Source organism: Micromonospora sp. NPDC051925 (assembly GCF_044548625.1).
In the GTDB taxonomy this organism is placed as follows: Bacteria; Actinomycetota; Actinomycetes; order Mycobacteriales; family Micromonosporaceae; genus Micromonospora.
This window is the reverse complement of the sequence record NZ_JBIUCH010000011.1, coordinates 59,359-174,028: the sequence shown is the minus strand read 5'-3', so window position 1 is coordinate 174,028 and position 114,670 is coordinate 59,359. Positions and strand designations below refer to the sequence as shown.

The following is a 114,670-nucleotide window of genomic DNA, read 5'->3' as shown; positions in this document are numbered from 1 at the left end:
GATCCGACCCACCGTGCCGTGGTGCACCCCCGCCCAGCGCGCCAGTTCCCGTTGACTCGCGTCGGCGCGACGCCGGACCGCCCGTACGATGCCGGCTGCCGGCCAGGGCAGGTCGTACGGCTTACTGAGGAAGGTCGGTGGCTCGTTCTCCGATAGCGTCGACGACCGCCCCTCCGCCCCGGCGGGACCGGAACCCGGAGCGGGACCGGAACCCGGAGCGAGACCGGAAGCGGCGGTCGAGGCGGGGTCGAGCGGCAGTGCGGAGTCGGTCATGCATCCACCGTCGCGCCCGACGATGCCCCGTCGCAACCCCGCCGCCGCCACCTGTGGACAACTCCGCCCCCTGTGGAAAACCTCGCCTCGCCGAGGACCAACGCGACAACACTGAGTAACTTGGCCACCCCCAGCCAACTCGGTCACGATCAGTAGCCGCCACACTGCCTCCCTTACCCGACCAAGATCCACCAAACTCTTCTCACCTGGGAGAACGCTGCCAGCCCTGCGCCCCGCACCTATCCCTGTACCGACGCTTTGCTCTGCTGCCCTTCACGCGACGGACACCCACAGCTACCGTCGCGCAGAAGGCAGCAGAGCAAAGCATGCGAACGTGGGTACGGTTTCGGGGCATTCGAGCACGGAGAGCAACGGACGGTGCAGCTCGCGCGGGCTGCCGCCGCGCATGGGGACGGGGCAACACCAGGCGCGAGACGTGGAGTTGCTGACCATCGCGCTCTCGTCGGCCGGGGAAGTGCGGGCGAAGACGGGACACGAGGGGCCGGGACCAGGCAGGACGGGACGGGACCAGGCAGGACGGGACCAGGCGGAAGGCAGCATGGGGCCCGGCCAAGAAGGCGGAAAGGGGCGGCGGCGGGAGCGGGCCGAGGGGACGGCCGAAGGGTGACGGGGCTGAGGCGGGAGCAGGCCGAGGGGACGGCCGGAGGTAGCGGGCCGGAGGTGACGGGGGCGGAGGGCAGGACGGGGACGCGGCGGGAGGTCGAGCGGGCGCAGCAGGGGAGGCGGTCGGGCGGACCGGGCCCGGCGCGGCGCGCGGGGCTCAGTAGCGCTGGCGCAGCAGACCGGCGGCCTCGACCGCCCAGTAGGTCAGGATGACCTGCGCGCCGGCCCGGCGGATCGAGGTGAGCGTCTCCAGCATCACCCGCTCGCGGTCGATCCAACCGTTCGCGGCAGCCGCCTCGACCATCGCGTACTCGCCGGAGACCTGGTAGGCGGCGACCGGGACGTCGACGGCGGCCCGGACCGCCGCCACCACGTCGAGGTAGGGCAGGGCCGGCTTCACCATCACCAGGTCGGCGCCCTCGGCCACGTCCAGCTCGACCTCGCGCAGCGACTCCCGCAGGTTCGCCGGGTCCTGCTGGTAGGTGCGTCGATCGCCGTCGAGCGCCGACTCGACGGCGTCGCGGAACGGGCCGTAGAAGGCGGAGGCGTACTTCGCCGTGTACGCCAGCACCGCCACGTCGGTGTGACCGGCGGCGTCGAGGGCCCGGCGGACCACGCCGACCTGGCCGTCCATCATCCCGGACGGGCCGACCATGCCGACCCCGGCGTTCGCCTGGGCCACCGCCATCTCGGCGTACGCGGCGAGGGTGGCGTCGTTGTCGACGTCGCCGGTGGGGGTGAGCAGACCGCAGTGCCCGTGCGAGGTGAACTCGTCCAGGCACAGGTCGCTCATCACCACGGTGGCGTCACCGACCTCGGCCACCACGTCGCGGATGGCGACGTTCAGGATGCCGCCCGGGTCGATCCCGCCGGAGCCGCGCGCGTCACGCGTCGCCGGCACCCCGAACAGCATGATCCCGCCGACCCCGGCCTGGACCGCCTCCACGGCCGCCTTGCGCAGCGAGTCCCGGGAGTGCTGGAGCACTCCCGGGAGCGACGCGATGGCCCGTGGCTCGGCCAGCCCCTCCTTGACGAACATCGGCACGACCAGTTCGACCGGGTCGACGCGGGTCTCGGAGACCAGCCGCCGCACGGCCGCGTTGCGGCGCAGCCGGCGGGGCCGGATCTCGGGGTACGGCATGAGGGGCCTCCCAGTACGGCTAGCGGAACCTGAGGGCGGTCGGCCCCTGCACCTTCGAACCACGACGCTGCTTCGCCGGCATGGCGGCGAGCTTCTCGCGCAGCTCGACGGCGTAGGCGGCGAGCGCCTCCACCAGGTCGGGCACCGAGGCGTGCGGAGGCTGCACGTCGACCCGCAGGCCGAACTCCGTGGCGGTCTCCGCCGTCTTGGGCCCGATGACGGCAACAACGGTACGCGTGTGCGGCTTCCCCGCGATACCGACGAGGTTACGCACCGTCGAGGAGGACGTGAAGAGCACCGCGTCGAACCCACCCGACTTGATGGCGTCCCGGATCTCGGCGGGCGGCGGGGCGGCCCGGACGGTCCGGTACGCGGTCACGTCGTCGACCTCCCAGCCGCGCTCGGTGAGCCCGGCGGCGAGCGTCTCGGTGGCGATGTCGGCGCGCGGCAGCAGCACCCGGCCGACCGGGTCGAGGATCTCGTCGTGCGGCGAGAACTCGGCCAACAGCCCCTCGGAGGACTGCTCCCCGGCGGGCACCAGCTCCGGCTGGATGCCGAACGCGCGTACCGCGTCGGCGGTGGCCTCACCGATACAGGCGATCTTGACGCCGCCGAAGTGCCGGGCGTCCAGGCCGTGCTCGGCGAACTTCTCCCAGACCGCGCGGACGGCGTTGACCGAGGTGAAGATCACCCAGGCGTACCGGCCGTCGACCAGGCCCTTGACCGCCCGCTCCATCTGGGCCGGGGTACGCGGCGGCTCGACCGCGATGGTCGGCACCTCGCACGGGATCGCCCCGTACGCGCGCAGCCGGGCGCTCATCGCCCCGGCCTGCTCCTTGGTCCGGGGGACCAGCACCTTCCAGCCGTACAGCGGGCGGTTCTCCCACCAGCTCAGCCTGTCCCGCTGGCCGACGCCCTCGCCGACGGTGAGCACCACCCGGCCGGTGAAACCGAGCGCCGCCGCGACGAACGAGTCCACGCTCGACGTGGTGGTGTACTGCGTCTCGCCGGTGCCGTCGCCGGTCACCCCGACCCCGGTGGTGCCGTCCACCCCGGCGGCCAGCAGGCCGTCCCGGACGGCGGCCAGGTCACCGGCGTCGACCGCCAGGGCCAGCGAGCCCCGGCCGACGGCGGCGGCGAGCGCGTCGAAGTCCAGCGTGCCGACGTCCTCGACATCGGCGGCGGTGCGTACCCCGGGCAGCGGCACCCCGGCGTAGGTGGCGACGCCCTCGGCCTGGCCGACGCCCGGCACCACCTCGAAGTGCGCGGCGGTACGGGCGACCGCCTGCACCTCCTTGACCACCGAGTCGTGGCCGAACGGGTCACCGGCGACCAGGTGCACCGCGTTGAGCCCGGAACGGGCCGCGCTGATGAGCATCTTCGCCACGTCGCCCGGCACACCCTCGGCGGGGCTGAACTGGGCGTCGGACCTGGCCTGGGCACGGACGACGTCGAGCAGCGACTCGGGGACTCCCCGGTCGTACACCACCTGGTCGGCGTCGACCAGGGCGTCGTGGGCCCGGCGGGTCAGCAGGCCCGGGTCACCGGGACCGGCGCCGACGAACGCGATGCGGCCGACGGGCTTACGGGTGCGGGTCATTCTGTGCTCCCAAATTGCTGGGTCCCCGGGCCGGTGCTTCCTTCGTGGCCGAGGATCGAGTCGGCGCCGAGTTCGAGGAGTTCGGCGGCGAGTGCCTTGCCGATCTCCGCCGCGTCGGCGGGCGTTCCGGTGCGGGACAGCCGGAGGTCTCGGGAACCGTCCGGGCTGATCACCGCCCCGCGCAGGTAAATCTCGTCGCCGTTCTCGCCTTCGGCGAGTTCGGCGTAGGCGGCGACCGGGGCGGAGCACCCGGCCTCCAGGGTGGCCAGCAGCGCCCGTTCCGCGGTGACCGCGGCCCGGGACGGTGCGTGATCGAGCGCGGAGAGCAGCTCGACCAGGTCGGAGTCGTCGGCCCGGCACTCCACCGCCAGCGCGCCCTGGGCGGGCGCGGGCAGCATCAGCATCGGGTCGAGCGTTTCGGTGATCACGTCGGTCCGCTCGATCCGGGCCAGCCCGGCCCGAGCCAGGACGACCGCGTCGAGGTCGGCGTCCGGGCCGAGCACCCGGCCGAGCCGGGTGTCGATGTTGCCCCGGATCGGGGTGACCTCCAGTTGCAGGCCGAGGGCGTGCAACTGGGCGATCCGGCGCAGCGCGCCGGTGCCGACCACGGCCCCCGGCGGCAGCTCGGCGAGGGTACGACCACCGGTGGCGACCAGCGCGTCGCGCGGGTCCTGGCGGGGCGGCACCGCCGCGACGACCAGCCCATTCGCCCCGGCGGTGGGCAGGTCCTTGTAGGAGTGCACGGCCAGGTCGATGGTGCCGGCGGTCAGCGCGTCACGCAACGCCGACACGAAGACGCCGACGCCGAGCCGCTGCACCGGCGCGGACGAGCGGTCACCGGCGGTGACCACCTCGACCAGCTCGACGGCCCGGCCGGTCGCCGCGGTGATCGCCGCGGCGACGTGACCGGACTGGGCCAGGGCCAGGGCGCTGCCCCGGGTGCCGAGGCGCAGGGGGGTACTCATCGCTCACCTCCGGTGGGCGGCTGGTCGGTGCCGGTCGTCGGCACACCCGCGACCTCGAACGAAGCACGGCCGTCGACGGTCTCGACCACGTCGGGCACCGAGTCGACCGGGGAGGTCTGCGGCACCTCCAGGTCGAACAGCTCGCGCAGCAGCGCGGCGTACTGGTCGCCACCCGGCTCGGCGGCGAGCTGGCGGACCTTGACGGTCGGCTGGTGCAGCAGCCGCTGCACCACCCGGTGCACGGTCCGGGCGACCTCGGCACGCTGGTCGTCGCTGAGATCCGGGCGACGCTGGGCGAGCCGGCGCAGCTCGGTGGTGACCACGTCGTCGGCGCGTCCGCGCAGGGCGGCCACGGTGGGTGCCACGTCGGCCCCCCGCAGCCAGCTCAGGAACGCCTCGACCTCGGCGGTCACGATCCGGGTGACCTCGGCGGCGTCGGCGGCGGCCGGACCATCGGCGAGCAGGGTGGCCATCCGGTCGATGTCGATCACCTCGACGCCGGCCAACTCGGCCACGTCGGGCGCGACGTCGCGGGGTACGGCGAGGTCGAGCAGGACCAGCGGTCCCCGGTCGGGGTCGCGGAGGGCGAGCGCCCCGGTCACCACGTCGAGGGTGAGGACCGGTTCGGTGGCCGCGGTGGCGGCCACTACGATGTCCACTGTGGAAAGCGTGTGGACGAGTTCGGCCATCGGGACGGCCTTCGCCCCGTACGACTCGGCCAGGCGGACGGCCCGGTCGGCCCCCCGGTTGGTGACGGTGAGCGGGCCCGCCTCCCGCCGGGACAGCGTCGCCACACTCAGCGCGCCCATCGCGCCCGCGCCGACCACCATGGCCGGCCGGCCGGCGAGGTCGCCGTCGAGCAGTTCGGCGGTGAGGTCCAGGGCGGCGGTGACGACGCTCTGCCCGGCCCGGTCGATGTTCGTCTCGGCGTGGGCCCGCTTGCCGACCCGCAACGCCTGCTGCATCAGCTCGTGCAGCAGCCGCCCGGCGGTGTCCGCGCCGGAGGCCCAGTGGTAGGCGTCCCGGAGCTGGCCGAGGATCTGCGCCTCACCGACCACCATGGAGTCCAGCCCGGCGGCGACCCGGAACACGTGGTCGACGGCGGCGGAGTCGTAGTGCACGTAGAGGTGGTTGGCGAACGCGGCGGGCGGGGCGCCGGCCTGCTCGGCGAGGACGGCGCAGATGTCGCCGAGGCCGCCGTGGAAACCGGACACGGCGGCGTACACCTCCACCCGGTTGCAGGTGGAGACGAGCACCGCCTCGGCGACGTACGGCTGGGCGACCAGGCGGTCCAGGGTCCGGGTGAGGTCGGCGGGGGCGACCGCCAACTGCTCCAGGGTGACCACGGGAGCGGTGCGGTAGGACGCGCCGACGACGAGCAGCTTCACGTGCCGATCGCCTCCTGGGTGTCGGGGGTCGCGAGCCCGCCGGGCAGGGCGGTGAGGGCGGAGCCGCCAGCGGCGGGCAGCGCGGTCAACGACGCCTTGCGGTGCTCGTGGAAGGACAGGATCTGAAGCTCGATGGCGAGGTCGACCTTGCGCACGTCGACCCCGTCCGGCACCGAGAGTACGCACGGGGCGAAGTTGAGGATGCTCGTGACGCCGACGGCGACCAACTGCTCGGCCACCGCCTGGGCGGCCGGTGCCGGGGTGGCGATCACGCCGATCGAGATCGCCTCCTCGGCGGCCACCCGGGGCAGTTCGTCGACGTGTCGTACGACCAGGCCGTTGATCATCTCGCCGACCCGGGACACGTCGGCGTCGAAGAGCGCCGCGATCCGGAAACCCCGGCCGGCGAAGCCGTCGTAGCCGGCCAGAGCGTGACCGAGATTACCCACCCCGACCAGGGCGACCGCCCGGCGTTGGGTGAGCCCGAGCACGAACTCGATCTGGTCGACCAGCAGGGCGACGTCGTAACCGACCCCCCGGGTGCCGTACGAACCGAGGTGGGAGAGATCCTTGCGGAGCTTGGCCGAGTTGACCCCGGCCGCGCCGGCCAGGCCCTCGCTGGACACCGTCTCGTGCCCGGCGTCGGCGAGATTGTGCAGGGCGCGAAGATACTCGGGGAGCCGCGCGACGGTCGCCTCCGGGAGGTCCGGGAGCGCCGGTACGGCACCGGCGCGATCGGGCGCGCCTGGGTGACGGTGCTGACTCATGAGACTCCGTGCGGTGCGATCCTCGGCCGACTCCGGTGCCCGGCCCTTTGGGGACCCCCGCCGGCAGCCGGGAGAACCGGCCGTGCTAGCAGGGCGCTTTGGAACTACAGAGTAGGCGCTTGTGAAGACGTGCACAAATCGCGATCTTGCTGACTCGCGGCACCCCTCCACCAGCTCCTCCATCCCACAAGATCGATCCGGCGCCGCAGGTGGGCCGCCGCGCGATTATTGCTCAATCCCGACTTCACTCACCAATCGCGCGTAGCCGCCGACACCCCGTGATCCGCGCCACCCTAGAGCTGAGGAGTGGTCAGGTCGCGCAGCAGCCGCTCCTCCTCCACCCGCCAGTACCCGTGCTCCTTGCCGTCGAGCAGCACCACCGGCAGCCGGTCGCCGTACTCACGCTCCAACTCGACGTCGCCGGTGACGTCCTTCTCCACCCACCGGTCGCCGGTGACCGCCACCACCCGCTCCAGGGCGGCCTTAGCGTCCTCGCACAGATGGCAGCCGGGCCGGGTGATCAGGGCGAGCCGGGCGTCAGTGGACATCGGGACCTCCGGGTACGGGCGGCCGAACTCGGCCGCGACTGGGGGTTACGCGCGGTGGACGGGCCGCTGCGCACCGGACGCCGGAAGCCCGACGCCGCACCACGCACGCCTGCCCAGTCTCGCCCGTCCACAGGTGCGGCACACCCCGGACGGCCGAGCCGGTCGCCGGCCCGTGACCCCCGCGGTGGCTGAGTCTGACACGCCGCCGGCCGCCCGGCCAGGCCCACACACCGCACGGTCACTCAGCGTAAGGAAGGTCGGTCGGTCGGGCCGGTCGGCGGCGTCCGGACCGCCCCCACGGCGAGCGGGAAACGCCGGCGACCGGACCGGCGGTGCGCTTCGCCGGCGACCCGCTGCCCCTACTCTGACCTGGACTTTCCACCCCTAAGCAAGTCATGACGTGAAAGTCAACCGACCACGACGGACAACCGGTCCGGCAGGTGTGCGCGGGCCGCGCAAATACTTTGGCCCTGTGTAACGGACTTGCCACACGCGGGTGACGTTGGCCCTATCATCACTCGGGTCGACTCGCCCCATTTGCCGTGAGTCGACACCCCTCAGCCCGAGGAGGCCCCCGTGCCTGTGCGCGCATTGGACCAGCACCTCAAGGGGATCTGCCGCGCGTCGGCACACCCCCACACGGCCATGCCCGTCAGGGGCAGACCCGGCGCGGCGATCTCTCGCCGCCATCCGGGCCCGGTCGTGTCGCGCCCCGGGGAGGCCCGGTGACCGCCTTCGGCTACGCGGATCGCCCCTCCGGCCTCACCGGGCCAGCGCCCCGGGCATCGGTCAACGAACGGTTGGATCCGGCCCGCCCGGACCCGGCATCCCGCCGGGTGCACCAGCGTCCGCACCACAACGAGGCGGCACCCCGGGCCGGGGCGCCCGGCGGCAACGCCACGCCGTCCGGCCGGGTGACCTCGCCCGCCCGACCACCCACCATGCCGACGCAGAGTCGACGGGTCGACGACCCCCCCGCCGTCGGCGATCCGGCCAGCGGGGAGACCGCCCTGATCCCGGCCGTTCCGGCCGACGACACCGCCCTGATCCCGACCGTCCCGGCCGACGACACCGCCCTGATCCCGACCGTCCCGGCCGAACCCACCGCGCTCCCGGCGATCCCGGCCGACGACCCGCCCGCCGCCGATGCGCCCGGCACCGTCCCGCCCGGCACCGTCCCGCCGCCCACCGGCACCTCGCCCACCGGCTTCCCGAGCCGGCCCGACCCGTCCGACCCGGCCACCGAGGTATGGGCGCTGGTCGAGCGGGCGCAGGGCGGCGAGGCCGAGGCGTTCGGACTGATCTACGACCGGTACGTCGACACGGTCTTCCGGTTCGTCTACTTCCGGGTCGGCAACCGCCAACTGGCGGAGGACCTCACCTCGGACACCTTCCTGCGCGCCCTCAAGCGGATCGGCAGCTTCACCTGGCAGGGCCGCGACCTGGGCGCCTGGCTGGTCACCATCGCCCGCAACCTGGTCGCCGACCACTTCAAGTCCGGCCGCTACCGGCTGGAGGTGACCACCGGCGACGTGCTCGACGCGGACCGGGAGGACCGCGGGCCGGAGGGCAGCCCCGAGGCGGCGGTGGTCGAGCACATCACCAACGTCGCGCTGCTCACCGCCGTCACCCGGCTCAACCCGGAACAGCAGGAGTGCATCGTGCTCCGCTTCCTCCAGGGCCTCTCGGTGGCGGAGACGGCCCGTGCGATGGGCAAGAACGAGGGAGCGATCAAGGCGTTGCAGTACCGCGCCGTCCGGGCGCTGGCCCGCCTGTTGCCGGACGGTTTCCAGCCCTGACCTGCGGCAACGATCACTCTTCGTGATTTCGCTCCCGGCCGCCCCGTAACCGGTGCCCGGTGCGGAGCGTTTCTCCGGGTGCGGCCGGTGGTTGTTCCGGCGCTCCCGGACCCGTCCCGGTCCGGAGCAGCGCCGCCGACCACGACCCTGGTACGACGGTGCACGCCGCCGCCGGTCGCTGGGAACCACCGCGGCCGACCGGCCGTGACCAGCGAGAGGGGGTGCCTGCGGTGGACAGCGACCTTTTCTCCCGTCGTCGGGCCGTACGCTTCGCCCAGCTTCTCGACGAGGCCAACGGCGGCCGACGCCACCATGTCCGGTCCCGCGCCGACGGCCAGCTCGCCGCGCTCGTCGCGGTCGGGCAGCGAATCGTCGCCGAACGGCCCGACGTCGAGGTGGACGCCGAGTTCCGTGCCGGCCTGCGGGCCATGCTGATCGCCGCGGCCGAGCGGGAGAGCGCCACCGATCCCGTCGCCGACGTCCCACCGAAGGCCACCGCCCGGGGTTCGCTGCTGGGCGGTGCGACCGCCCGGCGGGCCCGGGCCCGGGGTGCCATCCTGGTCGGTATCGCGGCCGGGGCGGTCGCCGTCTCCGGCATCTCCACGGCCAGCGAGAACGCGGTGCCGGGCGACGCCCTGTACGGCATGAAGCGCTCCACCGAACGGGCCCAGCTCGCCCTGGCCAGCTCGGACATCAGCCGGGGGCAGCTCTTCCTCGACTTCGCCCGGACCCGGCTCGACGAGGCGGCCACGCTCCGCAACGACGCGACCGGGTTCAGCACGGTGCTCGACGACATGGACGCCGACACCCGGCAGGGCGTACGGCTGCTCACCAGCGGCGCCGTGGAGCGCGCCGATCCGACGGCGCTGGACGCGGTGAACACCTTCGTCGCCGGGCAACGCCGAGCGGTGAGTGGCCTGCTCGACGGGGCCGGTTCCGCCGAGCGGGAGCGCACCCGGCAGTCCCTCGCCCTGCTCGACGCCATCCGCAAGCGCTCCGACGCGCTGCGCGCCGCGATCACCTGCGAGCTGCCTGCCCCGGCGGGCAGCGACGCCCTCGGCCCCGCCCCGGCCGCCTGCCCGATCGATCGCTGACCGGCGGCGGAGCCGCACGCCACAGTTCCCGCTTCGACCGGTCGGCCGGAGTCCGTGCCGGACTAGGCTCGGAACCGGAGCGGGCCGGGTCGTCGTCGCTGGAGGGAGGTGCCATGGCCAACACTCGCAAGGTCACGGTCAGCACCGACGTCCACGGGCACACCGCCGGCTGGGCGGACGCGACGGCACCACCCGTCCCCGCGCCGACGGATCCCCGGGCCGCCGCGTTCTTCGACGTCGACAACACCATGATGCAGGGCGCGTCGATCTACTGGTTCGCCCGTGGGCTCGCCGCCCGCAGGTACTTCACCACCGGTGACCTGGCCCGGTTCGCCTGGCAGCAGGCCCGGTTCCGACTGCTGGCCACCGAGCACGCCGGTGACATGTCGCACGCCAAGCAGGCAGCCCTCGCCTTCGTCGAGGGTTGGCGGGTCGACGACGTCGAACGGCTCGCCGAGGAGATCTTCGACGAGTTGATGGCGCCGAGGATCTGGGCCGGCACCCGTCGTCTCGCCCAGCGGCACCTCGACGCCGGACGGCGGGTCTGGCTGGTCAGCGCCGCGCCGGTGGAGATCGGCCGGGTGATCGCCTCCCGGCTCGGCCTGACCGGCGCGATCGGCACGGTCGCCGAGATCGTCGACGGGGCCTACACCGGCCGGCTGGTGGGTGAGCTGATGCACGGGCCGGCCAAGGCCGAGGCGGTCACCCAGCTCGCCACGGTCGAAGGACTGGACCTGGCGCGGTGCACCGCCTACAGCGACTCCCGCAACGACCTGCCGATGCTCAGCGCGGTGGGACAGGCAGTGGCGATCAACCCGGACGCCGCGCTGCTGCGCGTGGCCCGGGAGCAGGGCTGGGAGGTTCGTGACTTCCGCACCGGCCGGCGGGCCGCCAGGATCGCCGTACCGTCGACGGCCGCGGTCGGTCTGCTGGCCGGCGCGGTCTCCGCCGGCCTGGCGCTGCACCGACGTCGCCGCCCGGCCTGAACCGCACCGGCCGTCGACCGGTGCCGCCCTGTCGGTGTCGAGGCGGTCCGCTCAGGGGCCGAACGGGTCGGGGCGGCGTTCCAGCAGGTGGTGCAGGGTCTGCTGGATGGTCTCCCGCACCTGGTCGGCGAGGTTGAACACGACCAGCGGATCGTCCGCCGAGTCGGTCAGGTGCGCGGTCGGGACCGGCGGGCAGAACTCGATCAACCACTTGCTCGGCAGCGGCACCATGCCCAGCGGCCCGAGCCAGGGGAACGTCGGCGTGACCGGGAAGTAGGGCAGCTTGAGCAGCCGGGCCAGCGGCTTGATGTCGGCCAGCATCGGATAGATCTCCTCGCCGCCGACGATGGCGACCGGGACGATCGGGGTGCCGGTACGCAGCGCCGCCGAGACGAAGCCACCCCGACCGAAGCGTTGCAGCTTGTAGCGGTCGGAGTAGAGCTTGCCGACGCCCTTGAAACCCTCCGGGAAGACGCCCACCAGTTCCCCGTTGCCGAGTAGCCGCTCGGCGTCCGGGTTGCAGGCGACCGTACCGCCGGTCTTGCGGGCCAGCTCGGAGACCACCGGCATCCGGAAGACCAGGTCCGCGCCGAGCAACCGCAGGTAGCGGTGGGCCGGATGCTGGTCGTGCAGGGCGGCGGAGAGGATCAGCGCGTCCAGGGCCACCGTGCCGGAGTGGTTGCCGACCACCAGACCGGCCCCGTCGGCGGGCACGTGTTCCAGGCCACCGACCTCGGTGCGGAACCAGTCGCGGTAGAGCAGCCGCAGCAGTGGGTGGAAGACCGCCCCGGTCAGCTCCGGGTCGAAGCCGAACTCGTCCACCTCGTACTGGCCGGAGAGGCGTCGGCGGAGGAACGCCAGGCCGGAGGCGACCCTACGGTCCCACTGGTCACCGGGCCGGTCCGCCACCGCCGGACCGGAGCCGGCCGAGGCGGCGGCGGTCGGGCCGGGTAGCCCCGGGCCGGGGACCGCTCCGTGGGGGACGGGTGGGGCGGGGACGGGTGGCGTGGTGCGCCGGCGGTGGCCGTTCTGCTCGGTCACGTACGTTCCCGGACGGCCGAGCGGACCTGCCGGATGCTCTCCAGCACCAACTCCTCGGCGGCGGCGAGCCGGTCCCGGCTGACCACCACACCACCGTGGTGGGCGCGGACGAAGTCGTCGAACGCGACGGCGGTGGAGCGCGGGGTGAAGCCGTACTCCTGGGTCAGTCGACTGGTGTCGACCACCCGGCCGTGCACGATCAGGTCGACCTGGTCCAGGCCGTAACGGCCGAAGCCGAGGTTACGGGCGATCGCGGCGGCCCCGGACAACCCCGGCTCCCACACCGGCACCGCCACCCGTCCGGCCCGGCGGATCGCCTGGGACAGCGAGAGCACCCCCGGTCCGGCGACGTTGTACGTGCCCGGATGGTCCTCGGCGATCGACCGGTGCAGCACTTCGAGGGCATCGTCGAAGTGCACGAACTGGAGCCGCGGATCGCGGCCGAAGACGGTGGGCACCACCGGCTGGGACAGGTAACGGGTGAGCGTGGTGTCGGCGGTGGAGCCGATGAACGGGGCGAAGCGCAGCACCGTCGCGGTGACGTCGGGTCGACGGCGACGGAAGCCGCGCACGTACCCCTCGATGTCCAGGATGTCGCGGCCGAAACCGCCGCGCGGCACCTCGCGGGGCTCGGTCTCCTCGGTGAAGACCGCCGGGTCGCGGAAGGACGCGCCGTAGGCGGCGGTCGACGAGCGGACCACCAGCTTGCGCAAGCGGGGCGCCCGCTGGCAGGCGGCGAGGAGCTGCATGGTGCCGATGACGTTCTGTTCCTTCATCGCCGACCGACCGCCGTGCTGCGGGTCGGGGGCGGTGGCCAGGGCCAGGTGGACCACGGCGTCGACGTCGAGGTCGGCGAGCAGCCCGCCGAGCGAGTCGAGGTCCAGGCGGATCCGTTCGACCCGGTCGAGCAGGTCGGTGAACTCGGGAGCAGGGGTGGCCGGGTCGACACCGATCACCCGTTCGATGCGTGGGTCGGCGGCGAGCCGGGCGGCGACGTGTGCGCCCAGGTAGCGGCCGACCCCGGTCACGACGACGACCCCCGGAGCACCTGGGGTGCCACCGGGGGTCATCGCGCACGCCCTGACCGGCAGGAGGGACCGAGCCGGGATGTCCGCGGCCTGATCACCTGAGCCTCCGAGGGTCGACAGTTGGCAAGTGGTGCCGGATGCCGGGTGGTGACCCGGCTCCGGTCACTTGCCGAGACGGCGACGCTGGACGCGGGTCTTGCGCAGCAGCTTGCGGTGCTTCTTCTTAGCCATGCGCTTGCGGCGCTTCTTGACCACCGAGCCCATACGACAGCCTTTCAATGCAACGTTCGGGGGCGAACCCGCGGCGTCGAGATGGTGACGCCGTTGGCCGCTTACGGACAACGGACCTGGGCCAGCCTGGTGGCGTCGGGGCGCACCGGCGTACGGTCAGGATCGGCTCCAGGGTAACCGGAGAGCGTCAGCAGGACCAACGCGCCCCCGTCGATGCCCGTTACGTCACGATCGGCGAGGTCAGGCGGTCTCCTGGAACGCTCCCCGCAGATAGTCGTGCACCGCGTGCTCGGGCACCCGGAAGGACCGGCCCACCCGGACTGCGGTGAGTTCACCGCTGTGCACCAGGCGATAGACCGTCATCTTGGACACCCGCATCACCGAGGCCACCTCGGCGACCGTGAGGAACCTGACGTCCGACAGCCGACCGTCGGAGGACTGCGACCCGGCCATGGCTCACCCGACCCATCCCATGCCCGGCGCGCGCCACCCGACGGAGCTCCCGTGCGGGCCGGCAACGCGCGTGTTATCAGTACGGTAGCGGGACGGCTGTGACCTGCGCGATCCCTTCCGGCAACTGATCCTGCGCGAGATGCCGTTCACCCGGTCGTGACCTGGTGTCTTCCACCTGGACGCAGACTACGTTCGGGTGCGGACGTAGCCGACGCACTCGTCGTGCAACGGTTGCCACGGCTCGCCGAAGACCTGCGCGGACGCCTCGGAGACGGTCCGGCCCTCGTGCAGTACCGCCCGGAAGAAGGCCAGCATCCGCTGCTCGCCGTACCGGTCGGCGAGGTGTCGGACGGCCAGGTAGCCGACGCCGTAGGCGGCGCCCGCCCGGTCGGCCGGGGCGTCGTCGGCCGGGGCGAGGCCGGCCAGCCGACCGTCCCAGCCGTCGGCGACGAACCGGTGGACCTCGTCCAGCCCCTCGTAGCGGTCGACCGGGGCGTTGTCGGTGGCGGCGTACTCGGCCAACCCCTCCACCAGCCACCAGGTCTGCCCACCGGAATAGCCCGCCGGGGGCAGCGATGCCGCGTGGGTCAGCTCGTGCCGGAGCAGCTCGTCGGGGCCACTGGCGGTGAGCGCGGCGGCGTTGAGCACCACCTCGTGCCGCCCGTCGCCGACGGTGACCGCGTACCCGGCGGTCCACCGGGGTCGGCCCCCGCCGTACCAGCGCAGCCACTCGGATCGGCCGGCGTAGAAGATCCGGTACCGGTCCGGGGGCGGACCGGCCACCGCGTACCGGTCGGCGACCTCCGCCGCCGCCTCGGCCCCGGCCAGCAGCCCCGGCAGCCGCTCGCGGTACGCCGGGGTGGTGGCCACCACCGTCCGTGGGCCGACGGCGGCGACCAGCTCGCTGACCTCCCAGGGTCGCGGACCGGTCCGTTCCGATCGGGACTCCTCGACGGCGAGCAGGACCGGGGCGTCGTCGGACCCGCGCCACCGGGTCTGGACCCGCACCGGGTCGGGCCGGCAGTCCGGCACGACGAGGCAGTACCGGAAGGTGACCGGCTGCCGCCACCGGCCGGGCTGCCCGGGGACGGCGGTGGGCAGCCCCTCCGGCTCGGCCCGCCACACCGTCACCCGCAGCGCCCGCAGCGCGGCGTACCGGCGGGCCAGGGCGGACCGGGCGGACCGGTCGGCGATCGCCAGGAAGCCGGCGCGGTCGCCCCGCAGCAGCGCGGCGGCCTGCCGATCGAGCTGGGCGGCGAGGTGCCGGCCGGTGCGGACGGCCAGGTCGGCCGGATCAGCCAGGTCGGCCGGGCCCGCCGGACCGGCCGGATCGGCCGACGCGCCCGCCGGTCGGGCCACCACCTGACGATCGGCGGCCCGACGGCCGGCTCCGGCCAGCAGCGCCGCCGGCAGACCGCAGGTGAGCAGCGCGAGAACCACCGCGAGCGCCGTCCACCGCGACCACGGTGGGCGACGGCGCGGGGCGTCCTCGGTCACCGGCGAAGGGTACGACGAATCGGGCGATCCGGCCAGAGTCACCCGCGCGGCGACCCGACCCGGCTCACTTCTTCGACGCCAGCGCCCGGCCGAAGAACATCAGGTTCGCGGGACGCTCGGCGAGGCGACGCATCAGGTAGCCGTACCAGTCCTCGCCGTACGGCAGGTAGGTGCGCACCGTGTAGCCCTCGCCGGCCAGCCGGGCCTGCTCCTCGGGGCGGATGCCGTACAACATCTGGAACTCGAACTCGTCCGGTCCCCGGTCGAACCAGCGGGCCCGGTCCTCGCCGATGGCGATCAGGCGCGGGTCGTGGGTGGCCAGCATCGGGTAACCGTCCCCGGACATCAGCACGTTGAGACACCGCACGTACGACTTGTCCACCTCACGGGCCGCCTGGTAGGCCACCGACTCCGGCTCGGAGTACGCGCCCTTGCACAGCCGCACCCGCGACCCGACGCCGGCCAACTCCCGGCAGTCCGACTCGGTACGCCGCAGGTACGCCTGGAGCACCGCGCCGGTCGACGGGTGGTCCTTGCGCAGCTTGGTCAGCGCGTCCAGGGTCGAGTCGGTGGTGGTGTGGTCCTCCATGTCCAGGGTGACCGTGGTGCCCGCCTGGTCGGCCGCGACGCAGATCGCCCGCGCGTTGTCGTACGCCAACTGCTCGTCGAACCGCTGGCCGAGGGCGGAGAGCTTCACGCTCACCTCGGCGGCCGGGGTCAGCCCGGCGGCGGCGAGCAGTTGCAGCAGGGTGAGGTACTCGTCCCGGGTGGCGGTCGCCTGTTCGGGGGTGACGGTGTCCTCGCCGAGGTTGTCGAGGGTGACCGCGAGGCCGTCGGCGACGAGTGCGCGGGTCGCGCGCAACGCGTCGTCGGTGCCGGTGCCGGCGACGAACCGGCGGACGACGTCCCGGGTGAACGGGGCCGTCGCGACGAGCCGCTCGACCTGGGATGACCGGGAGGCGGCGAGGATGACGGAACGGAGCATGAGCCGAGGGTATCGCCCGGCGGTACGGCTGCGCCCGGCGGCGGCCGGACCTCATCGGGCAGGTTCCAACCGCATCACAGGCCCCGGTCCGGGGGCGCGCGGGTGGCGTAGATCGGTTACAACCATGAACGTGGAACGACACCCCCGCCGCCGGCTGCGGTCGGCCTCCGTGCAGCTCGGTGCGCTCACCGCGCTGGCGCTCGCCCTCTCCGGCTGCAACCTGACCTCCGACGACGACGATGACGACTGCGCCCTCGGGCCGGTCGGCGGCGGGGACACCGTCGCGCTCGCCATGCAGGTCCCGACGGTCGGCATCGATCCCCGGACCGCCGCGCCCGACCCGGTGGCCGGCGCGCTGCCGGAGCGCGGCGGCTTCGGCACCCACCTCGCCTCCTGCGGCGGCTGACGGTGCGCCGCGAGCGGGTCACCCCCCGCCCGGACTTCGACGCGGTGATCCGCAGCCAGGGACTGGTGTACGTCGACACCGAGCTGCCCGACGGCGAGATCATGTCGTACTGGGACGAGTCGGCCGCATACGCCTTCGAGCTGGACGAGGTGTTACGGCTGGAGGAGGCGACCGAGGAGCTGCACCGGATGTCGGTGGCCGCCGCCGAGCACGTGGTGGCCCGCAACCGGTACGCGGAGTTCGGTATCCCGGCCTGGGCCGCGGAGGCGGTGGCCCGGTCGCTGCACGAACGCCCGCCCACCCTGTACGGCCGGTTCGACCTCGCCTACGACGGCTCGTGGCCGCCGAAGCTGCTGGAGTACAACGCCGACACCCCGACCGCCCTGGTCGAGGCGAGCATCGTCCAGTGGTACTGGCTGGAGGAGACCCGCCCCGACGCGGACCAGTGGAACAGCCTGCACGAGCGACTGGTCGGGGCGTGGGCGAAGATCGGCACCGGGCTGCACGACCGGCGGGTGCACGTGTGCTGGTCGAACGAGGAGGAGTCCGGCGAGGACCAGATCACCGCCGGCTACCTGGCCGAGACGGCCCGGCAGGCCGGGCTGGACGTGACGCTGCTGCCGATCCAGCACCTCGGCTGGGACGGCCGGCGCTTCGTCGACGCCGCCGACCGGCCGGTCACCACCTGCTTCAAGCTCTACCCGTGGGAGTGGATGCTGGCCGAGCCGTACGGCCGTCCGGCGCTGGACCCGGGCACCCCGACCACCTGGATCGAGCCGGCCTGGAAGCTGCTGCTGTCGAACAAGGCGCTGCTGGCCGTGCTCTGGGAGCTGTACCCGGGGCACGAGTACCTGCTCCCGGCGTACCTGGACTCGCCGCGCGGGATGCCGGAGTACGTGGCGAAGCCGCTGCTCGGCCGGGAGGGCGGCTCGGTACGCATCGTGACCGGCGACGCGGAGATCAGCAATCCGGGGATCTACGGTGAGGAGGGTTTCTGCTACCAGGAGTTCCGGGCGTTGCCGCAGTTCGACGGGGGCCGGATGGTGCTGGGCAGTTGGATCGTCGACGGGGAGTCGGCCGGCGTCGGCATCCGAGAGAGCGAGAGTCTGATCACCGACGGTTACGCGCGCTTTCTGCCGCACTACATCGACGCGCCGCGTGCCGCATGAGTCGTCTACCGTTGGTCAGGTGAACTTCGACGCGTACGCCAGGACCGGCGTCGACCTCGTCAACGCCCGCCTGGACGGCCTCGACGACCTGCGGGCCCTCATTCCGGACGACAACGCGTGGATGCGCGACGAGGTCGCCGAGCGGGACCTGGCGATCTTCCGCCGGGCGCAGAAGCGCCTGCGCGACGTCTTCGAGTACGGCACCTCGGGGCGCGACGCCCAGGCGGTGGCCGAGCTGAACGCCATGCTGGAGGCGTTCCCGGTGCAGCCGCGCATCTCCGGTCACGACTCCAGCGACTGGCACATGCACGTGACCAGCCGGGGCGCCTCGGTCAGCGCGGAGTACCTGGCCGGCGCGGTGTGGGGCCTGTCGGTCTGGCTCTGCGAGTACGGCAGCGCCCGGTTCGGGGTCTGCGCCGACGAGCGCTGCGGCAACGTCTACCTGGACACCTCGTCCAACTGCTGCCGCCGGTTCTGCTCGGAGCGCTGCGCCACCCGTTCCCACGTCGCCGCCCACCGCGCCCGCAAACGCGCCGCCACCGAACACCCCACCCCACCCCCCACCCTCACCCCAGTCCCCTAACCCCCAAACCCCCACCCAAACCCCACCCCCACGAGTTGATCAAGAAGTTTACGTCACGTTTCTCCGCAGGGCTGACGCAAACCTCTTGATCACCGGAACGGGGGGAGGGGGGAGGGGGAAGGGGGGAAGGGGGGTGGGGGGTGGGGGGTGGGGTCAGGCGTTGAGGGGGGAGGGGGCGGTGAGGTGGGCGCGGGCGAAGGCGAGGGACTCGCGTAGGTCGGCCTCGCGGACGGCGCGGCTCCTGGCGCCCCGGGTGGTCACCTCCACCGCGACCGAGCCGGTGAAGCCACGGCCGGCCAGCGAACGGAGCAGCTCGGCGCAGGGCTGGTTGCCCCGGCCGGGCACCAGGTGCTCGTCGCGCCCCTCCCCGGTGCCGTCACCGAGGTGTACGTGGGCCAGGCCGGCGCCCATCCGGTCGGCCATCGCCCGCGAGTCGGTGTGCGACGCGGCGCAGTGCGACAGGTCGAGCGTGTACGAGGGGTAGCCGGCCTCGGTCGGATCCCAGCCGGGCACGTACGGGACGAACTGCCGCCCGGCCATCCGTACCGGGTACATGTTCTCCACCGCGAGGCGCAGCCCGCCGAACCGGCCGGCGACGGCGTCCAGCCCGTCGGCAAAGCTCCGGGCGTAGTCACGCTGCCAGCTGAACGGCGGGTGCACCACCACCGTCGGCGCCTCCAACGTGTCGGCCAGCTCGGCGGCCCGGCGCAGCCGCTCCCACGGGTCGGGGCTCCACACCCGCTGGGTGACCAGCAGACAGGGGGCGTGCACCGACAGCACCGGCACGCCGTAGTGCCTGGCGAGGCCCTGTAGCGCGCCGGCGTCCTGGCTGACGGCATCGGTCCAGACCATCACCTCGACGCCGTCGTAGCCGAGCGCCGCAGCGAGTTGGAACGCCGCCGCGGTCCGTTCGGGAAAGACCGAGGAAGTGGACAGGAGCACCGGGACGCGGGAAGTCACAACCCTGAGAGTAGCCCGGCCGGTCACCCCACTTCCGGACGAGCAACCGCAAAACCCCCGGGACGACCGCTGCACGTCACATCGGTTCCAGCTGATCCAACCGTCTGAGGATGACGCCCTCACGCAACGCCCACGGGCAGATGTCCACCGCCGGCAGGTCGAACCGGCGCAGCACCGCCTCGGCCACCACGGCACCGGCCAGCAGTTGGTGGGCCCGTCCGACGCTCACCCCCTCCAACTCGGGGAGCTGGGCCGGTGGGATGTGCCGGACGAACCCCAGCACCTGCCGCACCCCGGTCCGGGTGAGGCTGCGTCGGGCCCACAGGCCCGCCGAGGAGGGCGCCGCCCCGGCCAGCCGGGCCAGCGTCCGGAAGGTCTTCGAGGTGGCGACCGGGCGTTCCCAGCCCACCCCCGCCAGCTTCTCCACCACCGGGTCGAGTTGCGCGTCGACGTACTGCCGCAGTTCCTCCACGGCCTCGGCGGTCGGCGGCGTCCGCCCCGACGGGTCGACGTGCAGCCGCTCCCGACTCAGCCGACCGGCCCCCAGCGGCAACGACACCGCCACCTCCGGGTCCTCGTCGATGCCGGCGGCCAACTCCAACGAGCCGCCACCGATGTCCATCGCCAGCAGCCGCCCCGCCGACCAACCGAACCACCGCCGGACCGCGAGGAAGGTCGCCCGCGCCTCGTCCGCCCCGGAGAGCACCTCCAGCCGTACGCCGGTCTCCTCCCGCACCCGGGTCAGCACCTCGGCCGCGTTGGTGGCGTCACGCACCGCGCTGGTCGCGAAGGCCAGCAGGTCGTCGACGGCCAGGGCGGTGGCCGCCGACCGGGCCGACCCGACCGCCTCGACCAGCCCGTCGGCACCGGCCTGGGTGAGCGCGCCGTCCGGCCCGATCTGCTCGGCCAGCCGCAGCACCACCTTCTCGGAGTGCGCCGCCCACGGATGCGCGCCGTGGTGGGCGTCGACCACCAGCAGATGAACCGTGTTGGAACCGACGTCGAGCACACCCAGCCGCATGAGAAGACCCTAGGGCCAACGCGTTTCCGCGGCTCGCCGGCCCGCGGGACCGACCCCGCGTACGCTGGGCCGGGTGACGAGCCAGGTGGAGCTGCACGTGCTGGTGGACGACCCCGGTGACCCCCGTAGCCGGGAGGTGGGGCTGGACTTCCCTCGTGAGTGGATCGAGTTCGTCGACCCGGCCGACGAGCGGCACCTGGTCCGCGCCGACCTCACCTGGCTGCTGTCCCGCTGGACGTGCATCTTCGGCCGGGGCTGCCACGGCATCGTCGCCGGCCGGGCCGCCGACGGCTGCTGCTCGCACGGCGCGTTCTTCACCGACGCCGACGACGAGAAGCGGGTCCGGGCCGCCGTCAAGCGGCTCACCCCGCAGACCTGGCAGCACTTCCGCCGGGGTACGAAGAACTGGACCGAGACCGACACCATCGACGGGAAGAACCCGGCCCGGCGTACCGCCACCCAGGGCGAAGACGCCCCGTGCGTGTTCCTCAACGACGCCGACTTCCCCGGCGGGGGCGGCTGCGCCCTGCACGGCCAGGCGCTGCGCGACGGCGTACACCCGCTGGAGTACAAGCCGGACGTCTGCTGGCAGCTGCCGATCCGCCGGGACCAGGAGTGGACCACGCGACCCGACGACACCAAGGTGCTGGTCTCCACGCTGGCGGAGTTCGACCGGCGGGGCTGGGGCTCCGGCGGGCACGACCTGGACTGGTGGTGCACCTCCTCCACCGACGCGCACGTGGGCACCGAACCGATGTACGTCTCGTACGGCCCGGAGCTGACCGCGCTGATCGGCGGGCCCGCGTACGCGAAGCTGGTGGAGCTGTGCGCGGCCCGGCTGCGCCAGGGTCAGATCGCCCCGCACCCGGCCAGCACCGAGAGGTGAGCAGGGACGCCCGGCCCGTCGCCCCTGCCCCCACCTGGCAGACCTACGGCCCAGGCCGACCTACGGCCCGAACCTGTGGCCCCGGGCCGGCCTACGGCTCGAACTTGTAGCCCAGCCCACGCACGGTGACGATGAACCGGGGTGCGGACGGCTCCGGTTCGATCTTGGAGCGCAGCCGCTTGACGTGCACGTCCAGGGTCTTGGTGTCACCGACGTAGTCGGCACCCCAGACCCGGTCGATGAGCTGGCCCCGGGTGAGCACCCGCCCGGCGTTGCGCAGCAGCAGCTCCAGCAGCTCGAACTCCTTGAGCGGCAGCTGCACGGCCGTCCCGTCGACGGTCACCACGTGCCGTTCGATGTCCATCCGGACCGGGCCGGCAGCCAGGGTCGGCGCACCCGACTCGGTCGCCTCGGGGGTCTGCCGGCGCAGCACGGCCCGGATGCGGGCCACCAACTCCCGGGGCGAGTACGGCTTGGTGACGTAGTCGTCGGCACCGATCTCCAGCCCGACCACCTTGTCGATCTCGCTGTCCCGGGCGGTCACCATGATGATCGGCACGTGCGAGCGCTGTCGCAGCTGCCGGCAGACCTCCGTCCCGGACATCTCCGGGAGCATCAGGTCGAGCAGCACGATGTCCGCGCCGGTCCGGTCGAACTCGGTGAGGGCGGAGGTGCCCGTCGCGGCGACGGACACCTCGAAGCCCTCCTTGCGGAGCATGTACGACAAGGCGTCGGAGAACGACTCCTCGTCCTCGACCACCAGTACGCGGCTCAACGGGGTGTTTCCTTTCATACGGTCAGACCTGGCGGAGTTCGGCCGGGCCGGGCTCGATACCAGCGGACGGCAGTATCGTCTCCAGGGCGTCCGGAGGGCCGGCGGGTAGCCGGAGGGTGAACGTCGAGCCCCCTCCCAGAGTGCTCGCCACCTCCACCCGGCCGCCATGGTTGCTGGCGATGTGTTTGACGATGGCCAGGCCGAGGCCGGTGCCACCGGTGGCGCGGGACCGGGCCTGGTCGGCCCGGTAGAACCGTTCGAAGATCCGGTCGACATCGGTGGGGGCGATCCCGATGCCCTGGTCGGTGACGGAGACCGTGACGTGGTCGTCGTCCGCCCGGGTGGTGACCCGGACGGTGGTGTCCTCGCCGGAGTAGGTGATCGCGTTCTCGACGAGGTTGGACACGGCGGTGGCGAGCTGGCTGTCGCTGCCGTACGCGGTCAGGCCCCGGTCCCCGTCGGTCACCACCTGGATCCGGCGGGCGGCGGCCGAGGTGCGGGTCCGGTCGAGCACCTCGGCGATCACCCAGTCGATCGCGACGGGCTCCGGCGCGGGTTGCGGCTCGGCGCCCTGGAGCCGGGTCAGCTCCAGCAACTCCTGCACCAGCCGGCCGAGCCGGGTCGACTCGTGTTGGATCCGCTCGGCGAACCGGCGGGCGGCCAGCATGTCCTCCGAGAGCTCGGGTGCTCCGTCGGCCGGTTCGGTGGCGTCGACCAGGGCCTCGGCGAGCAGTTGCAGCGCCCCGATCGGGGTCTTCAACTCGTGGCTGACGTTGGCCACGAAGTCCCGCCGCACCCGGGCCAGCCGGTGCGACTCGGTGACGTCGGCCGCTTCGACGGCGATGAACCCGCTGCCGAGGCCCATCGCCCGCAGGTGCACGCCGAGGGGGTTCTCCCCGGCGTTGTCGCGGCCACGGGGCAGGTCCAGCTCGATCTCGCGCCGCACCCCGGTGCGTCGGACCTGCCCGGCGAGGGTACGGATCAACGGATGGGCGGCGATGGAACCGGGGGTGGCGCCGGTACGGAGCAGTCCCATCGCTCGAGCGGCCGGGTTCACCAGCACCGGCACGTCGTCCGGGCCGAGCACCACGACACCGGCGCGGAGCGAGTCGATGGTCTTGCGGCCGAGCCCGGATAGCCCGCCGGACTGGTCGTCGGGAATCGCACGCCTCCCCATACTCCAGCGAGAGCCCTCGCTCCCGGACGACACCGCTCGGTGTCGCCAGTCGCGGACGGGTCGCGACAGCAGCAGCCCGGCGACCAGTCCGGTCACCAGAGCCGCCACGATCGCCACCGCCCACTCCACCCGGCGATCGTAGGGTCATTGTTAACCTGGCTATCGCCCAGAACGGGACGAACCACACTCGCTTTGGCAGAAATTCACTCCCGGGCCCCGCGTCGTTCACCCGGGTTCATCTCGGGTCCGTCGCCCCCGCCTACGGTGGGTTCCGCACCTGCTCAACCCGTACGCCGACGATCCTTCGGGCCGCCGGCGACACCGACCCCAGGAAGTGACGATGCGCGACGAGTTCCGGGCCGACCTGCAGATTGTCAGCCAACTGCTGGTGGACATGGCGGAGGGGGTGCGCGCCGCGATGCGCCAGGCCACCCGCGGCCTGCTCACCGCCGACCGCGAGGCGTCCGAGGCCGTGATCGCGCGGGACGCCGAGATCGACGACCTCTACCAGCACGTCGAGGAGCGGGTCTGCGACCTGCTCGCCCGGCAGGCGCCGGTCGCTTCCGACCTGCGCGCGATGATCACCGCCCTGCACGTCGCGGCCGATCTGGAGCGGATGGGCGACCTGGCCGACCACGTGGCGAAGACCGCGCTGCGCCGGCACCCGTCACCGGCGGTGCCGGCCGAGCTGCGGCCGGTCTTCACCGACATGGCGTCGGTCGCCGACCGGATGGCCGAGAAGATCGGCAAGGTGCTGGCCAGCCCCGACGCCGACATCGCCGCCGAGTTGGACCGCGACGACGACGTCATGGACGACCTGCACAAGAGCCTGTTCGGCATGCTGCTCGGTGACGAGTGGCCGTACGGGGTGGAGACGGCCATCGACGCCACCCTGCTCGGCCGCTTCTACGAGCGGTTCGCCGACCACGCGGTCAACGCCGGCGAGCGGGTGGTCTACCTGATCACCGGCGAGACCGCCCCCGCCGCGAGCTGACCCGGGGCGGCCTCCAGGGCGCGACCGAACGATAGGGAGAGGGCTCCCCGTCAGGCGGAATCCGCCGGCGGGGAGCCCTTCCTCGCGACTCAGCGGCCCTGGTTGGCGACCGCGGCGGCGGCTTCCTTGGCGGCGGTGGGGTCGAGGTAGGTGCCGCCCAGGGTGAGCGGGCGCAGCTGCGGGTCGAGGTCGTAGCGCAGCGGGATGCCGGTGGGGATGTTCAGCTTGGCGATCGCCGAGTCGGAGATCTGGTCGAGGTGCTTGACCAGGGCGCGCAGCGAGTTGCCGTGTGCCGCCACCAGCACCGTCCGGCCGGCGAGGATGTCCGGCACGATCGAGTCGTACCAGTACGGGAGCATCCGCTCCACCACGTCCTTGAGGCACTCGGTACGCGGCATCAGCTCGCCGGGCAGCAACGCGTAACGCGGATCACCGACCTGCGAGAACTCGTCGTCGTCGGCAATCGGCGGCGGGGGGGTGTCGTACGAGCGACGCCAGAGCATGAACTGCTCCTCGCCGTACTCGTCCAGGGTCTGCTTCTTGTTCTTGCCCTGCAGGGCGCCGTAGTGCCGCTCGTTGAGCCGCCACGACCGGCGCACCGCGATCCAGTGCCGGTCGGCGGCGTTCAGCGCCAGCTCGGCGGTGCGGATCGCCCGGCGCATCACGCTGGTGTGCACCACGTCCGGCAGCAGGTCGTGTTCGCGCAGCAGCTCGCCGCCGCGACGCGCCTCCGCCTCGCCCTTGGCCGTCAGGTCGACGTCGACCCAGCCGGTGAAGAGGTTCTTCGCGTTCCAGTCGCTCTCGCCGTGCCGCAGCAGGACCAGCGTCCCGACGGTGGGCCCCTCGCTCGCAGTCATGCCGATCATCCTGCCGCACGACGCGCAGGGACACGCGGGCGGTGGTGGTGACGACCACCACGTGGAAAAGCCGGTGACCGGGGTCCGGCCCCGGAACTAGGTTGTAAGGCGCTTCAAGGACAACGGTCATTACCTGAGCGGGGGCGCGGGCGTGCGGACGGTACGGGGCTGGTTCCGGGACACCACCGGTGGACTACCGAGGACCTTCTGGTACCTCTGGGCCGGCACCCTGATCAACCGGCTCGGGTCGTTCGTGCTGATCTTCCTCGCCATCTACCTGACCCAGGCGCGCGACTTCTCCGCCGCCCAGGCCGGCCTGGTGATCGGCCTGTGGGGGGTCGGTGGGGCGGTGGGCACCACCGTCGGCGGCACCCTGGCCGACCGGTGGGGACGGCGGCCCACCCTGCTCACCGCCCACCTGGGCGCGGCCACCATGATGCTGGCCCTCGGCTTCGCCCGGCCGCTCTGGACGGTGGCGGTGGGCGCGCTGCTGCTCGGCATGTTCGCCGAGGCGGCGAGGCCGACCTTCGGGGCCATGATGGTCGACGTGGTGCCGGAACGGGACCGGCTGCGGGCGTTCTCGCTCAACTACTGGGCGATCAACCTGGGCTTCGCCTGCGCCGCCGTGCTCGCCGGGCTCGCCGCCGAGGCCAGCTACCTGCTGCTCTTCGTGGTCGACGCGGCCACCACGCTGGTCACCGCGCTGATCATCTTCGTCCGGGTCGGCGAGACCCGAGGTGCCCCGACGGTCACCGCCCCCACGGGCGGGCCGGCCCCGCTGGGCGCGCTGCGCACCATCGCCTCCGACCGGATCTTCCTGGGGTTCGTCACGCTCAACCTGTTCGGCGCGTTGGTCTTCCTCCAGCACATCTCGATGCTGCCGATCGCGATGGGCGACGCCGGGCTGTCCCCGGCCACCTACGGTTCGGTGATCGCGCTCAACGGGGTGCTGATCGTGGCGGGCCAACTCTTCGTCCCCCGGCTGATCCGGGGGCGGAGCCGGTCGCACGTGCTGGCCCTCGCCTCGGTGGTGATGGGCGTCGGCTTCGGGCTGACCGCGTTCGCCGACGCCGCCTGGTTCTTCGGTCTCACCGTCCTGATCTGGACGCTCGGCGAGATGCTCAACTCCCCGTCCAACGCCACCCTGATCGCCGAACTCTCCCCGGCCGAGCTACGGGGCCGCTACCAGGGCGTCTTCTCGCTCTCCTGGCAGGTGGCCGGCGCGGTCGCCCCGGTGCTCGGCGGGGTGGTCCGGGAGCATGCCGGCAACGGCACGCTCTGGCTGGGCTGCGCCGCGATCGGCGCGATGACCGCGCTGGCCCACCTGCTCTCCGGGCCGGCCCGGGAACGCCGGGCGACCCGCCTGCGTCGTCCCGCCGAGCCGGTCGCGCCGGTCACCGCCGTCACACCGCCGGTGCCCCAGGCCGCCGAGGCCGCGGCGACCGCACCGGCCGCCGTCCGCGCCTCCACCTGAGTACGGGGTACGGGCGGGCCGCCGATCGCAAGCCCGGCGGCGAATGAGCCCTACCGGGGCCGGTCCGCCAAGATCTGTACGACAACGGCAGAGCGCCCACCGGAGACCCTCAGGTTGCCGGTGGGCGCTCGTACCGCCTGCCCGGCGGCGGCGGGCGACCCTCACCCCCGTAAGCGTCGCCCGCTCGCGCCGCCGGTTCCCGGGTGGCACCGTCCCCCAACGGCGTGATCCACCCGATTTGCGCCTCGCTCGGTGCACGGATCTGATCGATCCGCCGCTCCCCCGAACGTTTCCGAGCGTGGCGCGATACAATAAAGTTAGTTCGCCCGGTTTCCGGATTCAACCCGCGAGCACTGTCTCGCCGGTCACAACACCGGCCGTCCGAGCTGCGGCATCCCTGTTCCGGGCCTCGTCGGTGCCAACATGCGGCTACCCGGCAGCCATTCCCGTAAACGCCTCAACCGGCTTCCCGATCGGGTGACTCGGTGCGGAAGAAATTGCTCTGCCGACCGTCCCGCAACTGCTCCTGAAAGATCAGGTTCAGCTTCCGGCTGTCGAACGTCCGGAACCAGTCGTCCCAGCTCACCGCCTGCAACCGGCGGCTCACCCGGTAGCCGGGCAGGTCGAAGGTGAGCACCCCCGGCCGACCGCCCCGCTCGGTGCCGGCGATGGTGGCCGGCTTCGCCCCCCGGGCTGCGGCCCAGTTCCGGATCACCTGGTGGTTGGTGGTGACCAGGCTGCGCCCGGGACGTTCGGGCCGGTCCGCCGGGGAGGAGATGAGCTGCGAGGATCGTACCGACCGGGAGGTCGACCTGCCGGTACGGGTGCCCGACCCGGCGACCTTCGGGCCCGTCCGCGACCCGATGGCCGGTTTCGCCCGGGACGACGCGGTCGCTGCGGACCGCGAGGGCGACGTCGCCTTCGCCCGGGACGCGGAAGTCGCCTTCGCCCTGGACGCCGACGTCACCTTGGCCCGGGAGGCGGAGGTCGCCGCCCGCCGGGCCGCCGCCGGGGCGGCCTTCCGCGCCGCAGTGGCCTTCCGCGCCGGAGCCGGGGCCGCCTTCGTCCGGGCCGACGTGCTCTTGCGGGCACCGGCCGCCGGAGCGGCGGACCTCCTGGCGGCGGGCTTCCTGGCGGGCGCGCGCCCCGACGGGCCGGTGCTGCGTCGTGCGGCACCGCCGGCCCGGCCCTCCGCGCGCAACGTCCGCGCGAGGGTCTTCACCAGTTCCGGCTTGCGCAGCGCGGAGATTCCGGAGACTCCCCGGCGACGCAGCTGACCCCGAATGTCGTCGACTCTCATCCGGGAGATCTCCGACTCGGAGATGCCCGGCGTGTTCGGGGTCCGGTTTCCCACCTGACGCGTGGTCCTGGTCGCCGTCGCGCCGCGACCTGAGCTGATCCGCTGAGCCATGACACGCTCCTCGACAGTCCGTCCTCGGCCTGCGGCGGGTCCCACACTGCCGCACCGCAGCGGTGCGGCATACCCGTCAGGACCGGTCTGAACCTCCGGAGGACGGTTCGAAGAGGTGGGCGAAGGCGGCGAGGTTCGCGGTCGACTCGCCCCGCTTGACCCGCCACTCCCACTCCCGGCGGATGGAGCTGCCGAAGCCGATCTCCAGCATGGTGTCGAAGGACTCGTCGGCGTAGCTCAGCACCGCCCCGAACAGCCGGTCCAACTCGTCGGCGTCGACACCGGACGGGTTGACCCGGCCGGTGAGGTAGACGTCCCCGACCGCGTCGATCGAGAACGCGACGCCGTACATCCGGGCGTTGCGCTGGAGCAGCCACGCCCACAGCTCCTCACGCCGCTCGTCGGGCTGGCGCATCACGAACGCCTCGACCCGCAGCGCGTGCTCGCCGACGATCAGGTTGCAGATCGTCTTGAGCTTGTGGGTGCCGGGCAGGGTGACCGCGTACGAGCCCTCGCCGGTGGCCTCCCAGTCCAGCTCCCGCTCGGTGCAGACCGACTCGATCAGGGCCGCCAGCTCGCTCTTCGCGCTCATCGCACCCACTCTACGGCCGGGGTGACGAGCCCACCGGGCGGCGCGGAGGTGGCCCGGTCACCAGGAGCAGGTGAGCGCCGGGCCCTCGGCCAGCCGGGCTCCCCACCGCTCCCGGTGCTCGGTGACCGCCTCACCGTAGACCGCGAGCAGACCGGAGACGGTGCGCTCCCAGGAGAAGCTCCGGGCGTGCTGGGCGGCCCCCCGGCCCAACGCCTCCCGGCCCGACCGGTCGGGCAGCAGCCGGGCCAGCGTGCCGGCCCATTCGGTCGGGTCGTGGCCGTGTACGAGCACGCCGCTGACCTGGTCCCGTACCGCGGTGACCAGGCCACCCACGGCGGCGGCGAGCACCGGCGTGCCGCAGGCCTGCGCCTCCAACGCGACCAGACCGAAGGACTCGTTGTGCGAGGGCACCGCCACCAGGTCGGCGGCCCGGTAGAGGGCCGGCAGGTCGTCCCCGGTCTGCGGCGGCAGGAAACGCACCCGGTCGGCCACCCCCAGCGAGCCGGCCAACTCGATCAGCGAGGTGGGCCGGTCCAGGCCGCTGCCGCTCGGGCCGCCGCAGATCACCACGGTCACCTGGTCGGCGAGGGCCGGATCCCGCTCCCGCAACGCCGCGAACGCGCGGACCAGCACGTCGGGGGCCTTCAACGGCTGAATCCGGCCGACGAACGCGACGACGTACCCCTCGGTGGGCAGCCCCAGCCGACGGCGGGCGGCGCGGGTGGCGGCGGCCCGGTCCCCGGCGGCGGGGCGGAACCGGTCCAGGTCGACGCCGGGTTCGACGACGGCTACCCGGGCCGGGTCGGCGGCGTAGCGGCTGACCAGGTCGGTCGCCTCCACCCGGGTGTTCGCCACCAGCCGGTCGGCCTCGGCGACCACCTGTTCCTCACCGATCACCCGGGCCTTCGGCTCCGGCCGGTCACCGGCGGCGAGCTGGTCGTTCTTCACCTTCGCCAGGGTGTGCGCGGTGTGCACCAGCGGCACCCCCCAACGCTCCTTGGCCAGCCAGCCGACCTGGCCGGAGAGCCAGTAGTGCGAGTGGATCAGGTCGTAGTACCCCGGCGGGCGGGCCGCCTCGGCGCGCAGCACCCCGGCGGTGAAGGCACAGAGCTGCCCGGGCAACTCCTCCTTGGTCAGCCCTTCCAACGGGCCGGAGGTGACGTGCCGGACGTGCACCCCGGGGGCCATCTCCACCACCGGGGGCAGGTCACCGGAGGTGGCCCGGGTGAAGATCTCCACCTCGACGTTCGCCTCGGCGAGCCGGCGGGCGACCTCCAGGATGTAGACGTTCATACCGCCCGCGTCGCCGGTGCCCGGCTGGTGCAGCGGCGAGGTGTGCACCGACACGGTGGCGATCCGGCGGGGCCGGGGCCACGGCAGGGCACCTCGCTGACGACCGACGCCGATGTGCTGATCCGCCACGTCCGCTCCTTCTGTCACGGTTGATGCCGTCCTGCACGACCGGCGCTCCTCGGTCAACCTTCACGCCGGGTGTCATCTTCCCCATCGGGCTTCGGAAATGCGTCCCCCCGGGTCGCCGGCGTGACGGACCTCATCACCGGACCCCGGGGCCGGTACCTCGTGGCCGGGGTGAGAATGGCCGGATGACCTCTGTCGCGATCGTCACCGGGGCGTCCAGCGGGATCGGCGCGGCCACCGCCCGCCGGCTCGCCGCCGAGGGTTTCCACGTGCTCGCCGCCGCCCGTCGCACCGACCGGCTCGCCGGTCTGGTCGCCGAGATCGCGGCGGCCGGTGGCAGCGCCGCGGCGGTGGCCTGCGACGTCACCTCGGACGAGTCGGTGGCCGGGTTGGCCCGAGCCGCCGCCGAGGCACCCGGGCCGGTCACCGTCCTGGTCAACAACGCCGGTGGCGCACGCGGGCTGGACCCGGTGGAGTCCGGCTCGGTGGCCGACTGGCAGTGGATGTACGACGTGAACGTGCTCGGCACGCTCCGGGTCACCCAGGCCCTGCTGCCGGCCCTGGAGCACTCCGACGCCGGGACCATCGTGGTGGTCTCGTCCACCGCCGGCTTCACCGTGTACGAGGGCGGCGGCGGCTACACCGCGGCCAAGCACGCGCAGACCGCCGTGGCCGGCACCCTCCGGCTGGAGTTGTGCGGCCGACCGGTCCGGGTGGTCGAGATCGACCCCGGGATGGTGCGGACCGAGGAGTTCGGCCTGAACCGGTTCGACGGGGACGCGGCGAAGGCCGACGCCACCTATGCCGGGGTGGCGCAGCCGCTGGTGGCCGAGGACGTCGCCGAGTGCATCGCGTGGTGCGCGACCCTCCCGCACCATGTCAACGTGGACCGGTTGGTGGTCCGCCCGCTGGCCCAGGCCGCCCAGCACAAGGTGCACCGGGTCGGTCAGTGAGCCGACTCGGCCGGCGGTGCGGCCGGCCCGGCGGTCACCCGCTCAGATGGCGCAGTTGACGAGGACCGGTTCGGGGTGCAGGGGGACGCCGAAGCGGGTGTGGACGCCGTCGCGGATCTCGCGGGCGAGGGCGATCAGGTCGGCGGTCCGGGCGGTGCCGCTGCGGTTGGTCAGGGCGAGGGTGTGCTTGCCGGAGATGGCGGTGCCACCGGGCCCGGGGTGCCCCTTGGCGAAACCGGCCTTGTCGATCAGCCAGGCGGCGCTCACCTTCACCAGGTCACCCGGGCAGGGCCAGGACGGTGGCTCGCCGAGGTCGGCCGCGTGCTCGCGCAGCAGCTCGTACGCCGCCCGGTCGAGCACCGGGTTGGTGAAGAACGAGCCGACCGACCAGGTGTCCGGGTCGGTGGCGTCGAGCACCATGCCCTTGCCGGCGCGCAACGTCAGCACCGTGTCCCGGGCGGTGGCCAGGGGCACCCGGTCGCCGACCTCGACCCCGAGCGAGCGGGCCAGCTCGGCGTAGCGCACCGGCCCGGACAGCGGCGAGCGGTCCAGCCGGAAGTCGACGGAGAGCACCACCCAGCGGTCGCTGTACTTGAAGATGCTGCCCCGGTACGCGAACCCGCAGTCCGTCGCCGCGACGGTGGTCAGGCGGTCGTCGGCGCGGTCGTACACCTGGACGCCGGTGATCCGCTCGGCGACCTCCTGCCCGTACGCGCCGACGTTCTGGATCGGGGTGGCGCCGGCCGAACCGGGGATGCCGGAGAGGCACTCCAGGCCGGACCAGCCGTTGCCGACGGTGGCGGCGACCAGGTCGTCCCAGGGCTCACCGGCCGCCACCCGTACGGTGACGGTGTCGGTGTCCTCGGCGACCACGGTGAACCCCCGCGACCGGACGAGCACGACGGTGCCGGGGAAGCCGGCGTCCCCGACGACCACGTTGCTGCCGCCGGCGAGGACGAGCACCGGCTCGTCGCGCCGGTGCGCCTCCCGGACCCGGCGAACGATCCCGTCGGCGCTGGTGGCGGTCTCCAACCGGGCGGCGGCGCCGCCGAGACGCAGGGTGGTGTATCCCGCCAGGACGGCCGGATCGGCGGGTTCGGCACCGGTTGTCGGTTTGGCGTAGACGTCTGACACGCCTTTCACCCTAGGCTGAGGGGTAGCCGCGGCACCCACTGGTCGCCGGGTCACCCCCGGGGAGGATTGCGATGAGCAGACTGCACGCCACGAAGGACTTCTGGATCGGGGCACTTCGGGTCGACGGCCCGGCGTTCGCCGCGGCCGTGGCCGAGGCCCCACCGGAGACACCGGTGCTGTCCTGCCCGGGTTGGACGGTGGCGGACCTGACCCTGCACCTCGCCGGCCTCTACCACTGGGTGCACTCCTTCGCCGGCAGCGGCGACACCGCCCAGCCGGCCCGCCCGAACGCCGCCGACCGGCCCGCGGGGGTGCCCCCGCTCCAGCTCTGGCAGCACGGGTACGACCAGCTGATGACCCTCTTCGACACCCTCGACCCGGAGGCCCCGGCGTGGAACCCGATGCCGCAGCCGAAGAAGGCCGGTTTCTGGCCGCGCCGGGTGGCGCACGAGACCGCGGTGCACCGGTGGGACGCCCAGCTCGCCATCGCCGCCGGTGACCCGATCGAGACGAAGCTCGCCGCCGACGGGGTCGGGGAGGTGCTGGACACCTGGCTGCCGGCCGGCCGGCGGCACACCCGGGGGCAGTGGCAGGGAGTGGTGCACCTGACCGCGACCGACGCCGCGCAGGACTGGTACCTGCGGATGCGCGGCGAGGGGGTGGCGCTGCTGGACACCGCCACGGTCTTCGGTCACGACGACCACCACGCCCGGGTGCAGGTCACCGGCTCGGCCAGCGACCTGCTGCTGGCGCTGTGGGGCCGGATCAGCTTCGACGCCCTCGGCGTGGTGGGGGACCGTTCCCTGCTGGAGGGCCTGCGCGTCGGCTGACGTCCGCGCGCCACCGCGACCGTCTGGAGAGCGGCCGTCCCACCCGGGACGGCCGTTCTCGCCGTTCCGGTCGCGATCGGAGAGAGCGCTCTCTTGACAGGAGTCCCATCGACCTACCACCCTGTCGTGAGAGCGCTCTCTCACCGAGATCGAATCCGGGCCGGCGACCCCCGCGGCCCGCGTATACGCAGGCACACACCCCACCACCCGACCTGAGAGGGGTCCGACACAGATGGGTGTCTTTTCGCGCCGTCGCCTGGCGACGACGGCCCTGGTGGCCACCGCCGCACTGCTCGCCACCACCGCCTGCGGCGGCGGCGAGGCCGCCGACGGCGGACCGGTCACGCTGACCGTCGACGTGTTCGGCCAGTTCGGCTACGAGAAGCTGTACCGGGAGTACGAGGCCAGCCACCCCGGCATCAAGATCGTGGAGCGGGGCACCGGCGGCAACCTCGACGAGTACTCCCCCAAGCTCACCCAGTGGCTCGCCGCCGGGAAGGGCGCCGGCGACGTGGTCGCCATCGAGGAGGGGCTGCTGGTCGAGTACAAGGCCAACCCGCAGAACTTCGTCAACCTGCTCGACCACGGCGCCGCCGACCTCAAGGGCAACTTCCTGGAGTGGAAGTGGAACGGCGGGCTGACCGCCGACGGCAAGCAGCTCATCGGTCTCGGCACCGACGTCGGCGGCATGGCGATCTGCTACCGCAAGGACCTCTTCGCCGCCGCCGGCCTGCCCGTCGACCGGGACGCCGTGTCCAAGCTCTGGCCCACCTGGCAGGACTACGTGCGGGTCGGTGAGCAGTTCAAGGCGAAGAACACCGGCGCGGCCTTCCTGGACGCCGCCACCAACACCTTCAACACCATCCTGCTCCAGACCGCCGGCAACACCACCGGCTACAGCTACTACGACACCGGCGACAAACTGGTGGTCGACAGCAACCCGGCGGTACGCCAGGCGTACGACACCACCATCGACATCATCGACTCCGGCCTCTCCGGCAGGTACGGAGCCTGGTCCGAGGAGTGGGTCTCCGCCTTCAAGCAGGCCAAGTTCGCCACCATCGCCTGCCCGGCCTGGATGACCGGGGTGATCGAGGGCAACGCCGGCCCGGACGCCAAGGGCAAGTGGGACATCGCCCAGGTGCCCGGCAGCGGCGGCAACTGGGGCGGCTCCTACCTGGCCGTGCCGAAGCAGAGCCGCCACCAGGCCGAGGCGATCGAGCTGGCCAAGTTCCTGACCAGTGCCAAGGGCCAGATCGGCGCGTTCCAGGAGAAGGGGCCGCTGCCGTCGTCCCCGCAGGCCCTGGACGACCCTGCGATCGTCAACTCGACGAACGCGTACTTCTCCGACGCCCCGGTCGGCAAGATCTTCGCCGCCGGCGCCAAGAGCCTCGAGCCGGTCTACATGGGCCCCAAGAACCAGGCCGTCCGCACCGAGGTGGAGAACGCCGTCCGCACCGTCGAACTGGGCCAGCGCAACCCCGAACAGGGCTGGGCCGACGCCACCGCCAACGCCCGGAAGGCCGCCGCCAAGTAACCCCTCCCCTCGTCCCCCGCGTCGCACTCCCGACGCCCCCTCGTCGGCCGAGGGGGCTGCGGGGCGGCTCGGGGGGTGGGGGACGGGTGGGCGGCGAGCGGCTGCGGGAGAGAGAGGTCTGTGGGAGATGGTTGTTCAGGTTGAGGGCCGGCCACCGGGGCCGGTGCGGGCCCGGGGAGGGTGGCCGGGACGGCGCGGGTCGGAACGGGCGCACCGGCTGGCCCGGCTCGACGTCAGGTACTCGCCCTATCTGTACGTGACGCCGTTCTTTCTGCTCTTCGCGATCTTCGGGATCTACCCGCTGGTCTACACGTTCTGGGTGTCGCTGCACGACTGGGACCTGCTCGGGGTGAACCCCACCTTCATCGGCGCGCAGAACTACACCCAGCTGATGGCCGACGCCGACTTCTGGCACTCGGTCGTGAACACCCTCGGCATCTTCGTCATCTCCACGGTGCCGCAACTGCTCGCCGCCCTCTGGCTGGCCAACCTGCTCAACCGGCGGCTACGGGCGCGGACCACCTGGCGGATGGCGGTGCTGGTCCCGAACGTCACCTCGACGGCGGCGGTGGCGATCGTCTTCGCGGTGCTCTTCGGCCGGGAGTTCGGCATGATCAACTGGGCGCTCGACCTGGTCGGCATCGACGCGATCGACTGGAAGGCCAACCGGTTCGCCGCCTGGACCGCCATCTCCGCCATGGTCGACTGGCGGTGGACCGGCTACAACGCGCTGATCTTCCTGGCCGCGATGCAGGCCATCCCGCGCGACCTGTACGAGTCCGCCTCGATCGACGGGGCGAGCCGGGCCCGGCAGTTCTGGTCGATCACCGTGCCGCTGCTCAAGCCCACGATCATCTTCGCGGTCATCATCTCCACCATCGGTGGGCTGCAACTGTTCACCGAGCCCCGGCTGTTCAACTCCGGCACCAACGCGATCCGGGGCGGGCCGCTGCGCGAGTCCCAGACGGTGACCATGTACATGTTCGAGAACGCCTTCGCCCCGCACTACAACTTCGGTTACGGCTCCGCCGTCGCCTGGCTGCTCTTCGCCCTGATCGCGGTGGTCGCGGCGATCAACGTACTGGTCCTGCGCCGGCTCGGTGGCGGCGCCCGGAAGGGGGACCGATGACCCGGATCTGGTCGGCCGGCCGGCTCACCTACCCGGCACTGGCGCTCACCGCCCTGCTGTCGATCTTCCCGATCTACTGGATGTTCGTGGTCGCCAGCCGGACCAGTGACGCGATGGGCCAGGTGCCGCCGCCGTTCACCCCGGGCGGCAACCTCGGCGCGAACATCTCCCGACTCTTCGCCAACCCGGACGCGCACTTCCTCACCGGCCTGGTCAACTCGACAATCGTCGCGGTCAGCGTCACCTTCTCGGTGGTGCTCTTCTCCACCCTGGCCGGGTTCGCCTTCGCCAAACTGCGGTTCCGGGGACGCAACGCGCTGCTCATGGTCATCGTCGCCACGATGATGGTGCCCACCCAGCTCGGGGTCATCCCGCTGTACCTGCTGATGACCAAACTGAACTGGAACGACCGGCTGCCGGCGGTGATCGTCCCGGCCCTGGTCACCGGGTTCGGGGTGTTCATGATGCGCCAGTACGCGGCCCAGGCGGTCAGCACCGAGCTGATCGAGGCGGCCCGGGTCGACGGCTGCCACACGCTGCGGATCTACTGGAACGTGGTGCTGCCCGCGCTGCGCCCCGCCGCCGCCGTGCTCGGCCTGCTCACCTTCATGACCACCTGGAACGACTTCCTCTGGCCGTACGCTGTGCTCAACGATCCGGAGAACCCGACCGTGCAGCTGTCGCTGCGGGCCCTCTCCGACGGGTACTACCAGGACATGTCGCAGGTGTTCACCGGCACGGCGATCGCGACGTTGCCGCTGCTGCTGGTGTTCGTCGTGTTCGGCCGCCAGATCATCGGCGGCATCATGGAAGGTGCGGTCAAAGCGTGAGCGCGAGGAGTGAGCCGGTCTTGCGAGCCCCGCAGTCGCGAACGAAGGATGGTGCCGCGTGAGCGAGCTTCGATTTCCCGAGAACTTCGTCTGGGGCGCGGCAACCGCCGCGTACCAGATCGAGGGTGCGGCCCGCGACGACGGTCGCGGTGAGTCCATCTGGGACACCTTCAGCCGTACGCCGGGCAAGGTCTTCGCCGGCCACACCGGTGACGTCGCCTGCGACCACTACCACCGGTACGCCGACGACGTGGCGCTGATGGCCGAGCTGGGGCTGGCCGCGTACCGGTTCTCGGTGGCCTGGCCCCGAATCAGGCCGGACGGCACCGGCCCGGTCAACCCGCGCGGCCTGGACTTCTACGACCGGTTGACCGACGCGCTGCTCGACCGGGGCATCGACCCGATCATCACCCTCTACCACTGGGACCTGCCGCAGACGTTGCAGGACCGGGGTGGCTGGACGAACCGGGAGACCGCCGAACACTTCGCCGACTACGCCCTCGCGGTGCACGCCCGGCTCGGTGACCGGGTCCGCACCTGGACGACGCTCAATGAACCGTGGTGCTCGGCGTACCTCGGCTACGGCAACGGGGTGCACGCCCCCGGCGAGCAGGACGCCGGGGCTGCCTTCCGCGCCGTACACCATCTGTTGCTGGGGCACGGCCTGGCGGCTCGGGCGCTGCGGGCGGCTGGCGCACAGACCCTCGGGATCACCCTCAACCCGGCGGACGTCGCGCCGGCCGATCCGGAGAGCGCCGCCGACGCCGCCGCGGTACGCCTCGTCGACGGCCTCCAGAACCGGATCTTCCTGGACCCGCTGACCGGCGCCGGCTACCCCGCCGACGTGCTCGAACACATCGCCCGGCTGGTCGAGCCCACGTTCGTCCGGGACGGCGACGAAAAGATCATCGCCGCGCCGCTGGACCTGCTCGGGATCAACTACTACTCCCCCACCTACGTCGCGGGCCGCCCGGACGGGCCGGGCAGCAGCGCCTACCCGGGCACCGAGGGCGTGGTGGAGTTCCTCCCGGCCGCCGGCCCGGTGACCGAGATGGGCTGGCCGATCGAACCGGCCGGGCTGACCCGGCTGCTGGAGCGGATCGCCACCGACTACCCCGGGCTACCGCTGATGATCACCGAGAACGGGGGCGCGTTCCCGGACGACAGCGGCAGCATGGACCCCGAAGGGTCGGGCCGGATCGCCGACGCCGACCGGATCGCCTACCTGGACGGGCACCTGCGGGCCGCACACGAGGCCATCTCCCGCGGAGTCGACCTGCGCGGCTATCTCGTATGGTCGTTGCTGGACAACTTCGAGTGGGCCGAGGGCTATCGGAAGCGGTTCGGGATCGTCCACGTCGACTACCTGAACCAGCGGCGCACACCGAAGTCGAGCGCCCGGTGGTACCAGGAGGTGATCTCCCGGAACGGGCTGTGACGAGGTGGTGGTAGCGGGTATGACGGCGGCACAACGGCCCACCCTGGAGGCGGTTGCCCGACAGGCCGGCGTCTCCCGGGCAACGGTGTCCCGGGTGGTGAACGGCTCCACCACGGTCGCCGAGCCGATCCAGGAGGCGGTCCGTCGGGCGGTGGCCGAGCTGGGGTACGTGCCGAACCTGGCCGCCCGCAGCCTGGTCACCCAGCGGACCGACTCGGTCGCCCTGGTGCTGCCGGAGGCCGCCACCCGGGTCTTCTCCGACGACCAGGTCTTCCCCGGGATCATCCGGGGCGCGGCCCAGGAGTTGGAGGCGGCCGACAAGCAGCTGGTGCTGATGCTGGCCGGCTCACCCGCCGGGCACGACCGGGTCACCCGGTACACCACCGGGCGGCACGTGGACGGGGTGCTCTTCGCCTCGCTGCACGGTGAGGACCCGCTCCCCGGTCGGCTCGCCCGGCTGGGGATTCCGGTGGTGTGCAGCGGCCGGCCGCTCGACGCCGCCGACGTGCCGTACATCGACGTGGACCACATCGGCGGGGTCGCCACGGCGACCCGCTACCTGATCGGCAACGGTCGCCGCCGGATCGCCACCATCGCCGGCCCGCAGGACATGGTCGCCGGCATCGAACGGCTCGCCGGCTACCGGGACACGGTGGTCGCCGCCGGCCTGCCGGAGCTGATCGAGTACGGCGACTTCACCCGCGAGTCGGGGACGACGGCGATGCGTCGACTGCTCGCCGCGTACCCCGATCTGGACGCGGTCTTCGCCGCCTCCGACCTGATGGCCCACGCCGCCCTGCGAGCGCTGCACGAGGCGGGACGGCGGGTGCCGGACGACGTCGCGGTGATCGGCTTCGACGACATCGAGACGGCCGCCTACACCGAACCGCCGCTGACCACCGTGCGGCAGCCGATCGTCGAGCTGGGCCGGAAGATGACCCGGCTGCTGCTCGCCCTGGCCGCCGGCGAGGAGGTCGAGCGGGCGGTGGTGCTGCCGACGGAGCTGGTGATCCGGCAGTCCGCCTGACCGGCGCACCCGCTCCAGGCCCCCGCTCCGGCCCCGCCACGGCCCCGGGCCCCGGCCGGGTTTCGTCGGGGCGCTGCTGGCTTTCGTCCGGGCGCTGCGCCGACGGGCACGGTCCTGCCGCCGAACCACGACCGAACTTCAAGCGATCATGTCACCCTGAGTGACAGGACACCCGACCCCCCAGTACCTCATTCAGCCACTTTGCTCTGCTGCCATTCCGGCGACAGGCACCGATGGTAACCAGGGTGATATGCCGGGCAGCCGGGCCGCCATAGAGCAGACAGCAGCTCACGACCTCTGTCGCGCCTACGGCAGCAGAGCAAAGGATGCGAAGGTGGGGTGGTAGGCCAAGGGAGGCGATCACGAAGAGTAGTTACGCTTGGATCGAGCACTCTTGTCACTCAGAGTTCCATCGGCGGGGTGAGGTGCGGCAGGGCCGTGGCGGACGGCGCCGATCCGGGCGGCGAAAAGCCGTGGCAGGTGGCGAAAAGCCGTGGCGGGCGGCACCAGGCCGGGCCTACCCTCGCCGCCATGCCTGATCCTGCCGCACGAAGCCGCCCCTCAGCCGCACCCGGCACCAGCCCGCGAACGTTCGCGGTCCGGCCGACGACCCGGTGTCGCGAATGCTGATCCGTACCGCACGGCCCGAGGATGCGCCAGGCGTGGTGGCGCTGCGGTCGCTGGTCCACCCGTACCTGGTGCGCGGGGTCGCGTCGACCCGGCAGATGATCGCCGAACCACCGCCCGGAGAGGACTGGACGGCCTGGGTGGCCGAGGCGGACGGACAGGTGGTCGGCTGGGCGTCGGCGTACCGGAACGCCTGCACCTCGGAGCCGGACTTCGGGGAGGTCTCCCTGCTGCACGTGCACCCCGACCATCGGGGCCGGGGCACCGGGACGGCGCTGCTCACCGCCGCGCTGGGCCATCTCCGGTCCATCCAGGTCCGTCGGGTGCGGACCTGGACGCGGACCGATTCGCTGCCGTTCGCACGCCGGCACGGGTTCACCCCGAGCCGGGAGCTGCGCTACTCGGCCCTCGACCTCCGTCCAGCCCCGCCGATGCCCGAGCCGCCCGCCGGGGTACGACTGCTCCCGCTCGCCGGGCTCGATCCGTACCAGGTCTATCTCCTCGATGTCGCCGCCGCCGTGGGCGAGCCGGGCGACGTGCCCGTCGACGCGACCAGCTACCCCTACTGGCGGTCCGAGTGCTGGGAGAACCCGGGTCTGGACCGGGACACCAGCACGGCCGCCGAGATCGACGGTGGCCTGGTCTCTCTCAGCCTGGTCAAGCGGGACGGCGACCGGATGTGGTCCGACTACACCGCGACCCGGCCGGAGTACCAGGGCCGAGGGCTGGCGCGACTGACCAAGCAGGCCGCGCTGCACCGGGCCGCCGGCGCCGGGGTACGGACGGCCTACACCGCGAACGACGAGGCCAACGCCCCGATGCTGGCGGTCAACGCCCACCTGGGTTACCGGCCGGTGGCATCCGGCTGGTCATGCCTGCACGAGTTGACCTGACCGTGCCCGACCTGACCGTGCCCGGCGTACCGGTCAACTCGCCCTGAGGACGCGCGCGGCAATCGTGTGGGTGTCGGTGCCGAAGAGCACCAGCCGGGCCTCGGTGACGCTCGCCGGGGCGGCGGCGCGCTGTGCGGTGACGTCCCCCTCGACCAGGGTGATCTCCACCGGTCAGCTCTCCTCGATGTGCTGGCCCAGCGACCGGCGGGCGAGCAGCGCGGCCCCGGCCACGGCGGCCGGCATGACCAGCACCGCGCCCAGCGGAACCAGGAAACAGAGGAAGACCGCCACGCCGAAGCCGAGGGTGGTGGCCCGGTCCTCCTTCAGCCTGGCCCGCCGGTCCGGCAGTCGCAGCCCTCGCCGGGAGAACGGCGCCCCGACCAGCTCCACGGCGAGCAGCCAGCCGCCCACCGCCGCGCCGACCACCGGCACCAGGGTCTGCCCGACCACCGGGATGAACCCGGCCGCGAAGAGCGGGATGCCGAACAGCACCGAGAGGCCGACCAGTCGCAGCGAGTCGACGATGCTGCGCCGCAACGACGCCCCGAACGGCACCTCCACCGCGCCCGGGGTGCCGCCGAGCCGGTCCTCCACCCGCTCGGAGATCTTCTCGTAGAACGGGTCGCCGATGACCAGGGTGACCGCGGTGAAGCCGACCACGGTGAGCAGCCCGCCCAGCCCGAGGAAGGCCAACCCGGCGATCACCCGGACCAGGCTGCGCGGGGTACTCGACCAGTCGTCGGCGAACGGGGTCACCAGCGCCGCCAGCTCGTCCACGAAGTAGACCAGGGTGGCGAACGCGGCGACGAACAGCACACCGGACAGCAGCGCCGGCACCACGCCGAGCAGCATCAGCCCCGGGCTGCGGACGTAGAGGCCGAGGCCGCGCAGGAGCAGGCCCACGCCGCCGAAGAAGCGGCGGGCGGCACCGGTCACCGGCGCGGCGATGGTACGGGGTCCGTTCACGACCGCAGAGCCTACTGGCCGGAGACCACCCACCAACCGCACCTCGTGCGGGAAAGAGCCCCACCGTCCTTGTCCTGCCTGCCGGGTGGTGGGTGGGGAGAGGTCGGGAGGAGGGAGGAGGCAGGATGCAGGGGTGCGGGCGTCCCGGCTGATCTCCCTGGTGCTGCTGTTGCAGTCCCGGGAGACGATGACCGCCGCCGAGCTCTCCCGGGAGCTGGAGGTATCCGAACGGACCGTCTACCGGGACGTGCTGGCGCTCTCCGCCGCCGGGGTGCCGGTCTACGCCGACCGGGGGCGGGCCGGCGGCTACCGGTTGCTCGGCGGCTACCGGACCAGGCTGACCGGGCTGACCCGGGACGAGGCGGAGGCGCTCTTCCTCGCCGGGCTGCCCGGCCCGGCCGGTGACATGGGGTTGGCCGACGCGGTGGCGTCCGCCGAGCTGAAGGTGCTCGCCGCGCTGCCGCCGAGCCTGCGTGACGCCCCCGCCCGTACCGGACAGCGGTTCCACCTCGACGTGCCGGGCTGGTTCCGCGAGTCCACCCCGCCCCGGTGGCTGACCGAGCTGGCCCGAGCGGTGTGGCGGGACGGGGTGGTCGAGCTGCGTTACCGACGCGGCGAACGGGAGGTGACCCGCCGGGTCGAGCCGTACGGGCTGGTGCTCAAGAGCGGCACCTGGTACCTGGTGGGCCGGGTCGGCGACGCGATGCGCACCTACCGGGTGGACCGGGTGGTCGCCGTCGTCCCCGACCCGGAGACCTTCGTCCGGGACGACGGTTTCGACCTGGGCGGCTACTGGCGGGAGCAGGCCGAGGCGTTCCTGCGGGGCATGCTCGGTGAACGGATCACCGTCCGGGTCAGCCCCACCGGCCTGCGCCGGCTCCGCTTCCTCGCCGACGCCCCCTTCGCGTACGAGGAGGCGGTGGCCGCCGCCGGCGCACCCGACGGGCAGGGTTGGGTGGTGACCCGGCTGCCCGTCGAGTCCGTCGAGGTGGCGTATGCGCAACTGCTCGGCTTCGGCCCCGAGGTGGAGGTGCTCGACCCACCGCAACTGCGCGCCCGGCTCGCCGGGGCGGCGGCCCGCGCCGCCGCACTCTACGGCGTCGCCCCGGACCACCCACCCGCGTCACCGCACCCGGTCACCGGGCCGGGTGGCGGCTCCGGGTGACCGGGCCGGAGAGCCGTCAGCGGTAGCCGGTGACGTCGGCGGGTCGGTCCGTCTCGACCACTTCGGTGAGGTAGCGGAAGGCGTCCGGTCGGCTGCCGTCGAGGTCGGTGAAGCCGTATACCTGGGCCAGTTCGCCGGCCGAGACGGACGCCTGGTTCCAGCGGGCCCGGTCGTCGTCGGCGGCCAGGGCGGCGACCGCGCGCCCGACGAAGGCCGGGGTCTCCGAGATGAGGAAGTGCGGGTCCTTCGCCGCGCCGTCGCGCCAGCTCTCCTCGGTCACCCCGAAGTGCTCCAGCATCGCCTCGGAGCGGATCCAGCCGGGGGTGAGCACCACGGCGGTGCACCCGTGCGGTTTCAGCTCGTGTCCCCAGCTGTACGCGAGCCGGGTCACCGACACCTTCGCCAGGTCGTAGAAGACGGAGAGCCGGTAGTGCGCGTCGTTGTAGGCCCGGGTGCCGTCGCCGATCTCGACGACCAGCCCGCCGGGGCGGCGGACCAGCAGCGGCAGCGCGAAGTGGCTGGTGATGATGTGGGTGTCCACCGCCAGCCGCAGGGTGCGGAACCCGGCGTCCAACGGCTGCTCCCAGACCGGCTTCTCCCAGGTGATCATGGGGTCGGCGCCCCAGATGTCGTTGACCAGCACGTCGAGCCGGCCCTGTTCGGCGTCGATCCGGGCCACCAGGTCGCGCACCTGGTCGGGTACCAGGTGGTCAACCCGTACCGCGATGCCGGTGCCCCCGGCGGCGGTGACCAGCTCGGCGGTCTCCTCGATCGTCTCCGGGCGGTCCAGTTCGGACCGGCCGGCCCGGCTGCTGCGGCCGGTGGCGTAGACCGTCGCCCCGGCCGCGCCGAGCTGGACCGCGATCTGCCGGCCCGCGCCCCGGGTCGCGCCGGCCACCAGCGCGACCTTTCCTTCCAGCGGTGTCGTCGTCATACCGTCGAGGATGTCAGCGATACCTGACAGCCGAAGTCCGGTTTTGCGGAACGGAATCGTCCGGCATGCTCCCGGGATGCACCTGCTGCTCTCCGGGATCGTCGGCTCGGTCGCCTACGGGCTGGCCGGCCCCGGCTCGGACGTCGACCGGATCGGGGTCTTCGCCGCTCCGACGGTGGCCTTCCACGGCCTGCGTCCGCCCCGGGAGTCGATGGTCACCACCGACCCGGACGTCACCCTGCACGAGGCCGGCAAGTACGCCCGGCTGGCGCTGAGCGGCAACCCGACGGCCACCGAGCTGATCTGGCTGCCCGCCGACTGTTACGAGACCCGGACGGATCTCGGCGAGCGCCTGATCGCCATCCGGTCCGCGTTCCTCAGCGCACCACGCGTCCGCGACGCCTACCTCGGGTACGCGAGCCAACAGTTCCGCAAGCTGACCACCCGCGACTCGACCATGGACGGCCGACGGCGTACGGCGAAGCACGCCCGGCACCTGGCCCGGCTGCTGTACCAGGGGCGGAGGCTCTACGCCACCGGGTGCCTGGAGATCCGGCTCGCCGACCCGGCGTGGTTCCGGGCCTTCGGTGAACGGGTCGCCGACGGCGCGTTGACGGAAGCGGAGGCGCTGGTCGGCGAGGCGGAACGGGACTTCGACCGGCTCCGCACCCCGCTGCCCGATCGACCGGACGAGGCCACGGTGGAACGCTGGCTGCGCGACGTCCGTGCCGCCCACCTGCCGTCGTCGGGCTGACCCACGGCACGCGGCGCTAGTCGTTGAGGAAGGTCGAGATCCGTTCCCGCAGGTCGGCCCGGTCGGTCCAGACGAACCCGGGGCGGTCGTACACGTGCAGGGTGGCGTTGGGCAGCACGGCGGCCAACTCCGCGGCGATGTGGGTGGGATGCACGTCGTCGCCGACGCAGCCGATCACCAGCGCCGGGGCGGTGACTGCGGCCAGGGCGGCGACGTCCGGCAGCGGGGACTGTTCCGGCAGGTCGGCCAGGCCGGGGGCGAGACCGTCGCGGAGCAGCTGGTCGAGCCGCTGGCGCAGGTGGGACCAGCCGGCCGGGGTGTTGCGTACCGACGGCGGCAGCTCCAGGGCGACCACGTCCGCCACGGCCGAGGCGTCGCCGCAGGCCACCGCGTCGAGCAGGTCGGTCAGCCGCTGATACGCGATCGGGCCACGCGGCCGGTCGAGGACGGAGGGCAGCAGGAAGACCAGCTTCTCGAAGCGGTCCGGGCTCTCGACGAGCAGCCGGCAGAGCGCGCCCGCGCCGAGGCTGGCCCCGAACGCCCGGGTGGCACCACTGAGATCCGCCACGGCCCGCAGGTCGCGGGCCAGGTCGAGGTAGCTCCACTGGCCGGGCGGCGCGTCGGAGCGGCCGTGCCCCCGGAACTGGAAGAAGACCCGGCGGCCGGTGACCGCGCTGCCGAACGGGCGGGTGGTGGCGATGCCGTTGCCGAACCCGTGGGCGAACACGGTGACCGGGTCACCGACGCCGGTGACCAGCCGCTCCAGCTGCACCTCGTGCGGGGTGGCGACCAACTCGGTCTCCGGCTCCGGCAGTGCGGGACGCCCGGTACGCGGTGCGCCGGGCCCCGGGCCCCAGGTGCGGGGCCCACCGTCCGGCGGTGGCGGCCAGCGGAAACCCCTCACCAGAACCCTTTGCCGTCGTGCAGGTCACGCAGCCCGACCCGGACGTCGAGCAGGTAGATCAGGCCGGCGGCGATGCCGATCAGCCCGAAGATGCTCAGCGCGCCGAAACCGAGCAGGGTGAGCAGCAGGCAGACGGCCAGGATGGCGATCCAGCCACCCTTGGGGAGGGTGCCGATCGCCGAGAAGGCGTCCGATCGCTGTGTGATCGCGTGCACCAGCGAGACGCCCTGCACGATGAGCGCGAAGAAGAGCAGGACGCGGTCGATGACGAGGACGACGTCGAAGACGAAGATCGGCGCGGCGATGGCCATGCCGGCCAGCATATGCCGACGACCCCGGAAACGTCCGCCAGGACGCCTCCGGGGCCGGTGTCGGCAAATGTCACTCGGCGGCCGGGCGGGTCCGCTTCGTGGCCTTCGGCGGCTTCGCCGACCCGGTGCCGGCCGGCTTGGCAACAGCCGGCTTGGCAGCGGCCTTGGTGGCCCGCGTCCGGGCGACCCTGGCGGCGGCCGGCTTGGCCTCGACGACCTCGGCCACGTCCGCCGGGGTCGGCACCGGGTCCGCGGCGACCTTCGTCACGTCCGCCGGGGCGGGCGTGGCGTCCTGGGCGGGTCCGGTCCGCACCTCGGCCGGGACGGTGGCGTCGGTCGCCTCGATGTCGGCGTTGACGGTGTCTGCTGCCTCCAGCACACCGGCACCGACCACCCGCTCACCCCGGGCGATCAACGCACCGTACGCGGCCAGCGCCCGTTCCTGGGCGGCCTGCGCCCCGGCGAGCACGACGGCGGCGTTGCGAGTGGCAGCACCACGCAACCTGTCCAGGTCCAGCTCGGCCCGGAGCTTGTCCAGGTCCAGCTCGGTACGCAGCTTGTCCAGGTTCAGCTCGGTACGCAGCTTGTCCAGGTTCAGCTCGGCCGGGGCGGCCTTGTCGCGCAGGCCGGTCGCGGTCAGGTTGGCGGTACGGAAGGTCTCGGTGGCCTTCTGGCGCAGTTCGACACCGGTGACGACGGCCCTGCCGCCCAGCTCGGCGACGACCTTGGTGCCGTCGGTGACGACCCGGTTGCCCAGCTCGGTCACCACGGTCGGCAGCTTGCGCAGCTGCTGGTAGGCCAGCTCACCGGCGCCGGCGGCGGCGTAGAGCGGGGCGGGAATGCGGTTGGTCTTCGGCTGGGTCATGACAACTCCTCCTCGGCCGCTCCGGCGGCCTTGCTCTTGCTGGTCGTGGGCGTGGCCTCCGCCTTGCTGGCCCGGGTGCCGGCGGCGGGCGCGGCACCCGCCTCGCCGGTGGCGGGAACGGTGCCCGCCTCGCCGGTGAGCGCGGCACCCGCCTCGCTGACGGCGGGCGCGGTGCGCGCCTCGCCGGTCGTGGGGGCGGGAGCGGCGCCCGCCTCGGTGACGGCGACCGATTCGAGGACGGCCTCGGTCGGGGTGCCCTCCGGGGTGGTGGGCCCGGTGGCGGCCGGCGTGACCCCGGCCGCCGCCTCCGTCGGCACCGTGGGCGGCGTCGGCGACGTGAGGAACGACGAGGTCGATGGCGGTGCGACCGGACTTGCGTCCGGCCGTTCCACCGCGGCGGCGGTCCGATCGGTGACGACGGGCTGATCCGTGACGACGGGCTGATCCGGGACGACTGGTCGGTCCGTGACCACCTGATCCTGGACGGGCTGGTCCGTGACGACAGTCTGATCCGTGACCGCCTGCTCCGGGGCGGGCGGATCCGGGACGACGGGCGCGTCCGGGACGGGCTGGCTGGCGGTGGCCTCGGCCAGGCGGGTGTTCTCCCGGCGGAAGGTCTCGTAGATCTGGCTGAGCGACTGCTTCTGGGCCATCGTCAGGTCGGGGTCGACCGCGATCGCGGCGAGCACCCCCTGACCCTCCTTGTCGTCGAGCAGCCCGGCCCGCAGGTACATCGCCGGGGTGGAGACCCGCAACGCGCTGGCGAGCTGCTGGAGCACCTCGGCGCTGGGCTTCCGCAGGCCCCGCTCGATCTGACTGAGGTAGGGGTTGCTCACCCCCGCCTGTTCGGCGAGCTGGCGGAGCGAGATCTTGGCGTTCCGGCGCAGGTCACGGATGAATCCGCCGACGTCGGGTAGGTCCTTGGGTGCGGCCATACCCCCACGGTAGTCCGCACTGCTAGCTCCAGCAAGCAAAACGCTTGCCACAGTTAGCAAGGTAACAGGGGGCGTTGTGGCCCGGTATGTCCGGTCCGCAGCCCGCTCGACGGAAAGCGGATGGTGGGCGGTCTACCAGGTGGAATGGATGGCACCCACGGGGAGGCCGCCACCCAGGAGGGGGACCTCGGCGTACTCGGTGAGGACGGGGGCCTGCACGCCGAGGCGGCGCAGCGCGGAGACCAGCACCGGCATCCGGGCGCGGGCGGCACCGTCGTCGATCTTGAGAGCCACCGCGCCGACGCCGGGCAGCGCAGCGGCGATCACCCCCTCCGCGCCGATCTTCGCCAGCAGCCCGGGTACGCCCCGCATCAGCCGGGTGTCGTCCGCCCCGGTGCCGCCTACCAGCTCAGGATGGGCGCGCATCGCATCCGCCACCGCGCGCGGCGGGGAACCCGGCTCGGCGGTCACCAGTCGCAGGAACGCCCGGGCCAGCCCGGTCAGCGACACCGCCAGCACCGGCGCTCCGCAGCCGTCCACCCCGACCGCCGCCGCCGGCTCGCCGGTGAACTCCTCGACCGTGGCGGTCAACCGCCGCTGCAACGGGTGCTCCGGCCGCCAGTAGCCGTCCAGCGGCCAGCCGGCCGCGAGGCAGGTCAGCAGCATCCCGGCATGCTTGCCGGAGCAGTTCATCGCCAGCCGGCTCGGGCCACCGCCGGCCCGCAGCACAGCCTCCCGGGCCGCCTCGCCGAACGGCAGGTCGGGCGGACAGTGCAGCGCCTCCTGGTCCAGGTCGGCGGAGCGCAGCAGCGCCGACACCCGGGCCAGGTGGAACTCCTCACCGGCGTGGCTGGCCGAGACGAGCGCGATGTCGGCGGGGTCGGTCGACGACAGTCCGGCCCGGAGCATCCCGAGCGTCTGCAACGGCTTACTGGCCGACCGGGGGAAGATCGGCGAGGTCCGGTCCCCCGCACCGGCCACCGGCTCACCGGCGGCGTCGAGCACCACCACCGAGCCGCGGTGCACGCCCTCCACGAACCCGGACCGGACCACCTCGGCGAGCGGCTCGCCACCCTCGTACACGTTGACCACGAAGTGGAAGGTACCGACGGGGGTCGGCGGGCCCGACACCCGGGTGACCTGCGACGTCGGCCACCGGCGTAAAGAGCGCCGGGCCGGGCGCGGCTTACCGGCCGGCACCGGGCCGCCGACACGGGGCCACCGATACCGGGCCGGCGGCCGGACGCGGGGCGGACTACCGGCCGAGCAGCCGGCGGGCCTCGGTGGTGGTCAGCGGCGGGCGCTGGGCGAGCTGCGCGAAACCGACCGCGCGGGCGACCAGCTGCATGTTGGACTCCACCGGGCGACCCTTGGCGTACGTCACGGTGTCCTCCATGCCGACCCGGAGGTGGCCGCCGGTGGAGAGCGAGGCCAGCATCACCGGGATGGTGCTGCGGCCGATGCCGGTGGCCGAGAAGGTGGTGCCCCCCGGCAGGTCACGCAGCAACTGCTGGGCGGCGACCAGGGTGGCGGTGGTGCCCGGCATGCCCCCCGGCACACCCATCACGAAGTCGACGTGCACGTGCCCACCGTGCGGCAGGCCGTACCGGTCGAGCAGGCGTTGCAGGGCGGCGAGGTGACCGAGGTCGAAGATCTCGTACTCGGGGAGGATGCCGCGCTCCTGCATCCGGGTGTGCAGGTCGACGATGAAGTCCCACCGGTTGAGGAAGACGTCGTCGCCGAAGTTGACCGTGCCCATGGTGCAGGAGGCCATGTCCGGCGCGGCGTCCAGCACGGCCAGCCGGTCGGCTTCCGGGTCGGTGACGGCACCGCCGGAGGAGAGCTGCACGATCAGGTCGGTGCCCTCGCGCAGCGCCGCCACGGTCTCCCGCAGCCGGCCCTGGTCGAGGGTGGGCCGGGCCTGGTCGTCGCGGATGTGGACGTGGATCACGGCAGCGCCGAGCGCCTCGCACTCCTTCGCGGTCAGCAGCAGCTCGTCGAGGGTCACCGGCAGCGCCGGCACCTCCGCCTTGGCCGACTCCGCGCCGGTCGGGGCAACCGTGATCAACGTCCCTGTCGTCATGCCGGCGATGGTAACCGTCGCACCCGGGTCCAGTCGACGACCGAAACCGACGGCAGCACAGGAAGATTCACCTGCGACATCGCCCTGGAGAGGAAGAAATCCCGCGCACCGCGCGCAGGAGCAACACCCTTACTCCGGGTCGATGGCGGCGGCGGTCTCGCCCACCGACAGCCGGGCGTTGTCCGGGAGGTTGCGCTTGACCACCGCCAGGGCGACCTGACCCAGCTCGAAGTGGTGCACGGCGGTGCCGACGAAGCCGACCGTCCGGCCGTCCAGGGTGACCGGGGTGCCGGCGGCCGGAAGCTGGTCGGTGGTCACCCCGTCGAGGTGCAGCAGGACGAGCCGACGCGGCGGCTTGCCCAGGTTGTGCACCCGGGCGACCGTCTCCTGCCCCCGGTAGCAGCCCTTGTCCAGGTGTACGGCCGGGGCGATCAGCCCCACCTCGGCGGGGATCGTCCGGTGGTCGGTGTCCACCCCGACCCGCACCCGTCGGGCGGCCACCCGCACCGCCTCGTACGCCCACAGCCCGGCCGCCGGAACCCCGTGGCCGCGCAGTTCGGCGACGACCTGGTCCAGGGCCGGCCGGGGTACCAGCAGGTCCACTCCCAGCAGGCCCCGTCGGGCCCAGCCGCCGCCGGTCAGCGGCTGCACGTCGTACCCGATGGTGGGTCGGGGGGGCAGCTCGCCGGAGCGGAACTTCGGACCCGGCACCGCGAGCGCCTCGGGCGCGGCCAGGCCGGTGACGCCGAGCGCCGCGACGGCGTCGGTGGCCTGCGGACCGACAAGCGACAGCAGCGCGTGCCCAGCGGTGGCGTCGCGCGGCTCCACCTGGCTGAAGAACCGCATCTTCTCCAGGTACGTCAGCAGGCCGGCGGTCATCCCCGGCTCGGTGTCCAGCCAGGTGGTCTCGCCGTCCTCGGCGACCATCGCGTGCTGCTCGACGTGCCCGTGTGGGCTGAGCACCAGCAGCTCGGTGCCCTGCCCGGGGCCAAGGGCGGCGAGGTGCTGGCTGGTCAGGGTGTGCAGCCAGCCGATCCGCTCCGGGCCGGAGACGGCGATGACACCCCGGTGCGAGCGGTCCACCAGGCCGACCCCGGTGGCCAGGGTGCGCTGCTCGCGCATCGGGTCGCCGTAGTGCGCGGCGACACCCCGGACCCCGGCCGCCCGGTGTTCGGGGTCCGGCTGGTCCCGGCTGGCCTCGTCGATCGCCTCGACGGCCACCGCTCCCGCGATGTCGATCATGTCGGTTCCCCGTTCTCACAGTTGCCGCAGACGCCGAAGAGCGCCACGTGCCCGATGTCCACCTGGAAGCCCCGCTCCGCGGCGAGCCGGTCGGCCAGCGGGCGCATCAGCTCCGGGTCGATCTCGTCGACCGCGCCGCACTCCCGGCAGACCAGGTGGATGTGCTGGTGCTCACCCGCCGCGTGGTAGGTCGGCGAGCCGTGCGACAGGTGGGTGTGGGTCACCAGGCCGAGCCGTTCCAGCAGCTCCAGGGTCCGGTAGATGGTGGTGATGTTGACCCCGGCGGCCACCTCCCGGACAGCGGTGTGCACCTGTTCCGGTGTGGCGTGCCCCAGGTCGAGCACGGCCTGCAGGACCAGTTGCCGCTGCGCCGTCAGCCGCAGCCCACGGGAGCGGAGCACTTCCGCCAGGGAGGATTCGGACACCGTCCGATCATAGTTCGGCCGCCGCCGGCCACCGCCCGGCCACCACCGGGCCACCTCCCGGCCACCGCCCACCACCGCCGGACCGCCGGCCCTCCGCCGGTGCCGGGCCGCCGGCCTGCGTCACTGCCGGGCCGCCGGCCTGCAGGGGTGCCGGGGGTACGCCGCTAGGCTCGGCGGTCATGGTGGCGTCGAGGATCGCGGTGCTCGGCCGGGGCGTCGTCCCCGTGACGGAGCCGGCGCTGCGCGGGGACGATCTGGGTGTGCTGCGCGGGGACGGCCTCTTCGAGACCATGCACCTGCGTGGCGGACGCCCCTGGCTGCGCACCGCCCACCTGGCCCGGCTGCGGGTCGGTGCCGCCGCCCTGGAACTCCCGCTGCCCCCGGACCAGGTGCTGGTGGAGCTGCTGGACAGCCTCGCCGCCGGATGGCCCGGCGAGGTCGAGGGCGCGTTGCGCCTGGTCTGCACCCGGGGGCCGGAGGGCGGTGGGCTGCCCACCGTGTACGCCACCCTCGCCGAGGTGCCGGCCGCCGCGAAGCGACTCCGCCGCGAGGGGGTCACCGTCGCCACCCTGCCCCTCGGGGTGCCGGCCACGGCCCGCCCCGAGCTGCACTGGCTCCCCGCCGGCATCAAATCCATCTCGTACGGGGCGAACAGCGCCGCCCGCCGCTGGGCCGCCCGCACCGGGGTGGACGACGTGCTCTGGGTCTCCTCCGACGGCTACGTGCTGGAAGGGCCCGGCGCGAACGTCGTCTGGCTGGACGGCGACACGCTCTGCACCGTCCCGGCCGCGTGCACCGGCATCCTGCCCGGCACCACCTGCGGCTGGCTGCTCGACCACGCCGCCGAGGCAGGCCTGACGCACGCCGAACGGATGGTCACCCCGGCCGGGCTGCACGCCGCCGCCGGCGTCTGGCTGACCTCGTCGGTCCGGGGCCTGGTGGAGGTCAGAACGCTGGACGGCACCCCCCGCCCACCCGCCGCCCACACCCCCCGCCTCCAGGAGTTGCTGGGCTACGAATGATCGGCACAGGGAGGCCGACGTAGCGGTGTCCCACCGAGACGGACACCACCACATCGGCTCACGGGATCGGCGACCGCCGACGTCTCAGCCGGCCACCCGGATCAGTCGGGCGGACAGGTGCGGGGAGAGGCTGTGCCCCATGCCCGCCATCTCCTGCGCGTAGAGCAGCGCCCCCTCGACGATGCCGAAGAGCCGGGCGCCCGCCGTCACCTCCTTGGCGGTGGCGGTACGCACCACGGCGTCGGTGGCGAACTCGATCTGGGTGCCCTTGCGCTTGCCGATGTGCAGCTCCATGATCCCGGTGGGGGTGGTCATCAGAGCTTCCAACTCGTCGGTGACCCGCTCACCGTCCAGCACCGGACGCCACCAGCCCACCTCGCGCCCGGCCGGGCGGATCGGGCTGCTCTCCTCGTCGAGCAGCCAGGCCCGGGACTCGTAGAACAGGAACGGCCGGCCGTCGTGGCTGATCCGGATCTCCTGGGCGTAGTCGAAGTCCTCGATGGTGGGGAACCCGCCCCGACCCCGACCGCGCCACACCCCGATGTACGGCAGCAGACCGTCCAGCGCCGGGTGCAGCTTCGGGCCGACCCGCAGGTCGTGACTCTCCTGGTACGGGTACGCCTCGACCGGCGGCGCGTTCAGCCACGGCGGCTGGAGGGGATTCTCGCTCACCGGGCTACCTTCTTCGTTCGCGACTGCGGGGCTCGCAACCCCGGCTCACTCCTCGCGCTCACCGGGCCACCTTCGTTCGCGACTGCGGGGCTCGCAACCCCGGCTCACTCCTCGCGCTCACCACTTACCTCTCGACAGGCGTACGGCCAGGTAGACCAGGCCACCGGCGAGCGCGCCCAGACCTGCGACCAGCAGGCTGACGAACCCGATCTCGGTAACCATCATGGTCATCCTATGCTGGGCGTCATGGGCCGCACTCTCGTCGTCAAGGCCACCGCCGGGGCGGACGCCCCGGAGCGGTGCGCGCAGGCATTCACGGTGGCCGCCACGGCCGCCGCGGCCGGGGTGGCGGTGTCGCTCTGGCTGACCGGCGAGTCGACCTGGTTCGCGGTGCCCGGCCGGGCCGAGCAGTTCGTGCTGCCACACTCCGCACCCCTGGCCGACCTGCTGGGCGTCATCCTCGCCACCGGCCAGGTCACCGCCTGCACGCAGTGCGCCGCCCGCCGGGACATCGGCCCGGACGACGTGCTGCCCGGCGTCCGGATCGCCGGTGCGGCCGTCTTCGTCGAGGAGGCGATGGCCGAGGGGGCCCAGGCGCTGGTCTACTGACCGCCCACCGTTCAACCTGCACCCTCTGCCCGTTATGGGCGCAGTGTCGATACTGAACCCATTTGCCGGTTCAGTGCCTACCATTCGAATGTGCACGAGGCGACCGAGCAGTTCTTCACAGCGCTGCCGGAGCGTGCCCCGGCGATCCCGCACGTCCCGGTCACCGGGACGCTTCGGATCGACCTCACCAACAGCGACCGCACCGATCACTGGCTGGTCCACCTCGGCCCGGGAAGGGTGACCGTGCAGCGCGACCGCGGCCCGGCGGACGCGATCTGGACCAGCAGCGCCGACCTGTTCGAGCGGATGATCCGCGGTCAGGCGCACAGCCTCTCGGCGGTGCTGCGCAACGAAGCCACCTTCAGCGGGAACGTGGCGCTGCTGCTCTTCTTCCGGACCCTGCTCCCCCACCCGCCGGGCGTCCGCGACCCCCGGGAGACCGCCCGCGAGCAGGCTGCCCGCGAGCGGGACGGACGCGAGCCGGACGGACAAGGGCAGGACAGACGCGGATGATGCAGCAGCGGGTCAGCATCCTCGACGGCAACACCTTCCTGGTCTGCGACCGCCGGGGCGACGTCGAACCGTCGTTCGCCTTCCCCACCGGGATGTTCTCCTTCGACACCCGGTTCCTCTCCACCTGGTTGCTGACCCTCGACGGCGAGCGGCTGCACGCCCTCTCCGTCGACGACGCGCACTCCTACCAGACCCGCTTCTTCCTGGTTCCCGGCGAACCGACGCACTATCTCGACGCCAAGGTGTCGGTGATCCGCAGCCGATCGATCGGGGGCAACCTCACCGAGGAACTCACCGTCCTCAACCACTCCGGCCGGGAGATGCGGTTCAACCTGCGACTGGAGATGGGCTCCGACTTCGCCGACCTCTTCGAGATCAAGCACAAGCGCCCGAAGAAGGGCCGCACCAGCGCCACCGCCGGCGAGAACGAGCTGCGGCTGACCTATCGCCGGGAGAGCTTCCACCGCGAGGCGGTGGTCACCAGCAGCGCCGACGCCCACGTCGACCAGGGCGGGATGACCTGGTCCGTCATCGTCGGCGCACACTCCGAGTGGGCCACCAGCCTGACCGTGACACCGATCATCCACGGGGCCCAGGGCCAGGACGTCCGGACGAGCACCCGGCTGGGTGGCACGCGGAGCCCGGCCGCCATCCGGGTCGAGCAGGAGGAACTGATCGACCGGGCGCCGAAGCTCGGCTGCGACTGCGAGCCGCTCGTCGAGGCGTACCGGCAGAGCCTGCACGACCTGGCTGCCCTCCGGTACGAGTCGATCACGCTGGGGGTCCGGCTGCTCGCCGCCGGCCTGCCGTGGTTCATGACCCTGTTCGGCCGGGACAGCATCTTCACCTGCCTCCAGCTACTGCCCTTCCTGCCGGAGCTCGTCCCGCCCACCCTGCTGATGCTGGCCGGGCTGCAGGGCTCCCGCCTGGACGACTTCCGCGACGAGGAACCCGGCAAGATCATGCACGAGCTGCGCTACGGCGAGACGGCCGGTTTCGAGGAGCAGCCCCACTCGCCCTACTACGGCGCGGCCGACTCGACCCCGCTCTTCGTCATCCTGGTCGACGAGTACGAACGGTGGACCGGCGACGTCACGCTGGTCAAGCAGTTGGAGTTCAACGTCCGCATGGCGCTGGACTGGATCGACAGCTACGGCGACCTGCTCGGCACCGGCTACGTCTGGTACCGCACCCGCAACCCGGAGACCGGGCTGGAGAACCAGTGCTGGAAGGACTCCTGGGACGCCATCTCCTACGCCGACGGCCGGTTGCCCGGCTTCCCCCGGGCCACCTGCGAGATCCAGGGGTACGCCTACGACGCCAAGCTGCGCGGCGCACGGATGGCCCGGTTGTTCTGGAACGACCCGGAGTACGCCGACCGGCTGGAGCGGGAGGCGGCGGCGCTGAAGGAACGCTTCAACCGGGACTTCTGGATTCCCGGCAAGGACTACTACGCCGTCGCCCTGGACCCGGACGGCCGGCACGTCGACTCGCTCAGCTCCAACATCGGTCACCTGCTGTGGAGTGGCATCGTCGACGAGCCCCGGGCCGCCCGGATCGCCGAGCATCTGCTCGGCCCCCGGCTCTTCTCCGGCTGGGGGGTGCGCACCCTCGCCACCGGCGAGGGGCGCTACAACCCGATCGGCTACCACGTCGGTACGGTGTGGCCGTTCGACAACGCCTTCATCGCCTGGGGCCTGGCCCGGTACGGCTTCCGCGAGGAGGCCGGCCGGGTCTGCGAGGCACTGCTCGACACCTCCCGCCACTTCGACGGGCGGCTGCCCGAGGCGTTCGCCGGCTACGAGCGCAACCTGACCGACTACCCGGTGCAGTACCCGACCGCGTGCAGCCCGCAGGCATGGTCGGCCGGCACGCCCCTGCTGCTGCTACGGGTGATGCTCGGCCTGGAGCCACAGGGAGAACACCTGATCATCGACCCGATGGTGCCGAACGGGATGGGACGGGTCGAGCTGCTGGACATCCCGGGCCGGTGGGGCCTGGTCGACGCCCTGGGCCGCAGCCGCGCCCCGCACGACCACCACCACGGCCACTGACCCGAAGGACGGGCGAGGCGGGCCCGGTCAGGCGGGACAGCCGGCCCCGAGCGGCGGGCAGCAGGCAGGGCAACCGGCCCCGAGCGGCGGCGACGGCGGGCCGACCGAGGCGTGTCAGGCCGGGCAACCGGTGGAGGCGGTCAGCCGGACCTGCGCGCCGGTGCCGTCGGCCAGCACGGTGGCCGGGCCGCTGCGGTAGGCGTACGCCTCGGGGAGGTCGACCACCGGGGAGCCGGCGGCCAGCGGGCGGAGCCCGGCCAGCGCAACCGGCGCGGTACCGGCCGAGACGGCGACGGTACGGGCCGTGCCACCCCCGGGGCAGGGGGCGGTGACCAGTTCCGGGGCGGACTGCGCCGGGCGGCCCAGTGCCCGCAGCGCGCCGTCCAGCGTCGGGTCGGCCGGGGCGGCCGGCGGTTGCGGGTAGCCGGCGCCGATCGGGCGGCAGCCGGTGTCGGCGGTGAACCGGACCCGGCCGCCGCTGGTGACCCGCCCCTGCACGGCGACGAACTCCCCCGCGTCGGCGCGCAGCCGGGGGCCGGCCGAGCCGGCGCGTACCCCGGCCCGCCAGTCGGCCGGCAGCCGGTCGGCGACGCGTTCCAGCAACGCCCGCTCGCCACCCTCGGCGACCAGCACGTCCAGCCCCCGGCTCAGGGTCGCGCCGGCGGACATCGGGGTGATCCGGCAGCCCCGCTCGACCTGCGGCCCGGTCAGCGCCCAGGCACCGTCCCCGACCGCCGCGACCAGCTCACCGAGCGCCCGGTCCACGACCGGGCCGGCCTGGGCCAGGGTCCGCTGCTCCCGCACGGTCGGCGCGTCGTGCCGGGCCGACCACCAGGTGAGCGCGCCCAGCAGCACCGCCCAGGCCACCGTCACGGCCAGCAGCCAGGGCAACCGACGGCGTGGCGCGGACGGACCGGTCGGTGGGGCGTACCCCGGATGGACGGCACCGCTCACGGGATCATCGTGTCACGGCCCCACCGCCGACCCACCAGCCCACCCACGCCCGCCGACCCACCGGCTTGCGCACACCCACCGGCCGGGCCACGCCCGCCGGCCGGCCGCCGGCCATGCCCCGCCGGCCGCCAGTCCGCGTGTCGGGCTAGGTGGGCGGTACGGCGAGCCGGTAGCCGACGCCGCGCACGGTCTGCACCTGCGGGCCGCCGGAGACCGCGCGCAGCTTGCGGCGCAGCCGCTTGACCGCCGAGTGCAGGATCGCCGCGTCACCCAGCCAGGCGCCGCCCCAGACCGAACCGAAGATCCGCTCGTAGCTCCAGACCGCCCCCGGGTCGCCGGCCAGCCGGGCCAGCAGCACCCGCTCCAGCCGGGTCAGCGCCAACGGCTCCCCCTGCCAGGTGACCAGGTGACCGGCCGGGTCGACGACGAGGTCACCGCAGCGTACCGAGGTCGGCTCCGGCGAGGGTGCGGCGGCGGAGACCGTCGGGGTGGGGAAGAGCATGGCGCGCAGCTCGGCCAGGTCCGCGCAGATCACCACCGGCCCCAGGTCGTCGAGCCGGCGGACCACCCGCTCCCGGACCGAGACGTCGGCGCTGACACAGACCACGAACGGGATGTCGACACCGGTCACACGTCCTCCCCAGGACCGCACCTGCCGCCCCTCCCGACGGCCCCGTCTGCCCCACGACGGGTACCGGCTGCGGCAGTTGTCAGCCTAGCGGTCAGCGTGGCGCCTGGTTACTGACCAAATACTGACCGACCCGATCCATTGATCAGCTTGGTTCCCCGACTGAGCATGATGCACAGCGGCCGTGGGGGACCACCACCACCCACCACCGGCCACCTCCTCAGCCGCTTCGCGTGGCCGCGACCCCGGCACACGCGGCCGGACCCGAACCTCTCGGGCCCGACGACGTGGGGAGGAACTGTGCTCAGACGACCGACCGGACGACCGACCCGGTGGAGACTGGTGGCCGCGCTCGCGGCCGGACTGTTGGGGCTCACCGCCCAGCCGGCACTGCCCGCCGGGGCCGCGCCGGCCGCACCCCGGGCCACCGTGGACCAGCAGGTCCTCGACGGGCTCGCCGACGGCACCGAGACCTTCCTGGTCTACCTGCGGGAGCAGGCCCCGCTGGCCGAGGCGGCCCGGCTGCGCAGCGCGGACGCCCGCGCCGGCGAGGTCTACCGGCTGCTCACCACCACCGCCGACCGGACCCAGCGCGACCTGCGGTCGGTGCTGGACGAGCGGAAGGCCACCTACACCGCGTACTGGATCGCCAACGCGCTGCGGGTGACCGGGGACCGGGCGCTGCTGGACACCGTCGCCGCCCGGCCCGAGGTCGCCCGGATCGCCCCGACCCGCAGCTACCCGCTGGTCCGCCCGGTCCGCAGCACCGCCGCCCGCGCCGGCACCAACGCCGTCGAGTGGGGGCTGACCAACATCGGCGCACCCCGGGTCTGGGACGAGTTCGGCGACCGGGGCGAGGGCCTGGTGGTCGCCAACATCGACAGCGGGGTGCAGTTCGACCACCCCGCGGTGGTCGGGTCGTACCGGGGCAACCTCGGCGGCGGCACCTTCGACCACAACTACGACTGGTACGACCCGGCGCAGATCTGCCCGCAGGACGCGCCGTGCGACAACAACGACCACGGCACCCACACCATGGGCACCATGGTCGGCGACGATGGGGCCGGTAACCATGTCGGCGTCGCCCCCGGCGCGAAGTGGATCGCCGCCAAGGGCTGCGAGACCAACGGCTGCTCGGACGCCTCCCTGCTGGCCGCCGGTCAGTGGGTGCTCGCCCCGACCGACCTGAACGGCCAGAACCCCCGCCCCGACCTGCGTCCCGACATCGTCAACAACTCCTGGGGCGGCGACGGCGGAGACCCCTGGTACCAGCAGACCGTGGCCGCCTGGCGGGCCGCCGGGATGTTCCCGGTCTTCTCCTCCGGCAACGACGGCCCGGCCTGCGGCAGCGCCGGCTCCCCCGGCGACAACCCCAACGCGTACGCGGTCGGCTCCTACGACGTGAACAACAACATCTCCAGCTTCTCCGGTCGTGGGAACTCCACCGACCCGGCCGGGCTGAAGCCGAACATCGCCGCCCCGGGCAGCAACGTCCGCTCCAGCGTCCCGGGCGGCGGGTACGCGGCGTTCAGCGGCACCTCGATGGCCGCCCCGCACGTGGCCGGCACGGTCGCCCTGGTCTGGTCCGCCGCGCCCAGCCTGCGCGGCGACGTCGCCGCCACCGAGGCGCTGCTCGACCGCACCGCGACGGACGTCGACGCGACCACCTGCGGCGGCACCGCCGCCGACAACAACGTCTTCGGCGAGGGCCGGCTCAACGCGTACGAGGCGGTGCGGCAGGCCCCGCGCGGGCCGGTCGGCCAGCTCACCGGCCGGGTCACCGACGCGGCGAGCGGCGACCCGGTCGCCGGTGCCACCGTCGCCGACGGCGAGCGCAGCGTCGTCACCGGCGCGGACGGCCGGTACACGCTGACCGTGCCGGCCGGCGAGACCACCCTGACCGTGTCCGCGTACGGCTTCCGCACCGCGACCGGCACCGTGACCGTCCCCGAGGACGGCGCGGTCACCCGCGACTTCGCCCTGACGGCGACGCCGACGGTCACCGTCTCCGGCCGGGTCACCGACGGCTCCGGGCACGGCTGGCCGCTGTACGCCAAGATCGAGGTCACCGGTCGCCCCGGCGCACCGGTCTTCACCGACCCGGTGACCGGCCGGTACTCCTTCACCGTGGCCGGCAACACCGACTACAAGCTCACCGTCACCGCGAAGTACCCGGGCTACCGCACGGTGACCAAGGACCTGACCGTCGGGTCGACAGCCGTCACGGCGGACGTCCCGGTCCCGGTCGAGGCGGCCTGCGCCGCCGCCGGCTACACCGGCAGCCTCAGCGCGCCACTGCTGACGTCTAGCTTCGACGGCGGCACCACGCCGGACGGCTGGTCGGTGCGCAACCGCACCGACAAGGGCGGCTGGGCCTTCGACGACCCGGGCGCGCGGGGCAACCTGACCGGCGGTTCCGGCGGGTTCGCGATCGTCGACAGCGACAAGCTCGGCACCGGCAACACCCAGGACACCGACCTGGTCACCCCGGCGGTCGACCTGTCCGCCTCGGCCGCGCCGCTGCTGCGCTTCCGCAGCGACTGGCGGGCGGTCGGGATCAGCGACACCGCCGACATCGACGTCTCCACCGACGCCGGGGCGAGCTGGACGAACGTCTGGCACCAGACCGCCAGCCGGCGCGGGCCCCGGGTCGAGGAGGTGCCGTTGACCCCGGCCGCCGGGTCGACCGGGGCGCTGGTCCGCTTCCGGTTCAAGGGCACCTTCGCCTGGTGGTGGCAGGTGGACGACGTCGAGCTGGTCAACCGGGACTGCACGCCCGTACCGGGTGGGTTGGTGGTCGGCAACACCACCGACCGCAACACCGGCGCGGCGGTCGACGGGGTGACCGTGACCAGCGTCGACCGGCCCACCGACACGGCCGTCTCGGCGGCCACCCCGGACGACCCGAACCTGCCGGACGGCTTCTACCACCTGTATTCGGGGCTGACCGGCACCCACCCGTTCACCGCCGCCCGGCCGCCGTACACGGCGGTGACCCAGTCGGTGAACGTGGTGGCGGACGGCACCCGCCGGGCCGACCTGGCGCTGGCCGCCGGCCGGCTCACCGTCAGCACCACCGACATCGAGGCACACCAGGCGTACGGCAGCACCCGCAACGCCAAGGTGACGGTACGCAACACCGGCACCGCCCCGGCCACCGTGGAGCTGCTGGAGCGCGGTGGCGGGTTCGAGGTGCTCTCGACCGGCGGCGCTCCGCTGCGGGAGCAGGTGGTCAAGGGGATCAGCACCGCCCGTACCGGTGCCCGGTACGGCGGCGGGACCGCCGACGCCGCACCGCAGGCCGACGACGCCTGGGCCCGGATCGCCGACCTGCCCGCCGCGATCTACGACAACGCGGCGGCCAACCTGGACGGCAAGGTCTACTCGGTCGGCGGCGGTGGGGACACCGGCAACGAGCGCAAGGCGTGGGTCTTCGAGCCGGCCACCGGCACCTGGACGGCGCTGCCCGACCTGCCGCACGCCCGTTCCAAGCCGTCCGCCGTCGGGATCGGCGGCAAGCTGTACGTGATCGGCGGCTGGGGTGCCAGCGACGGTCTGGAGCCGTCGGTGGACGTCTTCGACCCGGCCAGCGGCACGTGGAGCACCCTGGCCGGGGCTGTCAACCCGGCACCCGCCGCCGCAGCCGGCACCGCCGTGGCGGGTGGCAAGGTGTACCTGGTCGGCGGCTGCGTCGACGCCAGCTGCACGGAGACCAACCGACTGGTGGTGTTCGACCCGCGTACCGGGACGTTCCGTGCCGGTACGGCCTACCCGCATCCGGTCTCCTGGCTGTCCTGCGGCGGGATCGGCGCCCAGGTGTACTGCGCGGGCGGCGTCGCCGACTCCGCCTACACCGACGCCTGGCGGTACGACCCGACGGCGGACGCGTGGAGCGCCCTGCCGAACCTCCCGGTCGACCTGTGGGGCTCCCAGTACGCCTCGGCCGGTGGCCTGCTGGTGCTGGCCGGCGGGGTGACCGGCAACTCGACGTCGGTGACCAACCGGACGGTCGGCTTCGACCCGGTGACCGGGGCCTGGCGGAACCTGCCGAACGCCCAGTTCGGCCGGTACCGGGGTGCCGCCGCATGCGGGGCGTACAAGATCGGTGGTTCGCCCAGTTCGTTCGTCGGCTCGGCGGACAGCGAGCGGCTCGGCGGGCTGGAAGGCTGCGCGGAGGCCAGCGACCTGTCGTGGCTGTCCACTGCGCCGACCAGCTTCACGCTGGCACCCGGCGCGTCCCAGACGGTCACCGTCACGTTGACCGCCACGGCGGCGGCCGGGGTGGCCCAGCCGGGGACGTACTCGGGTGAGCTGGGGATCACCTCGGACACCCCGTACCCGGTGCCGGCGGTCGGGGTGGAGATGAACGTCTCGCCGCCGAACAACTGGGGCAAGATCCAGGGCACGGTGACCGGGGTGACCTGCGGCGGCCAGACCGTCGGCGTCCCGGCCACGATCCGACTGAACCTGGTCGGCTCGACCACCGGCACCACGCTGACCGCCGACGGTCAGGGCCGGTACGCCTGGTGGCTGCCGAAGGGCCGGTACGACGTGATCGTGGCCAAGGACAGTTGGGTGCCACAGGCCCAGCGGACCAAGGTCGAGGCGGGCATCGTCGGCACCCTCGACTTCGGCCTGGTCCCGACGTCGACCTGTGCGGGCGCACGGGTGTCCGGCAGCTAGACCGGTAACCGTTCGGCCTGGTGGCCGTCGACCCCGCCCGGGTCGGCGGCCACCGCCGTGTCCGCAACCCACACCCACCGCGCTCGCCCGGCTCGGCCGGGCTCGGGGCTGGACGGCCGGGCGGCCGGGCTCGCTATTGCGGCGATGTAGCGGTATCAGAGCGGGCGGATACCGCTACATCGGCGACATTGAGTTGATCATGGGCACTTTGACCGGCCTCGGTAAGTGCCTGCCCCGGCAGAAGGTCGTTACTCCAGCGGTCGAGGACTCGGATTGCCCGCCAGTGGCGGTCTCCAGGGAGTCGTTCCGCCCCGACATGAGAGATCTTGGAGCCGGACGACCCCTCCAGGGGCCGAGATCTTCCAAGATCGCGCAGGCGTACCACCACCGCAGGAGTGACCCGGAACGGTCAACTGCCGGCCAGGGTTACGGCATCAATACCGCATGACCAGAGGCAGGAGCGCCAACCGCCGGTCAGGGCTTGCGCAGCCAGGTAGCCGGGTCGGTCACGTAGATGCCCTTGCCCTGATGGCGGCTGATCACCCCGAGCGCCTCCAGCCGCACGTTGACCAGGTTGATCGTTGACGGGCTGACGTTGAACCGGCTGCACTGCTCGCTGATCGAGGGCAGCTTGTCCCCCGGTTTGTACTTACCCGACCTGACGTCGGCAACAATCTCGTCGGAGATCCGGATGTAGTCCGGGGTCGCAGGCATGGCACTCCTCGCGTGGCACTAGCGATTCGATCACGCCCCCATCACGACGTGCAACTACGCACCGCAACCAATCGTTGACTCTTTCCAGTTCTTCCAATAAGTTGAGTCACGAGCGCCTCCTCGCGTGGCAACGAGCAGGGCTCTTCCCCCGGTCGGGGCGGGTGTCGGAGTTGGAAGGGAACCTGCCCGCCCCGGCCACCTTCCACGGCAGCAACTCCCGCTGCCCTTGCGGAGAGGTGGTCCTCATCGTGCGCAGGTTCCTCCGGCTGTTCCGCCGGAACCGGTCGACGGCAACCGCCCGGTCCACGACGGTCGAGCGGCCACCCGACCGGCGTCCACCGGCCAGGCATCGCACCACCGACCGGCCTGCGAGCCGCCAGCCGGGAAGCAACCAGGTCGCGACCCACCGCGCCGACAACCGGCCCGCCACCCGACCGGCTGACCGGTCCAGGCCGCCGACACGGCAGAACACCGGCCACCACCACCGACCGGCGGCAGCCGCCCGGTCCAGGCCGCCGGCATGGCAGAACACCGGCCACCACTACCGGTCCTCGGCGTACCGGCCGCTCTGCGCGAGTCAGGTGCGGCAGCAACGGTTCGGTCGGTCCCGGCACGGGCTGGACCCGGGCGAGGTGGACGGGTTCCTGCACCGGATCGCCGACGAGCTGGCCGCGCTGCACGCCGAGCTGCGGCGTACCCACGAGGAGAACGGGCGGATCAAGGGTGCGCTCCGCGACTGGCAGTCCCGGTTCGGGCCCCGGGTGGTGCGCTGGTGACCGTCGCGACCGAGCGCGAGCGGTACGTCGTACACCTGACTGTGGCCGCCGACGACCTGCCGGCGGCGCGGCTGCTGGCCCGCGCGATCGGCCGGTCCCTGGCGTTCCTGCCGGAGCTGGTGCTCGGCGAGACGACGGTCTCCGAGGAGGGCGCGACGGACCGGCAGCACCCGGTCTTCTGCGACCGCCGGCTCAGCGGACGCCGTCGCTGCATCCGGCGGGTCGACCACCCGGACGGCTGCACCTCCTGACGCTGCCGGCCGGTGCGGGCACCCCACACGGGCTGCCAGGCGACGAGCACCTCGCCAGGGCTGCCGGGCGGGGCCGGCGGGCGGCAGGCTGCGGTGGGACGGCTCGGGGCCGGTCACCCCGGGTGGGGTGACCGGCCCCGGGGCCGATCAGAGCGTGGTTCAGGCCACCGTGACGGAGACCTCGTTGATGCCCCGGGCGGCGGTCACGGCGGTGTCGCCGTTGCCGTGCCGGGACAGCGCCCGCAGGGTCCAGTTGCCCGGCGCGGCGAAGAAGCGGAACTGCCCGGCCGGGGAGGTGACGACCTCGGCGGTGAACTCACCGGTCGAGTCGAGCAGCCGGACGTACGCGCCCGCTACGACATCGCCCGACTCGGCCAGCACCTGGCCGGTGATGACGGTTTCCTTCTCCAGGTCCAGGCTGGCCGGCAGGGGCGCGGCCTGGTCCGGGGCGGCGCAACCGGCGGCGGTGGGAGCAGTCATGGCTCAGGCCTCCCCGGGCTCGTCACCGAGCGCGACCGGCACGCCGACCAGCGAGCCGTACTCGGTCCAGGAACCGTCGTAGTTCTTCACGTTGGGGTGCCCGAGCAGCTCCTGGAGGACGAACCAGCTGTGCGAGGAGCGCTCGCCGATCCGGCAGTAGGCGATGGTCTCCTTGCCGTCGTCCAGCCCGGCGTCGGCGTAGATCTTGCGCAGCTCGTCGTCGGACTTGAAGGTGCCGTCCTCGTTGGCCGCCTTGGACCACGGCACGCTGATCGCGGTGGGGATGTGCCCGGCCCGCTGCGCCTGCTCCTGCGGCAGGTGGGCGGGGGCCAGCAGCCGGCCGGCGAACTCGTCGGGGCTGCGCACGTCGACCAGGTTCTTGGTGCCGATCGCGGCGACGACCTCGTCGCGGAAGGCCCGGATCGAGGTGTCCGGCTCGCTCGCGACGTACTGGGTGGCCGGGCGGGTCACCGCGTCGGTGACCAGCGGACGGGCGTCCAGCTCCCACTTCTTGCGACCGCCGTCGAGCAGCTTGACGTCGCGGTGGCCGTAGAGCTTGAAGTACCAGTACGCGTACGCGGCGAACCAGTTGTTGTTGCCGCCGTAGAGGACCACGACGTCGTCGTTGCCGATGCCCCGCTCGGAGAGCAGCGCCTCGAACTGGGACTTGTTGACGAAGTCCCGGCGGACCTGGTCCTGGAGGTCGGTCTTCCAGTCGAGCTTGACGGCACCGGCGATGTGGCCGGTGTCGTACGCCGAGGTGTCCTCGTCGACCTCGACGAAGACGACGCCCGGGGCGTCGAGGTTCTTCTCGGCCCATTCGGCCGAAACGAGTGCGGTGTCGCGACTCATCAGATCACTCCCTGGTGAGGATGGGTGGTGAGCCAGCGCGGGTGGAGATCGGTGATGTCGCACCATGCGCAGGACCCATAGAGGAACGGATCACGGGTTCGTGCGACGGCGCCGCTGCCGGGCGTTTCGGAGGGTGGCACCGAAGGGTCAGTGGACCTCGGGTGCGGTTGCCGCTAAGCGGCCGGAGACAGCCCCGCCGTCAGATGACGGAGCGACACAGGCAGGTGGCCACGCGGCACAGGTCGACCGCGCGCCGTTTGGTGAGGTGCGTCCCCATGGTGTCGGAGCCTACCAGCCGTCCCGGAGAGTGCCAGGGGCCGACCAGCATACGGGACACGACCCGGCGGTGCCGGGAAGCTCCGGGGCCGGGCCGTGACCAGGACTGAGCCGTCACTCAGCCCACCGAGTTGATCGGGACGTCCTTCGCGTCGGCGGTCACCGTGAGCCCCTCCGGGCGCGGTTCGACCTTGCGCACGTTGAGCTCGAACGGCAGCTCCGGCAGGGGCACGTCGACCGAGATGCCCCGGGCGTAGTTGTTCAGCAGGGTGCGGGCCAGCGGCACCGCCGGCAGCCCCTGGGCGTTCAGGTCACTGAACTGCAGCGCCACCTTGCCGTCGTCGGCCACGGTCACGTCGGCGGTGCCGGTGACGGTGAGCTTCTGGCCGAGGATGTCGACCGGCGCGGTCACGGCGAGCTTGCCGTTCTGCTCACCGAGCTTGAGCCCCGGCCGGTCCAGCAACTCGGCCAGGCTCTCGTAGGTGACCGTGCCGGTGCCGGCCACGGTCTCGGCCACCACGTCACCCTGCCCGGAGCGGATGGTGTCCAGCGAGGCGTGCACGTTGCGGGCGTCCACGTCGAGCCGGGGCAGGCTGACCGTGTTGCCCTCGACGGAGCCCTGCACGTCGGTCAGCACGATGGAGATCCGCTCGTACCGGCCGCCGAACACCTGGCTGAGGAACGGGAAGCCGCCCACGTCCACCTGGGGCGGCGCGGAGCTGGCGTCCTGCTTGGTGACCGCCTGCTGCACCTGGTCGGCGATCGCCCGCTCGGCCAGGCCGGCCGCCACCCGGTCGGCCACCACCAGCAGCCCGCCCAGGATCAGCACCAGGACGACAAGTACGACGAGCCACCTGCGCCCGCGCCGCCGGGGCCGCTCCTCGTACGTCTCCGCCACGCCTGTCTCCGTCCGTCGTCGCCGTCGCGGTCCGCGACGTGCCGCCATCGATGCCGCCGTCACGGCGCACCGCTACTACCCGAGCACCGCAGCGCCCAACCCCGGATCAGAGGAAGAGCACGCACATGGCGTACGCCGCCGGAGCGGCCAACGCGAACCCGCCCAGCGGACCCTGCATGTGCCGGGCGATCCACATGGTGGGCAACTCGCCGGCCATCAGCCGACCCGCCTCGGCGTAGCCGACGGCGAGGTCGGCCAGGACGGCGGTGGCCGCGGTGACCAGCCCGATCAGCGCGGCGCTGGTCGGGGTGAAACCGATCAGGTAGCTGCCGAGCAGGGCGCTGGTGAGGGTGCCGACCATCGCGCCGACGACCACCCCGGCGGCACCCCGGGGCACCTGCGGGGCCAGCCGGGGCCAGGCCAGCACCGCGTCGGTGAGCCGGGCCACGGTGAGGGCGACGCCGGTGGCGGCCAGGCAGACGGTGATCGCCTGGGTGCCGGCCGGAATCCGGCTGAGCGTGATCAGGGTGGCGAACGCCACCACGCCGACCACGATCAGCAGCGTGGTGCCGAGCGAGTCGGTCACCCGGACCCGGTCCACCCGACGGACGAGTTGGCCGAGCACGCCGAGCAGGAAGCCACCCAGCGCCACGTAGCCCAGCGGGGCCAGCCCGGCGACGTCGGTCTGCACGGCGGCGACGTCGGCCGCCGCAGCGACCGCGCCGCTGGTCAGCGCGACCAGCAGCAGCGCGGGCGGGCGCATGGCCATCGTCCAGGCCAGCACGAAGAGCAGTTGGACGCCGAACACGATCAACGCGAACGGCAGCCGGTGCCCGGGGCCGGCGGTCTGCGCACCGAGCACCAGGCCGACGCCGAGCAGCGCGGCGAAGCCGGCGACGGTCAGCGAGAGCGGCCGGCGGACCTCGACCGGCTCGATCGGTTCCTCGTCCGGCTCGACGACGTCGTCCTCGCTGCGGCGCGGCGCACCGCCCTTGCGGAACCGGCGCGGGCCGCGCTCGCGGCGGTTCCCGCCGTCGTCGGCCGGGGCGGGGCGGGGCCCGGGTGCGGGCCCGCCAGCCGGGCCGGCGGGCCCGTCAGGGGCGTCGTCGGCCCACGGGTCACGGCCGGTGTCGGGCGAGGTGGAGGGAAACACGACCCGATCGTGCCAGACCGGCGGCCTCCGGCGGGGATCACGGTTTCGGCGACGTTAAAACCTGGGCGGCGATCAGGGGCAGATCCGACAAACAGGAAAGGACGCCGGGGTAACACTGGAGCAATCGGTTACGCTCAAGCCGTTACCCGCCCGTCAGCGACGCCGGGACCCACGCAAGTTCTCAGCGCCCCGCCCACCGGCGGGACAGCTGGTCGCGCGCGGCCATAGAGCCGCCGGGACGGAGGTGATCGTGTGGAGCTCCTGCTGCTGGTGACCGCGCGTGCAGGTGAGCCCTCGGCGGTGCTGCCGGCACTCGACCTGTTGCCGCATTCGGTCCGTACCGCACCGCGTGACGTCCGCACCCTGATCTCCGGGCCCAGCCCGGACGCGGTGCTGGTCGACGCCCGGTCGGAGTTGAGCGAGGCCCGTGCCACCTGCCGGATGTTGCACGCCACCGGCCTGGGCGTGCCGCTGGTCGCGGTGGTCACCGAGGCCGGCCTGATCGCCCTGAACGCCGACTGGGGCGTGGACGACGTGATCCTGGCCGGGGCGGGCCCGGCCGAGGTGGAGGCCCGCCTGCGACTCGCGGTGGGCCGGCTGAGCAACGCCACCTCCGGGGCCGGTGGCTCGATCCGGGCCGGCGAGCTGAACATCGACCCGGACACCTACGCGGCGAAGCTGAAGGGTCGGCCGCTCGACCTCACCTACAAGGAGTTCGAGCTGCTGAAGTTCCTGGCCCAGCACCCGGGCCGGGTGTTCACCCGGGACCAGTTGCTCCGCGAGGTCTGGGGCTACGACTACTTCGGTGGCACCCGCACGGTGGACGTGCACGTCCGACGGCTGCGGGCGAAGCTCGGCTCGGAGTACGAATCGATGATCGGCACGGTCCGTCAGGTGGGCTACAAGTTCGTGGTCCCGCCGACGTCCCGGTCGCTGCCGGAGTCCGAGCCCGCGCCACTGCCGGTCTGATCTCGGGGGGCAACACCGCCCCCTCGAAGGATTATTTCCGATACGCCCCTTTTGTGCCTGTTGCCGGCTCTATCGTTACTGCCGGAATCAGCAGGGCGAAGGGGGCGACGGTGCGTGCACTGACCACGGGGGCGACGAGAGGGCCGTCCCGCGATCCGGACCGGTGGTGGCGCTGATGCGCGCCCGGTCGACCGTCGGCGTCGTCACGCTGGTGCTGGCCGCCCTGCTGGGGTCCGCGTACGCGCTCGGTCGCAGCATGGTCCCCGACCCGCCCCGCCACTCCACCGGCGCGTCGGCACCGGTCGACAGTGCCCAGTACGGCGACCAGCCCGCCGACCCGGCCGCCCCGCCGGCCAACCCGGACGGCACCCGCCCCGGCGGTGCCACTCCCGGCGGCACGACCCCCGACGGCACGTCCCCCGGCGGCGCGACCCCCGGCGCGGACCCGGACGCCGCGCAGCCGGCCGCCGGAGGCGACGGTCCGTTCGGCAGCCACGCCAGCACCGGCACCCCCGAGGTCGCACTGACCTTCGACGACGGGCCGGACCCGACGTACACGCCGCAGGTGCTGGAGGTGCTCCGCGCGTACGGGATCAAGGCGACGTTCTGCGTGGTCGGCGAGAACGCCCAGGACTATCCGGACCTGGTCCGGGCGATCGTGAACGACGGGCACACCCTCTGCAACCACTCGTGGCACCACGACGTGCTGCTCGGGAAGCGATCCACCGCCCTGATCCGGGCCGACCTGGTCCGGACCAACGACGCCATCCACGCCGCCGTGCCGGACGCCCGGGTCAGCTACTTCCGGCAGCCCGGCGGGGAGTGGACGTACCCGGTGGTGTCGGTCGCCGAAGGGCTGGGGATGACCCCGCTGCACTGGACCGTCGACACCAACGACTGGCAGGTGCCCGGTGCTGCGAAGATCACCTCGGCGGTCACTCGGGACACCGGACCGGGCGCGATCGTGCTCATGCACGACGCCGGCGGCGACCGGCAGGGCACCGTGGACGCCCTGCGCCGAATGCTGCCCGACCTGATCAGCCGGTTCCGGCTGGAGGCGCTGCCGGTCAACGGGGCCACCTGAGCCGGCCGGGCGGAGCGGAGCCGCTGCCGCTGTCGGCACCACCTGCGCCAGCCCGGCGGGCAGAGCCGCTGCCGCCGACGGCACCACCTGCGCCGGTCGGGCGCGGCGGCGGCCCGCGCCGACTACGGTGATCCGATGAGCAGCGGCGAACCGACGATCGACCGGGTGGCCCGGACGGACCGACTCTCCTCGGACGAGGTCGCGGAGGTGCTGGTCCTGGCCCGGCTCGCGGGCGACACCGACGGCGCGGACCCCTTCGACGAGCACACCCTGCTGCGGCTGCGCGACCCGCAGGCGCCGGCCCGGCACCTGACCGCCCGAGCCACCGACGGAACCCTCACCGGGTACGCCCATCTGGACACCACCGACCCGACGTCCGGGGTCGGGGTGGAGTTGGTGGTCCACCCCGGTTTCCGGCGGCGGGGCACCGGGCGGGCGCTCGCCCGGGGCGTCCTCGCGGCGGCCTCCGGCCCGCTGCGGGCCTGGGCGCACGGCGACCACCCGTCCGCTGCGGCCATCGCGGTCGACCTCGGCTTCGACCGGGCCCGGGTGCTCTGGCAGCTACGCCGGCCGTTGACCGAGGCGGTGCCGCCGCCACGCCTGCCGGACGGGGTGACGCTGCGCGCCTTCCGCCCCGGCGAGGACGACGACGCCTGGCTCGACCTCAATGCCCGCGCCTTCGCCGAGCACCCCGAACAGGGCCGGTGGACCACCGACGACCTGCGGGCCCGGCTGGCCGAGCCGTGGTTCGACCCGGCCGGTTTCCTGCTCGCCGTCGAGTCCCCGGGCGGACGGCTGCTCGGATTCCACTGGACCAAGGTGCACGAACGGCCCGGCTCGGCCCGGATCGGCGAGGTCTACGTGGTGGGGGTGGACCCGACCGCGCACGGTGGCGGCCTGGGCCGGGCGCTCACCACCGCAGGGTTGGCGTACCTGCGGGACCGGCGCGGGCTGGACCGGGTGATGCTCTACGTGGACGAGTCGAACACCGCTGCCGTGTCGCTCTACGAACGACTCGGTTTCGCCCGTTGGTGCGGGCACGTCAACTACCACCTGGGCTGACTCCTCCGGGCCGGCGAGCCGGCCCGGCGCGGAGGCCGCGTTCACCGGGGACCGGCCCGGTGGGCGGCCGGTCACCCGTGCGACAACGGCAGGGCCGCCGCCACCGAATCCGGCGATCTCGCCGGCCGCGGCCGGTCACCGTGCGATAACGGCAGGGCCTCGCCGGGATAACGCCTGCCCGGATATATCGCATCAATGCGGATACCCGGACGGCAGTTCACCTAACGGACAACCCTCACTCAGGTAGCGGTCACCTTTCCGGCCGTGGCTGTTCATGCTCCGTTCACTTCCGACGGGCGAACCGTCTACCTGGCACTTCTAGCTTTCGTGTCAGCCGGTCAGCGCCGGCACTCGGGCCCCATCCGGGCGACCTGACCAAAGACGTGAAGGGAAACCCCTCAGGTGAAGCTCCAGCGGCACGGCGCCATTGCCTGCCTCGCTCTTACTGCGGTCCTCGGCCTCAGCGCTTGCGGCTCGGACAACAACGAGCCGGCCAGCACCTCCGCCTCCGGTTCGGCCAGCGCGGCGGACTGCGGCAAGGGCACCCTGAACGCGCAGGGCTCCTCCGCGCAGAAGAACGCCATGGCTGAGTGGATCAAGGCGTACCAGCAGAAGTGTTCGGGCACCACGATCAACTACGAGGGTTCCGGCTCCGGGGCGGGCATCCAGGCGTTCATCGCCGGCACCGCCGACTTCGCCGGTTCCGACTCCGCCCTCAAGCCGGAGGAGCAGCCGCAGGCCGACGCCAAGTGCGCCGGCGGCGCGGCACTCAACCTGCCGATGGTGATCGGCCCGGTCGCGGTCGTCTACAACCTCGGCGGCGTGGAGAACCTCCAGGTCAAGCCGGCCACCCTCGCGCAGATCTTCGCCGGCAAGGTCACCAAGTGGGACGACCCGGCCATCAAGGCCGACAACCCGGACGCCAAGCTCCCGGCCACCACGATCCAGACGGTGCACCGCTCCGACGAGTCGGGCACCACCGACAACTTTACCAAGTACCTGTCGAAGACCGCCGCGACGGACTGGACCTTCGGCAACAACAAGGCGTGGAAGGCCCCCGGTGGCCTCGGCGCCGCCAAGTCCGACGGGGTCGCCGCCAAGGTCAAGAGCACCGAGGGCACGATCAGCTACGTCGAGTGGTCGTACGCCGAAAACTCCGGCCTGAAGAAGGCCAAGGTGCAGAACGGGGCCGGCGAGTACACCGAGCTGACCGCCGAGTCGGCCGGCAAGACCATCGCCGGAGCCAAGATCGAAGGCCAGGGCGACGACCTCAAGATGTCGATCGACTACAGCACCAAGGAGGCCGGGGCGTACCCGATCGTCCTGGTGACCTACGAGATCGTCTGCAGCAAGGGCATCGCCGCCGACAAGCTGCCGCTGATCAAGGGTCTGCTGGGCCACGCCGCCAGCGCCGAGGGCCAGGCCGACCTGGTCGAGCTGGGCTACGCCCCGCTGCCGGACTCGATCCGGACCAAGGTCGAGGCCGCAGTCAAGAACCTCGCCTGACCATCCCGAGCGACATCACCTCCTCAAGTCGAAGCGAGCGAGCAGATGGGTGAAACCCCTCACCGCTCGGCACACGCCGGCACCGGCGGACACCCCGTGACCCCAGGTCACGAGCGGTCCGCCGGTGCCTCGGCGCGTGTGGCCGAGGTATCAGTCAGCACCCGTACCCCCGATGACGATCACGGTCTGGGCGGAGGCGGCGGGCTGCCCCGGGCCCGTGCGTTCGGCGCGGAGCGGGCCTTCCGTGGCCTGACCCTGGCGGCCGGCGTCACCGTGCTGGTCGTCATCGTGGCGATCGCGGTCTTCCTGATCGCCAAGGCCGTGCCGGCACTACAGGCCAACAGTGCGAACTTCTGGACCTTCGAGGGCTGGTTCCCCAACGACGACCCACCCACGTTCGGCATCGGCGCGCTCGCCTTCGGCACCCTGCTCACCGCCCTGCTGGCGCTGCTGATCGCGGTGCCGGTGGCACTGGGCATCGCCCTCTACCTGTCCCACTACGCGCCGCGCCGGCTCGGCACCGGGCTGGCCTTCGTGATCGACCTGCTGGCCGCCGTACCCAGCGTGGTCTTCGGCCTCTGGGGCCGGGACTTCTTCGCCGGCCCGGTAGCCGACCTCTCGGCCTGGCTGAACACCTACTTCGGTTGGCTCCCGATCTTCGGCGACGGTCCGTACGGCAACTCGATCCTGCTCGGTTCGCTCGTCCTGGCGATCATGGTGTTGCCGATCATCACGTCGCTCTCCCGGGAGATCTTCCTTCAGACCCCGACCGCCAACGAGGAGGCCGCCCTCGCGCTGGGCGCCACCCGCTGGGAGATGCTGCGCACGGCGGTGCTGCCGTACGGCCGGCCGGGCATCATCGCCGCCGTCATGCTCGGCCTCGGCCGCGCGCTCGGCGAGACCATCGCCCTCGCGCTGACCCTCGGCTCGACGTACGCCATCTCGTTCAACATCCTGCAGAACGGCGGCAACAGCATCGCCGCGAACATCGCCAACCGCTTCGCGGAGGCCAACGACACCGGCCGGGGCGCGCTCATCGCCTCCGGCCTGGTGCTCTTCGCGATCACGTTGATCGTCAACATCACCGCGCGGGCGATCATCTACCGCCGCCGCGAGTTCACGGAGTCGGCCGCATGACCACCACGCTCACCTCACACCGTTCCCGCCCGCCGGCCCAGCCGGTGAACCTGCGGGCCAAGCGGCTGCCCGGGTACGCCGCCCCCGTCATCGCGGTGCTGGCGCTGCTGGTCGCCGCCGGCCTCGTCTACGGCGTCGACCTCGGCGGCCCGGTCCTGGTCGTGGTGCTCGGCGCGCTGTTCTACCTGGCCGGCCTCTTCGCCGCCGCGAACGCGGTGGAGGGCCGCCGGTCGGCCCGCAACCGGGTCTGGAGCGCCCTGATCCACTCCGCCTTCGTGCTGGCCGTACTGCCGTTGGCGTCGGTGGTGTGGACCCTGGTCAGCAAGGGCACCGCACGGTTGGACGGCAACTTCTTCGGCAGCTCGATGAACAACATCGGGGCCCGGGACGCCAACGGCGGTGCCTACCACGCCATCGTCGGCACGCTGGAGCAGGTCGGCATCGCCACCGCGATCACCGTCCCGCTCGGGGTGCTCTGCGCGATCTACATCGTCGAGTACGGGCGTGGCCGGTTCGCCTTCATCATCCGGTTCTTCGTCGACGTGATGACCGGCATCCCGTCCATCGTCACCGGCCTGTTCGTGCTGGCTTTCTGGGTGCTGATCGTGTCGCCGTGGTTCAACGACGGTCGGCCGAGCTTCTCCGGCTTCGCCGCCGCGCTGGCGCTGAGCGTGCTGATGCTGCCGACGGTGGTCCGCTCCACCGAGGAGATGCTGCGACTGGTCCCCGCACCGCTGCGGGAGGGCGCGTACGCCCTCGGCGTCCCGAAGTGGAAGACCATCCTGCGGGTGGTGCTGCCCACCGCGCTGCCCGGCATCGTCACCGGCGTCATGCTCTCCATCGCGCGGGCCGCCGGGGAGACCGCCCCGGTGCTGCTCGTCGCCGGCGGTGGCGCGGCGATCAACTTCAACCCGTTCGAGAACAACCAGTCGTCACTGGCTCTCTTCGTCTACCAGCAGGCCGGCGAGGCGTCGAAGTACTCGCCGGCACGGGCCTGGACCGCGGCCCTGACCCTGGTCGTCCTCGTCCTTGTCCTGACCGTCGCCGCGAAGTTGCTGGCCCGTCGCAACCGGCTCAGCCGATGAACACCGGAGGTACCACCATGGCCAAGCGCATCGATGCCACCGACGTGACCGCCTACTACGGCGGCTTCAAGGCGATCGAGAACATCAACCTGACGGTCGAGCCGAAGACGGTCACCGCCCTGATCGGCCCGTCCGGCTGTGGCAAGTCGACCTTCCTGCGGTCGATCAACCGGATGCACGAGGTGCTGCCGGGCGCCCGGGTCGAGGGCAGCCTGACCATCGACGGTCAGGACGTCTACCACCGGGACGTCGACGTGACCGCCGTCCGCCGCATGATCGGCATGGTGTTCCAGCGCCCCAACCCGTTCCCCACCATGAGCATCTTCGAGAACGTGGTGGCCGGCCTGCGGCTCAACGGGGTCCGCAAGAAGTCCATCCTGGACGAGGCGGCCGAGCGGGCGCTCCGCTCGGCGAACCTGTGGGACGAGGTCAAGGACCGCCTCGGCAAGCCCGGCGCGGGCCTGTCCGGTGGCCAGCAGCAGCGGCTCTGCATCGCCCGCACCATCGCGGTCGAGCCGCAGGTGGTGCTGATGGACGAACCCTGCTCGGCGCTGGACCCGATCTCGACGCTGGCCATCGAGGACCTGATGTTCCAGCTCAAGGACAAGTTCACCATCATCATCGTCACCCACAACATGCAGCAGGCAGCCCGCGTCTCCGACCGCACCGCCTTCTTCTCCATCGAGAAGACCGGCGACCCGGGCCGCCTCATCGAGTACGACAACACCCAGAAGATCTTCAGCAACCCCAGCCAGAAGAAGACCGAGGACTACATCACCGGCCGTTTCGGCTGACCCTCTCTCCCGCCCGGCTCACCGGGTTCCCCGATCCGCTGCCCCGCGGCCTCGCTGCCTCACTGCCTCGCTGCGCTGACCCGCTGGCCCGGCGGCGCGCTGGCCCGCGGCTTGCTGGCCCGCGGCTTGCTGGCCCGCGGCTTGCTGGCCCGCGGCTTGCTGGCCCGCAGCCTCGCTGCGCGAGCTGCGGGATTCGCTGGTGCGATCGGGGCCGTTCGCGCGGGCCTGATCGCCGCGCTCGCGGGGCTTCTCCTGCTCGGGCAGGTCCACGCCGCGCAGGGGCGTGCAGCTGGCCGCCCGAGGCCACCGCCGGCCCGGCGCCCGCGTCGCCCCCGCACGGGACGATCGTTGCCGAATCGGGTGACCGGCAGCGCGTGGCCCGCCAGGGCTGGCACGTGGCTCGCGGTGGCTCGACCGCCGACCGGCCGACCGCACCGCGCCACACCGCACCGGACCACGCCGCGCCGCACCGCACCGAACCGGGCCACACCGCACCGCACCGGACCGGACCGGACCGGACCGGGCCACGCCGCGCCACACCGGACCGGGCCGCACCGCGGACTGGCCAGGCGACTGGCAAGGCGGTGGGGAACCGGCGGGTCCCAGTAAGCCCTTCCGGATCCTGTGGAGCTGATGACGTAGACGACTCAGGCGCTCGGCAAGCCCGCGAATCGCTAACGTCATCAGCTCCACAGGATCGGTGAGAGACATGGGTGGGGGTGGACCCGACAGGCCCCGCAACACAGACGACAGGGCGCCGACCGACCCGAGGGACCGCCGGGCGGGCAGAGCCGACAGGCTCAGCCCGAGGGCACCGCGCAGCCCCGCCCGAATGGAAGGGCACCGCGCAGCCCCACCCGAATGGAAGGGCACCGCGCAGCCCCACCCGGGACGGAGGTGGGGCCAACCGAGGGTGCAGGGGGCCAACCGAGGGTGAAGTGGGGGCAGGCGAGGGTGAAGTGGGAGTCAGGCGAGGGTGAAGTGGGAGTCAGGCGAGGGTGAAGTGGGGGGTGCCGTCCTCGGGCAGGTGGAGGCGAGGGGTCACCGGGGTCGCGGCGTCCCGGGTGGCCGAGGCGCGGGCCACATCGGACAGGTCACCGGCGGCGATCACCTCGGCCAGGGTGACCAGGGTGGGCGGGAGCATGGTCAGCTCACCGGCCTGCGCGCGGGCCAGGGCGTCCGTCGGGCGGACCCACATGGTGTGGTCGGCCTCGCCGGAGACGTCCCGGGTCCGCTGCCCCTCGGGCAGCAGGGCCACGAAGAAGTACGTGTCGAAGCGGCGCGGCTCGAACTCCGGGGTGATCCATCGGCTCCACGGCAGCAGCAGGTCGGATCGGAGGGTGAGCTTCCGCTCGGCGAGCAGCCCGGCGAAGCCCCGCCGCCGTGCCTCCAGATCCTGCCGCGCGGTCTCCCAGTCGTCGCCGCTGACGTCGCCCACCACCGTGCCGGTGTCGGGGCCGGCCAACAGCACCCCGGCCTCCTCGAAGACCTCCCGCGCGGCGGCACACACCACGGCCTGCGCGGCCGGGGGCGCGACCCCCAGCCGACCGGCCCAGGCCAACGGGTCAGGGCCGGCCCAGTCCAGATGCGCCTCGGAGTCCGACGGGTCGACGCCGCCGCCGGGGAAGGCGTACACCCCACCGAAGGCCATCGCGGCGACCCGGCGGATGACGTACACCTCGAAGTCGCTGCCGGCCGGGCGGAGCAGCAGCACCGTGGCCGCGACCCGGGGCGGCGCCGGCGTGCCGCCCTCGGCCTGGAACCGGCGGGCGTGCTCGACCAGGGCCGGTGGGGCGGGGAAACCGGAGCTGTCGATCGTCATGCGCCGAGACTAGCCCCGCCGAACGGACCGACCGGCCCGTCAGCAGCCGGCCCGTCAGCCGCCCGTCAGCGGCCGGCGGGGAGCAGGCGGCAGAGAACTAGCGGGCGGCAGGCAGCAGGCGACGGGCAGCGGGCAGGGGGTGAGCGGGGAGTGGGGGGCGGGTTAGCGTGAATGCATGACACGTTGGGGGATTCTGTCCACCGGCCACATCGCCGGCCGGTTCGCCGAGGATCTACGGCTGGTGCCCGGGGCCGAGCTGGTCGCGGTCGGCTCACGTACGGCGGAGAGCGCCGAGCGGTTCGCCGCCCGTTACGGTGCGACCCGGGCGTACGGCTCGTGGGCCGACCTGGCCGCAGACGACGAGTTGGACGCGATCTACGTGGCCACCCCGCACGCCGCCCACCACGAGGCCGCCCGGGTCTGCCTGGAGTCCGGCCGGGCGGTGCTGCTGGAGAAGCCGTTCACCCTCGATCTGGCCACCAGTACCGAACTGGTCGACCTGGCCCGAGCCCGTGGGGTCTTCCTGATGGAGGCCATGTGGATGCGGTGCAACCCGCTGATCCTGCGCCTGGTCGAACTGGTCCGGGCCGGGGCGATCGGCGAGGTGACCGGCGTCCGGGCCGACTTCGGGGTGGCCGGGCCGTTCCCGCCGGAGCACCGGATGCGTAACCCGGCCCTCGGCGGCGGGGCCCTGCTGGACCTGGGCGTCTACCCGGTGAGCCTGGCCCACCTGCTGCTCGGCGTGCCGCAGCACGTACACGCCTGGGCCAAGCTCGGCCCGGAGGGGGTGGACGAGAACACCGGCATCATCTTCGGGTACGACTCGGGTGCGGTCGCCACGCTGAGCTGCGGGATGGTCGGGGCGACCCCGCTGACCGCCGCGATCACCGGCACCACCGGCCGGATCGAACTGCCCGAGCCGTTCTTCCGCCCCGGCTCGGCGGTGCTGCACCGGGCCGACGCCGAGCCGGAGACGCTCACCGACGATCCGGCCGGCGGCGGCTACCAGTACGAGGCCGCCGAGGTGCAGCGCTGCCTGGCAGCCGGGCTGACCGAGAGCCCGCTGGTGCCGCACGCCGTCACGCTGGAGGTGATGGCCCTGCTGGACGACATCCGGGCCCGCATCGGGGTCGACTACGCCTGAGTGGTCGGGAAGGGCACCCCGTTCCCGCGCGAGGCGGTGACGAGGTGCCCTTCCCCGACCGGAACGGGCTGCCCGCCCGGCACAGCTCAGAACAACGGGCGGACCACCAGGTAGGTCAGGCAGGCGATCAGCGCGGCGGCCGGGAAGGTGATGACCCAGGCGATCACGATGTTGCCGGCCACGTTCCAGCGGACCGCGGAGAGCCGCTTGGTCGCGCCCACCCCCATGATCGCCGAGGTGATCGTGTGGGTGGTGGAGATCGGAGCCTTGAGCACCAGTGCGTTGAAGTAGAGCACCGCGCTGGCCACCGTCTCGGCGGCGAAGCCCTCCGGCGGGCCCAGGTCAATGATCTTGCGACCGAGGGTCCGGATGATCCGCCAGCCGCCCGAGTACGTGCCCAGCGCCAGCATGGTCGCCGTGGTCCAGAACACCCAGCCGGGGATGTGCGTCTTGTCGGACTGGAAGCCGCCGGTGTAGAGGGCCAGCACGATGATGCCCATGGTCTTCGCGGCGTCCTGCATGCCATGACCGACCGACATGGCCGCCGCCGAGGCGGTCTGCGCCCAGCGGAAGCCCCGGTTGAGCTTGCCCGGCTGCCCCTTGCGGAAGCCCCACAGGATGGCCAGCATCAACAGGTAACCGAGGGTGAGGCCGATGATCGGCGAGAGCACCATCGGCAGGATGACCTTCTGGCCGATGGTGGCCCACTGCACGATGCCGCCGGTGGACAGCAGGGTCGCCCCGACCAGGCCGCCGAAGAGCGCGTGCGAGGACGACGACGGCAGGCCGAAGTACCAGGTGATCAGGTTCCAGGCGATCGCGCCGAGCACCCCGGCGAAGACCACCCCCAGGCTGCCCACCCCGGTCGGGAGGGTGACCAGACCGTCGCCGACCGTCTTGGCCACCCCGGCGCCGAAGTGCGCGCCGACGAAGTTGCCGACGGCGGCCAGCAGCAGGGCGATCCGGGGGGTCAGCGCCCGGGTCGAGACGCTGGTGGCGATCGCGTTCGCCGCGTCGTGAAAGCCGTTCGTGTAGTCGAACGCCATGGCGGCGACGATCACCGCCAGCACGGCGATGAGTTCGGGAGTCACGGGCTCAGGACTCCTTGACCGTGATGGTCTCGACTGTGTTCGCCACGTGCTCGAAGGCGTCGCAGGCGGCCTCCAGCTCGTCGGCGACCTCCTTCATCTTCAGCACGGTCAGTGCGTCGTACTCGCCGGAGAAGAGCCGGACCAGCAGCATCCGGTACGCCTGGTCACCGTCGTTCTCCAGCCGGTTGCACTCGATCCAGTAGTCCTCGAGGTCCTTCATCGACTTGAGCCGGGGCATCGCCTCGGCGGTCAGCTTGGCCTGCAGGTCGAGGACGTTCACCAGCTCGTGCAGCTCGCGCGGGAGCGCCGGAAGCTTGGTGAGGCCGTAGAGGTAGAGCAGGTTGCCGACGGCCTCCAGGTGGTCCATCACGTCGTCGAGCAACGAGCCCAGCCGGTAGATGTCCTCCCGGTCGAACGGGGTGATGAAGGTGGAGTTGATCTTCTTGTAGAGATCGTGGGTGATCTGGTCGCTGTCGTGCTCGACCTCGGTCAGCCGTTCGCTCACCGACTGCACGTCGACGCCGGGCAGGGCCAGCTCGTTGAGTAGCGCAGTGCCCTTCACCAGGTTCTGCGCCGCCCTGGTGAAAAGCTCGTAGAAGGCGCCCTCGGTGGGACGGAAGGAAAACTTCACAGCACGGACCTCGTCGTGTCGGTGGAAGGGTGGCCGCCGCCCCAGGGGGCGTCCGCTGATGCATGCTAGGTACTCCACCTGTGTGTGCCCTAAGCGGCCCACCCCTGGTCAGACCCGATTCACCGCCCGTTCACCTGCTGTTCACCTCGGCCGCTTCCGCCGCTGTTCGACAACCGCTGGCGCTCCCGTTCCACGTCGAAACCGGCAGCCGGATACCCCAGATCAAGACCCTCGAACGTCTCCCGCAGCAGGTGCGCCACCGCCCAGTCCCGGTACCACTTGCGGTCCGCCGGCACCAGGAACCAGGGTGCCCGATCCGTGTCGCACCGCCCCAGCGCCTCCGCGTACGCGGCCTGGTAGTCGTCCCAGCGGGCCCGGGAGTCGAGGTCGCTCGGCTGGTACTTCCAGTACTTCGTCGGGTCGGTCAGCCGCTCCGACAACCGCCGCGCCTGCTCGTCGGAGGAGATGTGCAGCATCACCTTCACCAGGGTCACTCCCCCGTCGGTCAACTCCCGCTCGAAGGCGTTGATCTGGTCGTACCGGGCCCGCCAGGTCTCCTCCGGCACCAGGGCGTCGACCCGGGCCACCAGCACGTCCTCGTAGTGCGAGCGGTTGAAGACGCCGACGTACCCGGGCGGGGGCAGCGCCCGGCGGATCCGCCACAGGAAGTCGTACCGCAACTCCTGCCGGGTCGGCGGGCCGAACGAACGGATGTGCAGGCCGAGCGGGTTCATCGCGCCGGCCACCCGCTTCACGGTGCCGTCCTTGCCCCCGCAGTCCATCGCCTGGAGCACCAGCAGCAGCCGACCCGGTCGGCCCCGCCCCAGCCTCGCCCCGCCGGTGGACGGGACCGAGGCGGGCGCGTTCGGTCCACCGGCCGCCTTCGCCGTGGCGTACAGCATCTCCTGCTGTCGACCCAGCCCCGCACCGATCAACCCGACCTGCCGCCGGGCCCAGACCTTACGGTCCTTCCCGCCGCCCGTCACGGCCGGCAGGCCCGGAGTGGAGCGGGGATCGACCGCCCCGAGGTCGACCGGCCCACCGCCCGACGGCACCCGCAACAACTGCCGTACCGTCCCACCCTCGGGTGCGACGATCTCCGTCTCCTCGTCTGCGCGCATCCCCCGATCCTCGCCCACCACCGCATCCTCCGCCTCCCAGCGGCGGTGCTGTCACGTTTCGCCGGTGCGGGGCGTCCGGTGGGTGGGGAGAATCCGGTCGTACCCGGGGAGGGGTCGTGGTGACGGTGGATCTGGTGGCGGAGTTCGAGGCCGAACGCGGACGGCTGATCGCGGTGGCCCACCGGATGCTGGGCAGCCGCAGCGAGGCGGAGGACGCCGTACAGGAGACCTGGCTGCGGTACGCCGGGGCGCTCGCCGACCCGGACAGCCGGGCCGAGGTCCGGCACCTGGGCGGCTGGCTCACCACCACCTGCGCCCGGATCTGCCTCGACGTGCTCCGCTCGGCCCGGGTCCGGCGGGAGACGTACCCGGGGCAGTGGCTGCCGGAGCCGCTGGTCACCGCGGTGGGCGGCGTACCGGGGCCGGACGGCTTCGCCCCCGACCCGGCCGACCGGGCCGTCCGGCGCGACCAGCTCGGCACCGCCCTGCTGGTCGTCCTGGAACGACTCGGCCCCGAGCAACGGGTCGCCTTCGTCCTGCACGACGTCTTCGCGGTGCCGTTCGCCCGGATCGCCGAGGTGCTGTCGAGCACCCCCGAGGCGGCCCGCCAGCTCGCCTCCCGGGCCCGCCGGGCGGTCACCGCCACCGACGCGCCCCGGCACACCGCCGACCCGGCCGAGCAGCGTCGGGTACTGGCCGCGTTCACCGCCGCGACCGAGTCGGGCGACCTCGACGCGCTGGTCCGGGTGCTCGCCCCCGACGTGGTGCTGATCGGCGACAGCGGGGGCCACTTCTCGACGGCCCGCCGGCCGGTCGTCGGCGCCGACCCGGTGGCCCGCTTCCTGCTCGGGCTCTTCGGTCGGGCCGGTCGCTACGGCCAACGGCTGCGGGCCGAGCCGGTACTGGTGGACGGGGTGCTCGGCCTGCACCTGGAGACCGTCCAACCCGACGGCCGGCTGCTGCGGATGGTCACCGGTTTCGCGGTCCACGACGGGCGGATCAGCGGCCTGTTCCACCAACTCAACCCCGACAAGCTCCACCAACTACCCGACCTCGACCCGGATGCCACTTGGCCCCCACGCTGGTGAGCCGAACCGCCGACCCCACCGCCGACCCCAGGAACCGGGCCGGGTCGCGCCGGACAGGCCGGGCCCGCCGGGTCAGACCACCAGGGCCAGCCACTTCCGGTACGCCGAGGCGAACGGCTCGGTGCCGTCGCCGAGGGCGGTGAGCAGCCGGGCCGCCGCCGCCTGCGCCTGGGCCACCACGTCGTCCGGATAGCCGAACCGGACCCGGTGCTCGGCGAACTCGTCCTCGTCGCGCAGCTCCACCAGGCCGGTGGTCCGGCGGCGTACCACGTCCAGGTCGAGGTCGATCAGGTGGACGGTGTCGTCGCCCTCCCAGCGGGCCGGGGTGGCGATGTCGCAGTAGACCTCGCTGGTCCTCGGCGGCGGGTTGAACATGCCCGTCCACCAGGCCGCATGCGGCACCAACAGGACGAAGGGAATCTGCTCCACCGAGGGCCGGCCATGGTAGACCGACGCGGTACCGGCGGGCACGCCCAGCCACACCCCGAGGTCGTCCTCGGTCAGCCGGCGGGCCGGGTAGTCGCGGTGGGCACTACCGTCGTACTTGCGGTAGATCACACGGACCGTGTCGCTCGGCATGAGTCGCACCCTAGCCGATTCCGCCCACTCGTCGCGGTACGGAGCTGACCGGTCAGCAGTGGCGTCGATCCGCACGGTGACCGCGCCACGCGGGGGCAGCGGCGCGTCCGCTGTCGGCGGCGGCAGGTACCGTCGCACGGTGACTCCGCCCCGTACCGCCGCCGGCCCCAGCACCCCGTCGGCCCGCTCCGGGCGGCGGCGCGGCGGCCGGCCGAGCGGCACCGAGCTGCTCGCCGCGGCGGTCGGCGCGGTCCCCGGCGGCGCGACCCGGCCGGGTCAGCAGCAGATGACCGAGGCGATCGAGCGCAGCGTCAGCACCCGCGAGCACCTGCTGGTGCAGGCGGGCACCGGCACCGGCAAGTCACTGGCCTACCTGGCCCCGGCGCTGACCGTGGACGGCCCGGTGGTGGTCTCCACCGCCACCCTGGCGTTGCAGTCCCAACTGGTCGAGCACGACCTGCCCCGACTCGCCGACGCGGTCGAGCCGCTGCTCGGCCGCCGTCCCACCTTCGCCGTGCTCAAGGGCCGGCACCACTACCTCTGCCTGGCCCGGCTGGACAACTCCACCGAGGACGAACCGGAGGACACCCTCTTCGACGCCCCCGCCGCCCGGCCCGGGGGTGGGACGAAGTGGCTCGGTGAGGCCGGCCGGATGGGCAAGCAGATCCAGCGGCTGCGGGACTGGGCCGAGAGGACCGACACCGGCGACCGGGACGAGCTGGACCCGGGCGTCGACGACCAGGCGTGGCGACTGGTCTCCATGCCGGCGCGCGAGTGCGTGGGGGCGTCCCGCTGCCCGTTCGGCCAGGAGTGCTTCGCCGAGGCGTCCCGGGCCCGCGCCCGGGAGGCCGACGTGGTGGTCACCAACCACAGCCTGCTGGCGGTGGACATGCTGGCCGGGCGGCACATCGTCCCACCGCACAAGCTGCTGATCGTCGACGAAGCGCACGAGCTGGCCGACCGGGTCTCCTCGGCCGCCCAGGCCGAGCTGGTGCCGGAGCTGATCGACCGGTCCGCCCGGCGGGCCCGGCCGCTGCTGCGGCCGGACGTCGCCGACCGGCTCACCGAGGCCGGCGACGCGCTCGCCGTCGGGCTGGCCGAGGCTCCGGCCGGCCGGCTCACCGGCGGGCTGCCCGGCCCGTTGCGCGAGGCGTGCACGCTGCTCGACGCGGCCACCCGGGCCGCCCTCGACGCGATCGGCGACGTCAAGGCCGACGACCCGGACCCGGTCCGCAAGCAGCAGGCCAAGTCGGTGCTGGACGAGTTGTCGACCACCGCGCAACGGCTGCTGGAGGAGGCCGACCACGACGTGGCCTGGGTGGAGAAGCCGGACAACGGCAGCCGCCGTGCGCTGGTGGTCGCGCCGCTGTCGGTCGCCGGCACCCTCGCCACCCACCTGTACGACGAGCGCACCGTGGTCGCCACCTCGGCGACCCTGGCGCTGGGCGGCCGGTTCGACACGGTGGCGCGGGCCCTCGGCCTGGACGCGCCACCGCCCGCCCCGCCGACCCCGGCCGCCGCCGCGTTGGCCACCGCCGCCGCTGCCGGCCGGTCGACCGCCGCCGTGCCGGGCGGCTCACCGACCGGCATCGCCTCCGCCGAGCCGGGCGGCGGGGTGGCGACCACACCGGGCAGCCGGGCCGCCACCGGCGTCGTGCCGGCCACCTCGGGACCGGGCTGGTCGTCCCTCGACGTCGGCTCACCGTTCGACTACGCCCGGCAGGGCATCCTGTACGTCGCCGCGCACCTGCCCCGCCCCAGCGTCTCCGGGTTGCCCGAGGCTGCCGGCGAGGAGCTGCTGAGGCTGGTCGGCGCGCTCGGTGGTCGTACCCTCGGGTTGTTCTCCTCCCGACGGGCCGCGCAGCAGGCCGCAGAGCTGGTCCGGGCGCGCACCGACCTGCCGGTGCTGCTGCAGGGCGAGGAGGCGTTGCCGTTGCTGGTCCGCCGGTTCCGGGAGGAGCGGTCGAGCTGCCTGTTCGGGGTGATGTCGCTCTGGCAGGGGGTGGACGTGCCGGGTGACTCGTGCCAACTGGTGGTGATCGACCGGCTCCCCTTCCCCCGCCCGGACGAGCCGTTGGCGGCCGCCCGGGCGGCGGCGGTGGACGCGGGCGGCGGCTCCGGCTTCTCGGCGGTCAGCGTGCCGATCGCGGCGGTCCGGCTGGCCCAGGGCGTGGGTCGGCTGATCCGGGCCACCGGCGACCGGGGGGTGGTGGCGGTCCTCGACTCGCGGCTGGAGACGGCGCGCGGCTACGGCCCGTTCCTGCGCCGCTCGCTGCCCCCGTTCTGGTACACCACCCGGCCCGAGGTGGCCCAGGGCGCGTTGGAGCGCCTCGCCAAGGTCTGACCCGACGCCCCCGGTCAGGGTGCCTGGGAGGCGACCACCACCGCGTCCGGCGGGGTGTCCGGCACGCTGCGGGCGGCGAGCCGGCGTACGGCGGTGTTGAGCACCGCGATCAGCGGCACCGCCACCAGCGCGCCGGTGATGCCGGCGAGCACCACCCCGGCGGCGATCCCGATGATCACCGCGAGCGGGTGGATGGCCACCGCCCGACCCATGATCAACGGTTGCAGCAGGTGCCCCTCGACCTGCTGCACGCCGATCACCACGCCCAGGATGATCAGAGCGGTCACCGGGCCGCTGTCGACCAGCGCCACCAGCACCGCCACCACCCCGGAGAGGAACGCGCCGACGATCGGGATGAACGCGCCGAGGAACACCAGCGCGGCCAGCGGGAAGGCGAACGGGACGTCGAAGACGACCAGGAAGATGCCGATCCCCACCGCGTCGATGAACGCCACCAGCACGGTGGCCCGCACGTAGGCGCCGAGCGTCGCCCAGGACGCGCGCCCGGCGTCGTCGACCTTCCACCGGGCGGCGACCGGCAGCAGGCGGACCAGGAACCGCCAGATCCGGCGGCCGTCGCGCAGGAAGAAGAAGGTGGCGAAGAGCACCAGGACGGCGCCGGTGAGCAACTCGGCCAGCGTGGTGGCGGTGGCCAGCGCGCCGCTGGTGAACTTCTCGGTGTTGCCGTTGATCCAGCCCTGCGCCTCTTCGATGTAGCGGTTGAGCTGGCTGTCGGACAGGTGCAGCGGGCCGGTCTTGAGCCAGTCCTGGATCTGCCGTACGCCCTGCGACGACTTCTCGCTCAACTCCGGGACGCCCTGGATGAACTCGTTGACCACCAGGGTCAGCGTGCCGAAGACCGCGACCAGGCCACCGACCATCACCACGGCCGTCGCCAGTGACCGGGGGAACCGGGCCCGGAGCAGCCAGCCCACCGCCGGGGCGAGCAGCGCGGAGAGCAGCAGCGCCACGGCCAACGGAATGATCACGATGCTGATCGTTCCGACGACCTTCAACAGTGCCCAGGTGACCACGCCGATCACGATCAGTCGCCACGACCAGGCAGCGGCGATCCGCAGCGCGTGCGGCACGTCGGCGTCGTCCCGACTGGAGGTGGAGTTGTGCATGGCCGCCGGTGGCTCGGCACCGACCACCGTCGCCGAGGGAGCCGCCGCCGGGCCGGGTGACGCGGGCGAGGCCACCCGGGCCCCCTCCGGGTCGTCGGCCGGATCGGCACGCCCCGCGCGAACCGCCTCTCGTCCGGACTCGTACGCACGGAGCAGCCGACCGCGTACCCGCTCAAAACGGCTCAAGCGCACCTCCTCAGGATGGAACCGGGTCGCCCACCACGACGGCCCGGACAGGGTACGTCCGTGTGCCCGCCACCGTAGGACAGTTCCGCCACACATTGCCCCGAGCCGCATCGGCTCAACCACCGGGTGGACGCCACCGGGCCACGCGGTAGCGTCTTGGCGTGACCGCCGACCATAGTCTCGACGCCGGCCTGCCGATCCGCCTGCTGCACGACCGGGTGCTGGTGAAGGTGGACGGCAGCGAAGGCGAACGCCGTTCCACCGCAGGCATCGTGATCCCGGCCACCGCCGCCGTCGGCAAGCGGCTGGCCTGGGCCACCGCCGTGGGGGTGGGGCCGCACGTCCGCGCCGTCGTCGCCGGTGACCGGGTGCTCTTCGACCCCGACGACCGCTCCGAGGTCGAACTGCACGGCCGGGGGTACGTGCTGCTCCGCGAGCGGGATGTGCACGCCGTCGCCGCAGAACGGGTGGAGACCGAGTCCACCGGAAGCACCGGCCTCTACCTGTAGACGTACCCCCCGATCGGGCGTCGCCGTTCGCCCTGCTTCCCGCCGCCTCCGGGGGGCGGCTTCTCCGGCTTCCCGGCCTCCTCCTCTTCCCCGGTTGCCCGGCTTCCCGGTTTGTCCTGCTTCTCGGCGGGAAGTCAGGCGCGTCCGGACGCCCTGGGGAGGGACGATGCCGATACTCGTGAAAAGGGTGCTGCTCTGGGGCAGCGTCGCCTTCCTGATCTACTTCATGGCCTTCCGCCCGGACGGGGCGGCGCAGTTGTTCAAGGGGATCGGGGCGGCCCTGATGGCGATGGCCCAGGGCCTCGGCGACTTCCTCACCAGCCTGATGGCCTGACCGGTCGACGGCCGGACGTGAGCAGACCGGTCAGGGCGGGGCGCTGGGTCTCGCCCCGCCCGGCAGTTCATATGTTCAGCAGGCCGCCGTTGCGCAGCGCGTCGCCCTTGATCGCGATGAGATTCGCGGAGACGTACGGAATGTTGTGCGACTGGTGCCATTCGCTCGGGAAGTACGTGACCAACCGCGACGCCTGGAATCGGCATCTGATCTCAGGCACGAAACGGGAGTAGTTGGCGTCCGTGAAGTACCAGAACGAGTTCTCGTTGTAGAACGCCACATGCGTCGGATCCTGGTAGGCGCCCCGACCGTCGGTGCTGGGTGTCAGCGACAACAGCATTCCGTTCGGCGCGAGCAGTCGGTACAACTCGTTGAACAGTGCGATCTTGTCCGGGATGTGTTCCAGGAAATCCACCGCCCGAATGACCCCGACGCTGCTGTCCGGCAGATCGACCCCCTTCGTCACATCGCAGACCAGGTCGACGCCCGCTCCGTCGTGGCAGTCCAGACCGAGATAGCCTTCCGGCTTGTTGTGGGCCGCACCCAGGTCGAGCGCCAGAAGGCCCTGCCGCCGCGACCAGGCGAGCGCGTTCTGTTGAACGTTCCGGTCGTAGATCTCCACCGTTCGCTGCTGGATCCGGGCATTGACCTCCGGGATACGCTGCGTGTTCTTGGGATGCATGCGCTGCAGGTACAGGCATTTCTGAATGTGGTGGAAATCGCTCACCTGGTAGATCCGAGCCATGAGATCGGCGTCGTCCGCGACGTCGAGCGACTCGTCGTACCCGCCGACCTTCTCGTAGATGTCCCGGCGGAAGGCCCGCACATGGTTCGGCGCGTACCAGATGTAGCTCACATTGTGCGGCGTCGGCGGCAACGCCCGGCAGACCAGCACCTCACGGCCGTCCACCTTCTCGTCGTAGTGCCGCCAGCCGAAGGAACTCGCGAAACGATCTTCACACCGGCCGCCGTCCTCCTGGATCTGCGCGGTGTCGCTGTAGACGAACCCCACCTCCGGGTAGGAGTCGAAGGCGTCGACTATCTCCTGCAGACAGTCGCTGCTGAGCAGATCGTCGTCGTCGAGCTCGACCAGGATGTCTCCGGCAGCCTCGGCGCAGGCGTACCCCTTCACGGCACCGACGCCGTTCAGGTTGTCCTGCACGATGAGCCGGATCCGATCGTCGTGCCGCTCCGGCCGCCAACGCGACCCCTGGTTGAGGATGACCACCCATTCCCAGTCGGTAAAGGTCTGCGCCACCAGCGATCGGAAACACTCGTCGATGAAACGGGTGCGGTTGCTCCCCGTGAAGACCGTCACGCGCGGTGTGTGCATCGAGCCGGTCACCGCCCCTCCGTACTAGAGGACCGGGTGGTCGAGTCCGAGCGGTACTTCTCCGGGACGGTCGAGGTGAGCCCCTTGTCCAACCGGATCGCCGCCTTGAAGGCGTCCCGTGCTGCCGCCTCGTCACCGGATTGGGACAGCAGCATGCCCAGTCGGAGGTAGGCGGTGGACGCCTTCTTGTCGATCGACACGACCTTGCGGTAGATGTCCATCGACGTCGTCGGAGCCTTACCCTCCAGTGCGATGGCCTTGTTGTAGAGGGCCGGCTTGTAGTTGGCGTCGGCCGCCAATGCCTTGTCGTAGTTGCTGATCGCCTCGTCGGCCTGGTTACGCGACTGGGCGATGAAGCCCAGGTTGAACCAGGCGAACTTGTTGTTGGCCTCGGTGGCAAGCACCTTCTCGAAGGTGGCCTTCGCCGCGTCGAGGTCACCGGCTTGGCCCTGCTCGACACCGAGCTTCAGCAGATCCGCCGACGAGGTTCCGGCGTTCGCCTTGTCGCTGTTGGCTGAACTGCTCGCCTGCGGCTTGTCAGCAGGCTTCTCACTGCACGCCGGGACTCCGGCCAGCAGGACCGCACCACAGGCGAGTGAACCTAGCATCTGACGCGTGCTCATTTCTTCTCCTTGACGGTAACGGGGCGGTCCGACTTGCGGTCCGACCGGCTGGCATTGCTACTGTCGGCCGTCGATCGCCCCGACGTGTCGGCCGCAGGCGCAAACGCCACCGGTGTGGTGGGTGAGATGCAGGACACCCAGATGTCGGCACCTCCACCGGTAAAGGTGAACTGGTAGCCACTGATCGAGAGCGGCTGGATCAACACCGGGTTGACGCCCGCACCCGAGAGTTGGTATCCGGTGCCGACAGCGATGTCTCCGGGAACGCATCCGAAATCAACGGGGGTGTCCGCAATCACAGTCAGCGGGCCCTGAATGTACGCGGCCTGGATTCCGTTGCCCGCCACTCCCTGGGCACCCTGCGCGCCTTGGGCGCCTTGGGCGCCTTGGGCGCCTTGGGCGCCCGTGTCGCCCTGCGGTCCTTGTACGCCCTGCAAGCCCACCGCACCTTGGGCACCCTGGGGGCCCGCGTCACCCTGCGCGCCCTGGAATCCCTGCGCACCCTGCGCACCTTGAACGCCGGGCACACCCTGCGCGCCCTGCGCGCCGATGTCACCCTGGAATCCCTGAGCACCCTGCGCGCCCTGAACGCCGGGCACACCCTGCGCACCAACGTCACCCTGGAATCCCTGCGCACCCTGCGCACCCTGCGCACCAATATCACCCTGGAATCCCTGCGCACCCTGAGCACCCTGAGCGCCCTGCGCACCAATGTCACCCTGGAATCCCTGCGCACCCTGCGCACCAACGTCACCCTGGAAACCCTGCGCACCCTGAGCGCCCGGCGCACCCTGCGCACCGACATCACCCTGCGCACCCTGCGCACCAACGTCACCCTGGAAACCCTGAGCACCCTGCGCACCCTGAACGCCGGGCACACCCTGCGCACCCTGAGCACCCTGCGCGCCCTGCGCACCGGGCACACCCTGCGCACCCTGCGCGCCGATGTCACCCTGGAAACCTTGAGCACCCTGAACGCCGGGCACACCCTGCGCACCCTGCGCACCGACATCACCCTGCGCACCTTGAACGCCGGGCACACCCTGCGCACCGACATCACCCTGCGCGCCCTGAGCACCCTGCGCGCCCTGCGCACCGGGCACACCCTGCACGCCCTGCGCGCCGATGTCACCCTGGAGACCCTGCGCGCCCTGCGCACCTTGAACCCCGGGCACACCCTGCGCACCAACGTCACCCTGGAAACCCTGAGCACCCTGCGCACCCTGTGCACCGACATCACCCTGCGCACCCTGCGCGCCGATGTCACCCTGGAAACCCTGAGCACCCTGCGCGCCCTGAACGCCGGGCACACCCTGCGCACCTTGCGCACCCTGCGCACCCTGCGCGCCGGTCTCGCCCTGCTCGCCTTGAGCGCCCTGCTCGCCTTGAGCGCCCTGCTCGCCTTGAGCGCCCTGCTCGCCTTGAGCTCCTTGAGCGCCCTGGGCCCCTTGAACGCCTTTGCCGCCGTGCTTAGGCTTCTTGCCCCCGTCGTGTCCAGCCCACGGGCCCTGCCAGCCCTGCGGGCCACAGTCCGGTGGCCCGCCCGGGTAGTTGTCCCACGAATCGTCAGGCCCACCAGTGTCTTGGCGGACGGTCAACCAGGACGACTGCCACCCGCCGTACTGGCCGAGCGGACCGGGCGTACCGATATGCACGCCATGGGAAGTCGATTCCGCTTCCAGGGGTGGCGCTGCGGCGGCGGGGCCCCCCGTCATCCCGACTACCATCAGGGCAGAGCTCAGCCCTGATGCGGCACGGCCACGCTTCAGCCCTCGCCGCAGCCGTCGGTTGTTGCTCATGAACCCTCCCGAGAGCCGCCTCAGACACACCCACAGACACCCAACGGTGACGTATTGTCACCTTGCGGGCGATTTGCAGAGTATTCGACTGATTCGTCGCATGAGAGAGGTTTAGCGACAGCGAGAAGCATTTCAGATAAAGCGGAACGGTTCTCGCGTGGAAGCGGATAAGCGACAGCGGCGTACGGCGCATGCGCGGGACAGGCCCGCTGAGGTCGCCTTCGCCTGATCGCGGTGAGCACCGCGTGTCGGTCAGATCGTGCCGCCGTCACCGTCACCGTGGTCACGAGGTCTCTGCACAGCCGGCCTTCTTGGTCGAGAGCTCGTCCACCGGAGACCTCGGTGCCGTCAGGTGCTTGCCGGTCAGTGCCGGCCGGGCGGCCACGGGGCGGCCGGACGGGGGCCGTACCACCTGGGTGGGCCGTAGCCGGCCGGGTAGGCCGGGGGCGGTGGCGGGGCCAGCACCACCGGGATCGGCACCACCGGGGAGTCCGGGGCGTCCACGGCGCGCTGCGTACCGTCCGGGAAACGCAGGTGGTAACGCACTCCGTCCCAGACCCCCACCGGCGTCTGCGGGTCCCGGCCGACGAAGAACGACCGGTACGCCGCGATCGTCTCCAGCAACTGCCGTTCCTCCCGCAGGGTGCGGTCCCGCTCCGCCGGCTTGCGGTCCAGCCCTCGCCGCATCCCGTCGCGCAGGAGCGCCAGCCGGGTCGCGGCGAACTGGTAGCCGCGCATCGCGCGGAGGCCGGCGTCCCCGCCCACCCGGCGGGCCCAGGTCCGGGCGGCGTGCCGGCGGCCCAGGCTGCCCAGGGCGGCCACCTCCGGCGGGCTCAACCAGCCCGCCCGGACATAGTCCGGCAGGGTCCGCTCGGTGAGCCGCCCCTCCCAGGCCCGCAGCCAGACCGCGAAGCCGACCATGCCGAAGAAGATCGGCACCATCACCGCGACCATGCCGTAGAAGAAGATCACCGCTTGGCCGGTGGCCTGGACCAGCGTCGGGATCAGGTTCCAGGTGCCGTGCAGCATCATCGCCAACAGCAGGCCGGCGATCGGGGCGAGCACCCGTACCCGCCGGTCGGCGGTCCGGGCGGCGATGCCCAGCCCCACCCCGGTCATCGAGGTGAACAGCGGGTGGGCGAAGCCGAAGAAGAGAATCCGCGAGATGAAGATGACGATGACGTTGCGGACGCCGGTGGCCGGCCCCCACTGGTCGACACCCGAGGCGTAACCGAGGCCGCCCAGGTAGAGGATGTTCTCCACCATGGCGAACCCGACTGCGGAGAGCCCGCAGTAGACCAGACCGTCGGTGATCCCGGACCACTCCCGGCGTCGGAAGATCAGCAGCAGGATCGGGCCGAGCGCCTTGGTCAGTTCCTCGATGAACGGGGCCACCAGCACCCCGGTCAGCGACGACGACACCCCCCAGTCCTTGAACAGGGCGGCGAAACTGTTGTTGACGGTCAGCGACGCGGCGGTCGAGACGAACGCGCCCCAGGCGAAGCAGAAGATCAGGTACTTGAGCGGTTCGGGCTCGTACCGGTCGAGCCAGAGGAAACAGGCCACCAGCACCGGCACCGGCAGGACCGCCGCGGCCACCCCGACCAGCAGCGCGTCCAGGCCCAGGTTGGCGCCGAGCGTATAGAGCATGTAGACCGCGCAGGCCGCGATCAGCAGCACCACCCCGGCCAGCGCCAGGACCCGCCGCCAGCCGAGGCGACGCAGCGGCATTCGGGGCGCAGCGGCGTCCGGCGACGGTACGGCGGGCGCGGGCGGCGGCGGGGGGCCGCCGGGCGGGGTGTCGGCCATGTGGATCAGCGTAGTCACCCCCGGCCCACGGGGCCGGTCGCTCCGGAGTCGTCAGCCGACCCGCTGACAGGTGCCGGTGGCGTCAGCCGAGCGGCGGGGCGGTCGGAGGCTTCGGGGTGGCGTTCTGCGCGGCCGGACCCCCACCCGCGCCTTCGTGTTCGCCGAAGGACTGCCGGACCAGCCGGTTGGCCTCCTCCTGGTCGATGCCGGAGGCGACCAGCAGGTCACTGGCGGTGGTACGGACCTGAGCGATCACCACGCTGCCCGAGAAGCCGACCCCTTGGTCGTACGCCCGGCCCGCCTCGCTGACCGCGCGCAGCGACCGTTCCCGCGCCTCCTCCGGCTCCGCCCCGACGGCGAACTCGTGGCGCAGCAGGCGGACCACCTCGGCCAGGTGGGCCACCGCGTCCGGCATCGGCTCCGGCACCGGTTCGTCGTCCTCGATCATGGTGACCGAGCGCCGGATCAGGGTGCCGCTGTTGCGCATCGCCCGATCGATCGGGTCGGCGGCCTCGGCGTAGTGGGTCAGTTCGCTGCGCCGGTGCCACCGGGCCGGGGAGAGCGTGCTGGTCTCCTTCGCCCCCTCGATCGCCTCGGTGAAGGCGGCCAACTCCTCCTTGTTCTCCCGGAGCCGGTCCAGGGCCCGCTGGGCGGCGGCCCGATCCCGGTCCCGCAGCGCCTGCGCGCAGACGTCCAGCTGGCCGGCGAGCAGGTCCAGCGCCGGTCGGGCCGCCCGGTTGATCACCCGGAGCGGGTTGAGCGGCAACAGCACCGCCGTGACCAGCAGCGCGATGCCGCCACCGATGAAGGCGTCGACGAACCGGGGCAGCTCCAGATCCTCGGTCGACGGGCTCAGGGTGACGATCAGCACGGCGGTGGCGGCGGCCTGGATCACCACCGCCACGCTCGCCCCGAAGAAGGTGGTGAGCAGGATGGCCGACGTCACCACCAGCCCGAGCTGCCATCCCCCGGTACCGAGGAAGTAGATCAGGAAGTCGCCGACCGCCACCCCGACCGCCACCCCGACGATCAGCTCGACGGTCCGGCGCAGCCGCTGGCCGACGGAGGCGGCCAGGGTGCCCACCGCCGAGATCGGCGCGAAGACCGGTTGCGGGTTGTGCAGCAGCTTGTGCGAGACGATCCAGGCCAGTGCGGCGGCCAGGCCCGCCTGCACGGCCAGGCCCATCGCCATCCGGACCTGGTGCAGCCGATCGTGCAGGGTCGCCCGGCTCCGGTGGCGCAGATGACCCATCGCCTCGGCGATCCGGGCGGAGTCGACGTCGGTCCCGCCGTCGGGTAGCCCGGCGCGGCGCAGCAGCGACGGTCGTCGGTCCCGGGCCACGGCCATGGCGGGGACTACCCGCGTCACGCGGCTTCATCCCCTGCGGAGGTGCGGCAGAATCGTGCGGGTGACCGAGCTGATCGACCGCTGGCGGGCGGTGGCACGGGCCGCCGGGGCCGCCGACGGTGCGGCACTGACCGCCGCCGGGGCCGACCTGCTGGCCCGTTGGCGGGAGCCGCACCGGCGCTACCACACGGAGCGCCACCTGCGGACGGTGTTGGACCTGGTGGACCGGCACGCCGACCTCGCCGACCGGCCGGAGCGGGTCGCGCTCGCCGCCTGGACCCACGACGCCGTCTACGACCCGCGCGCCGCCGGGGACGCCAACGAGCGGGCCAGCGCGGCGCTGGCCGGCACCCTGCTCACCGGGCTCGGGGTGCCGGCCGCCACGGTGGCCGAGGTCCGTCGGCTGGTGCTGCTCACCGCCGGGCACACGGTCACCCCCGGCGACCGCGACGGCGCGCTGCTCTGCGACGCCGACCTGGCGATCCTGGCCACACCCCCCGAGGTGTACGACGTTTACGCCGCCGCGATCCGCGCCGAGTACGCGCACGTGCCGGAGCCCGACTTCCGCGCCGGCCGGGCGAAGGTCCTCGACGGTCTGCTCGCCCTGCCGACCCTCTTCCGCCTGTCCCCGCTGGCCGACCGCTGGGAGTCACCCGCCCGCGCCAACCTCGGCCGCGAGCTGACGGCCCTGCGCCGACCACCACCCACCCGTCCCGTCAGCTGACCGCCGCCGCCCACCCGGCGTGACCACGGACGGCCGCCGCCCAGTCGACGTTCAGGGGTGGGCGGGGTGCCGGAGACGGGTGAGGTGTTTGGGGCGGCGCAGGCCGGAGGCGTGCAGCAGGCGGACGATCTCCCGGCTGGGCACCACCCGGGCACCGAGCCACACCGCCATGGCGAACCGGTCGGCGGGGATGTCGTAGTGGTCCCGGTCGAAGCCCCGCCGGGGCACCCCGAGCGTCTCGGCGAAGGCGTGCAGCTCGGCCGGGGAGACGTCACTGATCAGGTGCGACCAGAGCCGACCGCGCCACGGCCAGGCGGGCCGGTCCAGGTACAGCATGGCGGCCAATCTAGCCGGCGGCTAGCCTCTGCCGCATGGCTGGCTCCCCCCTCCTCGACGACCTGCGGGCGGCCCTCGGCGACGGGGCCGTCCTCACCGACCCGGATCTGCTCCGGCTGCACCGACGCGACGAGGCGGACCTCTGCGCCGCCGGTACGCCGCTGGTGGTCGTCCGCCCCCGGGACACGCCCGAGGTGGTGGCGGTGGTCCGGGCGGCAGCCCGGCACGGCGTACCGGTGGTGCCGCAGGGGGCGCGGACCGGGCTGGCCGGCGCGGCGAACGCGGTGGACGGCGCGGTGGTGTTGAGCACCGTCGCCATGACCGCGATCCGGGAGATCGACCCGGTGGCCCGGATCGCCGTGGTGCAGCCCGGCGTGGTGAACGCCACGCTGGCCGGGGCGGTCCGTGCGCAGGGCCTCTACTATCCGCCGGACCCGGGCTCCTGGGAGTCCTCCACCATCGGCGGCAACGTCTCCACCAATGCCGGCGGCATGTGCTGCGTCAAGTACGGGGTGACCAGCGAGTACGTCCTCGGGCTGGAGGTGGTGCTCGCCTCCGGCGAGGTGCTACGCACCGGCCGGCGTACCGCCAAGGGGGTGGCCGGGTACGACCTGACCCGGCTCTTCGTCGGCGCGGAGGGCACCCTCGGTGTGATCACCGAGATCACCGTGTCGCTGCGGCCGACACCCGAGGAGTCGCTGACCCTGGTGGCGGTCTTCGGCTCGACCGCCGAGGCGGGCACGGCGGTGGCCGGGATCGCCGCGCAGGGCCTCACCCCGAGCCTGCTGGAGCTGCTCGACCGGACGCACCTGCGGGCGATCGAGGCGTACCGGCCGATGGGGTTGCGCACCGACGCCCAGGCGCTGCTGCTCGCCGCCGCCGACACCGGCCCCCGGGCGGCGGACGACCTGGCCCGGATCGCCGAGGTCTGCACGGCGGCCGGGGCCGAGGAGGTGTACGCGGCCACCGACGCGGTGGAGGCGGCGGCGCTGCTCCAGGCCCGCAGGCTGGCCCACCCGGCGATGGAGAGGTTCGCGACGGACACCTATCCCGACGGCAACGGCGGTCTGATCATCGACGACGTGGCGGTGCCCCGGGGGGCGCTCGCCACCCTCCTGGACGGGGTGGCCCGGATCGCCGTCGAGTGCGACGTGCCGATCGGCGTGGTCGGCCACGCCGGGGACGGCAACCTGCACCCGAACATCGTGGTGGACCGGGCCGACCCGGCGAGCCTGGAACGCGGTCGGCGCGCCTTCGACGAGATCATCCGGCTCGGCCTGGAGTTGGGCGGCACCTGCACCGGCGAACACGGCGTCGGGTTGCTCAAGCGGGACTGGCTGGCCCGGGAGATCGGCCCGGTCGGCGTCCGGGTGCACCAGGCGATCAAGGCGGCGCTCGACCCGACCGGGCTGCTCAACCCGGGCAAGGTGCTCTGACCCGACCCGACCCGACCCGCTCCGCGGTGGCGGCGTCCGGGCCGACGCGGGCCGGCTCAGCGGGTGGGGTGGCGGCTCAGCGGGTGGGTTCGGCCGGGGTGGCCTGGGTGAGCAGGAGCAGGATCTCACCGGCCACCGCCGGTCGTTCCTCACCCGGGCAGTCCTGCGAGGTGATCAGCCCGGCCGTGGTGAGCAGGCTGGACGTCAACGCGTCGATGCAACTCGCCCGGTACTGGCGAACCTGGTCGGTCTCCCGGGCCAGCCGGGGGTCGGCGAGCATCTTCTGCAACCGCTGTGCCTGCTCGGCGTCCAGCGAGCCGGTCGAGGTGACCCCGTCTCCGGCGCAGTCGTCGCACTCCCACCGGCCGTCCGGTTCGACGGTCAGCGACCGCAGTGGACCGTCGTCGCCGAGCTTCTGCACCAGACTGACCCGGTTCGCGGTCGTACCCGGGGATGTCGTCGTCCCGCCCTTGGGCTCCGCTGTGGATTCGCCGTCCCAGCTGAACATCGAGCAGCCGGCCAGGGTGACCGTCAGGACGGTGACGGCGGGGACGACGAGCGCGCGTGACCACTGAGGGGGAACCACGCGCCGGAACCTATCCCACGGAGATGACGTCCGGAACCGGCCGACCGGCCCGGCATCGGCGGGTGGAACCGTCACGGGACCGGTCAGCGGGAGGACGTCGGGAGTTCGGCGTGGCCCCCCTCGACGCCGTCGACACCCCGGTCGGCGGCGAAGCCCCGGACGTCGGGCGCCCCCAGTCGGGCCGCATCGGCGGTCGCGTCGTCCGGCATGAGCTGGGACTCCCGCTCCGCCTCGACCCGGGCCCGGTAGTGCGCGACCTCCCGTTCCCGGGTGGCCGCGTCCCAGCCGAGCACCGCACCCATCAACTCCGCCGTGTGCCCGGCCGAATCGAGGCCCCGGTGGGTCGTCTCGAAGGAGATCCGGGTACGCCGGGTCAGCACGTCCTCCAGGTGCAGCGCCCCCTCGGCCTGGGCAGCATAGGTCACCTCCGCGGCCAGGTACTCGGGTGCGCCGGCCAGCGGGGAGGCGAGCAGTGGATCGGCGGCGATCAGCGCCAGCAGCTCCAGGGTGAGCGTGCCGTACCGCTCCAGCAGGTGCTCGACCACGCCGACCGGGACCTCGTGCCGGCGGGCCAGGTCGGCCCGGTCCCGCCACATCGAGGCGTATCCGTCGGCACCGAGCAGCGGCAGGTCGGCGGTGCGCGACGGCCGTACGCCGCCGAGCCGGTGGGCGGCCCGGTCGACCACGTCGGTGGCCATCACCCGGTATGTCGTGTACTTGCCGCCGGCCACCAGCAGCAGCCCGAGCATCGGTTCGAAGACCGCGTGTTCCCGGGAGAGCTTGGAGGTGGAGTCGGCCTCACCGGCCAGCAGTGGGCGCAGCCCGGCGTAGACGCCCTCGATGTCCGAACTGGACAACGGCCGCTCCAGCACGGTGTTGACCTGGTCGAGCAGGTACTGGATGTCGCGGGCGGAAGCGGCCGGATGGGACCGGTCGAGCCGCCAGTCGGTGTCGGTGGTCCCGATGATCCAGTGCCCGCCCCAGGGGATGACGAAGAGCACGCTTGTCGCGGTCCGCACGATCAGCCCGGTCTCGCCGGTGATCGCCGAGCGGGGCACCACGAGGTGCACCCCCTTGGAGGCCCGGACCCGGATGCCGGGGCGCAGCCCGACGTCGTTGAGCATCCGGGACATGTCGTCGCTCCACACTCCGGTGGCGGCGATGACGGTGCGGGCGCGTACCTCGAACTCGGCGTCCGGTGAACCGGCGGGGGCCTCCAGGTCGCGGACCCGGACCCCGGTGACCTCCCGGGCCTGCCGCACCAGCCCGACGGCGCGGGCGCTGCTCACCACGGTGGCACCGAGGCTGGCCGCGGTGCGGGCCAGGGTCACCACCAGCCGGGCGTCGTCGACCTGGCCGTCGTGGTAGCGGATGGCCCCGGCCAGCGCCTCGGCCCGCAGGCTGGGGAAGACCCGACGCGCGCCCTCACGGGTCAGGTGCCGGTGCAGCGGCATCCCCCGGCCGGTGCCGAAGAGCCCGGCGAAGGCGTCGTAGGCGGCCACCCCGGCCCCGTAGTAGGAGCGGCGGAACAGCCGGGCCGGCAGGTCGCGCAGCCCCTTGCCGGCGGGGAGCGGGATCAGGAACGGGACCGGCCGGACCAGGTGCGGGGCGAGCCGGGTGGCGAGCAGGCCCCGCTCGGTCAGCGCCTCGTGGACCAGGTGGAACTCCAACTGCTCCAGGTAGCGCAGGCCGCCGTGGATCAGCTTGCTGGACCGGCTGGAGGTGCCGGCGGCGAAGTCGCGGGCCTCGACCAGGGCGACCTTGAGCCCCCGGGAGGCGGCGTCCAGCGCCGCACCGGCGCCGGTCGCCCCACCGCCGATGACCAGCACGTCGAACCGCTCGGCACGGAGCCGGCGCAGGTCCGCGACGCGGCGCTCGGGAGAAAGTTGACCAGCGGAGGATCGGGTCACATTGGGGTCACGCACCCGTTCACCGTAACCCGCCCGGCCCCGCCGGCAGCAGGCCCGACCGCCGTCGAGATCAACACCGCACCCGTCGCCGGTGGTAGCGCGGCGTGGGGCGGTGGACGTCGTACTGTTTCCGGATGCTGGCCGACACACCGCCGCCACCGGGTCACGGCTTTCCGCCCCGCCCGGACCGCCCCCCGGGTCCGTGGCCGATCGTCGCGGCTGCCCTGACGGGTGGTTGGGTGGTCACCGTCAGCGTGCTGCTCCAGGCCGGGGGGTGGGCGGCCGAGCAGGTGCTGGTGGCGATCGGGCAGGACCGGTGGGTGTGGCTCTGGCCAGCACTTGCCCTGGTCACCGCCCTGCTGGTCGGCGTACCCGCGCTGTTGCTGGCGCTGCTCCCCCGGGCGGCGACGGTCCGGACCACCGGGCGCGGCTGGCTTGCGGCAGCGCTCGCCCTGCTCGCGCTCGGGTCGCTGCGGGCATTGCCGCCGGTGCACCACGAGCTGTACCTGGCTGCCCTGGCCGCGACGGCGGCACTGCTCGCCCTGCTGGCCGCCCGCCTGCCCCGCCGGGCCGTCGTCGCCGGGCAGGCCACCGCGACCCCACCGGTCCGTCCACCCCATCAGGTCGACCCGGCCCATCAGGTCGACCCGGCCCATCAGGTCGACCCGGCCCATCCGGGCAGGCCCGGATCTCCGGGTGGTGCGGTCGGCAGGGCCGAGCCGGCCGGCGACGCCGGGCGACCCCGGGCGGTCACCCTGCTGGCGATGGCGGCCGGGCTGGCCCTGCTGCTGCCGTGGGTCTGGCTCGGCGCGCTGGGTGGCCTGCTGGAGACGGTGCTCGCCGCGCTCGCCGCGACGGCGGTCGGCCTGCTGGCCGGGACGCTGCTGGGTGACCGGTTCTGGTCCCCCTTCGCCGGCGACGGGCCACCCCGGGCCGCCCGTACGGTGCTGGTCGGCGGCCTGGTCGCAGGGGTGGTCCTGCTGCTGCTCGGCGCCGGCACCGGCCAGTCCGGCGCCCAACTCCCCGCGCTGCTGTTCGTCCCGCCGCTCGGCTTCGTCCTGGGCGCGTGCCAGGTGGCGGCCCGGCGGGCCGGCGCACCGGCCGGGTCCGCACCGGTCCGCTGGCTGGTCGGCCTGGCGGTGTTCGGCCCGCTGGCCCTCACCGACCCGGAGGAGATCTCGATCCTGCTGGCCAACACCCGCGACGTGCCGTACTGGGTCGCGGTCGCGACCGGCGTCGGGCTCGCCGTCGCGGTCGCCCTGGCCATCGGGTACGGGGTGCTGCTCGCCCGGCCACGCGGGCACGCCCCGAGCCGGCTGGTCGCCGCGTCGACCGCAGCCGTCCTGCTGCTCACCGTCGGCGTGGTCGACGTGGCCGCCGGCCGACCCGGCCTCTACGGCGAGCGGCTCCTGGTGGTGCTCCGCGAGCAGGCCGACCTGACCGGAATCCCCGCCGGTACGCCCGGCCGGGCGGGCCGGGACGCGCGGACCGCCGAGGTCTACCGCCGGCTGGTGTCCACCGCCGAGCGAACCCAGGGCGCGTTACGCCGGGACCTGACCCGGCTGCGCCTCGACCCGACGCCGTACTACCTGGTCAACGCGATCGAGACGGACGGCGGACCGGCGGTACGGGCCTGGCTCTCCCGTCGGCCCGAGGTGGCCCGGGTGCTGGTCAGCCAGCGACTCCGGCCGTTGCCCGCACCGGCACCGGTCAGCAGGGGCGACCGGCCCGCACCGACCGGCCCGGAGTGGAACATCCGGATGGTCGGTGCCGACCGGGTCTGGTCGGAGCTGGACGTCACCGGTGCCGGGGTGGTGATCGGCAGCTCCGACTCCGGGGTCGACGGCACCCACCCGGCGCTGGCCGCCGGCTTCCGGGGCGGCGACGACTCCTGGTACGACCCGTGGGAGCACACCCGCATCCCCACCGACTCCGGCGGCCACGGCACCCACACCACGGGCAGCGCGGTGGGCCGCGACGGCATCGGGGTGGCCCCCGGCGCGCAGTGGGTGGGCTGCGTCAACCTCGACCGCAACCTGGGCAACCCGGCCCACTACCTGGACTGCCTCCAGTTCATGCTGGCCCCCTTCCCGGCCGGTGGTGACCCGTTCACCGACGGCCGGCCGGAGCGGGCCCCGGACGTGCTCACCAACTCGTGGGGGTGCCCGCCGGTGGAGGGCTGCGACCCGGGTGCGCTGCGCCCGGCGACCGCCGCGCTGGAGGCCGCGGGCATCCTCGTGCTGGCCGCCGCCGGGAACACCGGCCCGGACTGCGGGTCGATCGTCGACCCGCCGGCGCCGTACCCGGACGTGCTGACGGTGGGCGCGGTGGGCCGGGACCGGGCCGTCACCGAGTTCTCCAGCCGAGGTCCCGCCCCCGGCGGGGCAGCCAAACCGGACCTGGTCGCCCCGGGGGCGGAGATCCTGTCCGCGATGCCCGGCGGTGGCTACGCCAGGCAGGACGGCACCTCGATGGCCACCCCGCAGGTGGCGGGCGTGGTGGCGTTGATGTGGTCGGCGAATCCGGCGCTGGTCGGTGACCTGGCCCGGACCCGGAGCATCCTGCGGGACACCGCGCAGCCGGCCGGGCCCGCCGGTGGCGGCTGCGGCACAACGGCGGCGACCGGCGCCGGGCTGGTCGACGCGTACGCGGCGGTGCGGGCGGCCCGGGGCTGACCCCGTTGCCGCGACCCGGCTGCCCGGCGACCGGCGGCCCGGCGACCCTCAACCCGGTGGCCCGTCCGTCTGCCTGCGGCACCTGTGGCCGGTGGACCAGGATCCCCTTGGAGCCGGGAGCGCCCGGTTGCCGCCCGTCGGACACGGACGGACACGGACACGGACGCCGACAGGGGCGGACCGCTCGCGCGGCCCGCCCCTGTCGGCGTGTGGAGCTGGACTCAGAAGTCCATGTCCCCGCCACCCGGGCCAGCCGGGGCGGCCGGGGTCTTCTCCGGCTTGTCCGCCACGACGGCCTCGGTGGTGAGGAAGAGCGCCGCGATCGACGCGGCGTTCTGCAGCGCCGACCGGGTCACCTTGGCCGGGTCGATGATGCCCGCGGCCAGCAGGTCGACGTACTCACCGCTGGCGGCGTTGAGGCCGTGACCGGCGTCCAGGTTGCGGACGCGCTCGACGACCACGCCACCCTCCAGGCCGGCGTTGACGGCGATCTGCCGCAGCGGGGCGTCCAGCGCGATCTTGACGATCTGCGCGCCGGTCGCCTCGTCGCCGGTCAGGTCCAGCTTGTCGAAGGCGGTCTTGCCGGCCTGCACCAGCGCGACGCCACCACCCGGGACGATGCCCTCCTCGACGGCGGCCTTCGCGTTGCGGACGGCGTCCTCGATGCGGTGCTTGCGCTCCTTCAGCTCGACCTCGGTGGCCGCGCCGACCTTGATCACCGCGACGCCGCCGGCCAGCTTGGCCAGCCGCTCCTGCAGCTTCTCACGGTCGTAGTCGGAGTCGCTCTTGTCGATCTCGGCCCGGATCTGGTTGACCCGGCCCTGGATCTGGTCGGCGTCGCCGGCACCGTCGACGATGGTGGTCTCGTCCTTGGTCACCACGACCTTGCGGGCGCGGCCCAGCATGTCGAGGCCGACGGCGTCCAGCTTGAGGCCGACCTCCTCGCTGATGACCTGGCCACCGGTGAGGATGGCGATGTCGGCGAGCATGGCCTTGCGGCGGTCACCGAAGCCCGGCGCCTTGACGGCGACCGACTTGAAGGTGCCCCGGACCTTGTTGACGACCAGGGTCGCCAGGGCCTCGCCCTCGATGTCCTCGGAGATGATCAGCAGCGGCTTGCCCGACTGCATGACCTTCTCCAGGATCGGGAGCAGGTCCTTCACCGACGAGATCTTGCTGTTGACGATCAGGAGGTACGGGTCGTCGAAGACGGCCTCCATACGCTCCGGGTCGGTCATGAAGTACGCGGAGATGTAGCCCTTGTCGAAGCGCATGCCCTCGGTGAGCTCAAGCTCCAGGCCGAAGGTGTTGCTCTCCTCGACGGTGATGACGCCTTCCTTGCCGACCTTGTCCATCGCCTCGGCGATGATCTCGCCGACGGTGCTGTCACCGGCGGAGATGGAGGCGGTGGAGGCGATCTGCTCCTTGGTCTCGACGTCCTTGGCGAGCTTGGACAGCTCCTCCGAGACGCTGGCCACGGCAGCCTCGATGCCCCGCTTCAGGGCCATCGGGTTGGCACCGGCGGCCACGTTGCGCAGACCCTCGCGCACCAGGGCCTGGGCCAGGACGGTCGCCGTCGTCGTGCCGTCACCGGCAACGTCGTCGGTCTTCTTGGCGACCTCCTTGACCAGCTCGGCGCCGATCTTCTCGTACGGGTCCTCGAGCTCGATCTCCTTGGCGATGCTCACACCATCGTTGGTGATGGTGGGGGCACCCCACTTCTTCTCGAGCACCACGTTGCGGCCCTTGGGGCCGAGCGTCACCTTCACGGCGTCGGCGAGCTGGTTCATGCCCCGCTCGAGGCCGCGGCGAGCCTCTTCGTCGAACGCGATCATCTTGGCCATACGGCGTTGTCCTCCTGGACACTCACGGGCCACCCGGGTGTTGTGCCCCGGACGGGCCGCCTGGTGTACGCACCTTGGGGACGTCGCCACCTGGCGACGACGACGTCCTCCTCGGTCGGGCCGGACAGCCCGCGACGACCGGCCATGTGCCACCCGACGCCATCGAGACGTCGGTGTGACCGTGGCCCTACCGCCCCGACCATTGGCACTCAGCGTATGCGAGTGCCAATGACTTGTTTAGCACTCTCCCCTGCCGAGTGCAAGCACGATCGGGCCGGTCAGCCAAGTTCCGCCACCAGTCGCGCGGTGTTCACCGATCCCTCGTGCGCCCGCTGCTCGGCGTACGTCACGACCAGTCCGACCAGTTGCACCAGGTAGACCGGGACCACCAGCACCGCGCTCACCAGGATCACCACCACCGCACCGACGGCGGTGCCGGGCGCGGTGAACGGGTCGGTGCCGAACGGCAGGGTGCCGATCGACTCCACCACCCCGCCGAGCATGCCGCCGAGGATCACCACCACCGCGACCAGCGCCACCCGGCCGAGCACCATGCCCAACCGGTCGTGGAAGAGACGGAACGAGCGACCGACGGGATTCTGCCCCTCGAACAGGTAGACCGGGCCGGCCAGGGCCAGGGCGAACGCGAGGTAGATGCCGGGCAGCAGGCAGAGGCAGACGCCGACCCCGATGAGCACGCCCAGCACCAGCATCCAGCCCCACAGCCCGAGGCAGCGGCGCGCGCCGTAGCGCAGCGCGCCGGACAGGTCGGCCGGCTGACCGGCGGCCTGCCGGGCCACCACCCAGGTGCCGCCCGCCCAGCCGATGCCCTGCACCACCCCGAACGCCAGGGCGACCAGGATCACCGAGACCCCATAGATCGCCAGGTCACTGAGGTAGCCGTCAGGGAGCGAGCCGTCGGCGGGCAGCGGTGCGGCGTCCGGCCCCATGCCGAGCGAGAGCAGGGACACGGCCATCGCCGGCACGGCCTGGGTGAGCAGCATCAACGGCAGCAGGATCCGCCAGCCCCGGCGCAACGCGCCGGTGCACCGGGCGAACCAGCCGTCCAGCCCGGCGTGCGGCGGGTTGACCAGGGGGTCGGGCGGGCCCCAGGCGTCACCTCCGGCGTACGGCGGGTAGCCACCCCCGCCCGGCGGATAGCCACCACCCGGCGGGAAGCCGGGGTACGGGCCGACGCCGGGCGGAAGGTTGCCGGCGGCCGGGTAGACCCAGGCCGGCGACCCGGCCGCGGGCGGACCCCAGGGCGGCTGCCCGGACGGTGGCCCCCACGGCCCACCCGGAGACCCGGCAGCGGGGTCGGGCGAACCCGAAGGTGACTGGTCGGACATGAACCCTCCTCAGCGAGGACGCCTGGACGGTTCACGATCTTCCCCGGCACTCACCCGCGCCGCCAACCGTCACGCGGGTAGTTGACGGGTGGGATCTCGTCACGCGCTCCTCGCCCGGGGCCCCACGGACGGAACCGCGCGGCCGTCCGTCACGCGGGCGCGACGGACGGGACCGGGTGCCCGAGCGACGGGACCGGGGAGGCGGTCAGGCGATGACGCGGACCCGTTCGGCCTGCGGGCCCTTCTGGCCCTGGGCGATCTCGAACTCCACCCGCTGACCGTCGTCCAGCGCCTTGTAGCCGTCCATCTCGATGGCGGAGAAGTGGACGAAGACGTCCTGCCCGCCGTCGACGGCGATGAAGCCGTAGCCCTTTTCGGAGTTGAACCACTTGACGGTGCCCTGTGCCACGGTGCACTTCCTCACTCTGCGCGGCGTTCCACAACCCCGGGATGCCGGCGGGCCGACAGCGGAGAACCACCGTTTCGGCGATCGGTGAAGGCCGCTGAATCGGTGACCGAAATCGCACGCTACACGAGGAGTGACGACGGCGCACGACCGCAAATCGGGCTAAATCAGACGGGTATCGACCCGGTCACTCATTGGCGACCATCGCTGCGGTATGCATGCGTACATGACATCCGCCCCGGCCCCGCCGGCGACCAGGACGGCCCCCGTGCACCGGGTGCGTCCGCAGGACGCCGCCCGGATGCGGGCGCTGCGGCTGGAGATGCTCGCGGACGCGCCCCTGGCCTTCCTGGAGACCGTCGCCGAGGCCGCCGCCCGCCCGCACGCCGAGTACGCGGCCCGGATCGCCTACGTGTCCCAGGGGTGCCACACCGCCCAGTTCGTCGCCGACCCGGGCGGCCGGCTGGTCGGGCACGCCGGGGGCAGCGCCGCCCCCGGGGTGCCCGACCTGACCGTGGTCTACGCGGTCTACGTGACCCCCTCCTGGCGCGGCACCGGCCTGCTCCGCGCCCTGATCGACGAGGTCGCGGCCTGGTCCCGCGCCTGCGGCCGGTCCGAACTGATGCTGGAGGTCGTGGTCGGCAACGACCGCGCCTACCGGGCCTACCACCGACTGGGCTTCACCGACACCGGCGTACGCGTCCCCCACCCCAAACTCCCCGCCCTGAACGAACTCCAAATGCGCCGCCCCGCCTAACCCCCTCCCCTTCCCCTCCCGCCTCCCCTCCCCTCCCTCCCGCCTCCCCTCCCCCTCCCCCACCCCTCCCCTCCCCCTCCCTCCCCGGTGATCAAGAGGTTTACGTCAAGAGCAAGCTCCTGGATGACGTAAACCTCTTGATCACCGGATTCCACCGGACGGGGGTGGGGTTAGGCGGGGCGGCGGGTTTGGACTATGCGGAAGCGGTTGGCCACGTAGGCGCCGTCGGTGAGGGCGGCGTTGGCGGCCGGGTTCGCGCCGCTGCCGTGGAAGTCGGAAAAGGCAGCCGACTGGTTGACGAACACCCCGCCGGTCAGGTTGCAGGACAGGTGCACCCCGACGTCGACGGCGGCGGCCTCGGTGGCGTCCAGCACCGCCTCGTCGGTCGAGTAGACGGCGGCGGTCAGCGCGCCCTTCTCGCCCACCGTGGCCCGCATGATCTCGATGCTGTGCGCGGTCGAGTCGGTGGCGATGACGAACGAGATCGGCCCGAACCACTCCCGGCCGTAGACCTCGGTGTCACCGGCGGCGAGCTTGACGATGGTCGGCGTCCGGACCACCGCGTCGGGCAGCGACGGGTGCGCGACGGTACGCGACTCCAGCACCGCCTCGCCGACCTTGGTGACCTCGTCGAGGCGTTCCAGCACCCCGTCGTTGACGATCGCCCCGGTCAGCTCGACGCCCCGGGCGGGGTCGGCGGTGAGCTTGCCGACGGTGGCGGCGATGCCGGCGGCCACCTCGTCGAAGCTCCGGTGCCCCTGGTCGGTGGCGATGCCCCCGGCCGGGATCAGGATGTTCTGCGAGGTGGTGCACATCTGCCCGCTGTAGAGGGTCAGCGTGAAGCCCAGGTTGCGGCACATCCCGGCGAAGTCGTCGGTGGAGTCGATCACGACGGTGTTCAGGCCGGCCTTCTCGGTGTAGACCGTCGCCTGCCGGGCGTTGGCCTCCAGCCAGTCGCCGTACTCGGTGGAACCGGTGAAGTCGACGATCTTCACCGCCGGGTCCAGGGCCAGGGTCGACGCCAGCTTCTCGCCGGGGGCCTCGGGGGCGAGCAGCACCAGGTCGGGGTCGAAGCCGGCCTCGGCGAGCACCTCCCGGGCGTACCGCACGGTGATCGCCAGCGGCAGCACGGCGCGGGGGTGCGGCTTGACCACCACCGGGTTGCCGGTGACCAGCGAGGCGAACAGACCGGGGTACGAGTTCCAGGTCGGGAAGGTGTTGCAGCCGATCACCAGCGCCACCCCGCGCGGGACCACGTGGAACGTCTTGGTCATCCGCAGCGGGTCGCCCTTGCCGGCGGCCTTCTCCCAACCGGCCGTCCCCGGGTGCCGGGTCATCTCCGCGTACGCGTAGGCGAGCGCCTCCAGGGCCCGGTCCAGCGCGTGCGCGCCACCGGCCTGGAAGGCCATCACGAACGCCTGGCCGCTGGTGAACTGCACCGCGTTGGCCAGCTCGAAGATGTGCTTGTGCAGCCGGTCGAGGATCTCCAGGCAGACCCCCACCCGGGCCTGCGGACCGGCGTCACGCCAGGCCGGCAGGGCCGCGGAGGCGGCGGCGACCAGCTCGTCCGCGCCCGGGTGCGGGTAGCGCACGTCCAGGGCCAGCCCGAACGGGCTCGCCTCGGTGGCGACCCGGTCGGCCGCGCCGGGCTGGTCGAGCGGAAAGTCGCCACCGAGGTACGCCTCGAAGGCGGCCTTCCCGTCGGCGGCGGCGGTCTCGCCGTACACCCGGGGGCTGGGCGATTCGGGGTAGGCGGACCAGTACCCCCGCTCCGTGATCGCGGTCAGCGCACGGTGGAGGGTGTCGGCGTGCCTGTCGTACAGCGGGTGCGGGGTCTCCGTCATGCCCGCCATCATGCAACAGATGACAGCCAGATCAGTAGGGGCGTGTCACACTCAGATGGTCAGCTGCCAATCCGTGGACCCGGCCGCCGGCCGGAAGCCGAGCTGCTCGTTGACCGCGATCATGTGGGTGTTCGCCGCCGCGTTGTAGGTGTCGATCACGTCCAGCTCCGGCTCGTACGCCAGGGTGTGCTCGAGGTTCTCGGCCTTGCAGAGCAGGCCGAGCCGGTGACCGCGGTGGGCCGGGTCGACGATGGTGATCTGCTGCAGGGCGTACCGGGTGGTGTTCGCGGCAAGGCTGAGCAGGCTCCACCCGATCAACCGGCCGGACCCCTCGTGCACGGCGGCGACGCTGTAGCGGCGGATTCCCCGCGCGTCCAGCGCCCGCTCCATGCCCCGGATCCGCTCGGCGTCCACCTTCTCCGGCTCCCACGCGAGGTCTCCGAGGGGGGCGTCGGCCAGCAGCCGGCCCTCCAGGTGGGCGAGGTCGGCGACGTACTCCTCGGGGGGATGGCCCTGCCAGCGCACGGTGCGGTAGCCGGCGGCGGCGGCCCGCGCGTCGGCCAGCAGGGCCGCCAACCGGGGCCGATCGAGCGCGGCGACGTCCAGCCGACGGCGGACGTCGACGAGCGCCGCCTTCGCGCCGAGGGCCGCCGCGAAGGCGGCCCCGGGCAGTTCCCTTTCCTGCTCCCCCGGCAGCGCGGCCACCGCGGAACCGACCGCCCGCGTGCAACCGGCCTCCCGGAGCTGTCGCCGGGCGTACGCGAACAGGGCCCGCCCCACCCCCCGCCGCCGGTACGCCGGATCCACCACCAGGTCGACGCCGGCGTTCTCGATGTTGTCCAGCAGGTGCAGGTCGACGCGGACCCAGCCGACGGGCACCCCGTCGAGGCGCGCCACCGACCAGCGGGTGTCGATGCCGGGCATCGGATGCCGCACCAGCGCCTCGAACCGTCGCCGGCACAGCGGCGGCAGATCCGGTTCGTCCACCGCCCCGGCCGCCGCCGCGATCCGGTAGGCCGCATCGAGGGTCGACTGGTCGGCCGGATCGATTGTTGCGATGTCAAGGTCCACGCCGCGAGTCTTCCCCGCGGATGACGAAGGGGGCCAGCGGATTTCCGCTGGCCCCCTCACACGTTGGTCGGGAGGGACGTTCGCACAACGCCTCCGGCGTTGGGTCGTAAGAACTTGAAAAGTCTCCGGCGAAAGCCCTCCCGCACGGAGCATCTTGCGCCGTCCGGTTCCTGCCGTCAAGTCCTTCCCGGTGGGTTTTCGCCACTCACCGCGAAAACCCGGTCACGCAAAGATCAACCCGCCCCACCCCGGACCCCCTTGCCCCGGACCACCCCGGACCACCCCGGACCGGACCGCCCCGGCCGCGCTTGATCGACACCACTGGGCCGATGATGCGGTGTCCCGGCGGGCTGACACCGCAGTACGCACCCAAGCGAGTCGATCACCCCACCCGATCCCCGTCCTGCCGTCCCGCCGCGTGCGGCGGGACGGCAGGACGGGGGGACGGGACGTGGTGGGTCAGGAGAGGAGGCCGGCGTCGCGGGCGGCACGCAGGGACGGCTTGATCCGGTGGGTCGGGCCGACCTGACCGGCGACCGCGTCGATGGTCTTGAGACCCTCGCCGGTGTTGAAGACGACCGTCTCGGCGGTCGGGTCGAGCCGGCCGGACTCGACGAGCTTGCGCAGCACCGCCACGGTCACCCCACCGGCCGTCTCGGCGAAGACGCCGGTGGTCCGGGCCAGCAGCCGGATGCCGGCGCGGATCTCGTCGTCGTCGACGTACTCCATCCAGCCACCGGTACGCCGCACCGCCTCCAGGGCGTACAGGCCGGCGGCCGGGTCGCCGATGTTGAGCGACTTGGCGATGCCGGTCGGCCGGACCGGGGTGATGGTGTCGGTGTCGGCGTGCAGGGCGGCGGCGATCGGGTTGCACCCGGCCGACTGGGCCCCGAACACCTTCCAGCCCCCGGCCGGCGCCTCGACCAGGCCGATCTCGACCAGTTCGGTGAACGCCTTGTCGATCTTGGTGAGCAGTTCGCCGGAGGCCATCGGGATGACCACCTGGGCCGGGATCCGCCAGCCGAGCTGCTCGGCCACCTCGTACCCGAGGGTCTTGGAACCCTCGGCGTAGTACGGCCGGACGTTGACGTTGACGAAGGCGGTGTCCTCGAACTCGTCGGTCTCCACCAGCTCGCCGCAGAGCCGGTTCACGTCGTCGTACGAGCCGTCGATGGCCACCAGTTCGCCGCCGTAGACGGCGGTGGTGATCACCTTGCCCTGCTCCAGGTCGCCGGGGATGAAGACCACCGAGGGAACTCCGGCGCGGGCCGCGTGGGCGGCCACCGAGTTCGCCAGGTTGCCGGTCGAGGCGCAGGCGAACCGGTGGAAGCCGAGCGCCCGAGCGGCGGTCAGCGCCACCGAGACGACCCGGTCCTTGAACGAGTGGGTCGGGTTGGCGCTGTCGTCCTTGATCCAGAGCGGCGCGGTGATGCCCAGCTCGGCGGCGAGCTGCCCGGCGGCGACCAGCGGGGTCAGCCCCGGGTCGAGGGTGACCCGGGTGGTCGGGTCCTGGCCGGCGGGGAGGAGGGCGGCGTACCGCCAGATGTTCTGCGGGCCGGCCTCGATCTGCTCCCGGGTGACGGTGGCCAGCGCGGCGGTGTCGTAGTCGACCTCCAGCGGGCCGAAACACTCGTAACAGGCGTGCTGCGCGACGAGTGGGTAGCGGGCGGAACAGGCGCGGCAGACCAGGGCACGGGCGGGGCTGACGGTGGTGTCGATACCGGGGGCGGCGAGCGTCGACGTCATGTCGAGGGTCCTCTCATCTTTCCCCGCATCGCACCCTGCGGCGGGGACGGAATTGGCACCTGCCCCGCCGGACGCTCAGCGATGAGCGCGCGGGGTGGTTGCCGGGGCGTCGTCGGGCCGTATCCCTCAGCCCCTCTGGATGAGGTATGCAGTTGTGCGACCGAGTCTAGGCAGCTTCCCGGCCATCGCCCAGTCGGCTCCCACGTTGTGAACCCCTACCCGCCGACAGCGCCGACGCCGGCCGATGTTTCGAGGAAGTTCCCAGCTCAGAACGTCCGTGATCGTGACCCACCGGGGAGCGGGCACACCCGTACATCGGCCCTCCGGTCGGCCCCTGAGCGCGCTCCGACAGGCCGGTCCGGCCCGGCCGTCGAGCCGATGACCGGCATTGCCGTCGATCAGTACGGTGCGGGCACCTGACGTCGAGAGAGGACCCCCGCCCATGCGACGGATCTCGTCGAGCCTCACGACCCTCGCCCTGGTCTGCCTGCTCGCCGCGTGCGGGGGTGAGCAGGGCGCGGCCGAGGCGACTCCCACGGCCGGCCCGCCCACCGAGCCCTCCCCCACTGCGGTGCTGAGCGCAGCCACCCCCGAGGCGACTCCCACCAGCGCGACGCCGTCACCGCAGACGAAGATCGCTCCCGCCACCACCCGGGCAACCGCTCCCACCACCCCGGCCCTGGTCAAGGCCCCGTTGACCTGCGCCCATCTGGCGGACGCCCGACTCGGCAGCAGCAAGACCCCCTACAACGGCTACCCGGACTACCTGCCGCTGGCCCAGGGACAGTGGGTCGGCGAGGACGGCACCAGGGTGACGCTGGAGAAGGCGTGCGGAATCGGCGACCTCGACGGGGACGGCGCGGTGGACGCGGTGGGCGCGGTATCGCTCAACTCCGGGGGCACCGGCACCTTCTACACCCTCGCGGCGTGGCGCAACAACGGTGGCGTGCCGGTGTTCCGGGCGCTGACCGAGCTCGGCGACCGGACCCCGGTCGTCTCGATCAGCGTGGCCGGGCGCAGGGCCACCGTGGTCTGGTTGACCCGTGGCCCCGGCCGGGGCATGGCCGAGCTGGACACCCGGCGGACGTCGGTCTACAAGCTCTCCGGCAGCACGCTCGCCGAGGTGAGCCACACCGACGCTCCCTACAACCCCTGACCGGGCGCGTCGCCGGGGCCGCCTCGTCGAGGCTCCGGCGACGCGGGTCAGCGTGTCAGACCGGCACCGAACTCGGCTCGACCACCGGTGCCGACGGGGAGTCGGCACGCCTGCGGGCGAGCAGCGTGTCGAGCGCCCAGGCACCCGGGCCGAGCACCGCGACCAGCAGGAAGGACCAGCAGAAGAGCACCGACAGCTCGCCCCCGTTGCGCAGCGGCAGCAGGTCCTGCGGCTGGTGCACCACGAAGTAGGCGTACGCCATCGAGCCGGACGCGAGGAGCGCGGCGGGGCGGGCGAAGAGCCCGATCAGCACCAGCGCGCCGCAGACCAGCTGGATCAGCGCGGCCCACCAGCCCGGCCAGGCACCGACCGGGATGGCCTTACCGGTCATCGGGTTGCCACCGAACAACCCGAAGACCGAGGACAGGCCGTGCAGCGTGAACAGCAGGCCGACGACGATGCGGAACAGCGACAGAGTCGGCCCGCCGAGCCGAGACACGTTCATGGGAACCTCCATGCAAGGGAATCGATCCCCTACATGATGGGGCATGGAATCATAGGAATGTATGAATTCCTTGTTACTGGGAAGATCCGCGTGCGAGACACTACCGCACACCCGACACGTCGGACTGCCCCGCCCGACGAGACGGCCTCGACACCGGCGGCGGCGCAGAGCCCGCCCACCGACACCGACCAACCCTGACGCCGGGGCGTCGGCCGGGCGACGACGCCGACCCGGCATGACCCGGCGGCCACCCGCCCACAGTCACCGGAACACCCTCGGACGACGACCCGGACACCTCCGCACGGAGAACCGCCCCGAGCGCCAACCATCACCCCGCGCCCGCCGCCAGCGATCACTGCCCGCGGATTGAGAACTTCGCATTAACTGTCATCAAGTTCATAGCCGGTGTTTACGGAAAATGAATATGCCCGCAATTCGACGGGGCCACCGGGACGTCACCTCGGGTCGGCCCCGCACCGCCCGACCAACCGACCGGACCACCCCGGTGCACCGCGCCCGGCGGACCCGCACGACCCGTACGCCCGGCATGGTTTCCGCTGATCGCGGGCGTTGTCGAGAGCGCTCGACCGGCGACCCCGACAGCACCCCTGACCAGCGACCCAGTCGACCCTGCACCATTGCCGGCACCGAACGACCTGCCGACAGTGCCCCGCAACAGCCGGTTGGCAACGGTATGCCGCGACACCAGCGAACCGCCCCGTGCATCATCAATTTCCGTCGTTGCCCCGGTCGGGCCAGTTCGACATGCATTCAGACGATCACACCCCCGACCCGGCGGGCCAGGTCGATCCGTTCAAGACTCTTTAACATCTTCCACAATGAGCCGGGACATTGAAATGCGTTAGTCTTTTCCCGCGTTGCCCACGGCGATTCGGCAGCCCCTTCCACCGTTATCGACGAACCCTGCCCCGACACGTCGGCCCGCCAGCCCACCCAAACCAATTCAATTCATGACAGTCGATGCTCGACGCCGACTTGACCCGGATTCCCGTGCGCCACGCCGATCACCCATCTCCCCTGGTCGAAAGCGGTCCAGCGCCTCCCGCCCTGGCCCCTGCCATCCCCGACCGGTGTTCGCGGAAAGGACCACCGTGCCACGTCGACTTCCCCTGCCCGGACGACTACTGCCCGCGTTTGTCGTCCTGGTTCTGCTATCCACCTTCGCCACCCCGGCCAGCGCCGACATTCGGCCCGAGTCGGTACGGCTGCTCGCCAAGGCCGCCGCCGACGAGTGCTTCGCCGGAATCGGCGTCGACTATCCGCCCGGACCGCCCTGCGCGGTGGGCCAGCCCAAGGTCAACCAGTCGTACGTCTGGGGTCTCGCCCAGGCCGGCCGCCGGCTCTGGTTCGGCACCGGGGCGAACGTGCTCTGCCTGAAGCCCGAGGGCTACCAGGTCCGGGAACCGATCCTCAACGACGACTACGCCTGCGAGTTCGGCCAGAGCCAGCCCGCCCGGAACAACCCGGCCTGGCCGGCCACCCTCGGCGACCACCGCACCCCCGAGGTCTACACCTACGACCTGGCCACCGAGCGGCTCACCGAACGCACCGCCGACATCACCTCCGCCTCCCCGGCCGACGCGGACCTGCTGAACACGACCGCCGGGCTGCGCAGCGCCGCCGCACACCAGGGCGTCGTGCTGCTGGCCGGCCCGAGCGTGATCGGCGGGGTGAACATGTTCGCCTTCGACACCGTCACCGGCCGGTACCTCGGTTCGACCAACCTCTCCGCGTACGAGAACATCCGTCACTGGGCGGTGGCCGGTGGCGTGCTCTACGCCGGGGTCGGACTGGGCGCCAACGGCGGCGAGGCGGGCAGGGTGCTGCGCTGGACCGGCGACCGCACCGACCCGTTCACCTTCACCGAGGTCGCCGACCTGCCCACCCAGGTCGCCGACCTGACCGAGCACCGGGGCCGGCTCTACGTCTCGACCTGGCCGAAGGCGGTCGTCGAGGGCTCGGCAGCCCAGCACCTCGACACCGTCGACATCGCGGCGGCCCCACGCCTCACCGCCGACGCTCCGGCAGCCCAGCACCTCGACACCGTCGACATCGCGGCGGCCCCACGCCTCACCGCCGACGCTCCGGCAGCCCAGCACCTCGACACCGTCGACATCG

105 protein-coding genes, 4 pseudogenes and 1 riboswitch (1 of these 110 cut by a window edge) are annotated in these 114,670 nt (G+C 72.5%); of the genes and pseudogenes, 45 read left to right on the top strand and 64 right to left on the bottom strand.

The features are described 5' to 3' along the window. The 7 genes from ACIG87_RS17150 to ACIG87_RS17120 form a co-directional block, all read right to left on the bottom strand. A protein-coding gene (locus tag ACIG87_RS17150) for a helix-turn-helix transcriptional regulator (RefSeq protein ID WP_396851467.1) crosses the window boundary here: on the bottom strand, positions 1–273 show its beginning. The gene continues 351 nt to the left of window position 1, outside the view; only the first 273 of its 624 coding nucleotides appear in the window; its start codon is at positions 271–273; its stop codon lies beyond the left edge, outside the window. Positions 274–1,054: 781 nt separating this feature from the next. Further along, the gene (hemB, locus tag ACIG87_RS17145; RefSeq protein WP_396851466.1) at positions 1,055–2,038 is read right to left on the bottom strand and encodes a porphobilinogen synthase; all 984 of its coding nucleotides are present in this window, start codon (positions 2,036–2,038) and stop codon (positions 1,055–1,057) included. 19 nt (positions 2,039–2,057) lie between these two features. Next, the gene (locus ACIG87_RS17140; protein WP_396851465.1) at positions 2,058–3,638 is read right to left on the bottom strand and encodes a uroporphyrinogen-III synthase; all 1,581 of its coding nucleotides are present in this window, start codon (positions 3,636–3,638) and stop codon (positions 2,058–2,060) included. Beyond that, entirely contained in the window at positions 3,635–4,603 is a 969-nt protein-coding gene (gene hemC, locus ACIG87_RS17135) for a hydroxymethylbilane synthase (protein ID WP_396851464.1), read from the bottom strand. The genes ACIG87_RS17140 and hemC overlap by 4 nt, the downstream gene beginning before the upstream one ends. Then, a complete protein-coding gene (locus ACIG87_RS17130) occupies positions 4,600–5,991 on the bottom strand; it encodes a glutamyl-tRNA reductase (protein ID WP_396851463.1) in 1,392 nt (463 codons plus the stop codon). Before ACIG87_RS17130 ends, hemC begins: the two co-directional genes overlap by 4 nt. After that, a complete protein-coding gene (locus ACIG87_RS17125) occupies positions 5,988–6,758 on the bottom strand; it encodes a redox-sensing transcriptional repressor Rex (protein WP_396851462.1) in 771 nt (256 codons plus the stop codon). The genes ACIG87_RS17130 and ACIG87_RS17125 overlap by 4 nt, the downstream gene beginning before the upstream one ends. Before the next feature lie 293 nt (positions 6,759–7,051). Then, positions 7,052–7,306: a glutaredoxin family protein gene (locus tag ACIG87_RS17120; protein ID WP_328342627.1), complete on the bottom strand. Its 255-nt coding sequence runs from the start codon at positions 7,304–7,306 to the stop codon at positions 7,052–7,054. Between the two features lie 725 nt (positions 7,307–8,031). Between ACIG87_RS17120 and ACIG87_RS17115 the strand changes: the two genes are divergently transcribed. The 3 genes from ACIG87_RS17115 to ACIG87_RS17105 all read left to right on the top strand — a co-directional run bounded on the left by ACIG87_RS17115 (position 8,032) and on the right by ACIG87_RS17105 (position 11,185). Next, the gene (locus ACIG87_RS17115; protein ID WP_396851461.1) at positions 8,032–9,105 is read left to right on the top strand and encodes an ECF subfamily RNA polymerase sigma factor, BldN family; all 1,074 of its coding nucleotides are present in this window, start codon (positions 8,032–8,034) and stop codon (positions 9,103–9,105) included. A 230-nt stretch (positions 9,106–9,335) separates the two neighbouring features. After that, the gene (locus ACIG87_RS17110) at positions 9,336–10,199 is read left to right on the top strand and encodes a DUF5667 domain-containing protein (protein ID WP_396851460.1); all 864 of its coding nucleotides are present in this window, start codon (positions 9,336–9,338) and stop codon (positions 10,197–10,199) included. A 113-nt stretch (positions 10,200–10,312) separates the two neighbouring features. Further along, complete coding sequence (locus tag ACIG87_RS17105; RefSeq protein WP_396851459.1) at positions 10,313–11,185, top strand: HAD family hydrolase; 873 nt, start codon at positions 10,313–10,315, stop codon at positions 11,183–11,185. A 51-nt stretch (positions 11,186–11,236) separates the two neighbouring features. Here the strand turns inward: ACIG87_RS17105 and ACIG87_RS17100 are convergent, their stop codons facing one another. From ACIG87_RS17100 to ACIG87_RS17075, 6 genes are all read right to left on the bottom strand, one after another. Next, positions 11,237–12,094 (bottom strand): lysophospholipid acyltransferase family protein, encoded by an 858-nt coding sequence (locus ACIG87_RS17100; RefSeq protein WP_396851544.1) that lies wholly within the window; start codon positions 12,092–12,094, stop codon positions 11,237–11,239. 128 nt (positions 12,095–12,222) lie between these two features. Further along, complete coding sequence (locus ACIG87_RS17095; protein ID WP_396851458.1) at positions 12,223–13,296, bottom strand: NAD-dependent epimerase/dehydratase family protein; 1,074 nt, start codon at positions 13,294–13,296, stop codon at positions 12,223–12,225. 120 nt (positions 13,297–13,416) lie between these two features. Further along, positions 13,417–13,518 carry a 30S ribosomal protein bS22 gene (locus ACIG87_RS17090; RefSeq protein ID WP_007465623.1) on the bottom strand — a complete coding sequence of 34 codons (102 nt, stop codon included), beginning with the start codon at positions 13,516–13,518 and terminating at the stop codon, positions 13,417–13,419. 207 nt (positions 13,519–13,725) lie between these two features. Further along, positions 13,726–13,938, bottom strand: a complete 213-nt coding sequence (locus tag ACIG87_RS17085; protein WP_088646105.1) for a helix-turn-helix domain-containing protein — start codon at positions 13,936–13,938, stop codon at positions 13,726–13,728. Positions 13,939–14,124: 186 nt separating this feature from the next. Further along, positions 14,125–15,435: a hypothetical protein gene (locus ACIG87_RS17080; RefSeq protein WP_396851457.1), complete on the bottom strand. Its 1,311-nt coding sequence runs from the start codon at positions 15,433–15,435 to the stop codon at positions 14,125–14,127. 64 nt (positions 15,436–15,499) lie between these two features. After that, positions 15,500–16,420 carry a proline dehydrogenase family protein gene (locus ACIG87_RS17075; protein ID WP_396851456.1) on the bottom strand — a complete coding sequence of 307 codons (921 nt, stop codon included), beginning with the start codon at positions 16,418–16,420 and terminating at the stop codon, positions 15,500–15,502. Positions 16,421–16,544: 124 nt separating this feature from the next. Between ACIG87_RS17075 and ACIG87_RS17070 the strand changes: the two genes are divergently transcribed. The 3 genes from ACIG87_RS17070 to ACIG87_RS17060 are packed head-to-tail and all read left to right on the top strand — an operon-like array spanning position 16,545 to position 18,578. Further along, positions 16,545–16,826: a hypothetical protein gene (locus tag ACIG87_RS17070; protein ID WP_396851455.1), complete on the top strand. Its 282-nt coding sequence runs from the start codon at positions 16,545–16,547 to the stop codon at positions 16,824–16,826. Between the two features lie 2 nt (positions 16,827–16,828). Continuing rightward, a complete protein-coding gene (locus tag ACIG87_RS17065; protein WP_396851454.1) occupies positions 16,829–17,995 on the top strand; it encodes a glutathionylspermidine synthase family protein in 1,167 nt (388 codons plus the stop codon). A 19-nt stretch (positions 17,996–18,014) separates the two neighbouring features. Continuing rightward, complete coding sequence (locus tag ACIG87_RS17060; protein ID WP_396851453.1) at positions 18,015–18,578, top strand: CGNR zinc finger domain-containing protein; 564 nt, start codon at positions 18,015–18,017, stop codon at positions 18,576–18,578. Positions 18,579–18,731: 153 nt separating this feature from the next. Here the strand turns inward: ACIG87_RS17060 and ACIG87_RS17055 are convergent, their stop codons facing one another. Both ACIG87_RS17055 and ACIG87_RS17050 read right to left on the bottom strand, forming a co-directional pair. Next, the gene (locus tag ACIG87_RS17055) at positions 18,732–19,538 is read right to left on the bottom strand and encodes a sugar phosphate isomerase/epimerase family protein (protein ID WP_396851452.1); all 807 of its coding nucleotides are present in this window, start codon (positions 19,536–19,538) and stop codon (positions 18,732–18,734) included. Positions 19,539–19,614: 76 nt separating this feature from the next. Then, positions 19,615–20,559: a Ppx/GppA phosphatase family protein gene (locus ACIG87_RS17050; RefSeq protein ID WP_396851451.1), complete on the bottom strand. Its 945-nt coding sequence runs from the start codon at positions 20,557–20,559 to the stop codon at positions 19,615–19,617. Between the two features lie 73 nt (positions 20,560–20,632). Between ACIG87_RS17050 and ACIG87_RS17045 the strand changes: the two genes are divergently transcribed. Then, complete coding sequence (locus ACIG87_RS17045) at positions 20,633–21,445, top strand: hypothetical protein (RefSeq protein WP_396851450.1); 813 nt, start codon at positions 20,633–20,635, stop codon at positions 21,443–21,445. Between the two features lie 91 nt (positions 21,446–21,536). Here ACIG87_RS17045 and ACIG87_RS17040 read toward each other — a convergent pair whose 3' ends face one another. Both ACIG87_RS17040 and ACIG87_RS17035 read right to left on the bottom strand, forming a co-directional pair. Next, positions 21,537–22,220 (bottom strand): response regulator, encoded by a 684-nt coding sequence (locus tag ACIG87_RS17040; protein ID WP_396851449.1) that lies wholly within the window; start codon positions 22,218–22,220, stop codon positions 21,537–21,539. 22 nt (positions 22,221–22,242) lie between these two features. After that, on the bottom strand, positions 22,243–23,430 hold the full coding sequence (locus tag ACIG87_RS17035) for a sensor histidine kinase (RefSeq protein ID WP_396851543.1): 1,188 nt from the start codon (positions 23,428–23,430) through the stop codon (positions 22,243–22,245). A gap of 307 nt (positions 23,431–23,737) precedes the next feature. Between ACIG87_RS17035 and phoU the strand changes: the two genes are divergently transcribed. Next, on the top strand, positions 23,738–24,391 hold the full coding sequence (gene phoU, locus ACIG87_RS17030; RefSeq protein WP_396851448.1) for a phosphate signaling complex protein PhoU: 654 nt from the start codon (positions 23,738–23,740) through the stop codon (positions 24,389–24,391). Between the two features lie 89 nt (positions 24,392–24,480). Here phoU and ACIG87_RS17025 read toward each other — a convergent pair whose 3' ends face one another. Beyond that, positions 24,481–25,248 carry a phosphoglyceromutase gene (locus ACIG87_RS17025; RefSeq protein ID WP_396851447.1) on the bottom strand — a complete coding sequence of 256 codons (768 nt, stop codon included), beginning with the start codon at positions 25,246–25,248 and terminating at the stop codon, positions 24,481–24,483. Between the two features lie 151 nt (positions 25,249–25,399). Here ACIG87_RS17025 and ACIG87_RS17020 point away from each other — a divergent pair, with 151 nt between their 5' ends. Continuing rightward, positions 25,400–26,722 (top strand): MDR family MFS transporter, encoded by a 1,323-nt coding sequence (locus ACIG87_RS17020; RefSeq protein ID WP_396851446.1) that lies wholly within the window; start codon positions 25,400–25,402, stop codon positions 26,720–26,722. Between the two features lie 457 nt (positions 26,723–27,179). Here ACIG87_RS17020 and ACIG87_RS17015 read toward each other — a convergent pair whose 3' ends face one another. The 3 genes from ACIG87_RS17015 to mshA form a co-directional block, all read right to left on the bottom strand. Beyond that, on the bottom strand, positions 27,180–28,133 hold the full coding sequence (locus tag ACIG87_RS17015) for a hypothetical protein (RefSeq protein WP_396851445.1): 954 nt from the start codon (positions 28,131–28,133) through the stop codon (positions 27,180–27,182). 76 nt (positions 28,134–28,209) lie between these two features. After that, complete coding sequence (locus ACIG87_RS17010; protein ID WP_396851444.1) at positions 28,210–28,725, bottom strand: YbjN domain-containing protein; 516 nt, start codon at positions 28,723–28,725, stop codon at positions 28,210–28,212. Between the two features lie 57 nt (positions 28,726–28,782). Then, positions 28,783–30,147 carry a D-inositol-3-phosphate glycosyltransferase gene (gene mshA, locus ACIG87_RS17005; RefSeq protein ID WP_396851443.1) on the bottom strand — a complete coding sequence of 455 codons (1,365 nt, stop codon included), beginning with the start codon at positions 30,145–30,147 and terminating at the stop codon, positions 28,783–28,785. A 182-nt stretch (positions 30,148–30,329) separates the two neighbouring features. On the opposite strand from mshA, the gene ACIG87_RS17000 reads away from it, so the two are divergent. Next, positions 30,330–31,097 carry an SDR family oxidoreductase gene (locus ACIG87_RS17000; RefSeq protein WP_396851442.1) on the top strand — a complete coding sequence of 256 codons (768 nt, stop codon included), beginning with the start codon at positions 30,330–30,332 and terminating at the stop codon, positions 31,095–31,097. 42 nt (positions 31,098–31,139) lie between these two features. Here ACIG87_RS17000 and ACIG87_RS16995 read toward each other — a convergent pair whose 3' ends face one another. After that, positions 31,140–32,231 carry a UDP-N-acetylmuramate dehydrogenase gene (locus tag ACIG87_RS16995; protein ID WP_396851441.1) on the bottom strand — a complete coding sequence of 364 codons (1,092 nt, stop codon included), beginning with the start codon at positions 32,229–32,231 and terminating at the stop codon, positions 31,140–31,142. A gap of 71 nt (positions 32,232–32,302) precedes the next feature. Between ACIG87_RS16995 and ACIG87_RS16990 the strand changes: the two genes are divergently transcribed. From ACIG87_RS16990 to ACIG87_RS16960, 7 genes are all read left to right on the top strand, one after another. Next, on the top strand, positions 32,303–33,061 hold the full coding sequence (locus tag ACIG87_RS16990; protein ID WP_396851440.1) for a maleylpyruvate isomerase family mycothiol-dependent enzyme: 759 nt from the start codon (positions 32,303–32,305) through the stop codon (positions 33,059–33,061). A 232-nt stretch (positions 33,062–33,293) separates the two neighbouring features. Continuing rightward, positions 33,294–34,598, top strand: a complete 1,305-nt coding sequence (locus tag ACIG87_RS16985) for an ABC transporter substrate-binding protein (protein ID WP_396851439.1) — start codon at positions 33,294–33,296, stop codon at positions 34,596–34,598. A gap of 127 nt (positions 34,599–34,725) precedes the next feature. Beyond that, positions 34,726–35,727: a carbohydrate ABC transporter permease gene (locus ACIG87_RS16980; protein ID WP_396851438.1), complete on the top strand. Its 1,002-nt coding sequence runs from the start codon at positions 34,726–34,728 to the stop codon at positions 35,725–35,727. Further along, a complete protein-coding gene (locus ACIG87_RS16975; protein WP_396851437.1) occupies positions 35,724–36,557 on the top strand; it encodes a carbohydrate ABC transporter permease in 834 nt (277 codons plus the stop codon). Before ACIG87_RS16980 ends, ACIG87_RS16975 begins: the two co-directional genes overlap by 4 nt. Before the next feature lie 58 nt (positions 36,558–36,615). Then, positions 36,616–37,995, top strand: coding sequence for a GH1 family beta-glucosidase (locus ACIG87_RS16970; protein WP_396851436.1), 1,380 nt, complete (start codon positions 36,616–36,618; stop codon positions 37,993–37,995). Positions 37,996–38,014: 19 nt separating this feature from the next. After that, positions 38,015–39,022 carry a LacI family DNA-binding transcriptional regulator gene (locus ACIG87_RS16965; RefSeq protein ID WP_396851435.1) on the top strand — a complete coding sequence of 336 codons (1,008 nt, stop codon included), beginning with the start codon at positions 38,015–38,017 and terminating at the stop codon, positions 39,020–39,022. A gap of 623 nt (positions 39,023–39,645) precedes the next feature. Continuing rightward, the gene (locus tag ACIG87_RS16960; RefSeq protein WP_396851434.1) at positions 39,646–40,542 is read left to right on the top strand and encodes a GNAT family N-acetyltransferase; all 897 of its coding nucleotides are present in this window, start codon (positions 39,646–39,648) and stop codon (positions 40,540–40,542) included. A 33-nt stretch (positions 40,543–40,575) separates the two neighbouring features. On the opposite strand, the gene ACIG87_RS16955 is transcribed toward ACIG87_RS16960, so the two are convergent. Together ACIG87_RS16955 and ACIG87_RS16950 are read right to left on the bottom strand one after the other, a co-directional pair. Beyond that, positions 40,576–40,710, bottom strand: coding sequence for a hypothetical protein (locus tag ACIG87_RS16955; RefSeq protein ID WP_396851433.1), 135 nt, complete (start codon positions 40,708–40,710; stop codon positions 40,576–40,578). Between the two features lie 3 nt (positions 40,711–40,713). Beyond that, positions 40,714–41,508 carry an EI24 domain-containing protein gene (locus tag ACIG87_RS16950; RefSeq protein WP_396851432.1) on the bottom strand — a complete coding sequence of 265 codons (795 nt, stop codon included), beginning with the start codon at positions 41,506–41,508 and terminating at the stop codon, positions 40,714–40,716. 133 nt (positions 41,509–41,641) lie between these two features. Here ACIG87_RS16950 and ACIG87_RS16945 point away from each other — a divergent pair, with 133 nt between their 5' ends. Continuing rightward, the gene (locus tag ACIG87_RS16945; RefSeq protein ID WP_396851431.1) at positions 41,642–42,673 is read left to right on the top strand and encodes a helix-turn-helix transcriptional regulator; all 1,032 of its coding nucleotides are present in this window, start codon (positions 41,642–41,644) and stop codon (positions 42,671–42,673) included. Positions 42,674–42,689: 16 nt separating this feature from the next. Here the strand turns inward: ACIG87_RS16945 and ACIG87_RS16940 are convergent, their stop codons facing one another. Next, complete coding sequence (locus tag ACIG87_RS16940) at positions 42,690–43,607, bottom strand: SDR family oxidoreductase (protein ID WP_396851430.1); 918 nt, start codon at positions 43,605–43,607, stop codon at positions 42,690–42,692. A 76-nt stretch (positions 43,608–43,683) separates the two neighbouring features. Here ACIG87_RS16940 and ACIG87_RS16935 point away from each other — a divergent pair, with 76 nt between their 5' ends. After that, the gene (locus tag ACIG87_RS16935; RefSeq protein WP_396851429.1) at positions 43,684–44,361 is read left to right on the top strand and encodes a DNA polymerase beta superfamily protein; all 678 of its coding nucleotides are present in this window, start codon (positions 43,684–43,686) and stop codon (positions 44,359–44,361) included. Positions 44,362–44,377: 16 nt separating this feature from the next. On the opposite strand, the gene ACIG87_RS16930 is transcribed toward ACIG87_RS16935, so the two are convergent. The 8 genes and pseudogenes from ACIG87_RS16930 to ACIG87_RS16895 all read right to left on the bottom strand — a co-directional run bounded on the left by ACIG87_RS16930 (position 44,378) and on the right by ACIG87_RS16895 (position 51,126). Next, the gene (locus ACIG87_RS16930; protein WP_396851428.1) at positions 44,378–45,265 is read right to left on the bottom strand and encodes an alpha/beta fold hydrolase; all 888 of its coding nucleotides are present in this window, start codon (positions 45,263–45,265) and stop codon (positions 44,378–44,380) included. Further along, positions 45,262–45,576 carry a DUF2516 family protein gene (locus ACIG87_RS16925; RefSeq protein WP_396851427.1) on the bottom strand — a complete coding sequence of 105 codons (315 nt, stop codon included), beginning with the start codon at positions 45,574–45,576 and terminating at the stop codon, positions 45,262–45,264. The genes ACIG87_RS16930 and ACIG87_RS16925 overlap by 4 nt, the downstream gene beginning before the upstream one ends. 70 nt (positions 45,577–45,646) lie before the next feature. Then, a complete protein-coding gene (locus ACIG87_RS16920; RefSeq protein ID WP_396851426.1) occupies positions 45,647–46,441 on the bottom strand; it encodes a hypothetical protein in 795 nt (264 codons plus the stop codon). A gap of 536 nt (positions 46,442–46,977) precedes the next feature. Then, positions 46,978–47,376: pseudogene (locus tag ACIG87_RS16915) on the bottom strand (helix-turn-helix domain-containing protein); the annotation flags it as partial. A 132-nt stretch (positions 47,377–47,508) separates the two neighbouring features. After that, positions 47,509–48,468 (bottom strand): asparaginase, encoded by a 960-nt coding sequence (locus ACIG87_RS16910; protein WP_396851542.1) that lies wholly within the window; start codon positions 48,466–48,468, stop codon positions 47,509–47,511. A gap of 163 nt (positions 48,469–48,631) precedes the next feature. Continuing rightward, positions 48,632–49,459: a 3-keto-5-aminohexanoate cleavage protein gene (locus ACIG87_RS16905; RefSeq protein ID WP_396851425.1), complete on the bottom strand. Its 828-nt coding sequence runs from the start codon at positions 49,457–49,459 to the stop codon at positions 48,632–48,634. A 129-nt stretch (positions 49,460–49,588) separates the two neighbouring features. After that, positions 49,589–50,701 (bottom strand): YgfZ/GcvT domain-containing protein, encoded by a 1,113-nt coding sequence (locus ACIG87_RS16900; protein WP_396851424.1) that lies wholly within the window; start codon positions 50,699–50,701, stop codon positions 49,589–49,591. Continuing rightward, complete coding sequence (locus ACIG87_RS16895; RefSeq protein WP_396851423.1) at positions 50,698–51,126, bottom strand: Fur family transcriptional regulator; 429 nt, start codon at positions 51,124–51,126, stop codon at positions 50,698–50,700. Before ACIG87_RS16895 ends, ACIG87_RS16900 begins: the two co-directional genes overlap by 4 nt. A gap of 179 nt (positions 51,127–51,305) precedes the next feature. Here ACIG87_RS16895 and ACIG87_RS16890 point away from each other — a divergent pair, with 179 nt between their 5' ends. After that, entirely contained in the window at positions 51,306–52,148 is an 843-nt protein-coding gene (locus tag ACIG87_RS16890) for an aminotransferase class IV (protein WP_396851422.1), read from the top strand. 84 nt (positions 52,149–52,232) lie between these two features. Here ACIG87_RS16890 and ACIG87_RS16885 read toward each other — a convergent pair whose 3' ends face one another. Further along, entirely contained in the window at positions 52,233–52,820 is a 588-nt protein-coding gene (locus tag ACIG87_RS16885) for an FABP family protein (RefSeq protein WP_396851421.1), read from the bottom strand. 117 nt (positions 52,821–52,937) lie between these two features. Further along, positions 52,938–53,042 (bottom strand): small membrane protein MtfM, encoded by a 105-nt coding sequence (gene mtfM, locus ACIG87_RS16880; protein WP_067315095.1) that lies wholly within the window; start codon positions 53,040–53,042, stop codon positions 52,938–52,940. A gap of 12 nt (positions 53,043–53,054) precedes the next feature. Between mtfM and ACIG87_RS16875 the strand changes: the two genes are divergently transcribed. The 3 genes from ACIG87_RS16875 (at position 53,055) to ACIG87_RS16865 (ending at position 55,996) form a co-directional block, all read left to right on the top strand. After that, positions 53,055–53,429, top strand: a complete 375-nt coding sequence (locus tag ACIG87_RS16875; RefSeq protein WP_396851420.1) for a DsrE family protein — start codon at positions 53,055–53,057, stop codon at positions 53,427–53,429. 90 nt (positions 53,430–53,519) lie between these two features. Continuing rightward, the gene (locus ACIG87_RS16870; protein ID WP_396851419.1) at positions 53,520–53,942 is read left to right on the top strand and encodes an SCP2 sterol-binding domain-containing protein; all 423 of its coding nucleotides are present in this window, start codon (positions 53,520–53,522) and stop codon (positions 53,940–53,942) included. Then, the gene (locus ACIG87_RS16865) at positions 53,942–55,996 is read left to right on the top strand and encodes a glycogen debranching N-terminal domain-containing protein (RefSeq protein WP_396851541.1); all 2,055 of its coding nucleotides are present in this window, start codon (positions 53,942–53,944) and stop codon (positions 55,994–55,996) included. The genes ACIG87_RS16870 and ACIG87_RS16865 overlap by 1 nt, the downstream gene beginning before the upstream one ends. Before the next feature lie 114 nt (positions 55,997–56,110). Here the strand turns inward: ACIG87_RS16865 and ACIG87_RS16860 are convergent, their stop codons facing one another. Together ACIG87_RS16860 and ACIG87_RS16855 are read right to left on the bottom strand one after the other, a co-directional pair. Then, complete coding sequence (locus tag ACIG87_RS16860) at positions 56,111–56,887, bottom strand: hypothetical protein (protein ID WP_396851540.1); 777 nt, start codon at positions 56,885–56,887, stop codon at positions 56,111–56,113. Positions 56,888–57,095: 208 nt separating this feature from the next. Further along, complete coding sequence (locus ACIG87_RS16855) at positions 57,096–57,581, bottom strand: winged helix-turn-helix domain-containing protein (protein ID WP_396851418.1); 486 nt, start codon at positions 57,579–57,581, stop codon at positions 57,096–57,098. Between the two features lie 297 nt (positions 57,582–57,878). On the opposite strand from ACIG87_RS16855, the gene ACIG87_RS16850 reads away from it, so the two are divergent. Continuing rightward, positions 57,879–62,261, top strand: coding sequence for a S8 family serine peptidase (locus tag ACIG87_RS16850; RefSeq protein WP_396851417.1), 4,383 nt, complete (start codon positions 57,879–57,881; stop codon positions 62,259–62,261). Between the two features lie 474 nt (positions 62,262–62,735). Here ACIG87_RS16850 and ACIG87_RS16845 read toward each other — a convergent pair whose 3' ends face one another. After that, on the bottom strand, positions 62,736–62,975 hold the full coding sequence (locus ACIG87_RS16845; RefSeq protein ID WP_396851416.1) for a winged helix-turn-helix domain-containing protein: 240 nt from the start codon (positions 62,973–62,975) through the stop codon (positions 62,736–62,738). A gap of 266 nt (positions 62,976–63,241) precedes the next feature. Between ACIG87_RS16845 and ACIG87_RS16840 the strand changes: the two genes are divergently transcribed. Together ACIG87_RS16840 and ACIG87_RS16835 are read left to right on the top strand one after the other, a co-directional pair. Next, positions 63,242–63,751: a DivIVA domain-containing protein gene (locus ACIG87_RS16840; protein ID WP_396851539.1), complete on the top strand. Its 510-nt coding sequence runs from the start codon at positions 63,242–63,244 to the stop codon at positions 63,749–63,751. Continuing rightward, positions 63,745–63,996 (top strand): annotated as a pseudogene (locus ACIG87_RS16835) (hypothetical protein); the annotation flags it as partial. The gene ACIG87_RS16840 and the pseudogene ACIG87_RS16835, both read left to right, overlap by 7 nt. Positions 63,997–64,161: 165 nt before the next feature. Here the strand turns inward: ACIG87_RS16835 and ACIG87_RS16830 are convergent. The 5 genes from ACIG87_RS16830 to ACIG87_RS16810 form a co-directional block, all read right to left on the bottom strand. Continuing rightward, positions 64,162–64,482: a DUF1416 domain-containing protein gene (locus tag ACIG87_RS16830; RefSeq protein ID WP_396851415.1), complete on the bottom strand. Its 321-nt coding sequence runs from the start codon at positions 64,480–64,482 to the stop codon at positions 64,162–64,164. Positions 64,483–64,485: 3 nt separating this feature from the next. Then, positions 64,486–65,334, bottom strand: a complete 849-nt coding sequence (locus ACIG87_RS16825; protein WP_396851414.1) for a sulfurtransferase — start codon at positions 65,332–65,334, stop codon at positions 64,486–64,488. A 199-nt stretch (positions 65,335–65,533) separates the two neighbouring features. Next, positions 65,534–65,611: an Ms5788A family Cys-rich leader peptide gene (locus tag ACIG87_RS16820; protein ID WP_323135737.1), complete on the bottom strand. Its 78-nt coding sequence runs from the start codon at positions 65,609–65,611 to the stop codon at positions 65,534–65,536. A gap of 117 nt (positions 65,612–65,728) precedes the next feature. Continuing rightward, a complete protein-coding gene (locus tag ACIG87_RS16815; protein ID WP_396851413.1) occupies positions 65,729–66,508 on the bottom strand; it encodes a DUF2993 domain-containing protein in 780 nt (259 codons plus the stop codon). Positions 66,509–66,614: 106 nt separating this feature from the next. After that, positions 66,615–67,661, bottom strand: coding sequence for a hypothetical protein (locus ACIG87_RS16810; RefSeq protein ID WP_396851412.1), 1,047 nt, complete (start codon positions 67,659–67,661; stop codon positions 66,615–66,617). Positions 67,662–67,913: 252 nt separating this feature from the next. On the opposite strand from ACIG87_RS16810, the gene ACIG87_RS16805 reads away from it, so the two are divergent. The 7 genes from ACIG87_RS16805 to pstB all read left to right on the top strand — a co-directional run bounded on the left by ACIG87_RS16805 (position 67,914) and on the right by pstB (position 75,298). Then, positions 67,914–68,630 (top strand): winged-helix domain-containing protein, encoded by a 717-nt coding sequence (locus ACIG87_RS16805; RefSeq protein ID WP_396851411.1) that lies wholly within the window; start codon positions 67,914–67,916, stop codon positions 68,628–68,630. 175 nt (positions 68,631–68,805) lie between these two features. Further along, on the top strand, positions 68,806–69,714 hold the full coding sequence (locus tag ACIG87_RS16800) for a polysaccharide deacetylase family protein (protein ID WP_396851410.1): 909 nt from the start codon (positions 68,806–68,808) through the stop codon (positions 69,712–69,714). Between the two features lie 135 nt (positions 69,715–69,849). Continuing rightward, a complete protein-coding gene (mshD, locus tag ACIG87_RS16795; protein ID WP_396851409.1) occupies positions 69,850–70,776 on the top strand; it encodes a mycothiol synthase in 927 nt (308 codons plus the stop codon). A gap of 402 nt (positions 70,777–71,178) precedes the next feature. Beyond that, positions 71,179–72,282 carry a phosphate ABC transporter substrate-binding protein PstS gene (gene pstS / locus ACIG87_RS16790; protein WP_396851408.1) on the top strand — a complete coding sequence of 368 codons (1,104 nt, stop codon included), beginning with the start codon at positions 71,179–71,181 and terminating at the stop codon, positions 72,280–72,282. Between the two features lie 45 nt (positions 72,283–72,327). Further along, positions 72,328–73,419 (top strand): phosphate ABC transporter permease subunit PstC, encoded by a 1,092-nt coding sequence (pstC, locus tag ACIG87_RS16785; RefSeq protein ID WP_396851407.1) that lies wholly within the window; start codon positions 72,328–72,330, stop codon positions 73,417–73,419. Further along, positions 73,416–74,504: a phosphate ABC transporter permease PstA gene (gene pstA / locus ACIG87_RS16780; protein ID WP_396851406.1), complete on the top strand. Its 1,089-nt coding sequence runs from the start codon at positions 73,416–73,418 to the stop codon at positions 74,502–74,504. Before pstC ends, pstA begins: the two co-directional genes overlap by 4 nt. Before the next feature lie 17 nt (positions 74,505–74,521). After that, positions 74,522–75,298 (top strand): phosphate ABC transporter ATP-binding protein PstB, encoded by a 777-nt coding sequence (gene pstB, locus ACIG87_RS16775; RefSeq protein ID WP_091242519.1) that lies wholly within the window; start codon positions 74,522–74,524, stop codon positions 75,296–75,298. A 988-nt stretch (positions 75,299–76,286) separates the two neighbouring features. Here pstB and ACIG87_RS16770 read toward each other — a convergent pair. Continuing rightward, on the bottom strand, positions 76,287–77,120 hold the full coding sequence (locus ACIG87_RS16770; RefSeq protein WP_396851405.1) for an NUDIX hydrolase: 834 nt from the start codon (positions 77,118–77,120) through the stop codon (positions 76,287–76,289). Between the two features lie 175 nt (positions 77,121–77,295). Between ACIG87_RS16770 and ACIG87_RS16765 the strand changes: the two genes are divergently transcribed. Next, positions 77,296–78,264, top strand: coding sequence for a Gfo/Idh/MocA family protein (locus tag ACIG87_RS16765; RefSeq protein WP_396851404.1), 969 nt, complete (start codon positions 77,296–77,298; stop codon positions 78,262–78,264). A gap of 86 nt (positions 78,265–78,350) precedes the next feature. Here the strand turns inward: ACIG87_RS16765 and ACIG87_RS16760 are convergent, their stop codons facing one another. The 3 genes from ACIG87_RS16760 to ACIG87_RS16750 all read right to left on the bottom strand — a co-directional run bounded on the left by ACIG87_RS16760 (position 78,351) and on the right by ACIG87_RS16750 (position 81,107). After that, positions 78,351–79,355, bottom strand: a complete 1,005-nt coding sequence (locus ACIG87_RS16760; RefSeq protein ID WP_396851403.1) for an anion permease — start codon at positions 79,353–79,355, stop codon at positions 78,351–78,353. A gap of 4 nt (positions 79,356–79,359) precedes the next feature. Beyond that, positions 79,360–79,986 carry a DUF47 domain-containing protein gene (locus tag ACIG87_RS16755; RefSeq protein WP_396851402.1) on the bottom strand — a complete coding sequence of 209 codons (627 nt, stop codon included), beginning with the start codon at positions 79,984–79,986 and terminating at the stop codon, positions 79,360–79,362. Positions 79,987–80,105: 119 nt separating this feature from the next. Beyond that, complete coding sequence (locus ACIG87_RS16750) at positions 80,106–81,107, bottom strand: PPK2 family polyphosphate kinase (RefSeq protein WP_396851401.1); 1,002 nt, start codon at positions 81,105–81,107, stop codon at positions 80,106–80,108. 116 nt (positions 81,108–81,223) lie between these two features. Here ACIG87_RS16750 and sigJ point away from each other — a divergent pair, with 116 nt between their 5' ends. Continuing rightward, positions 81,224–82,195 (top strand): RNA polymerase sigma factor SigJ, encoded by a 972-nt coding sequence (sigJ, locus tag ACIG87_RS16745; RefSeq protein WP_396851400.1) that lies wholly within the window; start codon positions 81,224–81,226, stop codon positions 82,193–82,195. Between the two features lie 72 nt (positions 82,196–82,267). Here sigJ and ACIG87_RS16740 read toward each other — a convergent pair whose 3' ends face one another. Continuing rightward, positions 82,268–82,774 carry a DUF402 domain-containing protein gene (locus tag ACIG87_RS16740; protein ID WP_396851399.1) on the bottom strand — a complete coding sequence of 169 codons (507 nt, stop codon included), beginning with the start codon at positions 82,772–82,774 and terminating at the stop codon, positions 82,268–82,270. Positions 82,775–82,832: 58 nt separating this feature from the next. Here ACIG87_RS16740 and ACIG87_RS16735 point away from each other — a divergent pair, with 58 nt between their 5' ends. Beyond that, a complete protein-coding gene (locus ACIG87_RS16735; RefSeq protein WP_396851398.1) occupies positions 82,833–85,118 on the top strand; it encodes an ATP-dependent DNA helicase in 2,286 nt (761 codons plus the stop codon). A gap of 14 nt (positions 85,119–85,132) precedes the next feature. Here ACIG87_RS16735 and ACIG87_RS16730 read toward each other — a convergent pair whose 3' ends face one another. Continuing rightward, positions 85,133–86,482, bottom strand: a complete 1,350-nt coding sequence (locus tag ACIG87_RS16730) for an AI-2E family transporter (protein ID WP_396851538.1) — start codon at positions 86,480–86,482, stop codon at positions 85,133–85,135. A 110-nt stretch (positions 86,483–86,592) separates the two neighbouring features. Here ACIG87_RS16730 and ACIG87_RS16725 point away from each other — a divergent pair, with 110 nt between their 5' ends. Both ACIG87_RS16725 and ACIG87_RS16720 read left to right on the top strand, forming a co-directional pair. Beyond that, positions 86,593–86,940, top strand: coding sequence for a GroES family chaperonin (locus ACIG87_RS16725; protein ID WP_396851397.1), 348 nt, complete (start codon positions 86,593–86,595; stop codon positions 86,938–86,940). A 166-nt stretch (positions 86,941–87,106) separates the two neighbouring features. Then, positions 87,107–87,274, top strand: a complete 168-nt coding sequence (locus tag ACIG87_RS16720; protein ID WP_396851396.1) for a hypothetical protein — start codon at positions 87,107–87,109, stop codon at positions 87,272–87,274. Positions 87,275–87,341: 67 nt separating this feature from the next. Here ACIG87_RS16720 and ACIG87_RS16715 read toward each other — a convergent pair whose 3' ends face one another. Genes ACIG87_RS16715 through ACIG87_RS16705 form a run of 3 tightly spaced genes read right to left on the bottom strand, consistent with a single transcriptional unit; the run spans position 87,342 to position 89,577 of the window. After that, positions 87,342–88,619 (bottom strand): glycosyltransferase, encoded by a 1,278-nt coding sequence (locus ACIG87_RS16715; protein WP_396851395.1) that lies wholly within the window; start codon positions 88,617–88,619, stop codon positions 87,342–87,344. Beyond that, on the bottom strand, positions 88,616–89,230 hold the full coding sequence (locus ACIG87_RS16710) for a tetratricopeptide repeat protein (protein WP_396851394.1): 615 nt from the start codon (positions 89,228–89,230) through the stop codon (positions 88,616–88,618). Before ACIG87_RS16710 ends, ACIG87_RS16715 begins: the two co-directional genes overlap by 4 nt. Then, entirely contained in the window at positions 89,227–89,577 is a 351-nt protein-coding gene (locus tag ACIG87_RS16705; RefSeq protein ID WP_396851393.1) for a hypothetical protein, read from the bottom strand. The genes ACIG87_RS16710 and ACIG87_RS16705 overlap by 4 nt, the downstream gene beginning before the upstream one ends. A 75-nt stretch (positions 89,578–89,652) precedes the next feature. On the opposite strand from ACIG87_RS16705, the gene ACIG87_RS16700 reads away from it, so the two are divergent. After that, a complete protein-coding gene (locus tag ACIG87_RS16700; protein WP_396851392.1) occupies positions 89,653–90,978 on the top strand; it encodes a hypothetical protein in 1,326 nt (441 codons plus the stop codon). 414 nt (positions 90,979–91,392) lie between these two features. Here the strand turns inward: ACIG87_RS16700 and ACIG87_RS16695 are convergent. Continuing rightward, a pseudogene (locus ACIG87_RS16695) lies at positions 91,393–92,893 on the bottom strand (PrsW family intramembrane metalloprotease). Between the two features lie 27 nt (positions 92,894–92,920). Next, complete coding sequence (locus ACIG87_RS16690) at positions 92,921–94,180, bottom strand: aromatic acid exporter family protein (RefSeq protein ID WP_396851537.1); 1,260 nt, start codon at positions 94,178–94,180, stop codon at positions 92,921–92,923. 67 nt (positions 94,181–94,247) lie between these two features. On the opposite strand from ACIG87_RS16690, the gene ACIG87_RS16685 reads away from it, so the two are divergent. Next, positions 94,248–94,910, top strand: a complete 663-nt coding sequence (locus ACIG87_RS16685) for a metal-dependent phosphohydrolase (protein WP_396851391.1) — start codon at positions 94,248–94,250, stop codon at positions 94,908–94,910. Between the two features lie 51 nt (positions 94,911–94,961). Here ACIG87_RS16685 and ACIG87_RS16680 read toward each other — a convergent pair whose 3' ends face one another. Next, positions 94,962–95,246: a DUF4031 domain-containing protein gene (locus ACIG87_RS16680; RefSeq protein ID WP_396851390.1), complete on the bottom strand. Its 285-nt coding sequence runs from the start codon at positions 95,244–95,246 to the stop codon at positions 94,962–94,964. A 35-nt stretch (positions 95,247–95,281) separates the two neighbouring features. Between ACIG87_RS16680 and ACIG87_RS16675 the strand changes: the two genes are divergently transcribed. Further along, complete coding sequence (locus tag ACIG87_RS16675) at positions 95,282–96,682, top strand: FAD-binding oxidoreductase (protein WP_396851389.1); 1,401 nt, start codon at positions 95,282–95,284, stop codon at positions 96,680–96,682. 76 nt (positions 96,683–96,758) lie between these two features. On the opposite strand, the gene ACIG87_RS16670 is transcribed toward ACIG87_RS16675, so the two are convergent. Together ACIG87_RS16670 and ACIG87_RS16665 are read right to left on the bottom strand one after the other, a co-directional pair. Next, a complete protein-coding gene (locus tag ACIG87_RS16670; RefSeq protein ID WP_396851388.1) occupies positions 96,759–97,268 on the bottom strand; it encodes a hypothetical protein in 510 nt (169 codons plus the stop codon). 83 nt (positions 97,269–97,351) lie between these two features. Further along, on the bottom strand, positions 97,352–99,193 hold the full coding sequence (locus tag ACIG87_RS16665) for a glycerol-3-phosphate dehydrogenase/oxidase (protein WP_396851387.1): 1,842 nt from the start codon (positions 99,191–99,193) through the stop codon (positions 97,352–97,354). 119 nt (positions 99,194–99,312) lie between these two features. On the opposite strand from ACIG87_RS16665, the gene ACIG87_RS16660 reads away from it, so the two are divergent. Further along, positions 99,313–101,853, top strand: a complete 2,541-nt coding sequence (locus ACIG87_RS16660; RefSeq protein WP_396851386.1) for a S8 family serine peptidase — start codon at positions 99,313–99,315, stop codon at positions 101,851–101,853. Between the two features lie 221 nt (positions 101,854–102,074). Here ACIG87_RS16660 and groL read toward each other — a convergent pair whose 3' ends face one another. The 3 genes from groL to ACIG87_RS16645 all read right to left on the bottom strand — a co-directional run bounded on the left by groL (position 102,075) and on the right by ACIG87_RS16645 (position 105,455). Further along, the gene (gene groL / locus ACIG87_RS16655; RefSeq protein WP_396851385.1) at positions 102,075–103,697 is read right to left on the bottom strand and encodes a chaperonin GroEL; all 1,623 of its coding nucleotides are present in this window, start codon (positions 103,695–103,697) and stop codon (positions 102,075–102,077) included. Between the two features lie 278 nt (positions 103,698–103,975). Beyond that, positions 103,976–105,046: a hypothetical protein gene (locus ACIG87_RS16650; RefSeq protein WP_396851384.1), complete on the bottom strand. Its 1,071-nt coding sequence runs from the start codon at positions 105,044–105,046 to the stop codon at positions 103,976–103,978. Positions 105,047–105,251: 205 nt separating this feature from the next. Next, positions 105,252–105,455: a cold-shock protein gene (locus tag ACIG87_RS16645; RefSeq protein ID WP_067305333.1), complete on the bottom strand. Its 204-nt coding sequence runs from the start codon at positions 105,453–105,455 to the stop codon at positions 105,252–105,254. 223 nt (positions 105,456–105,678) lie between these two features. Here ACIG87_RS16645 and ACIG87_RS16640 point away from each other — a divergent pair, with 223 nt between their 5' ends. Next, entirely contained in the window at positions 105,679–106,209 is a 531-nt protein-coding gene (locus ACIG87_RS16640) for a GNAT family N-acetyltransferase (protein ID WP_396851383.1), read from the top strand. A gap of 170 nt (positions 106,210–106,379) precedes the next feature. Here the strand turns inward: ACIG87_RS16640 and paaN are convergent, their stop codons facing one another. The 3 genes from paaN to thrC form a co-directional block, all read right to left on the bottom strand. Beyond that, entirely contained in the window at positions 106,380–108,053 is a 1,674-nt protein-coding gene (paaN, locus tag ACIG87_RS16635) for a phenylacetic acid degradation protein PaaN (RefSeq protein ID WP_396851382.1), read from the bottom strand. Between the two features lie 51 nt (positions 108,054–108,104). After that, entirely contained in the window at positions 108,105–109,124 is a 1,020-nt protein-coding gene (locus ACIG87_RS16630; RefSeq protein WP_396851381.1) for a GNAT family N-acetyltransferase, read from the bottom strand. Between the two features lie 459 nt (positions 109,125–109,583). After that, entirely contained in the window at positions 109,584–110,870 is a 1,287-nt protein-coding gene (gene thrC / locus ACIG87_RS16625; protein ID WP_396851380.1) for a threonine synthase, read from the bottom strand. 10 nt (positions 110,871–110,880) lie between these two features. After that, positions 110,881–111,016: riboswitch (SAM riboswitch) on the bottom strand. A gap of 296 nt (positions 111,017–111,312) precedes the next feature. On the opposite strand from thrC, the gene ACIG87_RS16620 reads away from it, so the two are divergent. Then, a complete protein-coding gene (locus tag ACIG87_RS16620) occupies positions 111,313–112,026 on the top strand; it encodes a hypothetical protein (protein WP_396851379.1) in 714 nt (237 codons plus the stop codon). A gap of 55 nt (positions 112,027–112,081) precedes the next feature. Here the strand turns inward: ACIG87_RS16620 and ACIG87_RS16615 are convergent, their stop codons facing one another. Beyond that, positions 112,082–112,531 carry a DoxX family protein gene (locus ACIG87_RS16615; protein WP_396851378.1) on the bottom strand — a complete coding sequence of 150 codons (450 nt, stop codon included), beginning with the start codon at positions 112,529–112,531 and terminating at the stop codon, positions 112,082–112,084. A gap of 1,112 nt (positions 112,532–113,643) precedes the next feature. On the opposite strand from ACIG87_RS16615, the pseudogene ACIG87_RS16610 reads away from it, so the two are divergent. Then, a pseudogene (locus tag ACIG87_RS16610) lies at positions 113,644–114,670 on the top strand (hypothetical protein); the annotation flags it as partial.

Coding starts and splice junctions, on each gene's coding strand:
- ACIG87_RS16620 (WP_396851379.1), top strand. CDS start 111,313: ATGCGACGGATCTCGTCGAGCCTCACGACCCTCGCCCTGGTCTGCCTG.
- ACIG87_RS16825 (WP_396851414.1), bottom strand. CDS start 65,334: ATGAGTCGCGACACCGCACTCGTTTCGGCCGAATGGGCCGAGAAGAAC.
- ACIG87_RS17120 (WP_328342627.1), bottom strand. CDS start 7,306: ATGTCCACTGACGCCCGGCTCGCCCTGATCACCCGGCCCGGCTGCCAT.
- ACIG87_RS16650 (WP_396851384.1), bottom strand. CDS start 105,046: ATGTCCGACCAGTCACCTTCGGGTTCGCCCGACCCCGCTGCCGGGTCT.
- ACIG87_RS16675 (WP_396851389.1), top strand. CDS start 95,282: ATGGCTGGCTCCCCCCTCCTCGACGACCTGCGGGCGGCCCTCGGCGAC.
- ACIG87_RS17070 (WP_396851455.1), top strand. CDS start 16,545: ATGAACGTGGAACGACACCCCCGCCGCCGGCTGCGGTCGGCCTCCGTG.
- hemC (WP_396851464.1), bottom strand. CDS start 4,603: ATGAGTACCCCCCTGCGCCTCGGCACCCGGGGCAGCGCCCTGGCCCTG.
- ACIG87_RS16890 (WP_396851422.1), top strand. CDS start 51,306: ATGGTGGCGTCGAGGATCGCGGTGCTCGGCCGGGGCGTCGTCCCCGTG.
- ACIG87_RS16990 (WP_396851440.1), top strand. CDS start 32,303: ATGAGCAGACTGCACGCCACGAAGGACTTCTGGATCGGGGCACTTCGG.
- hemB (WP_396851466.1), bottom strand. CDS start 2,038: ATGCCGTACCCCGAGATCCGGCCCCGCCGGCTGCGCCGCAACGCGGCC.
- ACIG87_RS16965 (WP_396851435.1), top strand. CDS start 38,015: ATGACGGCGGCACAACGGCCCACCCTGGAGGCGGTTGCCCGACAGGCC.
- ACIG87_RS16975 (WP_396851437.1), top strand. CDS start 35,724: ATGACCCGGATCTGGTCGGCCGGCCGGCTCACCTACCCGGCACTGGCG.
- ACIG87_RS16960 (WP_396851434.1), top strand. CDS start 39,646: ATGCTGATCCGTACCGCACGGCCCGAGGATGCGCCAGGCGTGGTGGCG.
- ACIG87_RS16940 (WP_396851430.1), bottom strand. CDS start 43,607: ATGACGACGACACCGCTGGAAGGAAAGGTCGCGCTGGTGGCCGGCGCG.
- mtfM (WP_067315095.1), bottom strand. CDS start 53,042: ATGGTTACCGAGATCGGGTTCGTCAGCCTGCTGGTCGCAGGTCTGGGC.
- phoU (WP_396851448.1), top strand. CDS start 23,738: ATGCGCGACGAGTTCCGGGCCGACCTGCAGATTGTCAGCCAACTGCTG.
- ACIG87_RS16935 (WP_396851429.1), top strand. CDS start 43,684: ATGCACCTGCTGCTCTCCGGGATCGTCGGCTCGGTCGCCTACGGGCTG.
- ACIG87_RS16875 (WP_396851420.1), top strand. CDS start 53,055: ATGCTGGGCGTCATGGGCCGCACTCTCGTCGTCAAGGCCACCGCCGGG.
- ACIG87_RS16765 (WP_396851404.1), top strand. CDS start 77,296: ATGACACGTTGGGGGATTCTGTCCACCGGCCACATCGCCGGCCGGTTC.
- ACIG87_RS17140 (WP_396851465.1), bottom strand. CDS start 3,638: ATGACCCGCACCCGTAAGCCCGTCGGCCGCATCGCGTTCGTCGGCGCC.
- ACIG87_RS17125 (WP_396851462.1), bottom strand. CDS start 6,758: ATGAGTCAGCACCGTCACCCAGGCGCGCCCGATCGCGCCGGTGCCGTA.
- pstA (WP_396851406.1), top strand. CDS start 73,416: ATGACCACCACGCTCACCTCACACCGTTCCCGCCCGCCGGCCCAGCCG.
- paaN (WP_396851382.1), bottom strand. CDS start 108,053: ATGACGGAGACCCCGCACCCGCTGTACGACAGGCACGCCGACACCCTC.
- ACIG87_RS17090 (WP_007465623.1), bottom strand. CDS start 13,518: ATGGGCTCGGTGGTCAAGAAGCGCCGCAAGCGCATGGCTAAGAAGAAG.
- ACIG87_RS16660 (WP_396851386.1), top strand. CDS start 99,313: ATGCTGGCCGACACACCGCCGCCACCGGGTCACGGCTTTCCGCCCCGC.
- ACIG87_RS17000 (WP_396851442.1), top strand. CDS start 30,330: ATGACCTCTGTCGCGATCGTCACCGGGGCGTCCAGCGGGATCGGCGCG.
- ACIG87_RS16640 (WP_396851383.1), top strand. CDS start 105,679: ATGACATCCGCCCCGGCCCCGCCGGCGACCAGGACGGCCCCCGTGCAC.
- thrC (WP_396851380.1), bottom strand. CDS start 110,870: ATGACGTCGACGCTCGCCGCCCCCGGTATCGACACCACCGTCAGCCCC.
- ACIG87_RS17010 (WP_396851444.1), bottom strand. CDS start 28,725: ATGAGCGCGAAGAGCGAGCTGGCGGCCCTGATCGAGTCGGTCTGCACC.
- ACIG87_RS17075 (WP_396851456.1), bottom strand. CDS start 16,420: ATGCTCCGTTCCGTCATCCTCGCCGCCTCCCGGTCATCCCAGGTCGAG.
- ACIG87_RS17085 (WP_088646105.1), bottom strand. CDS start 13,938: ATGGCCGGGTCGCAGTCCTCCGACGGTCGGCTGTCGGACGTCAGGTTC.
- ACIG87_RS16925 (WP_396851427.1), bottom strand. CDS start 45,576: ATGGCCATCGCCGCGCCGATCTTCGTCTTCGACGTCGTCCTCGTCATC.
- ACIG87_RS16770 (WP_396851405.1), bottom strand. CDS start 77,120: ATGACGATCGACAGCTCCGGTTTCCCCGCCCCACCGGCCCTGGTCGAG.
- ACIG87_RS16710 (WP_396851394.1), bottom strand. CDS start 89,230: ATGAGCACGCGTCAGATGCTAGGTTCACTCGCCTGTGGTGCGGTCCTG.
- ACIG87_RS17015 (WP_396851445.1), bottom strand. CDS start 28,133: ATGGCTCAGCGGATCAGCTCAGGTCGCGGCGCGACGGCGACCAGGACC.
- ACIG87_RS16980 (WP_396851438.1), top strand. CDS start 34,726: ATGGTTGTTCAGGTTGAGGGCCGGCCACCGGGGCCGGTGCGGGCCCGG.
- ACIG87_RS16740 (WP_396851399.1), bottom strand. CDS start 82,774: ATGCCGAGCGACACGGTCCGTGTGATCTACCGCAAGTACGACGGTAGT.
- ACIG87_RS16680 (WP_396851390.1), bottom strand. CDS start 95,246: ATGCTGTACCTGGACCGGCCCGCCTGGCCGTGGCGCGGTCGGCTCTGG.
- ACIG87_RS16985 (WP_396851439.1), top strand. CDS start 33,294: ATGGGTGTCTTTTCGCGCCGTCGCCTGGCGACGACGGCCCTGGTGGCC.
- mshD (WP_396851409.1), top strand. CDS start 69,850: ATGAGCAGCGGCGAACCGACGATCGACCGGGTGGCCCGGACGGACCGA.
- ACIG87_RS16830 (WP_396851415.1), bottom strand. CDS start 64,482: ATGACTGCTCCCACCGCCGCCGGTTGCGCCGCCCCGGACCAGGCCGCG.
- groL (WP_396851385.1), bottom strand. CDS start 103,697: ATGGCCAAGATGATCGCGTTCGACGAAGAGGCTCGCCGCGGCCTCGAG.
- pstC (WP_396851407.1), top strand. CDS start 72,328: ATGGGTGAAACCCCTCACCGCTCGGCACACGCCGGCACCGGCGGACAC.
- ACIG87_RS16905 (WP_396851425.1), bottom strand. CDS start 49,459: ATGACGACAGGGACGTTGATCACGGTTGCCCCGACCGGCGCGGAGTCG.
- ACIG87_RS16800 (WP_396851410.1), top strand. CDS start 68,806: ATGCGCGCCCGGTCGACCGTCGGCGTCGTCACGCTGGTGCTGGCCGCC.
- ACIG87_RS17050 (WP_396851451.1), bottom strand. CDS start 20,559: ATGCGGCTGGGTGTGCTCGACGTCGGTTCCAACACGGTTCATCTGCTG.
- pstB (WP_091242519.1), top strand. CDS start 74,522: ATGGCCAAGCGCATCGATGCCACCGACGTGACCGCCTACTACGGCGGC.
- ACIG87_RS16720 (WP_396851396.1), top strand. CDS start 87,107: ATGCCGATACTCGTGAAAAGGGTGCTGCTCTGGGGCAGCGTCGCCTTC.
- ACIG87_RS16615 (WP_396851378.1), bottom strand. CDS start 112,531: ATGAACGTGTCTCGGCTCGGCGGGCCGACTCTGTCGCTGTTCCGCATC.
- ACIG87_RS17095 (WP_396851458.1), bottom strand. CDS start 13,296: ATGACCCCCGGTGGCACCCCAGGTGCTCCGGGGGTCGTCGTCGTGACC.
- ACIG87_RS17105 (WP_396851459.1), top strand. CDS start 10,313: ATGGCCAACACTCGCAAGGTCACGGTCAGCACCGACGTCCACGGGCAC.
- ACIG87_RS16750 (WP_396851401.1), bottom strand. CDS start 81,107: ATGCGCGCAGACGAGGAGACGGAGATCGTCGCACCCGAGGGTGGGACG.
- ACIG87_RS16845 (WP_396851416.1), bottom strand. CDS start 62,975: ATGCCTGCGACCCCGGACTACATCCGGATCTCCGACGAGATTGTTGCC.
- ACIG87_RS16865 (WP_396851541.1), top strand. CDS start 53,942: ATGCAGCAGCGGGTCAGCATCCTCGACGGCAACACCTTCCTGGTCTGC.
- ACIG87_RS17025 (WP_396851447.1), bottom strand. CDS start 25,248: ATGACTGCGAGCGAGGGGCCCACCGTCGGGACGCTGGTCCTGCTGCGG.
- ACIG87_RS16900 (WP_396851424.1), bottom strand. CDS start 50,701: ATGATCGACATCGCGGGAGCGGTGGCCGTCGAGGCGATCGACGAGGCC.
- ACIG87_RS16820 (WP_323135737.1), bottom strand. CDS start 65,611: ATGGGGACGCACCTCACCAAACGGCGCGCGGTCGACCTGTGCCGCGTG.
- ACIG87_RS16920 (WP_396851426.1), bottom strand. CDS start 46,441: ATGACCCAGCCGAAGACCAACCGCATTCCCGCCCCGCTCTACGCCGCC.